Here is a 115,343-nt window from a genome sequence, read left to right as displayed (position 1 = left end):
TCGCAGATGTCACCGTAAGCTGGTCCTACGCTCCTGATATCGAAGACGTTTTGGCGGTATCGGATGTCGTTATCTATGCCACAGGCGCCGATCACATTGCCCGAATGGTGCCCGCTGGCGTCACTTGTTTTGAGTATCGTCACTGCCCCGATCCCGCAGTTCTGGAGAATGATCTGGTGCCCCGGCTATCGGCGCTGCGCAACGCGCAGTCAGCAGACACAGAGACTAAAGACCACCCAAATCAAAAAATGCACGAACAGGAGATGGAACGATGAGACATACCCTAATGACGAGCGTTGCAGCGATCGCCCTTGCGGCAGTATCGGTGCAGGCAGCTTCGGCACAAGAAAGCCTGACGATCGGCGCAGATGTGGATGCAGGCACGCTTGACCCGCGCCTTGCACGGGACACAACGGCTTACCGAGTGGCGAACCTGATTTCTGCGGGCTTGGTGCATTTGACGCCGAACCTCGAAGCGGTGCCTGATCTGGCCGAAAGCTGGGAAAATCCTGACGACACCACTGTAGTATTCACCCTTCGTGAAGGGCTGACCTTCTCGGATGGCTCGGCACTGACCGCTGAAGATGTAGTCTACACGTTCGAGACCATCCTTGATGCAGATTTCAACGCGCCACAGCGTGGCCTGTTCACACCGATTGAAAGCATAGTGGCGGTGGACGACCGGACCGTTCAGTTCAACCTGACAACGCCCTACGCGCCGTTGATGAGCTATCTGGATATCGGCATCGTGCCATCGGACTACGAAGGCGACATGGCGGTCGAGCCAATTGGCGCGGGTCCAATGGTGCTTGATAGCTGGACCCGCGGCAGCGAATTGGTGCTGACGGCATCTGAAAGCTACTGGGCTGGTGCCCCCTCGGTCAGCAACCTGGTCGTGACTGTGGTTGGCGACAACTCTGCCCGTGCGCAGGCGTTCGAGGCCGGGGATCTAGACGTAATCCAATCGCCCCTGTCGCCCAACGATATTCAGCGTTTTGCGGATGATGACTCTGTCGGGTCGGAAATCCTGGCCGGTCTTGGGGTCACATACCTGAACTTCAACACGTCCGACCCGCTGTTGTCTGATCCGGCCATGCGCCAAGCGCTGGCGATGTTGGTGGACCAAGACACCATCGTGAACCAGATCTACGAAGGCGTGGATCAGGTGGCGAGCTCGGTCATTCTGCCGTCTTCCTGGGCCTACGACGAAGCGATCCAGCAGCCCGGTTTCGACATTGCCGCCGCCATGGCCATGCTCGATGACATGGGCTGGAGCGATAGTGACGGTGACGGCTTCCGCGATCGTGACGGCGAAACGCTTTCGATTGAAATTGCGACCCACAGTGAAGACCCCAACCGGGTGCAATCGGTCGAGTATCTGCAAGCGATCTTCGAGTCCGCCGGCATTGATGCGACTGTTCGGATCACCGATTGGCCTTCTTTCTCTTCTGGTTATGTCCAGCAGGGCGAACATCAGATTGCCCTTCTTGGTTGGCTGCGGATCACCGATCCTGACCGTCTGCTATACGGTCAGCTGACCACCGGTTCCGGGCTCAACTGGGGCGGTTACTCCAACCCTGAGGTCGATGCCTTGCTAGAGGCAGGCCGGACCGAGTTGGATCAAGACGCACGGGCCGAGGCCTACCAAGCGGCGGCCACGATCATCGCCGAGGAACTGCCGTATTACATCATCTCCTACCAAGGGTATCAGATGTTCTACGATCCAGAGGTGGTGAGCGATGTTGTAGCCACGCCACGTGGCGGGTTCCGGGGTCTGATCGGCATGGCTGATTGATCACGACTAGACCGGGCGCAGCTCTCTCCCCGCGTCCGGTCTAACTTCCAACACCTTTGTGTTGGGGGCGCCACTGCATCTGTATTTGGCGCCCCGACTTATTACCTTCTGACACCCCGGCAATTTGCCAAACGTCCGCGAGCGTCCTGATGACAGACTACATCATCCGCAGGCTATTGTTGTTCATTCCGATGGCCATTGGCATCGTTGTGGTCACGTTCTGCTTGCTTCTTCTGATCCCCGGTGATCCGGCCTCAGTCCTGTTGGGGCAGGAGGCTACGCCAGAAGGCGTCGCCTCACTTCGGCGCGCGTTGGGCCTTGATGATCCGTGGTTCATTCGCCTCGGCTCCTATTTCTGGAACTTGCTGCACGGCGACATGGGCATGTCGATCTTTCAGAACGCCCCAGTGTCGGAAATCATCTTGGGCCGTCTTGGTGCCACCATTGAACTTGCGGTTGTGGCGCTTCTGCTTGCGATCATCATAGGGGTGACACTGGGCGTTCTGGCCGCCAATCGGCAAGGCGGGATTATCGATGCCATCGCCATGCTGGTGGCGCAGTTTGGTATCTCGATCCCCGTCTATTGGCTGGCGCTTCTATTGATGCTTGGCTTCGCCGTGCATCTGGGGTGGTTGCCTGCGATCGGTCGGGAAGAGCCGTTGATCTCCGCCTTCGGCATGGCTTTGACAGGCAACCCTGCGCCGCTTCTGGACAGTCTGTCCCATATTATACTGCCGGCGTTGTCGCTGGCCCTGAACTCTGCCGCGATCATCTCGCGCCTTGTGCGCACCTCGATGCTGGAAGTGCTGCGTGAAGACTTTGTGCGCACCGCCAAGGCCAAGGGGATGCGGCGTTCCAAGGTGATCTGGAAACATGCGTTGCGCAATGCCTTGTTGCCCGTGGTTTCGGTGATCGGCCTACGTTTTGGCGCGCTTTTGGGCGGGGCTATTCTGACCGAGACGATCTTTGCTTGGCCGGGTCTTGGTCAGCTTACAATTTCGGCCATTTCGCAGCGGGATTTGCCCCTGATCCAGGGCATCGTCCTGACCTTCGCCCTGATCTACGCCACCGTGACGCTGCTGGTGGATCTTCTATACGCCGCGGTTGATCCGCGCATTCGGTTGAGGTGATCTGATGTCCGACGTTCCCGCACCTCTTGCCGCTCGCGCGAAACGCAAGCGTCGCTTGCCCAAAGCGCTGCGCAATGCCTCGCTGCTCATCGGGGCGGCCATCACGGTGACGATTGCGCTTCTGGCGATCTTCGCGCCGTTCGTTGCCACCCATGATCTGACCCAGATGGACATGCCCAATCGTTTTTCGGGCCCGTCGATGGAGCATATTCTGGGGACCGATAACTTTGGTCGTGACCTATGGAGCCGACTTGTGTTCGGCGCTCGGATCTCTTTGTCCATTGCGGTCATCGCGGTTCTGGCCTCGGCCATCATTGGCACGATCGTGGGGTTGGTGGCTGGCTATTTCGGAGGCTGGATCGACCAAATCCTGATGCGCATTACCGATGTGTTTTTAGGCTTCCCTCCGTTGGTGCTTGTGCTGGCTGTAGTTGCCGTCATGGGGCCGGGGCTGGTGAATGTGGCGCTATCGCTGATCGTGGTGTCATGGACGGAATATGCCCGCGTTGTCCGTTCCACGACGCTTTCGCTACGCGAGCAGAACTATGTGCAAGCCGCCCGCGCCCTTGGCGCATCCTGGCCACGCATTTTGTTCCGCGAGATCCTGCCCAACTCCATGGGGCCGATCATCGTTCTGGCCTCTCTTGGGCTTGGGACGGCGGTGATTTGGGAAAGTGCGCTTAGCTTCCTTGGGTTTGGCCTACCACCCCCGGCGCCTACTTGGGGCTGGTCGCTCAGCTACGGCACCCGATTCATCCGCGACGATCCTTGGATGTCCATCATCTCTGGGGCGGCGATCATGATCACCGTTCTTGGTTTCAACCTTCTTGGGGACGGATTGCGCGATGTGCTCGACCCCCGCCAACAAACACGGGGCAAGGGCTGATCCCGCCCCCCCGCGATATCTGAATAGGAGACCCAAATGGTCAAAGAAATTATCCGGCACACGCCGAAAATCACGACCCTCGCTGACGGGACCGATGCCGTCTTGCACATGACTGATCTGGTGGGCGAAGAGGCGGGGCCACTGGTTGGCATCTCGGCGTCGGTGCACGGGAACGAGAACTGTGGCAGCCAATCTATCGCCGACTTGTTCCACCTTTTGAAGGATATGCGCATCAAAGGCACCATCCGTTTGGTTCCAGTGGTGAATGCGCGGGCAACTGTCGCCAACGCGCGGTTCAACCCGATTGATAATCTTGATCTGAACCGCCAGTTCCCCGGCGACCCGAATGGCACCTTCTCGCAGCAGTTGGCACATACCTTTGCGACCGAGTTTCTCGGCCAAATTGATATGCACATTGATCTACACTCGGGCACCGATCGCCCGACGGTGGATTACATCTACCTGCTCAACGATGAAGGCTTCAGCCGCGCGTTTGGGTCCAAGGTCTTGTACCGCCCCGACGATGGCAAGCAGGGGACGAAGTTTGGCGGCACCACTAAAGACGTGACCATGCCGCGCGGGATTCCTGCGGTGGTGGTCGAACTTGGCGGCGGGATCGTCGATCAGGGCCCTTACATTGAGCGTATCCTGAAGGGCGTGCTGAACATGCTGCGCCACAAGGGCGTAATCGAAGGCGACGAAGTAGCCCCCGGCGAACAAATCGTCGTCAATGAAATCGCAGGCATCCGGCCCACCAAAGGTGGTTGGATTGAACCCTATTCCCCACCGTTGGGCGCGGCTGTGTCCGGCGGTTCTACCCTGTTCAAAGTAACCAGCCCCTACACTTTTGAGGTGTTGGAAGAGGTTAAATCGCCGTTTGAAAACGGGATTATGATTATGGGCCACCTGACGCGTAACCTCGTGGAAGCGGGCGACTACGGCTGGATGGTTGGCAACCTGGAGGGGGCCACTGCGTGAGCATTCAGCCGCAACCCTCACCGACGGATCAGGCGCGTGACATTGCCTTGGATGTCCGCGATCTGACGATCGAGATCGCCTCGGAAACGGGCGGGTTCGTTGTAGTGGACGATATGAACCTGCGCGTTGGCGCGGGCGAAACCCTGTGCATTGTAGGCGAAAGCGGGTGCGGGAAGTCCATGACAGCGCTGTCGTTGTTGCGCCTGTTGCCAGACGCGGCCCGTGTGACGGATGGAGAAATCCAGGTCGGTCAAACTGACCTACTGGCATTGTCCGAGCGGGCCGCCGAGGATCTTCGCGGCAATGAAATCTCGATGATTTTTCAAGAACCTTTAACGGCATTAAACCCGGTGATGACGATTGGCGCGCAAATCGCTGAAACTATCCGCCGTCATCGTAACGTATCCAAGGCAGAAGGGTGGGGCGCGGCAGTCTCGGCCCTTAAACATGTGCAAATGCCAGATGCCGAACAGCGTGCACGCCAATATCCCCATGAGTTGTCGGGCGGTATGCGCCAACGGGCGATGATTGCTTTGGCGCTGTGCTGTGACCCGGCGGTCGTGGTGGCTGATGAGCCGACAACCGCATTGGACGTGACGGTGCAGGCGCAGGTCTTGGGCTTGCTTGCCAAACTGCAACGCGACCACGGAACGGCAGTTGTCTTGATCACCCATGACCTTGGGGTTGTTGCAGAAATTGCTGACCAAGTGATTGTTATGTATGCCGGAAAGTGCGTGGAAGAGGCCAGCATCACCGATCTGTTTGACGCGCCCCTTCATCCCTACACGCGTGGTCTGATGGGGGCGATCCCGCACTCGGGCGGCGATACGCGCCTGACGGATATCCCCGGCACGGTGCCCGCCCTTTGGGATTTGCCGCAAGGCTGCGCTTTCGCGCCCCGGTGCCCTTTGGCGACGGAGAAATGCCGTCGCGAACGCCCGATGATCCATGAACACCGCCCCAATCACGCCGTTGCATGCTGGAATGTCGATCATGACGCCTGACCAAACGCCCGCCTTGTTGTCTGTCCGTGACCTGAAGGTCCACTTCCCGATCCGCCAAGGCGTTTTTCAGACCCAAGTGGGATCTGTTCGTGCCGTGGATGGGGTAAGTTTCGATGTTGCGCGGTCAGAGACTGTCGGTCTCGTGGGCGAAAGCGGCTGTGGAAAGTCTACCACGGGCCTTGCACTCGCAGGGCTGATCGACGCCACGGCGGGCGAGGTGATGTTCGATGGTGACCGCGTCGGCTCTGCCACTGGGCAGGAATTGCAGACCTACCGCCAGCGCATGCAGATCGTGTTTCAAGATCCGTATTCCTCGCTGAACCCGCGCCAAAAGGTGGCGGACATCCTACGCGCGCCGCTGGATATTCACGGCATCGGAAAACGGTCGGAGCGGCCCCAGATGGTACTGGATATGATGCAACGCGTGGGTCTGCGACCCGATCAGGCGCGCAATTATCCGCATCAGTTTTCGGGCGGGCAGCGCCAACGGATCGGCATCGCACGGGCCTTGATGTTGAAGCCAGACGTGATCGTTTGCGATGAACCCGTGTCGGCGCTTGATGTGTCGGTGCAGGCGCAGATCTTAAACCTTTTGAATGACTTGCAGGAGGAACTTGGCGTCGCTTTCCTGTTCATCAGTCACGATCTTGGGGTGGTTGAGCACATCTCGGACAAGGTCGCGGTGATGTATCTGGGCAAGATCGTTGAGATGGCTGATCGCGCCAGCTTGTTTTCCAATCCGACCCATCCCTACACGCAGCTTTTGTTAAGCTCGACGCCATCTCTGGACCCGCGCAAGCGCCACAACTTCGCGGTGGAAAGCGATGACGTGCCCTCCGCCACGTCCGTCCCCTCGGGCTGCGCTTTCCGCACACGCTGCCCTCTCGCGTCCGAGATATGCGCCCGCGAAGTGCCTTCCCAAAAGCAACACGCCCCCGGTCACCTAATAGCCTGCCACAACAAATGAGCGTCCAAATGCCCCCTAAGCCCCTCGTCCTGACCAATGCCCGTATTCTTGACGCAGAAGCGGGCAAGCGAACGGCCCCTATGTCGATCCTGATTGAAGGGGAAAAGATCACTGATCTGGCGAGTAGCGTTGTGGCGCCAGAGGGGGCGGAGGTGATCGACCTTCAGGGAAAAACCGTGATGCCCGGCATGATCGATTGCCACATGCACGTCGTGGCTTGGTCCTTGGATCTTTGGGGAAACATGGTCGCGCCATCCTCGCTTTCCGCGCTGCGGTCGGCCCAGGTCATGGAGGAAACGCTTGCGCGTGGTTTCACGACGATACGCGACTTGGGCGGCGCGGATCATGGGCTTGTGCGCGGTGTGGAGGAGGGGTTGATTGCTGGCCCCCGTCTGGTGATCTGCGGTAAGGGCCTGTCCACCACCGGCGGGCATTGTGACCTGCGCAACCGCACCGATGACCGCCCCGGCATCATGTCCGATCGCTTGGGTTCTATGGGGATCATCGTCGATGGGGTCGATGCGGTGCGTGAGGTTTGCCGGACCTATATCAAGGAAGGCGCGAGCTTCATCAAAATCATGGCCAATGGCGGCGTAAGTTCCCCCAATGATCCGATCCATTCCATCCAGTTTTCGAGGGCAGAGATTGAGGCAGCGGTGGAAGAGGCCGAAAATGCAGGCCTTTACGTATCGGCTCACGTCTACACCGACCGGGCCATCGCCCGCTGTGTTGAGATGGGTGTCCGCTCACTAGAGCATTGCAACCTGATCGAGCCGGAAACGGCTGCGCGGGCGGCCGAGCGCGGCTGCATCGCCGTGCCAACTCTGGTGGCGTACGAGGCTCTGGCCCGCGAAGGCGAAGCTTTGGGCCTTGGCGCCGACAGTATCGCGAAGATCGACACGGTGCGCACCGCCGGGCGTCGGTCCCTTTCCGTGATGAAAGAGGCGGGCCTGCCGATGGCCTTTGGTTCGGACCTTTTGGGCGAGCTGCGCAAGTACCATTGCTTGGAAATCGACCTGCTGGAAGAAGTGCTCTCCCCGGTGGAGATCATCAAATCGCTCACCATTGTCGGGGCAGAGCTATGCGGGCTGAAAGGGCAGGCGGGTGTGATCGCGCCGGGCGCTTTCGCCGATTTGCTTGTCGTGGATGGAGATCCCTTCGCAGACCTGAGCCTTTTGAAAGGGGACGGCGAAAACCTTCAAGCCATCATGGCGCGCGGCACCTTTACAAAGCGTAACTTGGAAGCGGCAGCATGATCCTGGGACAAGAGCTTGCCGAATTAACCGCGGGCGTTGATCAGCTTTACCGTTCCGGCTTGAAACAAGATGAGGTGCTGGACCGCGAAGGGTTGATCCCCGTCGCTGTAGCACCCGTCGCGCCCCGCCCCTTGCGTAGCTGGTCCGAGGCATTGGACGCGCTTCAAGGACTCCTTGCGCGTATCCCGGCGGACGCGGACTCGCCTCAACGAGAGGGGTGGTTAACCGAAATGACCCTGTCACTCGTGTCGCTGACACGGATGTTCAGTGGAGAGAAAATACAGTTCCGCGATCGGTTGCGGGACCAGCTGCGCGTCGAGCCAGCCCCGATATCGGAGGCCATTCTTGAGGGCTACCGGGCAGAGCTGCGCGGTGCTTTGGACGAAATGGGCTATCGGAGCGGAGATCTGGCCGCAGATGTAGCGGCTTGGGAAAACGCCACTGCCGTCGATCCAAAGGATGTCATCGCGCGTTTGGATGCCATCCAGAGGCAAGCCCAAATCCGGTCTTGGAAGATGGTCTTTGATATCGGTGATGATTGGATCGAACCAAAAGCTGTCTACGATCGCCCTTATTCCGCGTATTGCGATTATCCGGGGCGGAGCCTTTGGCTAAATCTGGAGTTTTCCTACACGGAAGCCGACCTAAAGCACCTTGCCACCCACGAAGCTTTCCCCGGCCACCTCGTTCATCTTGCGCGGCGCGAGCATCTTGTTGCGCAGGGCGAAATGCCGTTGGAAGGCGCGCAAGTCGTCACGAATTCCGCATCCAGCGCACTTTTTGAAGGCATCGCGGAAAATGGGATTGAGCTTCTGGATTGGATCGAAGGCCCGCAGGATGTCGCGGGCATCGCGATCCAGCGCATCCGAAGCGCCCTGCGGTGCAACGCCGCCTGGATGGTGTTCGAGGACGGTTTGACCATCGAAGCAGCCGCACAAGCGACAGCATCAGGCGCGTTCCAAACCCTGGAGACAACACAACGACGCTTGGCGTTCCTGTCCCACGAACTTCGCGCCCCGTTCCTGTTCGCCTATTGGTGCGGCGATGATGCTGTGCAGAAGTTCATCCGCAAGAACGTCGACCGGGGCCAAGGTTTCATCGTGCAAGAGCTGTTCGACAAGATGCATACCCCCGCGACGCTGGCTGCTGCCTGAAAGCCGTTCCCATTGTGTAGTCAGAGTGACCTTCTTGCCGTTGCTTGGGGATGCCGAAGCGGTTCTTCGAGGAACCAGAAGTCGGCCTGCTTTTGAACAGACAGTATGTATCGGGGCCCGTATTCGATACGACGCTCCGCCACTGCGAAGTCGCATTTGACGCCGAATACGACGACGCTGCTTTATTGAAGTCGGCCTACTTGAACCTACTGCTTCAGCAGGAGAGGTCGCTTGAGACAATCATGATGAGGTATCTTCGGCAGCAAGCAGGAGCTTTCTCAGGATATCGTCAAGCAGCCTGATGTCTTCCTCGCTCAACCCAGCCAAAAGGCCATTTTGGGTTTCAACGTGATCCGCAATTGCAGCGTCGATCACGTCGAAGCCTTTGGTCGTTAGTTTCACGACCGCGCGCCGAGCGTCATTTTTATCAGACGTTCGAGTGACAAGGCCTGCTTTTGCCAGTTGCTCGATGCGGTTTGTCATCGTGCCGGATGTAATCATCATGGCTTCCATGAGATCACCGGGCGAGAGCGCGTGGGGTGAGGGCGAACGGCGCAGCGTTGCCAGAACATCGAACCCGGCGGGGTTAAGTCCATGTTTTGCAAAGGTCTCGCCCATCCGGCGGGCGTTGCCATGTGAAACTCGGGACATGCGCCCAATCGGACCCATTGAGCGAACGTTCAGGTCGGGCCGTGCCTGTCGCCACTGTTCCAGAATTTTATCTACAGCATCCATAGTCCCATCTTATAGGTCTTTATCTTGACATCAAGAGATATCCAATTATCTTGACGTCAAGATTTAAAGGAGGATGCATTATGCCCCGCACATTTGACTTGTTGCTGACAGCCCTCGCACCCACCGTCTGGGGGAGCACTTACATTATCGCGACAGAGTTGTTGCCGGACGGGTATCCAATGACAGCTGCTATGCTGCGGGCGCTCCCTGCTGGTCTCCTGCTGATGTTGTTCACCCGCGTCATGCCGAAGGGTGTTTGGGTCCTGCGCTCCATCGTGCTTGGGGCACTCAACTTCTCGATCTTCTGGTGGTTGCTTTTTGTAGCAGCCTACGAATTGCCGGGCGGTGTTGCCGCTACGGTGGGCGCAGTTCAGCCCTTGATCGTTCTCTACCTGTCAAAGCTCATGCTCAACCAAGGCATCCGGCCTGTTGCCGTCCTTGCCGGTCTGGGTGGTGTCTTTGGGGTAGGGCTTTTGGTTCTGACCCCAAACGCGGCGTTGGACGGGATCGGCCTTCTGGCGGCCTTTGGTGGCGCGATATCCATGGCGTTTGGCATTGTACTGACCCGGAAATGGCAACCGGCTGTGCCAGCACTTACCTTCACGTCTTGGCAGTTGACTGCCGGTGGCTTGCTCTTGGTTCCGGCTGCGCTCTGGGGCGAGCCCGCTTTGCCACCTCTTGATGCCGGCGCTGTTCTTGGTTTTGTCTATCTGGGTTTGATCGGTGGCGCGGTGACATATTTCCTATGGTTTCGCGGCATTGCGCGCCTTGGCCCATCGACCGTGGCTCCGCTCGGCCTGATGAGCCCCGTTGCAGCAACCCTGTTGGGTTGGGCAATCCTTGGCGAAGCACTCAATCACTGGCAGGCTATCGGTATGGTCATGGTGTTGGCCAGCGTATGGATCGGCCAACATGCACAACGCCTCGTTCCCGGTTCCTCCAAGCGGGCAGGGCCGTCCATACCAGCGCGGACCTGATGACCAGATTGCTTGAAAGAATAGCGTTTAACCGCGCCGACATAACCGGAGGACGACTTGCCCTATTTGCGTGGCCAAAAGCTTCTGATCCCGAACCTGCCGTCGTTGACGGCACTCGAATCTTGCCGTCTTCTTAAGGGATCAAGACATGGAAAGAGCGCGTGATGTCGGCCGCAAGGGCCGCTTGCGCCTTGTCTTTGTCACCGGTCCGCAGGGCCGACAGGATTTCTTCATGGTGCATATGTTCCGAAATCATGCTTGCCGTGGGGCGGTTGATAATCAGGTTCAAATAGGCGCCATATTGGAGCCACAGCGCCTCGATCATCGGTAATAGAACTTCAGATTTGCTACAGCGATAGAGCGTCTGGTGGAAGTCGTGGTTGGTCACAAGGTCCGGCAAAGTTTCAGGGCCCGTCTTTGGGCGCTTTAAGATCGCCTCCAGCGCATCAATGTCAGCGGGTGTGATACGGTCCATTGCCTGTTCAAGAACCAGGCTTTCCAACGCGAGACGTGCCGATTTTAGATCGGCGGCACGGCGGGCATCGAAGGGCGGCACCATTAACGTGCGTGAGGGCGTATCGACCAAAGCGCCCTCTGCCACGAGGCGGCGGACAGCCTCTCGAACCGGTGTCATCGAGACACCCAATTGATCGGCCAGATTGCGCAAACTGAGCACGTCGCCCGGTGCAAAGTCGCCTCTTGTGAAGGCATCTCGCAGTGAGAAGTACACATTTTCGCGCAGTTTTAGCGGATCGAGGCGGGCAATTGTTGGTGTGCTCATGACATTCTTGACAGGTCCAGACTGTATCGTTGATAAAATATCACACATCACAGTGGAATCGGTCAAGCGCGAAAGGCTAATCAATGGAAGAAGGCGGAGAACGTGGTTTTTGGCTCTACGATCTAAGGGTTGAGACCGTTTTGGAGGGCCGCGCACCGGTTTGCCGACATGTCGAGGGAGAGTCCTTCCGCGTTGTTGGGGAGAACCTAGTTTTCGATGGTCCGTCCAAGATCTCCATGTTCGCGCTTGCGTCAGTTCTTCCGCTTCTGCCCGCCAAGCAGCGGGAGACAGACGCAGATGACTGGATGACCACTGACGCTGAAGTTGCGTGCCCTGACCCCCATTGCGGCGGGCGGTTGCGCATCGTGCGTGAAGAACGCCGCTGGTATTCCCACGCAGCTACGACCGGGCTGCCAGATCAGCGCGGGACACCCTATTGGAAGGACGAAGCATGACCGTTGAAACCGCTGATCTGCGACCGGGCCACCGCATCTCGCGCGTCATAAAAGGGGGCTGGCAGTTGGCGGGCGACCATGGCGAGGTGCGCCGTGAGGATGCCATTGCCGATATGGAGGCGTTTCTGGACGCCGGTATCACCACCTTCGATTGCGCAGACATTTATAAGGGCGTCGAAGAGATGATCGGTCATTTCATTGCCGACGTCCGCCGTCGTCGCGGGGCAGAGGTGGCGGACCGCGTCATGGTTCACACGAAGCTGGTTCCTGATCTTGGCCGCTTATCTGACATCCGCCCCGACGAAGTTGAGGCGATTGTTGATCGGTCACTTCAGCGCTTACAAATTGAGCAAATCCCGCTGGTGCAATTCTTCTGGTGGGACATGAGCGTCGGCAATGCGGTTGAAGCGCTCGATGTTCTGAAAGAGTGTCAGCGCAAGGGCAAGATTGCCAATCTCGGCACGACGAACTGGGATTGGCCGGTGATGGACCGCTTCATTGATGCCGATTTCGATGTGGTCTCGGCGCAGGTGCAATATTCTATTCTCGACCGACGCCCTGCGGGAGCCTTCTCGGAATGGGGTGCGCAGCGCGATGTGCAGATCTTGTGCTATGGCACCTTGGCGGGCGGGTTTCTGACCGATGCCTGGCTCGGCAAGCCTGATCCCGGTTTCGAGTTCGAAAACCGAAGCCTCATCAAGTACCGACTGATTATCGACGAATTTGGCCCTTGGGAGCTGTTCCAAACTTTGATGGCAACGTTGAAGGCCGTCGGGGACAAACATGGGGTGTCGCTTGCCGCCGTGTCTTCGCGCTGGGTGTTGGACCAACCACAAGTTGCCGCCGCCATCGTCGGTGCGCGCTACGCGCGGCATCTGCCCAAAACGCTAGAGATCTTCAACTTCGCCCTCGACGACGCGGATCGCGCGGCCATCGATGCGGTTTTGGATCAGGCCGCCGGGCCCAGTGGTCCCGTCTATGGACTGGAAGGGGATCGGGGCGGGCGCCACGGCAAGATCATGAAGTACAACCTGAACACCAACCCTGCTGACAAGGTGTTTGCTGAATGACTATTGGACTTGGCGCTACCGAAGGGGGGGCGTGATGCTCTACGCGATCGCGCATAAACTGCTGTTCCCGCTTATGCTGCTCACCTCCGCGTGCATCATCATTTTGATGGGTGTGTCGTTCTCGGATGTGATCCTTCGCAGTCTGAACAGCCCTATTCCGGGGGCTTACGAGATCACAGAGATCGCCGTTGGCGCGATGGTGTTTGCGGCCCTTCCCTTGGTGACTTTGCGGCAAGAACATGTGCGCGTGACATTGTTCGGGAAACTGGCGGATCAACACCGCTGGCTTCGGCTCATTTTCACGATTGTCAGCCGGGGTGTCGGCGTCCTCGTCTTCGCTTTCTTCGCTTGGCATTTGTTCCGCTTGGGCAACCAGATGAATGCCAATGGGGCGCGGGCTATATTTGCGGGGTTCCCCTTGGCACCCTTTGCCTGGTTCGCATCGGCCATGTGCGCCGTGTCGGCGGTGGCCACGTTGTTCAGTCGCCAAGACGCGGCACCTGATGGGATTGGGGAACTCTGATGACCATCATGCTTTGCGCGCTGGCGCTGCTTTTCCTGCTGCTGTTTCTTGAGGTGCCGATTGCGCTGGCGATGCTGGCCATTGGCGTCGGAGGCTTCGCCTGGATCGTTGACTGGGGCCCGGCCGGGTATATGGCGGCCGACACCGCTTACCGGACCGTTCACAACTTCAACATGTCCGTGATCCCGCTGTTCATGTTGATGGGCAACCTGATTAGCAGAGCCGAGATTTCAAAGGAGCTCTTCGATCTCGCTTATAAATTCGTAGGCCACCGGCGCGGCGGGTTGGCAATTTCCACGGTGCTTGCGGGGGGTATGTTTGCGGCGGTTTGTGGATCAAGCCTAGCCTCCTCTGCCACGATGGGGCGCGTCGCTTACCCGTCGATGAAACGCTACAACTACGATGACTCTCTGGCCGCCGGATCTATCGCGGCTGCCGGAACATTGGGGATCATGATCCCGCCCAGTGTCGTGCTGATCGTATACGGCATCTTGACCCAAACCGATATTGCCCTGCTGTTCATTGCAGGTATCATCCCGGGTCTTCTTGGCGCGGTGCTTTATGTCGGCGCTGTGGTTTTTGCCACCACGCTCAACCCCGATGCCGGACCAGCGGGTGAGCGCAGCAGCTGGACTGAGCGGCTGCTGGCGTTGCGCTCGGTTGGCTCTGTGGTCTTGCTGTTTGGTTTGGTGATCGGCGGCATTTACGGCAATCTGTTCACTCCGACCGAAGCCGCCGGGGTAGGGGCCGTGGGTGCCCTTGCGATTGCAACGCTCCGGCGCAAGCTCACATTCCGCACATTTCTGGCCACCCTCGGCCAGACGGCCATCATGAGCGCATCAATCTTCTTCGTTCTCGTGGGGGCTCAGGTCTTCGGCAACTTCATCAATGTCGCGGGCTTCACCGCAGAGCTGAACGCCTTCGTCACCGGACTAGAGCTTCCTGCATGGGCGATGATGTTGGTCATTGTCGCGATGTACCTGATCCTTGGATGCGTGTTGGAGAGCATGTCGATGCTTCTGCTGACAATTCCGATCACGTTCCCGCTGATCCTGCACCTCGGCTACGATCCGGTCTGGTTCGGCATCGTTGTCGTCACCCTTGTCGAGGTGGCCCTGATTACGCCGCCTGTGGGGATGAACATCTACGTTCTGCAAGGGGTTCTGCCCAAGGTGCCGCTGCGCAAGATGTTTGCCGGGGTCACCTACTTCGTCATCGCCGATGCAATCCGCATCCTGTTGCTTATCCTCATTCCTGCGCTGGCCTTATGGTTTCCCGGACTGATGTGACGTTTCACCCATAAAAAACCAACTCAACAAGGAGAAAATACAATGAAAAGAAGAACTTTCACCGCCGCCCTGTCGGGCCTTGCGTTGCTGGCCAGCGGCACCGCCGCCTTTGCCGAGGACGTGGTCTTGCGGTTCTCGAACTGGCTGCCGCCCACGCACCCGATCGTCACGGACATGATCGAACCTTGGGCCGCAGATGTGGCGGAGGCGACCGACGGACGGGTGACGCTTCAGATTTTGCCCGCACTCGGCGCGCCGGGTGCGCATTTCGATTTGGTTCGCAACGGCGTCGCCGACATTGCCTTTGCCGTCCATGGCTATACGCCCGAGCGATTCAAGCTGACGGAGATGGTCGAATTGCCCTTCACCGCCGAGAACGCGCAGGTGAACTCGATCGCCAACTGGCGCACCTATCAAGAGTACTTCATGGGCGCGGATGAGCATGAAGGGACGCATCTTCTGGGCCTTTGGGTGCCGGGGTCTTACCAGCTGTTCACCCGCACAGGCGTGGAAGAGATCGGCGACCTCGACGGTCTGCGTATTCGGGTCCCCGGCGCCATCGTGGAGCAAATCGCGACGGAGCTTGGACTTGTGTCGATCTCGTCGCCGTTGACGGAAGCCTACGACCAGATCTCTCGTGGGATTATTGATGGCATGTTCCAGACCTACGGCACGGTCATGGACTTCAACATGACCGAGCATATGCCTGTTGTGTTCACGGTCCCCGGCGGTTTCGCGGCCTCCAGCCAGTTCATGGTGGTGGATGAGGACGCTTGGAACCGCATCAGCGCAGAGGATCAAGCCGCAATTGATGCCTTGTCTGGCGAGGCCATGGTCAGCCGTTTTGCCGCGGTTTGGCAGGAGCACAATGCGACGTCTTCCGAAGCCCTGATTGAAGGCGGTCTGACCCGTCACGAACTGGAGGGAGAAGACTTGGCTCGCATGGAGGAACTTCTGGCACCGATCCAGAGCCAATGGGTTGAAGCCGCAAGTGAGCGTGGTGTGGACGCCGAGGCCGCTTGGGGTTTCTACCAGGAACAGTTGGACGCCGTAGCAGAAGAGCTTGGTGTGTCGCGCAACTAAACAACTCAAGGTAGGGCCACCGCGGCCCTGCCACTTTCCTCCCTAAAACTTAAGTAGCGGAGCCGTGACCGTGTTTCATAAGATCGACGATTGGGATCGCGCTTATTCCAATTCAACCCACATCCATGGCAGTGACAGGTGGCCGGACGCTTGGGTTGGACCTGCCGCTGACTTTCGCGGTGCCATGAATACGCAGGGCCGTGCCGCACTTGATCAGCCTTACGGGGACGGTGCCCGTCAACGGTATGATTTGTTCATGCCTGAAGGGACGCCGCGGGGGCTGTTTGTCTTCGTTCACGGTGGATATTGGCATTCGCTCGACCGCAGCTATTGGTCCCATCTTGCCGCTGGTGCGGTGGCCAATGGATATGCTGTCGCGGTCCCCGGCTATACGCTTTGCCCCGAGGCGAGCATCACCCAAATCGGGCAGGAGATAGCCCAAGCGATTGATACTGCGGCCGAGCGCATTTCCGGGCCTATCGTGCTTGCGGGACATTCCGCTGGTGGCCATCTGGTTGCGCGCGTTGCGGCGAAGGGGTCTTCCCTATCCGAGCCGACGCGTGCGCGGTTGTCGATGGTTATTCCAATCTCTGGCCTCAGTGATCTGCGTCCCTTCCTGCGCCTTAAAATGAATGAAAGTCTGCGCCTGGATCTGGAGGAGGCGATGCGTGAAAGCCCTGCGCTGTTAACGCCGCCCGAGGGCCTGCGTGTACTTTGTTGGGTTGGGGGAAGTGAGCGGAGCGAATTTCTGCGCCAGAACCAACTTCTCGCCAACGTTTGGACGGGTCTCGGCGCAGAGGTGGCTATTTGGGAAGAACCCGACAAACACCACTTCGACATTTGTGATGGCTTGGCTGACCCCAGTCACCAGATCCACCGACTCTATCTTTAAGCTTGCCCCCTCGCGGCCTCGGCCGTGTCGGAACGGTTCATTCCGTTGTGCCAATTGGTCAACAGAGCCATAGCCATGGGGCCTCTACTGCGCCTGACGCGTCGAGCGGTCCATGACGCCAGCCGCCCATCGATGGGTTGAAGCGCCGAAACAATCGTGCAGGGAGTCCGTGGCAATGACACTGCCCAAAGACAGGCGGCCAAGCAGAGACAGGCCCGTTTGCGCGGCCCCATCGCGTCCCACAAGTGACCCGTCGGGCCGCGTCTGCGCCCCAAAGCCTTCGGCCACAGCTGTAATCAACCCCTCTTCCCGTGCGCCCTCTATCAAAGGGGCCACGATGGTCTCTAAACTCGGGTTGGGCAGTACCGCATCAATCATAACAGGGGCGAGTAGGGCAGCATCTCCTTCGATCAGTCGCCAGCCCTTCGGCTCCATCAGAATATCGGGATCGTCCACGGCCTGTAGGCTCACCAACCCATCATCGATCAGCATCAAAAGTTGTTCGGACGCCGCGACGGGCGGGCCGTAGCTGTAACGTTTTAAGGCTTCATCAAAGCCGACGATTGCGGTGGCGGTGTCGGACGCAAGAACGGCGCTGTTGACGCCACTGCGAAGTTCATTCTGCATTTTGCGCCAGATTTGCCCAATCACATAGCCGACGGATGGGGGGATACGCTGATGCGCCATTTCAATCGAGATGCGCAGGGCAGCGATGGTGTCTTGAATGTCCTGGGCACCTGGCGTCTTACGTTCGGTGAAAAGCCATTGCGCCACCGCCTGCCTGGACTGCGCACCGTTGCATGCGTCAAGTATGCGCAAGGTTGGGGGGATTAAAGCCGCGCATATAGTTTCCAATGCACCGTCGGGACCTTGGCCCACGGCCTGCGTCAACGCGGCTTTGAAGGCTTCCACCTCACCTTGTGTCGGGTCAAACCGCCTGTCGATTGCAGCCGTCGCGGGCTTCGGCGCAGGGGGGAGGCCGTCGCGCGAATAGGGCAGTATCCTGCGCGGCTCGCGACCCGATCTAATGTAGCAGCCGCCGTCAAATTTCCCGCCCAACCCAATAGTCAAGATCCGCAGCACATCATGGGTCGATAGCCCCAATCCACGGATCGCTACGGTCTTATCGTGCCAGCCGCTTGCAGCCTCCAACAGGTCTGTGCCCGGATAGGACGGGAGAAGATCAAGACCGTGATCCTCGGCATGATCTGTCCATTTTTTCATCTGAGGGTCCAGCTTCGTCGCTGGCTGACCGGGGGACAAGAGAACCTCGTCGTAGGGGCCATATTGATCGCTCTGCGTCTTGATGTGCCAACCATCATCCTGCTTCAGATCGTGCGCTTTGGACCTGATGTGGGTGACGTCAAACACATCCTTCGTGGCTTCACACAGCGCTGCAAACCGGGCTTCAAGATAAGCGCCCAAATCAGAACGGGGCGGGAAATCGTCGCCATCGTAGTCATTGGCGGACCAGTCGGCAAAAGGCGCGATATGATCGGACATACAATCAGGCGGGTCGATATCGAGGATACGAACGGGGATATTAAGAATGCACAAATGGTCTTCATCGGGATGAAAGTTTGGCCCTGCGCCCAAAGCATCGAGGGTGTCGAAAATGTCGATCTTGAAGCGGATTTTGCGCTTCATGGCATCAATCGCCAAAGCCTCTAGCGCGCCAAGGCCGCGCGGACCGAATCCTATAACGGCGAGTGTTCGGGTTGGTGTTTTCACGGGGGCGCCCTTTCTGAGGTTCCACTCGGTAACGCGCGAAGGCTGGAAATGATCCTTGGGAGCGAAAGTTTATTCCAAGCCCGGCCATGTCACCGCGTTCCGGCCCGGCACGCCGTATCTGCTTTCCAATGATCACCGGACAGGGTAGGCCATGCGATCTTTGTATAAGCGGGACAGATCATGGCGCAGAATGCCACCATTCATAAAATTGAGCTTACGGTCTCTGACATGGATCGCCACTATTATGAGACCCATAAGCTCACTGTGGCAAAGCACCCCTCTGAGACAGATGAACGGCTGATGGTGCGCCTTCTCGCCTTCGCGCTAAATGCCCATGAACACTTGGAGATGACCAAGGGACTATCGACGGACGATGAACCGGACGTCTGGCAAAAGAGCCTAAGCGGAGAGATCGACGTCTGGGTCGCGCTTGGGTTGCCGAGCGAGAAGGTCATGCGCCAGTCCTGCGGCAAAGCTGGGAAAGTCATCGTCTATCCCTATGGGGGCAGGGTTGCCGAAATGTGGTGGGACAAGGTCCGCAACACCACCACCCGTTTCGACAATCTGCACGTCGTCAGTTTTTCGGAAGCCGACACTGGCGCATTGGCAAAACTGGCCAGCCGCGCGATGAAGCTTCAGGTGAATGTTCAAGACGGCGACGTCATGGTCAGTGTCGATGAAAGCGTCGTCTACGTGACGCCCAAAACATTGAAGGGCGCGGCATAGCGTTCATCGCTCCGTCGCCTCACTCCGTGGCCATCACGTTTTGCCACGGAAGGTGCGCCACTGTTAACATCGCCCCAATAGCTGCGGTCACCCACTTCGACGCCTGAGGCGCTCAACCGACCATAAACACGTCATAGCGCGTTGTTTTGCCAATGATTTGGTGGCTGCATTTCGGCACGCCTGCAATCGGATCAGCTTTGGCTGGCCACTTTAGCACCACGCGTTTACTCGCATGTTTGATCGCCAAGCGCACAAGATCACCCGCGTCTTCATCGGCTCCTACAATCTCACGGACTTGGCGGAGTTCTTGTTTCACCAGGGCAGAATTTTTCCGTTCGGGATGCATTGGGTCGATCAAAATTGCTTCGCCGGACAGATCAGGGATCAGATCCAAAGCATCACCCTTCAGAAGGGTCATGCGGTCAATAATTTCCCGCATCTGCCCCCCGGCGCTTATTGCTCTTTCCATGCCCTGAGCAAGCAAGGAGTGCATCTTTTCTGACCGTTCGATCAGAGTGACCTGCGCTCCCAAAGACGCCAACAGGAATGCGTCGCGCCCCATACCGGCCGTCGCATCAATGATCGTGGGCGTCTTGCCACCGCGCAGCCCCATCGCTTTGGGTAAATCTTGCCCACGCCCACCACCGAACCGAAGGCGATGGGCGACCGGACCTTCGACGAAGTCAATGCGGAGCTCTTTCGCTGGCTGCTTCAAATTTTGCTCGTTCTTTGTTCCTGCACGGCGCCGTTGTTAAATGGCTTCGGTCTTTAGTGCACTAGTTGCGTCTGCTACATTCCATAGAGCGATAATCAGACGTTGACCAAGGCGGAATTTCACCGGTTGTCGCACCAGTCCCAAGGGCGGCAGAGAGCCCAAACCTACCGACCTGAACTTCTTCAAATGTGCGCGAGCCGGTCGGCAAAAGCGGAAGTTTCCTTCATGTTCGTTAAACGGTACTTGGAGCCTTTGAAACCTTTATAAATCGCAAGATGGGCACCGTAGGATGAAGCAGATTTCCTGTTCCAGTAGTCTCCTGACCAAGCCTCTAAGTCTTCAAAGTTGCCAGTTGATCCACGATCTGTCTCTCTCAAAAGCAGATTCTTGCGGCTTTCGGACCACGGAATATCGGTCCAGATTAGGCACGTAGCACGAAGAATGATTGGACTGACCAACCACCCATAGACGCCTTCGATAATCCAACGATCTTCTTGGGCTCTTTGAGATATCTTCGTGATAGCGACTGGCGCGGATTCTTTGCGGTTATAGTTCCCATCAACCCAATGTATTTGATCAAGATCGACAATATTTAAAGCCAGCATTTTGCCCATACGTTTTGCAAGCCAGCTTTTTCCTGATGCAGTGTTCCCGATGATAACTGTTCTATTAAATTCGTCTAATTGGAAGTTAAGCATCAGAAATTACTCAGATATTACAAACGCCACAAGCGAGCCGATGTTAAGTATGCTCGAATAGCTGTAACAACGTTTCCGTGCAACGGCCGCTCCGTCTCGCTTAGCTAGCCGTAGGTGGCCAGCATCTCTTTCAGATCGTCCAGCGTGTTCGCCTCTGACGCGGGTTTGTCGTGCCGCCAGCGCAGCATCCGCGGGAACCGCAATGCGACGCCCGATTTATGACGCGGAGAGGCTTGGATGCCTTCGAACGCGATCTCGAACACATGGTGCGGGGTGACTTGGCGCACGGGGCCAAACTTGTTGAGGGTGTTCTTGCGCACCCAAGCAGTGATCTGTCGGAACTCCGCATCGGTCAGGCCGGAGTAGGCCTTGGTGAAGGGGGTCAGCTCGTTCCCGTTCCAGACGGCGAAGGTGTAATCGGTGAACAGATTGGCGCGCCGTCCGCTGCCCGATTGCGCATAGATCATCACCGCGTCGATGGTCAGCGGGTCGATCTTCCATTTCCACCAATCGCCGCGTTTGCGCCCCGCAAGGTAAGGGCTGGCGCGGCGTTTGATCATCAGGCCTTCTGCGTTGTGCGCGCGCGATGCTTTCCGTTCGGCGGCGAGGGTATCCCATGTGTCAAAGGGAACCTCTTGGCTCAGGCGGATGGGGGCCTCGGGCGGGACGTCGGCAAGCAAGGTCTTGAGCGCGGTGCGGCGGTCGCCAAAGGGGGTGTCGCGGATGTCGGTGCCGTCTTGTTCCAGCAGATCATAGGCCATCAGGATTACCGGCGATTCCGCCAGCAGTTTCTTCGGCACTGTTTTTCGCCCGATGCGTTTTTGCAGGGCGTTGAAGCTGAGCGGCATATCGTCCGCAAAGGCGAGGATTTCGCCGTCAATCACCGTGCCCTCGGGTAGGTAATCGGTCAGCTGCGCCAGTTCGGGAAATCGATCTGTCATAAGGTCTTCGCCGCGCGACCAGATGTGGTGTTCGCCGCAACGGGTGATGAATTGCCCGCGAATGCCGTCCCATTTGCGTTCGGCGTGCCAGTCGGGCGGATCGCCAAGCTCCGCCGGGTCATCGACGGAATGGGCAAGGTAGAACGGGTAGGGGCGCGACAGGTCGGCCATGGGGTCATCCGCCTCGATCAGCGCAGCCCACGTCGTCGTTTGCGGCGTCCACTTGCCCATGAGCTTATGGGTCAGCGCGGCGACGTCCTGCCCCGTGACCTGCGCCAGCGCCCGCGTCATCAACTTGGCGCTGACGCCGACGCGAAAACCGCCCGTCAGCAGTTTGGTGAACAAGAACCGTTGATCGGGGGCGAGGGTATCCCACGCCGCCAAAATCCCCGCCTTGCGCGCATCATCGTCGAGGGTGGACAGGTGGGCGAGTGTTTTGATCCAGTGGGTGAGGCTGTGATCTTGCGGGTCGGAGGGTTCGGGCAGCACGAGGCTGATGGTTTCGGCCAGATCGCCGACGATGTGATAGCTTTCGTCAAACAGCCAATCGGGCAGGCCCGCGACCTCGGCCGCCCAAAGGCGCAGTTTGGTGGTCGAGATTACGCGCTTGGGGCGGCGGCCTGTGAACAGGGCGATGGTCCACAAACGGTCGGTGTCTGATGCCTCACAGAGGTAGTCTGCCAGCGCCGCGACTTTTACGGTGGTTTTGGTGCTTTCATCGACGCGGGCGTAAAGGGCGGCAAACTGCTTCATGTCGCCTCCTCGGTGTCGTCGCCGGTGTACTCAGTCGACACCACAAGGGCGTCGTAGCCCTGTTCGGACAGGTAGCGTTGGAACTGGCCAGTGTAGCCGTGGGTGACAAAGATTTTCTCGGCCCCCGTCGCCTTGATCGCCGCATTCAAACCGCCCCAATCCGCGTGATCAGAGACGATAAACCCGCGATCCGTGCCGCGCCGGCGGCGCACGCCGCGCAGGGCCATCCAACCCGAAGCAAAGGCCGTCGCCGCCTGCGGGAACCGCCGCGCCCAGTGTTGCGTGGTGCTGCCGGGGGTGGCGATGATAAGCGCGCCGGGGTGGGTTTTGGCACTGACATCTTCGGTGATCTGTGTGGTGTCGGGCAGGGCGATCCCCTGTGCGCGCAGAACTGCGTTGGTGTTTTCCACCGCCGTGACCGTCAACATTGGCCCGATTGAAGCATCGACGCAGCGCATCAGGCGTTGCGCCTTGCCAAGGGCGTAGGCGGTCAGGATCGAGGCACGGCCCGCCGCAGCATTCGCCGCCCACCAGTCGTTCAATTGCTGCGTCAGGATATTCTGCGGGGTCCACTTGAACACAGGCAGGCCAAAGGTGCTTTCGGTGATGAAAGCGTGGCATTTCACGGGCTCGAATGCCTCCGATAACCCGTCGTCCACAGTCTTGTAGTCCCCCGAGGCGACCCAGACCTGCCCCGCAACTTCGACCCTGATCTGAGCCGATCCGGGCACATGGCCTGCGGGGTGGAAAGACACTGTCGCCCCGCCGATCTGGCGGGTTTCGCCGTATGAAACGGTCTCGATCCGGGCGCCTTCCCCCAACCTGTGCTGCATCACAGGGGCCGCAGCTTCGGTGGCCAGATAGCGGCCCATTTCTGGGCGGGCGTGATCGGCGTGCCCATGGGTGATCAAAGCCCGAGGCACCGGGCGCCAGGGATCAATGTAAAAATCGCCAGCAGGACAATAAATGCCCCGTTCGGTGAAGGTCAAAACCTCGTTCATACACTGCGAAATAACGCGGGGGCGTCTATTTTCAAGCGTCCCCATGTCGGATCAATTCATTGGACGGCTGCGTCGGAGGAAGACACGCGGTCCAATTCCCGCTCCAATATCGTGAGGAATGCCTGCGCGGGCCGGATCAGTGGGGCCCGAACAGAGCGGACGACGGCAAACTGCACCTTCCCGAGCGACAGCTGCAAACGCTCACACGGTGCCGTGTTGCCATCATCGCAAAGCGCGATTTCGGGAACGATGCAAACCGACGCAGCGCCCGCCTTGTGTTTCAACATCTGAGCTGCGGAAAGTGTTGTTGTGACGCCCTCTTTCAACCGATGTCGTCGCAAGGCGTGGCCCATGGCCGTCCGTGTGCCTGTGCCATGGGGCGGCAGCATCAGCCTGTCGTCGATTATGTCCCATAGGCCGGAAACAGGTGGCCTATCGCCCGGACCAGCACGCCGCGCGGCGAGAGGCACGGATTGAGACAGCACAACCTCCACGGCATCGTCGACATTGGGGTTGGTCAAAATCGCCAGATCAACGCCGCGCTGTAGCAAGCTTTGGGTGGTGTCGTCGGTCAGCACCTCAAGCGAGACACCGGGGAAGGCGGCCTCGAAGGCTTCCATCACGTCGGGCACCAGGCCCGCGTCCAAATCCGCCCCAAGGCTAAGCCGCAATGTCCCACTCAGCCCGTTGCGCAACTCTGTCAGTTGATTTTGCAGATTGTCGAATTCGGTCAGATGCCGCTCGATCATATCCAGAAGCAACTCTCCGGCCGATGACAGGCTTACGCCGCCGGGAATCCGTTCGAAGATCGCGACTTCCATCTCTTCCTCGAAGGCCTGAACGGCGCGATTGAGCGCTGAGGGGGAAATCGCCAGCGCCTCGGCACCGCCCCGAATAGAGCCCGCACGCGCGATTAATCGGATCGCACGGTAGATTTTTAGGTGTCGCATCAACGGGTCCGCCAAGGTGGTGCAAATATTGCAACACGGTAGCGCAATTTTAATGGCAGACAACACCACCCTTTTCTCGTCTCTTCATGCTGCACCTGCAGAAACTACTTTCCAACCTTGGGGACACTTATGAAAAAGCTGCTTCTAGCCAGCGCCTTGTCGCTTGTTACTGCTCATGCTGCATCCGCAGAAATTCGCGTCGGCATCCTCCACTCTCTTACTGGCACCATGGCCATTTCCGAAACGACGCTTCGCGATGTCATGTTGATGTTGATCGAAGAACAAAACGCCGCCGGTGGTCTGTTGGGCGAAGAAATCGTCCCCGTTGTCGTTGACCCGGCATCCGATTGGCCCCTGTTTGCGGAACGCACCCGCGAATTGCTGACGGTTCACGAAGTGGATGTGATCTTCGGTGCTTGGACATCCGTATCACGCAAATCGGCGCTGCCGGTTCTGGAAGAATTGAACGGCCTCATGTTCTACCCGGTCCAGTACGAGGGCGAAGAATCCTCGCGCAATGTGTTCTACACAGGTGCGGCACCGAACCAGCAGGCGATCCCTGCGGTGGACTACTTCCTTGAAGAACTGGGCGTCGAATCTTTCGCGCTGCTGGGGACAGATTACGTCTACCCCCGCACGACGAACCGCATTCTCGAGCAATACCTGCTGGATGCCGGCGTTCCGCAGGAAAACATCTTCGTCAACTACACGCCCTTCGGCCATTCCGATTGGTCTTCCATCGTGTCTGACGTGGTGGCCCTTGGCGACTCGGGCCAACAGGTCGGCGTGATCTCCACGATCAACGGCGACGCCAACATCGGCTTCTATAATGAGCTGGCCGCCCAAGGCGTCAGCGCCGACGACATCCCCGTTGTCGCCTTTTCGGTGGGCGAGGAAGAACTGGCCGGTCTGGATACCGAGCCTTTGGTGGGGCATCTGGCCGCTTGGAACTACTTCCAGTCCGCAGACACCCCCGCGAATGAGGAATTCATCTCCGCTTGGCATGAGTTCATCGGCGATGACACACGTCCGACCAATGACCCGATGGAGGCCCATTACATCGGCTTCAACATGTGGGTTCAGGCGGTAGAGGCCGCTGGCACCACCGACGTCGATGCAGTGCGCGAGGCGATGTACGGCATTCAGGTGCCTAACCTGACCGGCGGTATCGCCGAGATGTTGCCAAACCATCACCTGACCAAACCCGTGCTGATCGGTGAGATCGAGGCCGACGGTCAGTTCACCATCATCTCGCAAACCGATCCGGTTGCAGGCGATGCTTGGACAGACTTCCTGCCCGAAAGCGCCGTGTTGGTATCCGATTGGCCGGGCCTGGAGTGTGGCATGTACAACACCGAAACCGAGACCTGCGTTCAGATCCAGTCCAACTACTAAGCCCCTATGGGGAAGACATGCGGGCCGCGTTCGTCGCGGCCCGCATAGACCTTCAAGAAAAGAAGATAGACCGTGATCCGACTTACCATTGCTGTCGTTCTCGCCCTTTGCCTGGCCCAAGCCATGCCGCAGCGAGTTCATGCGCAGGATGATCTGCAAGCGCTTCTCCAAGACAATGCCGAAATGGTCGCTGACCCCTCGCGACGTACCGTGCAGGAGGTTCTGGATATCCTCTCGGAAAGTGGCTTGGCGATGGTGCCGCAGTTCCTTTCCCGATGGGAAGCCCGCGAGGTCTATCAACGCGATAGCGACGGGGTATTTGTCTATGTCGAAGACGCTGACGCGGACCCGCTGACCCTAATCGACATCTCAACGGGCGCAGCCCTTGGCACCGCCACATCACGAGAGGTGACGCAACTGCGCCCCAATGGCGGCGTGCGCCGGGTGATTTCTGGCGCATTGGTGCAGTTCCAAGTGGCCGCCGAGGACCCGTTGCAACGGGCCACCGCGCTCGACGCCATCGAGAACCGGCCCGATGCCAGCCATCTGCCGCTTCTGCGTGCCAGGCTAGAGGCCGAAACCGATCCCCAGTTGCAAGACCGTTTGGCGATCATTCTGCCCCGTCTAGTCATTACCTTTGCGCAGGATGAGGCCGAGCGTATCGCCGCCATCCAAAGCCTTGCGGGCAACGTCAGCCTCGGGGCACGGGCCACGCTGAACCCACTTCTAGCGACCGAGTTAGAGGTCCACGCCGAGACACCCGAAGGGGCCAACATCGCGGAAATTCTTACGCCGGGTTCTGGCGAATTGTCTGTTGATGCGGCCTATCAGATGTTGGTGGACGAAGGTCTCGCCCCCGCGCTCATCCCCGGCTCGGACCGCTTGGCGGTTTTGTCGGCCAATGTCGTGGACGGACGGGTAGGGGGGCTGCCTACGGCCACTTTGGATACCGAGGCCAACCGCGACCAAGCCTATGCCGCGCTGGTGGCCGAGGGCCTTGCCGAGCCTGCCCCGACCGCCGCAGACATCGCGGCATCACTGGCGGCCTACCAGTTCATCGAAATCTATCGCGAACCGGACCAAAACATCACCGATGCCGCGAATGAGGCATTGGGCGAGACCGAATTCAACGTCGGCGTGTTCCGGTTTTTCGACCTGTCGCTCGATGGGATTTCGCTGGCGTCGATCTACTTTCTGGCGGCTATCGGGCTGGCGATTACCTTTGGCGTCATGGGCGTGATCAACATGGCCCATGGGGAATTCATCATGATGGGCGCCTATACCGGCTACGTCGTGCAAACCGCTGTTTCCAATTACACTTTGTCGATTGCCATTGCGATCCCGCTGGCCTTCGCAGTGACCTTTGCAGCGGGCGTGTTGATGGAGCGTAGCGTGATCCGGTGGCTGTATCATCGCCCGTTGGAAACTCTGCTCGCCACCTTCGGCATCTCTATCGCGTTGCAGCAGATCGTGCGTCAGATCTTCGGCACGCAGGCCCGCCCCCTGACGCCGCCGGATTGGCTGGCCGGGTCGGTGGTGGTGAACGATGTGCTCGCCATCAGTTCCATCCGTATCGGGATTTTCTTGTTGGGCGTCGTCTTCTTCTTGCTCTTGTGGGGCATCTTGAACCGCACCCGCTTGGGGCTGGAGGTGCGCGCGGTCACGCAAAACCCGCGTATGGCGGCATCCATGGGGATCAACCCTGACCGCATCAACATGCTGACCTTCGGTCTGGGGTCGGGCATTGCGGGTATCGCCGGGGTGGCCATTGGCCTGTTCTCACAAGTCGTGCCCGATATGGGCTCGGGCTATATCGTGCAAAGTTTCATGACCGTTGTTGTCGGCGGCGTGGGCAATGTGTTTGGCACCCTGGTCGGCGCGACCATGATCGGCAGCCTGCAAAAGGCGATTGAATGGCTGAACCCGTCCAACACCCTTGCCGCCCAAACCTACATGATCCTTTTCGTGATCTTGTTCATCCAGTTCCGGCCCAGGGGGATCATCGCCCTCAAAGGCCGCGCGGCGGGGGACTGAGGCATGCAAGTTTTCACGCGCAACCGCTCTGTCCCGATTTTCATCGGCCTTCTGACCCTCTTCACGATCGGCGTCACCGTAATGTCCGAGGCTTACGGCGCGGGCTTGATTTCGGTCAGCTTTACCAAGGTGTTGGGCATGACCCTGTGCCTTTGTCTCGCGGCTTTGGCGATGGACCTTGTATGGGGGTACTGCGGTATTCTCAGCCTCGGCCACTTCGCCTTTTTCGGGGTGGGGGGCTATGTGATCGGCATGTGGCTGATGACAGCCCGGACCGAGGCCGTGGTGCGCGCCAACCTTGAGGCCGCCGTCATTCCACCGACGCAAGCAGAGGTCAGCGACGCCACCGCGTTGCAGATTTTCAGCGTCGTGGGCGCGGAAGGGTGGCCGTGGATGTGGGCGGCCTCGGGCAGCTTGTTCCTGACGCTCTTGTTGATCGTACTGGTGCCGGGCGCCTTGGCGCTGGTCTTTGGCTGGCTTGCCTTTCGCAGCCGTGTCACGGGCGTTTACCTGTCGATCCTGACCCAAGCCTTTACCCTCGCGCTGTCGCTGTACCTGTTCCAGAACGACACCGGGTTACGGGGCAACAACGGGTTGTCGGGCCTGCAAAATATCCCCGGTGCGGACCGCTTTGGGCAAGATCAGATATCGGTCTGGTTTTTCTGGGCCTCCGCCTTGGCGCTTGGCCTTAGCTACGTCGCGGCGGCCTGGGTGGTTTCCGGTAAATTCGGCAGCATTGTGCGCGGCATCCGTGATGATGAGCAGCGGGTCCGCTTCCTTGGCTACCGGGTCGAGGTGTTCAAACTGTTCGTCTTCACACTGACGGGCATTTTGTGCGGCATCGCCGGAGCGCTCTACTACCCGCAAGCGGGCATCATTAACCCCGATGAGATCGCGCCAATCGCCTCGATCTACCTTGCCGTTTGGGTCGCCATCGGCGGGCGCGGCAGGTTGTACGGCGCGGTCATTGGCGCGGCGCTTGTCTCACTGTTATCCACCTATTTCACTGGCGGGCGGGCGCCTGATGTGAACCTTGGCCTCTTTACCATCGAATGGGTCGACTGGTGGCCGGTTCTGCTTGGCCTGGGCTTCGTATTGGTCACGCTTTTCGCCCCGAAAGGGCTTGGCGGCTTGGTCGATCTTCTCGACAGAAAGAAGCAATCATGAGCGCGATTTTAGAAGTCAGCGGCGTTTCTGTTTCCTTCGATGGGTTCAAGGCGATCAATAACCTTAGCTTCGCCATTGCGCAGTCGGAAATGCGCGCGGTGATCGGCCCGAATGGTGCGGGCAAGACCACCTTCATGGATATCGTCACCGGCAAAACACGCCCCGATGAGGGCACAGTTCGGTGGGGTGATCTGGGCCATTCCCTGCTGTCGATGTCCGAGGCGCAGATCGCGCAGGCCGGGATCGGGCGGAAATTCCAACGCCCCACGGTGTTCGAGCAGCAATCGGTTTGGGACAACCTGCGGGTCTCCCTCAAGAAACCCCGCGGGCCGGTTGCCGCGCTTCTGGATCGGGTGACCGAGGCGGACCGAACCCGGATTGCTGAACTGGCAGAAGAGATCAGCCTGACCGATGTGCTGGACCAGCAGGCCGGATCGCTGAGCCACGGCCAGAAACAATGGCTGGAGATCGGTATGTTGCTCGCTCAAGATCCCAAGCTGTTGCTGGTGGATGAACCTGCCGCCGGGATGACCACGGAAGAACGAAATCATACGACATCGCTGCTGAAGCGTTTGGCGAAAAACCACGCGGTGGTTGTGGTGGAACACGACATGGATTTCGTGCGTCGCCTTGATTGCAAGGTAACGGTTCTGCACGAAGGCTCTGTTCTGGCGGAAGGGTCACTGGATCACGTCATGGCCAACCAGCGTGTCATCGAAGTTTATTTGGGGCGCTGACATGTTGGAAACCCGCGACCTGACCCTTCATTACGGCGGCAGCCAGATTTTGAATGGCATTTCTATCGAAGCCCTACAGGGCGAAGTCACCTGCATCATGGGCACCAATGGGGTTGGCAAGACCTCTTTGATGAACGCCATCGCGGGCACCCATGCGCGATCAGGCGGCGATGTCGTGCTGGACGGGCAAACGCTGCCGGTTCAATCGGCCCATCGCCTCGCGCAGATGGGCGTCGCTTATGTGCCGCAGGGCCGGATGATCTTTCCCTTGCTGACGGTTCGCGAAAACCTCGAAACCGGGCTGGCTTGTTTACCCAAGGATGAGCGTTTCGTGCCGGACCGGATATTCGATCTGTTTCCCGTGCTCAAAGACATGGAGCACCGAAGGGGTGGTGACCTGTCGGGGGGGCAGCAGCAACAACTGGCGTTCGGGCGTGCGCTGGTGACCAAGCCGAAGTTGCTTTTGATGGACGAGCCGACAGAAGGCATTCAGCCCAATATCATCCAATTGATCGGCGACGTGATCCGGCAACTTCGTGAAGAAGGGCAGATGGCCCTGATCTTGGTCGAACAGTATTTCGATTTCGCCTACGACCTTGCCGATCAATTCTATGTCCTGAACCGCGGTGCCACATCCTTCGCGGCCCGAAAGGATCAGACGACACGCGCCGCCGTGCAAGACGCCTTTAGCCTGAACGCCTAACGGCGCCAGTGCTGGAATGGTCGAGGCGGCTGCCCCTCGCTGCGGTGTGGGCCTCTCTTGGGCGTTCGGCACCTCTTCAGAACGTGGAGGCAGATCCGGGCCATCTCGGGTTCAGGACCACCCGCGCCTTACGGCCATGCCGCAAACGACGCTTCTTCGGCTGGCAATGCGGAGGCTTGGTCGCGCCTGTAGCGGGCCGGAGGGCTGCCCATTTGTTGGCTGAACACCCGAGAGAAATACGCCGCATCGGTAAACCCCAGATGAAACGCGATTTGACCCGTTGTCATGCCCGTGTTGGTAAGAAGATCGCAGGCCTCGCGCAGGAGCTCGCGTTGCAGATAGGCTTTGGGCGACAGATTTGTGCTGCGCCGGATTTCGGCGCGCAGGCGGTCGGTGTCTACGTTCAACTCTTTTGCGTAGTCAGCCACGCGCCATTGGTCGCGTGCGTGGCGGCTTGCCAAAAGCATAAAGCGTTCCGCCAGCCGTTGCGGCGCACTGCCCGAGGCCACAAGGTAGCTGCGCGCATGGCGCCAAAGCCGCAGGAGCAGCAGTGACAGCAGGTGATCCACCGCCAAATCCACGCCCGGCGCACCGCTTGCCAATTCCTCACGGATGTCCCCGATCAATCCCGATAGCTTGCTTGTGTCTTCAATGCCGAGGGAAAGGGGCTGAGCTAGGGTGTCGCGCATATGCTCTCCCAATGGGGTGGCGGGAAAGGCCCGCATGACCGCGTCGTGGGGGATAAAGGCGAGAAGTCCCCGCGTGCCGCCCTCTACGACCAGTTCACGGTCTGCTCCGTCATTCAACCAGATGACACGGGCACCAGAGGCCCCGGAAGCCGCCGTGTCCCCTTGGCTTCCCGTCGGGCGCAAATGCGCCTCGCCGGCATACATCAGCAAGAGTTGCGCGCGACCAGCCGACAGGAAATAGGCCGAGCGGGTGAGGGGGCTTCGGATTTCCTGCACCGATAGGCGTCGATCCTGTGGGGAAGAAGGGGACGTGGTTCGCATGGGGCTAGGGTGGACCCTGCGCATCGGAACGTCAAGAAAAGTACAATTATTAGACTGAAAAATACATTTTTTGTGCCGAACCTTGGGGCTACGGTGGTGAAGAACGCGCAGGGAATGGATCGCGTGTTCTGTTCGGCCCGCTGACATCAGGTGTGCCGGAGTTAGGGAGGATACCATGAATACGATGACCAAACGCGCCACTTGGCGCGCGATTTCGATCGGCCTGACCTCGGCGCTTGCCATGCAGGCTACACTCGCCCATGCCCAAGACGACGCGATTACCATCGGCTACGCCGTGGCGCGTACCGGCGCAAATGCCACCGGGGCCGGGATCACCACGATCCCTAATTATGAGCTGTGGGTGAATAATGTGAATGCCGCCGGGGGGCTGACTATGCCCGATGGCAGCCAACGCATGATTGAGGTCGTGGAATACGACAGCCGCTCTTTGAACGAAGACCTTGTGCGGGCGTTTGAGCGGCTCGCGACCCATGACGAGGTAGACCTTATTCTGCCGCCTTGGGGCACCGGGGCGAACCTTGCCGTGGCCCCGTTGTTTGACCGCTTTGGCTACCCGCAGTTGGCGGTAACAGCCGTAACGGACCGCGCGCCGGAATTTGCCGCCCGGTGGGAGCGGAGCTATTGGATGCTTGGCGGTGGCAGCGACTATGCAGAAGGTCTGGTAGAAGTCCTGTCGGCAGCCCAAGAGGCGGGTTCGATCAATAACCAAGTGGCGGTTGTTTCCGTGGCCGATGGTTTTGGGATCGACCTGATTAACGGCGCTCGTCCCGCATTTGAAGAGGCAGGTTTTGAGCTGGTCTATGACGAAACCTACCCGCTGGGGACCTCTGACTTCGCCGCGATCCTGAGCGAGGCGCAAAATTCGGGCGCTGACAGCTTCATCGCCTTTTCCTACCCGCCCGGCAGCTTCGGGATCACCGGCACGGCCCGGTCAATGGGGTATAACCCGCCGGTGTTCTACATCGGGGTCGGCGGCGCGTTCCCGATCTATCCCGGCATCGCAGAGGGTCAGGAAGAAGGGGTTATGTCGATTGGCGGCGTGAACCCGGATTCCCCTGAAATCGCTGCATATTTTGAAGATCACACGGCGTTCGTCGGCAGCCCCCCCGATAGTTGGGCTTCGGCAGTGACCTATGCCTCGCTGGAAATGCTGGCGCAATCGATCGAGCGTGTTGGACTGGATCACGGGGCACTGGCGAACGAGCTTTCGACTGGCTCCTTTGAGACGATCATCGGAGAGGTCACGCTGGAAGATAACCAACTGCGGGATCTGTGGTGGGTTGGTCAATGGCAGGAAGGATCGTTCCGGGCGGTCAACCCCAGCGACGCAGAGGGCGCCTCAGACGCGGTGATCCCTCGGTCTGGCTGGGAATAGGCCCGCCACGGCCACGCTTTTCCGCCGGGCCCTGTCATGGGGCCCGGCACCACCTTCTCCCGGACACATGAAATGTTTCTCACTGTATTGATCCTTGGGACCGTGCTTGGCGGAACCTATGCGCTGTTGGCCCTTGGTCTGACGCTGCAATACGGCATCGCCCGTATTATGAACCTTGCCTACGGAGAAGTGACGCTGGTTGCCGCGTTCTTTCTGGTCTGGGCGTTCCAAGGGCTGAACCTGTCGCCGGTTTTGTCGATCCTCTTGCTGACACCGGCAGGCTATGGCGCGGGTTGGCTGCTTTATGCGGTGATGATGCGGCCTTTGGTCAAACGCTCAGGTGCCAGTGGACGGCTAGAGGTCGATTCAATCCTTGCCACATTCGGACTGCTCTTTTTGCTGCAAGGGCTGTTGCTGATCACCTTCGGACCCAACTTCACCTCGATCTCTTATCTCGATCAGGGGGTGGACATCTTGGGGGTGTCGGTCTCGGCTAACCGTTTGATTGCATTTGTTATCTGCGTCGTTGCAGGGGCAGGGCTGTTGTTGGTGCTGACAAGAACCCGTTGGGGCCTGTCGCTGCGTGCGGTTGCCCTGAGCCCGGGGTCCGCGCCGCTTGTGGGGATCGACGTGAACCGGGTGGCGCGGCAGGGCTTTGCCCTTGGCACCGCGCTGGCGGCCACGGCAGGGGGGGCGCTGGCGATGTATCAGACGTTCTCGGCCACTGAAGGGGTCATCATTACGATGAAAGCCCTTGTGATTGTGATCATGGGTGGCAAAGGCAATGTCGGCGGAGCGCTGGTAGCCGGGCTTGCCCTTGGCCTGATCGAGACATTCGTGGCCACAGCGATTGATCCGGGCCTGACCCTTGCGGCCACATTCGCCATCTTCTTGCTTGTACTACTCTGGCGCCCTCAGGGCCTGTTCGGAAGGAACTGAGTCATGCGCGTGATTGCTATCTCTCTTGTGGCGCTGATTGCGTTGGCGTTGGTGCCGCTAGTGGCAAGTGACTATCAGATTGGTCTGCTAATCGGGCTGGCCACCTATGTCACCTTGGCCACGGCCTGGTCCCTGTTTTCTGGCCATACGCGCTATATTTCGCTGGCGACCGTAGCGTTCTATGGCATTGGAGCCTACACCGTTGCGGTCCTGAATGAGACCTTGCCATACCCCATCGTGTTGCTGGTCGCGGGATTGGTGGGCGCGGTTGTAGCGCTGTTGGTTGGGCTTTCGACCCTGCGGCTGTCAGGGGTCTACTTCGTGATCTTTACCTTCGGCTTGGCCGAGCTCGTGCGCCAGTTAATCACTTGGTACGAGGTCAATGTGACCGGCACCTTGGGCCGCTATATCTTCCTCGATATCACGGCGCGCGAAATCTACTGGCAGATGCTGGCATTGGGGGCTGTAACCATCGCGTTGGCCGCCTACATCCAGCGGCGCCGGTTGGGCCTTGCCCTTCGAGTGATCGGCGATGATGAAACGGTTGCCTCCCACGCAGGGATCAATCTGGCGCAGACCAAGCTTTTGGCCTTTGTGCTATCGGCCATATTGCTGACCCTTGCCGGCGCCATTGTATCGCCGCGATGGGTCTATGTGGAGCCGTCGATCGTCTTCAACCCCACTGTCAGTTTCCTGACCGTCATCATGGCGCTCTTGGGCGGAGCCAACCGCCTTTGGGGGCCGGCACTAGGGGCTGTGCCTCTGTTTCTTGTGTTCGAATGGCTATCGGCCGACTTCCCGGACACCTATCCGATCATCATGGGGCTGTTGTTCATCGGTGTGGTGTTTCTTCTGCCCAATGGGGTGATCGCCGGTCTGGAAAGCCTGCGCAATAAGTGGACACGTCAGACATGAGTATCCTTGCGATTGACAATGTTACCAAGACCTTTGGCGGGCTGAAGGCCGTGAACGCGGTCTCGTTTGAACTGGCAGAGGGCGAGATTGCGGGCCTTTTGGGGCCCAATGGCTCTGGCAAGACAACGCTGATCAACCTGATTTCGGGGGCTTTGCCACCGACCAGCGGGCGCATTGCCTTCGGCGCTGTCGTCTTGTCGGGCCGTCGCCCTGATGTGATTGCCCGCGCAGGTGTGGCCCGAACTTTCCAGCTAGTGCGCATTCTGCCCTCTTTGACCTTGCAGGAGAACGTCATGATCCCTGCGGTGTTTGGCGGGCCAAGCCTTTGGGGCCGCGAGGCGCAGGCCAAGGCAGAGCGCACCCTTGAAAAAGTGGGGCTGGCGGACCGCGCCCATCTGCCTGCCGGGGATCTAACCTATATTGACCAGAAGCGCTTGGAACTTGCCCGCGCATTGGCCTCCGAGCCGCAGTTGTTACTTTTGGACGAATGGCTGGCCGGTCTGAACCCGACCGAGCTTTTGGAGGGGATCGAACTGATCCGTAGCCTGACGGCTTCGGGGCTGACAATCTTGATGGTGGAACACATCATGCCCGCCGTCCGCGCCCTGTGTCCGCGCTCTATTGTGATGAACTCTGGCAGTCTGATCGCCGATGGACCCACCGATGCAGTGCTTTCCGATCCCGAGGTCATTGCCGCCTATTTAGGAAGGGTCGAGGAACATGCTTGAGGTCCGTGATCTGAGCATCCGCTATGGGATGCACACCGCGCTTGAAGGGGCTTCGCTTGACGTGGCGCAGGGTGAAATGGTGGCCATCCTCGGCGCCAATGGGGCAGGGAAATCCTCGTTGCTCAGTGCCTTGGGGGGGCGCGTCAGGCCCCATAGCGGCCATATCCGATATGAGGGCGCTGACCTTCTGTTGCCGCCCCAACACGCGTTCGTTGAAATGGGCATCGCCATGGTCCCAGAAGGGCGGGGCGTCTTTCCGGCCATGAGCGTTGCGGACAATCTGGCCCTTGGCGCCCATCCTGCCCGCGCCCGTGCCAACGCCCGAGTGCAGAAGGAATTGGCGTTTGAGTTGTTTCCGAAACTGGCAGAACGCCAGCAGCAGGCCGTCGGCACCATGTCCGGGGGCGAGCAACAGATGGTGGCCATTGCCCGTGCGCTGATGTCCGCGCCCGATCTGCTATTGCTGGACGAGCCGTCTTTGGGGCTCGCCCCGATTGTGTCGCAAGAGGTTTTTGCGGCTCTGGGGCGCATTCGGGAAAACGGCCTGACGATCGTGATTGTCGAACAGAACGCCGCTGCCACTTTGGCACTGGCAGACCGGGCCTACCTGCTTGAAGCGGGGCGGGTCACCGGGTCGGGCCGGGCGGCTGAGCTGCGCAATGATCCCGCCGTCATCAGCACATTTCTTGGCGGCAGCGCCGCAAGCTAAATCAAAGGAAGACAAAAATGCAAACCTTGGACCTCTTCATTAATGGTGCCTATGTCTCCGCCGAAGATGACCGCAGTTTCACCCGAGAAAATCCGATCACGGGGGAAGATGTAACGCGGGCTGGGGCTGCTTCGCTTGAGGATGGCCGTCGGGCGGTCGATGCGGCGGCCCGTGCCTTTCCCGCTTGGTCCGCCACCGGACCGGGAGAGCGGCGCGCCAAGCTATTGAGTGCGGCCGAAAACCTGAAGGCGCGTGGCGATGACATCGTGCAAGCGATGAAAGAGGAAATTGGCGCAACCGAAGCCTGGGCGCGTTTTAATGTGATGCTCGCCGCCGATATGCTGGTGGAGGCGGCGGCCCTGACCACCCAAATCCACGGAGAGATTATCCCCTCCAACCGCCCCGGCTCTACCGCTATGGCGATGCGTCAGGCGGCGGGCGTGGTGCTGGCCATTGCCCCTTGGAATGCGCCGGTGATCTTGGGCGTCCGCTCCATCGCCACGCCTCTGGCCTGTGGCAATACGATTGTCATGAAAACCTCTGAACTCTGTCCCCGGACCCATGCGCTGATTATCGAGGCGGTGGCCGAGGCAGGTTTCCCGCCCGGTGTGCTGAACGCGATCTCCAACGATCCAAAGGACGCGCCGCAATTGGTGGAGTCCCTTATCGCCAACCCTGCGGTCCGGCGCGTGAATTTCACCGGCTCCACCCGGGTCGGGCGCGCCATTGGCGAGTTGGCAGGGCGATACCTAAAACCGGCGCTCCTGGAGTTGGGTGGAAAGGCCCCGATGCTGATTCTGGAAGATGCCGACATTGACGCCGCCGTATCCGCCGCGGCTTTCGGTGCCTATATGAACCAAGGTCAAATTTGTATGTCCACCGAACGGATCATCACCGTCGGTGACATCGGTGACGCCTTTGTCGAGGCCTTCGCAAAGAAGGTTGCGACGCTTACGGCGGGTGACCCGCAACAGGGGAATACGCCTTTGGGCGCGCTGATCTCTCAGGCAGCCGCCGACCGGGTCAACAGCCTTGTGGCCGATGCCGTGGACAAGGGCGCAAAGCTGATCGCCGGAGGTGGCGGCGTGGGGCCGATGCTCGATGCCGCGGCACTCGATGAAGTCACCCCGGATATGCGCATCTATACCGAGGAAAGCTTCGGCCCGGTTGCTGCCATCATCCGAGCTGCCTCGATTGACGAGGCGGTGCGGATCGCGAACGAAAGCGACTTTGGCCTCGCCTCCGCCGTGTTCAGTCGCGACACGGCCAAGGCGTTGAACGTGGCTCGGCGGATTGAGGCAGGGATCTGCCATGTCAACGGCCCCACCGTCCACGATGAGGCGCAGATGCCCTTCGGTGGCGTGAAGGCCTCCGGCTTTGGCAGGTTTGGTGGTACTTGGGGAATTGCAGAGTTTACGGACCTACGGTGGGTCACGATCCAAGATGGCCCGCTGCACTTCCCGATCTGAGACCGGCTGCGGCGAGAGATCTCCGCCAGGGCAGGGCCCGTCGTGTTAACCAATTCGGCGGGCTGACCGGCGCGGCGACGGAAGGGGGCAGGGCGCCTCTTTGTCGGGCAATCGGTAGGGGCCATCCCGGCAATCACTCCCTAAGCCAGATCGCTACTGGTCATTCCCGTGGCTTTTGCGCAATCTGCCCCATATGCATGACCAGCTGGAGACGACCATGGGCCACCCCCTTTCCCTTTGCCGCACCTTGCAACAGGCGATCTTATGACGCGCGTTGTGTCCATTGGCGAATGTATGGTGGAGATGGCCCCGGGCGAGGTGGACGCGACCTTTGAGCGTTCCTTTGCGGGCGACACCTTCAATACTGCTTGGTATCTGGCGCAGCTTGCGCCGGGGTGGCAGGTGGATTTCCTGACGTCCGTGGGCAGTGATAGCATCTCCGATGAATTCGTGGATTTCGCGGCGAAAGCGGGGGTGGGCACGCAACATATCGCGCGACATCCCAAGCTTGGCATGGGGCTTTACCAGATCGAGCTGACCGACGGCGAACGCGCGTTCCACTATTGGCGCGATACCTCTGCGGCGCGGACCTTGGCCAAGGACGAGGCCGTTTTGACCAAGGCGCTTCAAGGGGCCGATATCGTGTTTTTCAGCGGCATCACCTTGGCCATTTTGACGGAAGAGGAACGCGAAGTGCTGTTTGACGCGATCTCGGAAGCGCAGGCAGACGGGGCGTTGGTGGCCTTTGATCCCAACATCCGCCCCCACCTTTGGGACGCCCCCGAAGACATGCGGGCCGCGATCATGGAGGCGGCGCTCAGCTCGGAAATCATCCTGCCGTCCTTCGATGAAGAGGCCGCGCAATTCGGTGACGCGGACCCCAAAGCCACCGTGGCCCGCTACCTGTCGGCAGGCGCGACCAGCGTTGTAGTCAAGAATGGCAGCGGAGAGGTCCAGTATTCCTGTGGCGGAGAGGTCGGCACCCACAACCCCGACCCGGTGGCGCAATTGGTGGATACCACGGCAGCAGGAGACGGCTTCAACGCGGGCTTTCTGGCCAGCTTGATTGCGGGCAACACGCCAGCGGATGCAGTGGCGGCGGCATGCAAGGTCTCGGCCAAGATCATCCAATCGCGCGGCGCGTTGGTGGACGGGGTGAGCTAAGGCAGCTTGATGTTTCGGTTCATCCACTCCTCTGACCTGCACCTCGATAAGTCCTTCGGCACCTTCCCCGAAGACGTGCGCGTGCGCCTGCGCCAGGCGCGGCTAGAGGCGCTGACGACCTTGGCCGAACGCGCCCGTGCGTCCGGTGCGCAACACGTGCTTCTGGCCGGTGACACCTTCGACAAGATGACCCCGACGCCCAAAGCCATCCGCGATGCGTTGAACGCCATGGGGGCGGCCCGCGATATCTCGTGGTTGTTTTTGCCCGGCAACCACGACCACGCCAACGCGACCGAGCTTTGGCGCACCTTCACCGCTGATGCGCCGCCCAATGTCACGGCGTTGCTGCGCCCCGAGCCTGTCGCCCTGTCGGAAACCGTCACCCTGCTTCCGGCCCCCCCGACGGAACGGCACCCGGGCCGCGATCTGACCGAATGGTTCGACAGTGCCGAAACCGGTGACGCCCTGCGCATCGGGCTGGCCCATGGCTCCATCCGGGGTTTTTCGTCCGAGGACGGCGGCGCCTCTGTCTTGTCGGCGGATCGGGCGCGGGATGCGGGGCTGGCCTATCTGGGGCTTGGGGATTGGCATGGGCAACTGCAAGTGTCTGAGAGAACATGGTATTCCGGTGCGCCCGAGGCCGATAGCTTCAAGCATGAAACGACGCCTTCCGCGCTATTGGTGGAGGTGGAAGGGCAAAATACGCGGGTCACACCACAACCAACAGCACGGCTGATTTGGCAAAAGGCCGAGGTTGAGCTGACCGGAGAAGAAACGTCCCTAACCCTGCCGGAAGAGGGACGCGCCCATACGTTAATGTCGTTAACCCTTACCGGGCGCGCCCGTCCGGCCCTGCGCCAGCGGATGGAAGCGGACATCGCCCATGCCACACCGGATTTCCTGTGGATGGAGGCGCACCTTGATGCGTTGGGAATGATCCACGACACCTCGGATTTGGATCAAATCGACCGTCACGGTGCGTTGCGGGCCGCCGCCGATACTTTGGTGGCAGAGGCGGAAGACGACGCGCTGTCCCCGGAGGACCGCGCCACCGCGCGTGCCGCCTTGTCGTATCTGTTTTCCTACGCGCTGGAGGCCTGACATGCGTCTGCGCTCTCTCACCCTCAGCAATGTGCGAAAGTTCGCCGGTAAACGCGCCGAGATCACCGGGATCGGCGACGGGATCACCGTGGTTTCCGAGGCCAATGAATTCGGCAAATCGACCTTTTTCGACGCCCTTCACGCCCTGTTTTTCGAAAAATACAGCTCTGCCGCGAAGCCGGTCAAAAGCTTGCAACCCTACGCTAAAGGGGCGGTAGAAATCGCCGCTGAGATCGAAACAGACGCGGGCCTTTTCCGGGTTGAGAAGTCGTTCCTGCAACGCAAATCCGCCCGCATTCTGCGCCAACCAAGCGGCGCCCTGATCGCTCAGGATGATGAGGCCGAACGCTGGATCGCGACAGCATTGGGATCAGACAAGAACGGCCCGGCAGGGTTGCTGTGGGTGCGCCAAGGGGCGATAGGGTTGGACGCGGACACCAAGGACGAAACAGCTAAGCAGTTGGAAACGCGACGCGATTTGCTTTCCTCCGTGAGCGGAGAGATTGACGCGATGACCGGCGGTCGCCGCATGGACCGGGTGATGAAGCGCGTGGCGGAGGAGTTGAAACCTCTGGTCACGGCGACGGGCAAGCCTACGGGGCAATGGCGGGCGCTGAACTCGGAAATCACCGAGATGGAAGGCGAGTTAAGTACGCTCGACGCGCAGATCGCCAAGCTGTCTCAGGCGCTGACAGACCGCAGACAGGCAGAAGTGACGTTGGCGCAATTGGATCAACCCGAGGCGCGCGCAAACAGAGCCGCAAGTTTGACCAAGGCGGAAGCGGCGCTGGCCGAGGCGCGTGCCCACGCCGGGCAAGTGGAACGCGCCGCGCAAGATCACCGTTTGGCCCAGATCGAGGCGGACGCCGCCCGCAAGGGTCTGGATGATTTCCTTGCCGCGATTGACCGCGTGGCCCGGGCAGAAACGACGGCAGCGGAAGCGGCCGAAGCCCGCGCCACCGCACAAGAACACGCGCAACGACAAGAGACCGCGGTTCGGGCGGCGCAAGAGGCCAAGAAGACGACCGCCACCGCCGTCTCCAATGCTCGTATCATGCAGGAAGCCGCCCGCAATCAGGCCGACGCACGCGCTGCAAAGGCCCGCGCCGAAGGCTTGTTGGCACAGTTGCAAAAGATTGAAACGGCACAAAAATCCCGAGATGAAGCGCGGGCCAAAGTGGCTGCCTCAAAGGCGACAGCAAAATGGTTAACGCAGGTGGAAGAGGCCCATTCCGCCGCCGCCACGCAAGCCGCCGCTGTGTCGGCGCAGGCCGTAACGATGCGTCTTGACTACTCCACTGACACGTGGGCGATCCGCGACGGGGCCCCCTTGCCGGGCGACGAGGTGATTGCGCTGACGGGTTCCACGAAGATCGAATTCCCGGGGATTGGGGCGATGCATTTGCAGGTGCCTGACGGCGGGCAAGAGGCGGCGGTATCCCTAACGCGGTCGCAGGCGCGGCTCGATGACATGCTCTCGCACGCGGCGGTTTCATCCCTGCGGGAAGCGCGTGAACGGGCGGCGAAACATGCGAAATGGGTGCAGGAGGCAGAGACAGCGGACACGATTCTGCGCACCTTGGCTCCGAACGGTGCGGACCCGCTTCGGGCCGAGATTTCCGCCGCTGAACTTGCCGCAAAAGACGCCGATGACACGCCGTTAACCGACCAAGACACCTTGGATCAGGCCTTGGCGCAGACCCAGGTCGATGACGCCGCCGCGCAGGCTGCCTTGGCGCGGGCCGAGGCAAATTATGCCACCGCGAGAGAGGGCGCTATTCGCGCCCAAGCCGCCGATCAGAACGCTCAAGCCGCCCTGGAGGCGGCCCTTGTGACAGCTGGTGACGCGGGCGTGCGCGATGGCCAGCGCGCCGAGCTGATCCGGGTGGACGCGCAGTCGGCGCAAGCCCTTGAGGGTAAAGCGGAAGCCTTGGAGGCGCTGCGGACAGGAGCGCCGGATCTGGCCACTGCGAAGGCAGAATTCACCCGGGCGCAAAACGCGGTTCAAGCGGCCCGCGAGCAGGTGCAGAAATTGCAGGTGCGCGTGGCCTCACTTTCGGCGGAAATCCACGCTCTGTCGGAAGCCGGGATTGAGGAAACACGCGATACCCTTGCAGGGCAGCTAGAGGCCGCGCGGGACCAAGCGGCGCGTTTTGATGGAAAAGTGGCTGCATTGACCCGTCTGAAAGAGGCGCTGGAGGCGGAAAGAACGGCCGCGCGAGACACCTACTTTGGCCCGGTGCAGGCGGAGTTGGCGCCGCTTTTGTCGATCCTTTACGATGAGGCTGGCTTGCAGTTTGACACCGACAACTTGCTGCCGACCGGACTGACCCGCGCCGAAACCGAAGAGCGTCTGGACAACCTTTCCGGCGGCACGCAGGAGCAGATCGCAATCCTGACGCGGCTGGCCTTCGCGCGGCTGTTCCAAGGGCAGGGGCGGCACATGCCGATCGTTCTGGATGACGCGCTGGTCTACTCGGATGACGCTCGGATCGTGAAGATGTTTACCGCGTTAACCCGTGTGGCGCAGGATCAGCAAATCCTCGTTTTCACGTGCAGAACCATGGCCTTCATGGAATTGGGCGGCACCCGCCCCGAAGTGGCGATCAGCGCGATCTAAGGCTTGCGCGGCATGAAATTCTTTCGCGGTTTGCCAACCGCGCGGAGTTCATGAGAAGGTTTGAAAACGCAAGGAAGGGGCCCGTAATGTCCGCAATCGATCACAGCGACGCGACGCAAATCAGGACGGCGATCCGGAATGGATCGTTTGCCGGCCATACCGCGGGCATGGCGCCGGGGAAGTTGCAGTGCAATCTGGCGATTTTGCCGGCGGAGCACGCGCTCGACTTTTTGCGGTTTTGCCAGCGCAACCCGAAGCCTTGTCCCGTCGTCGGGGTAAGCGAGACAGGTGATCCGATGTTGCCAACCCTCGGCCGTGATATCGACATTCGCACCGACGTGCCCCGCTACCGGGTGTTCCGCGACGGGGCGCTGAGCGAGGAAGTTAACAACATTAAGAACCTTTGGCGTGATGACATGGTGACCGTCGCGCTCGGATGTTCGTTCACCTTCGAGAACGCGTTTTTGCGGGCCGGTATTCCTGTGCGCCATATCGAGGACGGGGTGAACGTGCCGATGTTTCGCACCAACATTCCGCTTGTTCCGGCGGGGCCCTTCACGGGAAATATGGTGGTAACGATGCGCCCAATCCCGGAAGAGTTGGTGGAAAAAGCCTTTGAAATCAGCGCGCGCTTTCCTCAGGCCCACGGGGCGCCGATTGCCAAGGGCGACCCCGCGGCACTCGGAATTGAAGATCTTTCGGCCCCTGACTACGGCGATGCAGTTCAGGTCAGGCCCGGTGAAGTGCCGGTCTATTGGGCCTGCGGGGTCACGCCGCAGAACGTGTTGCTAACGGCGAAATTGCCCCTGTGCATTACCCATGCACCCGGTCACATGCTGATCGCCGATGTGGCCGAAGATGCAGAAACGCCGATTTTCACAGCTTAGTTAAGCCACCTTCAATCCATGTCGCGGATCACACGCATGGTCCGAAACTCTTCTTGCTCGGGCTCAGCGGCCAAAAGCGCGGGCTGCATCCTGCTTTGCTGCGCGTAGGTATGCGCCTCCAGGCGGCCGAGTTCGCGCTTCACAAGTTCAACCTGAAACAGCAACCGGTCCTTGGATTCACGAAGGTGGGTCATTGCGTCTTCCAACTCGTGAACGTTATCCGCCGCAAATCCGCCCGCCTCATCGACGGACACGATGTTGAGGGCGGGCATCAAGACCCAATCCAGCGCGTCGCGGTAAACCTTGGAGGTCAGCGCATCCATCGGGTAGGCAAAGGTATCATCGTTCAACAAGGTGCGGTGGGGATTGCCGGCAAAGGCCGCGAAACGCACCAACGCCCGAGAGGGGTTATCTCCGTGGGTCGAGAAAATGACGCGCAGTTGTTGAACGGACAGACCGGGCAGGGTGAGGTCGAAGTCCGGGTTCGAATAAACGCCACTGGTGTCAGAGAAATTGTTTAGGATCGGGGTTAACGCCTCCACCAGTTCGCGGCAGAAAACGTCGGAAATTGGTTGATCTTGTACAAAGGAAATGCGGTGGCGCAGATCCTTTCGGGTGACGACCACAGCCACAGCAATCCACGGCTCGGAAGGAGCCGCGTGGGAAAGTGTTATGGATAGCCCTTCCGCAAATTGGGTTGCCGGAGCCATGGGAACCTCCGTTTTCCGCATTTGATGAAATATTTAGCGGTCATTCCTTAAAAAAACCTTAACGCCGTCCGGTTTTTGCGGAGGTTCCTAGGGATTCTCAGGGTGAATGTGGCCAAAAATATGGGTCACGTGACCTTGGGCGTCGGTAACTGTCGACCCCTGTGCGGTACAGGTCAGCAGCCGCCCGTCTTGGCACACAATCCGTGCCGTGCAGTTGAAATTCTCCCCCGTCACATGGGCCGTATCCCAAAGTGCTTGAACCTTTTCGCGGTCGCCATGGTGGAACAGATCCGAGAGGCTGTGAAACACCGGCGCGTCGGCGGGGTTGGTGTAGCCTAACAGGCCATAGATGTTAGGGCTCCAGTAAGGTTTTTCGTCAACAAGGTCAAAGGAGTAGAACGAAAGGTTCCGACTGTCCTGCACCCTTTCCATTTGCTGGATCAGAGCCGTTTTTCGGGTCTCCTCGGTGACGTCACTGAATATCCGATAAGGCGCGACGGGTTGCCTGCGGCATCATCTATCCGCTGGCCCGCGGCCTCGACAATGATGGTGTCACCCTGCACGTTTATCAGGCGATGGGTGAACTGAAAGGGGGCGCCAGTTTCGATACAATCGTTAACGGCTTTGGCCACTTCTTCCCGATCATCGGGGTGATAGAAGTCAATCCCATTCTCCAGCAGTGGCAGCGGGTCGTCAGCGCTCAGGCCGTGGATTCTGCGCACCTCCTCAGACCAGAACAAACGCTCAGTCTTCAGGTCCACCTGCCAATGCCCAATACTACCAAGGCGCTGGATCAAGTCCACGGCCGTCGCGGTCGAGATATCGTCCACCACAGTCGCAACCACCCCCGTCACATCGCCCGCTTGGTTGTGAAATGGGGTCACTTGAAGCTGCTTGGCGGTGCTACCATCGTAAAACACGACATGGCGTTCGTCGCGGAACTTGAAGACATCGTTGCAGATCGACGCCAGCGAGGTCATCTCGACAGGCAGGGAGCATTGGGACAGATGGACGCCCGTGGCGGGCAGTTCGCCGATGTTGAAATGCCCCAATGCAACATGGGACGCCCGGCGCACAATCAGGGCTTGGTCGATTACCAGAACGGGGAAGGGGACCACCTCTAGGGTGGCGGCCAGTTCGGTGGATACGCGCTGTAGCTCAGATGAGTTTACCTGAAGCTCTTCGTTGACTGTGATCAGTTCTTCATTGGTGGATTGCAGTTCCTCGTTCGAGGTTTCAAGTTCCTCATTGGTGGCTTGGAGTTCCTCATTCGTGGATTGCATTTCTTCGTTGATGGATTGCAGTTCCTCGTTGGTGGTTTGCAGCTCCTCCACGGTTTGCTGCAACGCTTCACGGGTTTGCGCGACCTCCACTTCCATCTGGCGGATATAGGCCTGCTGCTCGTTCTCGCCGAATGCCTCAAGAGGTTTTGGAATTTGATCTTCCATGCGGGTTTCCAAGGCCACCAGTAGGTGATCCTCGCCCGCCTCGCTGTCGGCGTTAGCAGGCAGCGGGTAGCAAACAGAGCGGGCCTGATTAAACCCGGGCCCTTCAATGTCGTGCCAACGCCCGTCACGCCTTTGCTTTGTTTTCATCGCCGTGGCGATCAGCCCCTGAATCTCATCGCCCAAGGGTTTGCGCAGATTACGAATGCCGATCCATAGGGGCGCGTTCTCGGACAGTTGCGTCAGATGTGAGATGTCACCAAAGACCCGAACCATCTCGCCGCTATTGGTAATGACGAACCCATTGGGGGCCACGGCGCGGGCCAGCGTGTTGAACATGCCGCTCTCTGGGGGTGTTCGCTGCTGGCTTCGGTCGGCACGATTGTTGATCTGGGTCGGTGCTTTACGGCCATAGGTGCTTGTGCCGGTCTCAAACCGCGGAGGGTTCGCCGCAGAGATCCGGCGTTTGGCGAATATCTTGTCGCTGCCGGCCTTGGTCTCGAACAGGCTTTCCATATTGCCCACGGTTTCCGAGGTCCCCAGAAACAACATCCCGGATGTGTTCAGCGCGTAGTGAATGCGGTGCAACACGCGGCTTTGAAGGGCGGCGTTGAAGTAGATCATCACGTTGCGGATCGAAACAAAATCCACGTTCAGGAACGGGGGATCGTGGAAAATGTTGTGCATGGAAAACAGGGTGATCGAGCGCAGTTCCGGCACCACCTCGATCCGCCCATCATAGACGGTGAAATACTTGTCCAACAGGTCACGGGGAATGTCGGCGGCGGCGGTAATTGGATAGCTGCCGCGCCGCGCCACTTCAATTGCGCGGTCATCGATATCGGTGGCAAATATCTGGACGCGGGACCGTTTGAGGTGCTCCACGCCGCCCATGGCCTCGGCCAATATAATGGCGATAGAGTAGGCTTCTTCACCCGTGGCACAGCCTGCCACCCAAAGTCTGATTTGGCCCAGATCCTTGTTCTTTACCAGTCGTTCAAATTGGGTACGCAATTGGTCGAATTGGCTGCTGTCACGAAAGAAGCGCGTCACGGAAATCAGAAGGTCGCGATAGAGCGCCTCCACTTCGTCGCCGGAGGTTCGGCAATAGGCGACGTAATTGTCGTAGTCGTCGATATCCAGCGCCGCCATGCGGCGGTTAATGCGGCGGGCGACGGTGTTTTCCTTGTAATCGCGGAAATCCACATTGGTGCGCGCCAGAAGAATGTGGAACAGGTCCGACATCTTGCTGGGACGCTCGTTCAGGCGACGCAGCTGGTCAAAGTCACGTGGGCTGGCGAGGATCTTAGATAAATGAACGCCAATCTGTTGCGGCGACAAAGTCAAGTCGATGCAGCCGGTCTCTGTCGCCGATTGGGGCATCCCGTCGTATTTGGCGGTGGTCAGGTCTTGGGCAATGGTGATGCCGCCGGCCTCGCGGATCGCCTGTACGCCGTAGCTGCCGTCGCTACCAGTGCCCGAAAGAACAACGCCAACGCAATGCTCGCCGGCTTCCTTGGCCAATGACTTGAACAACCGATCCGCCGACGGCTTCGGAGAGGCAGGATGCCCCGCAGGGTCCACAAGACGCAACTTACCGTTTTCAAGGATCACATCAGTGTTGGGCGGGGTGATAAAGATCGTGCGTGCCGTGGGCGTGGCACCGTCGGATAACTCAACCACGGGCAGGGGTGTTTCCCGAGAGATCAGCGACGTGAGCAAGCTTTTGTGGGTTGGCGACATATGCTGCGCCAGAATGTAGACGGCGTTCACGTCCGGCGACAGGTTCTGCGCAAGGGTCGAGACCGCTTCAAGCCCGCCAGCCGATGATCCAATCCCGACAAAAAACGGTGGCTCGTCCAGCGATGGTTCAGGCGCGCCATTCGGCCCGTTTTTGTCGGTCATACTCTGTCTCCCCAATCGTCGTGGGGAAGAACATTTCACAAAGCCCTCCGCAACGGCAACAGGTGCAAGCTGCCATGGGGATTAAGGCCTAGGTGTCAGGTGCTTTTACGACCGAGCGCCCAAAGAGTGTGGCGCAAATGCACTGCCCAAGTAGGGCAGTGCCATAAAGGTTAACGCGACTCAAAAGTTAACGTACCTGTCAGCCTTTGCGGGCCCATCGCAGTCATCTCTACGATCAAGGCGCCCTCGGCGCCGGGGGCGAAGGCGACCCCTTGGCCATCGGCCGAAGACAGGTCAACGCGCGTGTCGGTCAAAGAGCCCGTCACATCCATCTGCGCATCATCGGTGCCGGAAAAGACCACGTTGCCACTGGCGTCCGTGCCGCTGACCGCGACCTGCCATTGCCCCTGGAACCGACCTTGCACCGTGGCGCACCCAAGGGTGCCGCCCCAATTGCCATCGGTGGCCGAGGCCGCATCAAGGGTGCAGCGGATACGCAAACGCGCGCCGTCTGGCGCTGTCAGGCGGGCGTTTGTACGCCACTCGCCTGAAAGCCAAGCCGGAATGTCGGCAAGGGCCGGGACGGCGGGAAGGGCGGTAGCCATAGCTACCAGAAGGGCAAGAGTTGGACGCATTACGTCTCCTTTCGTCTGACCAAGCGGATCAGCGCCGGTAGGAACCATAGCGCTGCGACCAAGGCCATCCATAGCGCCGAGATGACGAAAACGCCAAACTGCGGCATCGAAGCGGTCGCACTCAGCAAAGTTGCGCCGAAACCCAGGGTCATAATCAGGGTCGAGGCCACCATTGGCGGGCCTGCGTGGCCCAATGCCTCGCCCAAACGGGTGCCGCGTGGCCCTTTGGAGCGTTTCCAGCGGTTGAGGTAATGAATGGTGTTATCCACGGCGATTCCGAAGGCCACGGTCAGGGCAATCGCCGCCGTCATCGTCATGCCGCGCCCAGAAAGGTACAACACACCCTCAATCGCCATCATCGGCAGGGCGCTGACGGCCGTGGCCAGCACGGCCAAAATTATCGTGCGCTGCGACAGGGCCACGACCAGCGTGATCGCCGCCAAGGCGATGTAGAACGAAGAGCGCATCGCATCGACGGTTTCCGGCACGACTTCATGGGCGAGAAGCGATTGCCCGGCCAGCCGCGCCGTATCGCCAAGTCCGGCGTCTTCGATCCCGGTACGCAACCGGTCCAGTTCAGCGCCGAACCGCTCGGGCCCATTGCCGAGGGGGACCAGAACCGGCAAGGCGACGGCCAGGTCATCGCTGGCACGGAAACGCTCCGGCACCAAGGGGGCCTCTTCCCCGACCGAGACATTGGGGCCGCTCAGCGCAAGGGCGGCGGCTTCTGCGATCCTTGGGCCATCGGCAGCCGACAGGCCCGGTTCGCCGTCGGTGTCCTCTACCACGACAAACAAGCTCGCTGAGCCAAGGCCCTCATCCTCCATGAAGATCAGGTCGTGGCCCAGGGGGCTGTCATCGCGAATGTGCTCGGACAAGGAGAAATCGGTATCGGTGCTGTTTACGCCGGGGATCAGGCCCGCCACCACGGCCAAGGCCAACACCGCCATCAGGCGCGGATGGCGCAATCCGCTTTGGGCCGGGGCCATGACCATCGAAAACCCGGCGGGGTGGTTGATTTCACCGCGAATGAACAGACGGCTGAGGAGGGGGAACAGAAGGTAGACCGAGGCAAAGCCGCTGAACACCGCCACAGGCCCCCACACGGCCAAGCCCCACAGGGCATCGCTTCCCGCGAACCCAAAGCTTGCCAATGCCAACGCCGAGGTGAGAGAGGTCATGAAGGCGGCGGGCATCACATTGTGCACGGCCTTTTCCAAACCGCCTTCCTCTCTCGACGCATAAAAGAGGTGCAAGGTATCCGCGAACGCAAGAACCATGACCAACATCGGCAACGTCGCAAGCCATGGGTCCAGCGCGTGGCCTGCCCACCCCAGAAACCCCATGAACCACAATACGCCGCAAATCGCCGGGGCGGCGCAGACCAGAACCGCCCGGACCGAGCGCAGGATAATCGCACCCACTAGAATGCAAATCAAAACCGCCACGGGCGTCACTAAGGTCTGGTCACGCAAGAGGTTGGCCGAGATCTGACGCTCCACCTCCGCTTGGCCCACGGCGGCGACATCCAAGGGGGCGGCGGCGGCAAGCAAGTCGGGCAGCATGGTGGCTATTTCGCCCGGTTGCGCGTCGGGCACTGCGATCACATGCAGCAACGCAGCGTCACGGGCGGAGCTGACAAGGGCGCTGGCGGCGGGACCAGAGCTGATGAAGCTGGCAAAGCGATCTTCTAACGGGGCGCTATCATCGGCCAAGATCAACGGCGTGCTCGTGCCTTCGGCGGGAAGGGAGAACAGGCTGACGACCTCAGCCACGCCATCGGTAAACTGAAGGTCAAGGATCAGGTTCTCTAACGCTTCAAACGCGGCGGGGTCGGCAAGGTCCGGGGCGCGCACCAGCAGTGCCTCATCCGCGGCGCCAAGCTGGAATCGGTCTTGGAACGCCTCATAGGCCAGATACCCATCGCTGTTGCCGGACAGGGCACTGATAACGTCGGACTCAACCTGCAAAGACCGAATGCCCCAAACAGACAGCAACGTAATTGCCACTGCCAACAGCCCCTTCAACCAACGCCCTGCGCTGATCCCTCGTGCAACTGTTATGTCCGTCATTGGCATCGCCTGTATTTATGTCGGCGCCATGGATGACGCTCGTTTATTCATGCCCGCGTTTGGCCGCTTAACCGTTGTCCAAGGTGCGTAGCCTGCGGGGTATATAAACCTTTGAACTATTATGACAGTTTTGACAAACCTCCTTGCGCAATGTCGCGGCGGTAAATGGCCAACGACCCCTGCGGTTTTTCGAGGCGCAGAACGGTCGGGCAGGGCCGACTGTGTTGCTTGATAGGATTTCTCGATTGAACATGGGGCGCTTGATTGCGAAACTGTGGGCATGATCCATAAACTCGAAATGTTCATCGCCGTCGCCCGTGAAGCCCACTTTGGCCGGGCGGCTGAAAGCCTTGGCCTGACCCAGCCGACCCTGTCCACAGGGATCAAACAGCTAGAGGAAATGCTGGGGGTGCAGCTGATCTTTCGCGGCTCTCGTTACGGGGGCTTAACACCCGAAGGGCAGCGCGCTTTGGTCTGGGCGCGGCAGTTGGTCAGCGATGCCCGCGCCTTCCGGCAAGAGATGCGCACCACCCGCCACGGGCTCAGTGGGATCGTTCGGTTGGCCGTGATCCCGACGGCGCTGACATGGGCCGCTCGGTTGAGCGCGCAGTTCACCGCCGCCCATCCCAATGTGCGCTTCACGATCCTTAGCCGCACCTCGGTGGAGATCTTGTCTATGCTCGAAAACCTCGAAGTCGATGCCGGCATTTCCTACCTCGATAATGAGCCGTTGGGCCGCGTCACGATGGAGACATTATACCAAGAAAAATATACGCTTGTGGCCCACCGCGATAGCGACATCGCCTTGCAGGATCGGGTGGAATGGGCTGACCTGGCGGGCGAGCGTCTGTGCCTTCTGACCTCCAACATGCAGAACCGCCGGATCATCAACGAAAACTTCATGGCCGCAGGTGTCGCCCCCGAGGCGCAGGTGGAAAGCAACTCGACCGTGGTGCTGGCAGCCCATGTGCAAGCGGGGGGCTGGATTACCGTGCTGCCGATCGACATGGCGCGGTTCCTTTGTGCCGGAAAGCCCGAGCTGGCTATCCGCGAGATTGAGGGGGGCGGAATGGATCACGCCGTGGGGCTTGTGGCGCCGTTTCGGGAGCCGCACACCCCTGTGCTGGATGCCCTGATTGCCGAAACGCGGGTGCTGGCGAAGGCGGGTTTGGGAACCTGACGAAAACCTACAGGTATTGGGTCGGGCGGGCAGGTGCGTTTGATTGATATTCTCAATCGACCGACGGGATAACGATATTGAATGCTGAATGAACTGGGGCCATACATCGGGCAACATTTTCGGAGCACGCCATGTCAGCTACGCCAGCCCCGCTCGATCCGGCCGAGATCAGCGCGATTATCCAACAAAATATGCACCTTGAGGGGCCGCTGCTGCCGATCTTGCATGATATCCAAGACGCCTTCGGTTGCGTGCCCAATGACGCACGTGCGCCAATTGCCGATGCACTCAACATCACCGAGGCGGAGTTGCATGGGGTGATTTCGTTCTATCACGACTTCCGAAGCAAACCTGCGGGCACCCGTGTGCTCAAGATTTGTCGGGCCGAGGCCTGTCAGGCCATGGGCGCCAATGATCTGTCTGCGAAGGTGCTAGAAATGCTTGGTCTTGGCTGGGGTGAGACCAGCAAAGACGGGGCGCTGACGGTCGAGCCGATTTACTGCCTTGGCCTGTGCGCCTGCGCTCCGGCGGCGATGATCGACGGCAAGGTGAAGGGCCGCGTGACGGCCGAGGCGCTGGTGGCGGAGGTTGCGCAATGAAGGTTTGGGTTCCTCGCGATGCAGCAGCCAAGGCCCTTGGCGCGGATGATGTGGCGGCGGCATTTGTTGCGGCAGGCGCAGAGGTTGTGCGCAACGGCTCCCGCGGGATGATCTGGCTGGAACCTTTGGTAGAGGTGGAACGTGACGGCGTCCGAGTGGGCTATGGCGCGGCAGGCGTGGCCGACGTGGCGGCGATCATGGACGGCAGCGCAAAGGGGCTCGGCCCCGTGGAAGAGATCCCGTTCTATGCCAAGCAAAACCGGTTAACGTTTCAGCGCTGCGGCGTGATTGATCCGTTGTCCTTGGCCGAGTACGAGGCCCACGGCGGGCTGACAGGCTTGCGAAAAGCGCTGGAGATGAGCGCCGAAGAGATCACCACCCATGTCACGGACTCGGGCCTGCGCGGCCGGGGCGGCGCGGGCTTCCCGACAGGGATCAAGTGGAACACCGTGCGCCAAGCAGCGGGGCCGCAGAAATACATCGTGTGCAATGCCGACGAGGGCGACAGCGGTACATTTGCGGATCGGATGATTATGGAGGGCGATCCCTTCTGTCTGATCGAAGGCATGGTGATTGCGGGCCTCGGCGTGGGGGCCACGAAGGGCTACATCTACCTACGGTCTGAATACCCTGACGCCATTGAGGTGATGCGGGCGGCGATTGAAATTGCACGTCAGAACAATGTGTTGGGTCGCGTTCTTCATTCGTCACATGAATTCGATATCGAAGTGCGCGTGGGTGCGGGCGCTTATGTTTGTGGCGAAGAAACCTCGCTTCTGAATTCGCTGGAGGGCAAGCGCGGCGTGGTGCGCGCCAAGCCACCACTGCCCGCGTTGGAAGGGTTTCTGGGGCGGCCTACGGTGGTTAACAACGTGATCTCTTTGGCCACCGTTCCGGTGATCTTCGAGAAGGGCGCCGAGCATTACGCCAGCTTCGGGTTGGGGCGGTCCAAGGGCACGATGCCGATCCAGATCGCGGGCAACGTAAAGCACGGCGGTCTGTTTGAGACGGCCTTCGGGATGCCTCTGGGCGAATTGGTTAACGACATTGGCGGCGGCAGTGCCTCCGGGCGGCCTGTGAAGGCGGTGCAGGTCGGTGGGCCCTTGGGGGCGTATTTCGCGCCTGAGAAGTTTGACACACCTTTTGCCTACGAGCCCTTTGACGGGGCAGGCGGGCTGATTGGCCATGCGGGCGTCGTGGTGTTTGACGACAGCGCCGACATGTTGGGCATGGCGCGGTTCGCGATGGAATTCTGCGCGATTGAGAGCTGCGGCAAGTGTACGCCCTGCCGCATCGGCTCGGTCCGGGGGGTGGAAACGCTCGACCGGATCGCAGAGGGCGACGCCACGGCGGTGCCGTTGTTGGTGGACCTGTGTGAGACCATGAAAGACGGCTCGCTCTGCGCCTTGGGCGGCTTCACGCCCTATCCGGTGATGAGCGCGTTGGAACAGTTCCCGGAAGAGTTTGCGGGCGTAAGGGAGGCGGCGGAATGAGTGTGGTTCGTGTGGCTGACCGAGGCGCAACGGGGGGCCAGCCCCCCGCACCCCCCGCGGATATTTATGAAAAGATGAAGAGCGGAGCGCGTGTCCTATGAAAGATTTCATCATTCCAGATGCCGATTATCTTGGGCGCGATATGGGCACGCCTTCGAGGGTTGGCGCGCCGGTGACGCTGACGGTCGATGGTTTTGAGGTGACGGTGCCTGAAGGCACGTCTGTTATGCGGGCGGCGGCCGAGATTGGGCTAACCATTCCCAAGTTGTGCGCCACGGACAGTGTGGAGGCGTTTGGCTCTTGTCGGCTGTGTGTGGTGGAGATCGAGGGGCGGCGTGGCACGCCCGCGTCATGTACGACACCGGTGGCCGAGGGCATGGCGGTGCGTACGCAATCGTCCAAGGTAAAGAAGATCCGTAAAGGGGTGATGGAGCTTTATATCAGCGACCATCCGCTGGATTGTCTGACATGTGCGGCTAATGGCGATTGCGAATTACAAGATATGGCAGGCGCCGTGGGGCTGCGCGATGTGCGCTATGAGGCGCCTGAGAGTGGAAGCTTGGCGAACCATTTTGAGCAGCGCCAGAAAGATGGGCGGGGCGGTGATCAGCCGAACCCGGAGTGGATACCGAAAGACGACAGCAATCCGTATTTCACCTATGATCCGGCCAAATGCATTGCCTGTTCGCGCTGTGTCCGGGCCTGCGAGGAAGTGCAGGGCACGTTTGCGTTAACCATGGAAGGGCGCGGCTTTGAGAGCCGCATTTCAGCGGGCGGGCCGGATACCGATTTTCTGGCCTCTGATTGCGTCTCCTGCGGGGCCTGTGTGCAGGCCTGCCCGACGGCCACGTTGCAGGAAAAATCCGTGATTGAGTTGGGCACGCCGGAGCGCTCGGTCATCACCACTTGCGCGTATTGTGGGGTTGGATGCTCGTTCAAGGCGGAGTTGAATGGCGATGAGTTGGTGCGCATGACGCCTTACAAACATGGGGAAGCGAACCGGGGCCATTCCTGTGTGAAAGGCCGGTTTGCTTATGGCTACGCCAACCACTCGGACCGGGTGTTGAACCCGATGATCCGCGACAGCATCGAAGACCCGTGGAAAGAGGTGTCCTGGGAAGAGGCGATTGGCTTTGCCGCCGACCGGATGCGCGTTTTGCAAGAGAAGTACGGGCGCAAGTCCATTGGGGTTATCACCTCCTCGCGGTGCACCAACGAGGAGACATATCTGGTTCAGAAGCTGGCGCGCGGCGTGTTCATGAACAACAACACCGATACCTGCGCGCGGGTCTGCCATTCGCCCACCGGTTACGGTTTGGGGCAGACGTTTGGCACCAGCGCGGGCACGCAGAACTTCGACTCGGTCGAGCATGTGGATGTGGCCGTGATTATCGGGGCGAACCCGACGGATGCGCATCCGGTTTTTGGCTCGCGCCTTAAAAAACGTGTGCGGGCGGGGGCGAAGCTGATCGTGATTGATCCGCGCAAGACGGACGTTGTGCGCTCGGCCCATATTGAGGCGGCGCATCACTTGCCCCTGCGTCCCGGCACCAACGTGGCCGTGGTGACGGCCATGGCCCATGTGATCGTGGATGAGAAGTTGTACGACGAGACCTTCATTCGCGAGCGCTGCGACTGGAATGAGTTTGAGGAATACGCCGAGTTCGTAAAAGACGTGCGCCATTCCCCCGAGATGACCGAGATGTTGACGGGCGTGCCGGCGGAAGAGCTCCGTGCGGCGGCAAGGCTATACGCCACGGGCGGCAACGGCGCGATTTATTACGGTCTGGGGGTGACCGAACATTCCCAAGGCTCCACCACCGTCATGGGCATCGCCAATCTTGCGATGCTGACGGGCAATCTGGGGCGCGAGGGTGTCGGTGTGAACCCGTTGCGGGGCCAGAACAACGTGCAAGGGGCCTGCGACATGGGCTCTTTCCCGCACGAGTTGCCGGGCTATCGCCATGTGAAAGGCGATGAAGTCCGGGCGCTGTTCGAGAGCAAGTGGGGCGTGGAGATTGATCCAGAACCCGGCCTGCGCATTCCCAATATGTTGGATGCAGCGGTGGGGGGCAGCTTCAAGGGGCTTTATTGTCAGGGCGAGGATATTTTGCAGTCCGATCCCGACACGCACCACGTGGCCGCGGGGCTGGCGGCGATGGAATGCGTCATCGTCCATGACCTGTTCCTGAACGAGACCGCGAACTACGCCCATGTGTTCCTGCCCGGCTCCACTTTCCTGGAGAAGGACGGCACCTTCACCAATGCCGAGCGCCGGATTAACCGGGTGCGAGAGGTGATGAAGCCGAAGAATGGCTATGCCGATTGGGAGGTAACGCAGCTTCTGGCGAAAGCGATGGGGGCCGATTGGCACTATACCCATCCGAGCCAGATCATGGACGAGATCTCGGACACGACGCCGGGTTTTGCCAACGTCAATTATGCGATGTTGGAAGAACGCGGCTCGGTCCAATGGCCGTGTAATGACGACGCGCCCGATGGCTCTCCGATCATGCATGTCGATGGGTTTGTGCGCGGCAAAGGGCGGTTCATCGTGACGGAATATATCGCCACCGAAGAACGCTCGGGCCCAAGGTTCCCGCTGTTGCTGACCACGGGGCGTATTCTGTCGCAGTATAACGTCGGCGCGCAGACGCGGCGCACCGATAACGTGGTGTGGCACGATCAAGATGTGTTGGAAATCCACCCCCACGACGCCGAAGTGCGCGGCGTGAAAGAGGGGGATTGGGTCAAGCTGGCAAGCCGCGCGGGGGAAACCTCGCTACGGGCGACACTGACGGAGAAGGTGGTGCCGGGGGTTGTGTATACCACCTTCCACCATCCCGATACGCAGGCCAATGTCATCACCACGGACCATTCCGATTGGGCGACGAACTGCCCGGAATACAAGGTGACGGCGGTGCAGGTGGGCTTGTCGAACGGTCCAACGGAATGGCAGCGTGAGTATAACGCGCAGGCCGAGAAGTCGCGTCGCATCGCGACCGCGGCAGAGTGAAGTCCAGCCGCTCCATATCTGCGGTGGCCTTTGGGCCAGATGGATCGCGCGACGTGGCGCGGTCCTTGCCAGAGGAGGTGCCCGTAGCCGTGACGGTGAACGGGACGACGCAGGCGGTAATGATGTGTTCGCCTGCTGACTTGGAGGATTTCGCGGTGGGCTTTGCCCTGACCGAGGGGTTCGCCCGAGGAGAGCAGATCGAGAAGGTGGACATCGTCGAGATGGACGCCGGGATCGAAGCGCGTTTGTGGGTGGATGAAGCCGTGGCAGAGGCCCTTGGCGCACGGCGACGCGCGATGATGGGGCCGGTAGGGTGCGGGCTGTGCGGGATCGACTCACTGGAAGAGGCGTTACGAGATTTGCCGGTGCTGCCTAATGGAGGCGCCATCGAGGCAGGAGTGGCGGCGAGAGGCCCGGATTTGTTGAGGGACTGCCAGCCGTTGCACGATCTGACGCAAGCGGTGCACGCGGCGGGCTTTTTGGTGCCGGGGCAGGGGATTGTTCTGGCGCGCGAAGATGTGGGGCGTCACAACGCCTTGGATAAACTGGTGGGCGCGATGCAAAGCTCGGGGGTGGACCCGCGCGGAGGGGCGATCGTGCTGACCAGCCGCGTTTCGGTCGAGATGGTGCAGAAGTGTGTGCTGTTGGGTTGCCCGATATTGATCGCGGTCTCGGCCCCCACGGCCCATGCCGTGCGCATGGGGGAGGCCGCGAACCTGACGATTGCCGCTTTTGCCCGTGAGGGGCGGTTAGAGACCTTTACCCATCCACAACGGATCGACTGGAGCCAGACTGATGCCGCATGACAAACTGACCCGCATGGCCAACCAGATCGCCAGCTTCTTTGCCACGCAACCCGGAGCCGATCAGGCAGAACGGGTGGCGGCGCATTTGAAGGATTTCTGGGGCCCCGAGATGCGAGAGGCATTGAAGGCTCAGGCGGCGGAAGATGACGCGGAACTGGCGCCGTTGGTCAGGGACGCCATTGCGTTGATTTGAGCGGTGTTGCGGTGAACGCGGGCGGGCGCGCATCGGGCATCTGCGGGATTGAGTTGTATTTGCCAAGATGAAGGGGAGGCGTTGCCGTGCTTCATAGTGCAATTGCCTTGAGGCGAGGGGGGCAGGCGCGGTAGAGTGGTTTCAACATCTGGTTTTAAGTTTCACATAATGGAACCCACTTATGTCTGATACCCGCGCTCGCCGCCGCTACCGCTCTCAGGAATGGTTCGACAATCCTAACAATCCGGGTATGACGGCGCTGTACCTGGAGAGGTATCAGAACCAAGCCTTCACGCGTGGGGAGTTGCAGGCCGATAAGCCGATTGTGGGTGTAGCGCAGACGGGCAGCGACTTGGTGCCCTGCAACAAGATCCACGTGTTTTTGATGGATCGCATCAAGGCAGGCATTCGTGACGCGGGGGGCATTCCGTTAGAGTTCCCAGTGCATCCGATTCAGGAAACCGGGAAGCGGCCGACGGCGGCGCTGGATCGAAACTTGCAATATTTGTCGTTGGTTGAGGTGTTGCACGGTTATCCGCTGGATGGGGTCGTGTTGACGACCGGTTGCGACAAGACCACGCCCGCAATGCTGATGGGGGCCGCGACGGTAGACATCCCGGCGATCGCGCTTAATGGCGGGCCGATGTTGGACGGGTGGTTCCGGGGCAAGCGGGCGGGTTCGGGGACCGCGATCTGGGAAGGGCGCCGTTTGCTGGCGACCGGAGAGATCGACTATGAGGAGTTCATGCAGATGGCGTGCGCGTCCTCGCCGTCGCTGGGGCATTGCAACACGATGGGCACGGCCTCGACCATGAACGCGTTGGCAGAAGCCTTGGGCATGACATTGCCCGGCGCCGCCGCGATCCCGGCGCCGTTCCGGGAGCGGATGGAGATGGCCTATCTGACAGGCCGGCGCGCCGTTGAGATGGTAGAGGAGGACCTAAAGCCCTCCGACATTCTGACGCGCGCGGCGTTTGAGAACGCCATCAAGGTGAACACGGCGATCGGAGGGTCCACCAACGCGCCGCCGCATTTGCAGGCATTGGCGCGCCACGCGGGCGTGGAATTGCACGTCACGGATTGGGAAAAGATCGGCCATGCGCTTCCACTGTTAGTGAACATGCAGCCCGCAGGCGAATATCTGGGAGAGAGCTTCTTTCGCGCAGGCGGAGTGCCGGCCGTGATGGGGGAACTCCACGCAGCGGGCCTTTTGGATGCCACGGTGATAACCGCCAGCGGCAAACCATTGGCAGAGGCCTTGGGCGGTGCAAAAAGCCTCGACCAGGAGGTGATCCGACCCGTCGATAATCCGATGCGCGAACAGGCGGGCTTTGCTGTCCTCTCGGGCAACCTCTTTGACAGCGCTCTGATGAAGACCAGCGTGATCTCCGAGGACTTCCGCAGGCGCTTCCTTAAGGATAACCAATACGAGGGCCGTGCCATCGTTTTTGAAGGCCCCGAGGATTACCACGACCGGGTGAATGACCCGGATCTGGCGGTCGATGACAACTGCATCCTGTTTATCCGAGGCGTGGGCTGCGTCGGTTATCCCGGCTCTGCCGAAGTGGTGAACATGCAGCCACCCGATGCGCTGATTAAGGACGGTATCAAGCACCTGCCAACGGTGGGCGATGGCCGCCAATCGGGCACTTCGGAAAGCCCGTCGATCCTGAACGCCTCACCCGAGGCGGTGGTCGGCGGTGGCTTGGCCTACCTCCAAACAGGCGACCGGGTGCGTTTGGACCTGAACGAGGGCACACTCAACGCGCTGGTGCCCGAAGCCGAATGGAACGCCCGCAAAGCCGCCTGGACGCCGCCAGAGTTGCACCACCAGACCCCTTGGCAGGAACTCTACCGCAAACACGTGGGCCAATTGGCCGATGGTGGCTGTCTTGAACTGGCAACAGCCTACCAACGGATCGCCAAGGACTTACCTCGCGACAACCACTGAGCCCCTAATTCCTCGTTCTACAAATATCCCGGGGGAGTCTCCGGCCTTCAGGCCGGAGGCGGGGGCAGAGCCCCCAAACCGCTCCAGTGACCCGGCGAGGACGGGTTTGGCCCGGAGGAGCCGTTGCGCCTAGATCCGCGCCAGCGCCGTCTCTAGATCCCCGTAGCCGGTGAAACGTCTCTCAAACGCCAAACCTAACCGCTCTGCATACCCTCGGGCCAATTCCGTCAGCGCCGGATCATCGACCTGGGCCTGGTAGACCAACGTCGTGTAATTCCCGAAGTACATATCCCTCAACTCCGGGAACCGATCCAGCCCTAGCGGCTTCGTCACAAAGGCATCAAACTGCTTCACCAGAAAATCGGTGAGGTAGAAACAGGTTACTTCCCCGCGCGTCTCAAACGCCTGATTCCCCTCAAAAAACGAATAGCAGTGCGGCCCTTCCAACATTTGGACCCCCAAAGCGGCGCAGCGGGCTTGTAACAATCCGCCCGTGCCGCAGTCCGCATAAAGCACGAATACGTCGTCATAATCTCCGCGTCTTGCTGTGACAGCCGCCTCCACCGCGTCGGGGATCGCAGCGGGGGTGTTGTGTAATTTGGCGGGAAGGCAATGAAGGTCCAAGTGATCCCAGTGGTTTAGGCGCTTCAGGGCCAGCACTTCATGGGCCAACGCCCCGCAGGCCAACAGCAAAATGCGCCCGGAATTGCGTGCATCCATGCCAAGGTTAACCAGATCGTCATCATCCATGTGCATTGAAACACCTTTCACAGCCCCGTGCGCTCACGGAGCCGTCACTTGAGCGGAGCCGCAACCAAAGCGAGGTTCGTCCCAGACAAGAACGAAACACTACCTCACGACCGACACCATATATTAGGGACACGACCTCATGACTGCTACCTCCACAAACCCAACCGCCGCATCTTTTCCTGCGATTAATCTTCAAACTGTGGCCTTGATCGTGCTGTCGGGCGCCGTCGGCACCCTTGCTTTCGACCTCTGGGGCAAGGCCATCGCGCCGCTTCTGGGGTTTGGCGGGCTTGCGCCTGTGGGGCTTGCGCGGGGCTTTTTGGGGGCGCTCGGCCTGCCAAACTCTGCGGCCTGGGGCAACTTCATGCACCTCTTATTGGTGGGCGTGATCGCTTATCCCGTGGGCTGGCTGTTCATCGCGCGGCCGATCATGGCCCGCGCTGTGCCGGGGATGCACTGGACAATCGCCTCTGCGCTTTATGGGGTTGGGCTGTGGGTCTTTGCCATCGGCTTCATCGCTTGGTTTGCGGGCAATCCGCTTTTCCTTGGTTTCACCCGGATCACTTGGGTCGCTTTGGCAGGCCATGTGTTCTACGCCATCGCCGCTGCCGCGACCGTGCAATATCTGGAGCGCCAGCGCACAGCCTAAGTTACACGCCTTGGACGGTAAGGCGGGCCCGCGATATCGCGTGGCCCGTCTTGTATTTGGTACACAGACTAGGTCTGGCGGCGTTGCACGAGCTTTGGGCCCAGAACCGCCAGTGCGATGCCCGCTAGGATTACAACGCCTGAAACCGCCTCTAGGGTGCCAAGGGTTTCGCCCAGAACCAGCCATGCCGTCAGGATGCCAATCACCGGGATGCCAAGGGCGAAGGGCGTCACCATCGCCGCCGGGTGCCGCGACAGCAGCCCGCCCCAGATGGAATAGCCGATGATTGTAGAGATGACCGCCACGTAGACAACGCCCGCCCATCCCGTCAGGCCCATGGCAGCGATGGTGGCAAAGGGGGCAGGGCCCTCGAACATCCACGACAACCCTAACATCGGCAGGGGCGGCACAAGGCTCGACCAAATGAAAAGCGCCGCCATGTTCACACCGGGCAAGCGGCGGAAGACGAGGTTGCCAAAGGCCCAGGACAGCGCCCCGCATAACACCAATGCCAAGCCGATCAGGGTGACGTTGCCGCCTCCGGCAATGCCAAAACCCGCCAGACCCACACAGGCCAGTGCAATGCCTGCCACTTGGGGCCAGCTGACGCGCTCTCCGTAGACTAAGGCCGCAAGGATGATGGTCAGAGGCGCTTGGCTTTGCAAGATGAGCGAGGCCAACCCCGCCGTCACATCGGCGCGCATGGCCATGAACAGGAATCCGAATTGGCACATGTTTACCAAAACCCCAATCGCAATGATCGCCCGCCAACTGGCCGGGCGTGGGAACAGCGCGATCAGGGGGATGAGAATGGCAAAGCGCAGGCCCACGAACAGCAGGGGTGGCAATTCTTCCAGCACCATTTTCATGGCCGTGAAGTTGGAGCCCCACGCCAGAATTACGCAAAAGACCAGGGCGAGGTCGCGCGGCGGCATGATGGTGCGAGTCTCTGACATTGGCGCACTAGGCCTGTCACGGGTTGGGGGTGCAACCGTTAATGTGCGGTTGCGCGTGCCGCAATGATCCCACCCCACGAAAAAGCCTGCGAAGCGCAGCACCCCCCGCAGGCCGGTTTCAAGCTGGAAGCTCGGTTCAGGCCGAGGCGCTCATCTGGTTGTGCTTGCGGGCAACCCATTCCTTCGCTGTCTCCACCGCGACGGCAGCATCGCGACAATAGGCGTCGGCGCCGATGGCTTTGCCGAATTCGTCATTCAAAGGCGCACCGCCGACCAGAACGATGTAATCATCGCGGATGCCCTTTTCATTCAGCGTATCAATCACAACCTTCATGTAAGGCATGGTCGTGGTCAGCAATGCGGACATGCCCAGGATGTCGGGCTTTTCGGCCTCAAGCGCCTCTAGGTAGTTTTCCACGGCATTGTTGATGCCTAAATCCACCACCTCGAAGCCTGCGCCTTCCATCATCATCGACACGAGGTTCTTGCCGATATCGTGGATATCGCCCTTCACCGTGCCGATCACCATCTTGCCCACACGCGGCGCGCCGGTTTCGATCAACAAGGGCTTCAGGATCGCCATGCCGCCCTTCATGGCGTTGGCAGCCATCAGAACTTCCGGGACGAACAAGATGCCATCGCGGAAGTCGTTGCCGACGATGGTCATGCCGCCCACAAGTGCCTCGGTAAGAATCCGGTAGGGCTCCCACTTACGTTCCAGAAGGATGTTCACACCCTCCTCGATTTCTTCTTTCAGGCCATCGTAAAGGTCGTCGAACATCTGCGCGACGAGGTCTTCGTCGTTCAGCTCAGACAGGATGATGTCGTCTTCTTGGTCGGACATGGGAAAGCGCTCCTGCTAACCGGCGCGGATGCCGGGGTTTTTTTCACTATCTAGATATTTCGCATCGCCAAGGGCGGCTGTTTGCGACATGGGGCGTCGGCTGTGCGACGTCGCTTGCCAATGTTCCGCATATGTTCCACATTCGCAGCCATGGAACTTACGGGAAAACGCAGCATTGGGCGCGGGGCTCAGACTAACGCCACCGGGCGGTTTGAACGCCACGCGCGCGAGGCCGTGGACGACGGATGGGACCGTGTGGAAGATTTGCCGCCCCTCAGGACCGAGGTGACGGAGGAATCCGCGCGGCGGGTGATAACGCGAAACACGTCGCCCGATATTTCGTTTGACCGCTCGATTAATCCCTACCGAGGGTGCGAGCACGGCTGTGTCTATTGTTTCGCCCGCCCGTCCCACGCCTATCTTGGCCTGTCGCCGGGGCTGGATTTTGAAACAAAGCTGATTGCCCGCCCCAATGCCGCCGCTGTGCTGGAGGCTGAACTGCGCCGGGCCAGCTACGCCTGCGACGTGATTGCCATCGGCACCAACACCGACGCCTACCAACCGATCGAGCGCGATCGCCGGGTGATGCGCGGCGTGCTGGAGGTGTTGCAGCGGTTTCACCATCCGGTGACCATCGCGACCAAAGGCACGCTGATTGAACGGGACGTGGATATTCTGGCGGACATGGCCGAGCAAGGATTGGCCCGTGTGGGCATCTCGGTGACCACGTTGCAAGCAGACCTGTCGCGCCGGATGGAGCCGCGCGTGCCGTCGCCTGCGCGCCGCCTGCGGACGATTGAGGCGCTGGCCAAGGCGGGGGTGCCGGTGCGGGTGATGATCTCTCCCATCGTGCCGGGGCTGACGGATCATGAGTTGGAGGGGATCGTCGACGCGGCCCGCGATGCAGGCGCTGTGGCGGCGAGCATGATCCCGATCCGCTTGCCTAGGGAAGTGGCCGCGCTGTGGAAAGACTGGCTGGCGGAGCATTACCCCGAGCGTGTCGGCCGCGTCATGTCCAAGCTGCGCGACATGCATGGGGGCAACCCCTACGAGGCTGAATTCGGTAAACGAATGCGGGGTGAGGGGATCTGGGCGGACCTGTTGCACCAGCGCTTCACCCGCGCCGTGCGGGCAGCGGGATTGTCGGAGCGCTTGCCGCCTTTGCGTACGGACCTGTTCGAGGCGCCTTTGGCCAAAGGTGACCAACTTGCCTTGTTCTGAGCGGGTGGGGAGAGTTTTGCAAAACTCTCCCCACGCCCTTGCAAGGGCGTGAGGCAAAGCCTTGCAAGGCTTTGTGCAGGCTTTTGCAAAAGCCTGCGCTACGCTCTCAAATCGGGTGGATTGGTTGGGCATTGCAAAAAATGACGACTTGGGTGCCGTTGCGGACCGCTGAATAACCGCGACGGCGCAGTTCGGCGCGGAACCTGGGCCAACCGACGATGCGTTCCACGTCGCGGGCCTTGCGGCGTACGACCTGGCCGTTAATTGCCGCACGGGCCGAGAACAGGTGTTCGATCCAGCGATCGGTTGCGATCGACGGGGCGACAGGCGGGGCGCATGTGAAGAGGTCATCCATGCCATGGAGATCACCAGAACAAGGTTAAATGATCGTAAATGCCAACGTGATCGTGAATGCCAGCGTTACGCTTGGGTCCGTCGCCGCCCGCGTCGCTCGCGTTTTGGGCCGTCGTTGTTTTCTTCCGTGCCATCCACGCCCGAGGAAAACCCGCCCATCTCGGCCGCGATCTGCTCCAGGTCGGGGGCGGCCCCGCGCGGGGTGTTTTCCAGAGCCGCGCGCATGGCGCTCAGGTGCTCGGGCGTCGTGCCACAGCAGCCGCCGATAATTGTTGCACCGGCGTCGCGGGCCAGAACGGCGTAACGAGCCATCAACTCGGGCGTGCCATCGTAGTGGATGTGGCCATCATGGTATTTCGGAATGCCCGCGTTGCCTTTGGCAATAATCGGGCGCGTGTTGCCCGATGACCGGAACCCAAGCACTGTGCGTAAAAGGTCCGACGCGCCCACACCGCAATTCGCGCCATAAGCCAAGGGCGCGTGGTCCAGTTTTTCGACCATGCCCGCCATCGCGCTCGACGTCAGGCCCATCATTGTGCGGCCTGCGGTGTCAAAGCTCATCGTGCCGCACCACGGCATGCCTGCAAGTCGCGCGGCCTCTGACGCGGCTTTGTATTCTTCGGGGGCCGAGATCGTTTCGACCCACAGCACATCGGCGCCGCCTGCTTTCAGGCCCTCGGCCTGTTCGTGAAACATCTCGACCGCGATTTCGTGGGTGAGGGGGCCCATGGGGGCCATGATCTCTCCGGTCGGCCCGACCGAGCCTGCAACGATAATGTCGCGACCTTCCTTGTCGGCTACTTCACGACCAATCTCTGCCGCGGCCTTGTTCAGCTCATGCACCCGGTTCTGGGCATCATGCAGCTTCAGCCGCGCCGCGGTGCCGCCGAAGGAATTCGTCAAGAAGATATCAGAGCCCGCATCTACCGCGCCCTTGTAAAGCTTCGTGATCCGCTCTGGATGATCGACGTTCCACAGTTCAGGCGCATCGCCCGATTGCAGGCCCATGTTGAACAAAACAGTGCCCGTTGCCCCATCGGCCATAAGCCAGTCCCGAGAAGCGAGAAGACGAGAGAGGGGATCGGACATGGGATTTCCTTACTATCAATGAGCGCGCGCCCGCGACCCATGGCGTGGGTACGAGATATGAGCAAGGCGCAAAATGTGCATGTTTTTCATGAGCTGCGCTCATGTGGAGGGGCGGGGCGGGACCGATACCCGAAAAAAGCCCACTTTGGCGGCCAATAGGCCGACAGATGGGGAGCGCCGGAACGCTCCCCAAAGACCTGCTTACAGTTCTTGCATCAACTGTTCTTTTGCGACGGCCAGAAGCGCTTCGTACTTGGTGCGTACTTCAGCCTCGGGCAGTTTGCCGCCCAAATCAGCCATGACCTTGCGCATGACGTCTTCGTGGCCTGCTTCCTCGAAATCAGCTTTCACGACTTCAGCGGCATAGGCATTGGCGTCATCGCCGGTTTTGCCAAGCGCTTCGGCCACCCAAAGGCCCATCAGCTTGTTCCGCCGGGCTTCAGCCTTGAACTGCATTTCGGCATCATGGGCGAATTTGTTTTCGAAGGCGTTTTCGCGATCGTCGAAAGTGGACATGGAGGTCTCCGTCACGTGGGGAAGTTAGTGTCAGGCAGACATTAGCGCCCTGTGCGTTCCCGCCGCAAGGCGAAGCCTGCCGCCACGCTTGCGACACAACGCGCGATGACCTATAGCCCATGCCAATTGGCGGCCGCTGCCCTTGAGCCGCCCAAAAATTCGGGATGACGCGCATGGCACGCCGCAAGCTGGTCTATGAAGGCAAAGCAAAAACCCTTTACGAGGGGCCTGAGCCCGGCACGTTGGTGCAATATTTCAAGGATGACGCCACCGCCGGCAACGGCGAGAAGCGTGATATCATTGACGGCAAGGGCGTGTTGAACAACCGCTTGTCGGAATTCTTCATGACCGGCCTTGGCAATATTGGCGTGCCGACACATTTCATCAAACGTCTCAACATGCGCGAGCAATTGATCCGCGCGGTTGAAATCGTGCCGCTGGAAGTCGTTGTGCGTAACGTCGCGGCGGGCTCGATCTGCCCGCGCCTCGGGATCGAGGAAGGCACGCAGATGCCCCGCCCGATCGTTGAGTTTTATTACAAAAACGATGATCTGAACGACCCGATTGTCAGCGAAGAGCATATCATCGCTTTCGGATGGGCCGCACAGCAGGATCTCGACGATATGGTGTCGCTCGCACTGCGGGTGAATGATTTCCTGAGCGGTCTGATGTTGGGTGTCGGCATCAAGCTGGTGGATTTCAAGATCGAGATAGGTCGCATTTATGATGGTGATTTCATGCGCCTGATCGTGGCCGACGAGATCAGCCCCGACAGCTGCCGCCTGTGGGACATCGAGACAGGCCGGAAGCTGGACAAAGACGTCTTCCGGCGCGATCTGGGCGATCTGGCCGATGCCTATACAGAAGTGGCGCGGCGCCTTGGAATCATGCCACAGGGCTCGTCAGGAACGACAAAGCCTACGTTAATCAACTGACCGTTGCCCTTGGGGCGGAGGTCGGATTCGATATTTATGAAAAGATGAAGGAGCGGGTGCCATGAAAGCCGTTGTGACTGTGATGTTGAAGCAGGGCGTGTTGGACCCACAGGGGGCAGCGGTGCAGTCGGCGCTTGGCTCGATGGGGTTTGAGGGCGTGAGCGGCGTGCGTCAGGGCAAGGTGATTGAGCTGGAACTGGCCGAGGGCACGACGGAAGCACAGGTTGGAGAGATGTGCGAAAAGCTGCTCGCCAACACGGTGATCGAAAGCTACCGGGTGGAGATGGGCCAGTGAAGGCGGCGGTTCTCGTCTTTCCGGGCTCTAACTGCGACCGAGATCTGGCCGTGGGGTTCCGCCAAGCGGGCTTCGACGTGGAAATGGTCTGGCACAAAGAGACGGCGCTGCCTGCAGGCATTGATGTCGTCGGTATTCCGGGCGGTTTTTCCTATGGCGATTACCTGCGCTGCGGGGCCATTGCGGCGCAATCGCCGATCATGGCGGCGGTCTCGGCCTTCGCGAGCAAGGGCGGCCACGTTTTGGGTGTGTGCAACGGGTTCCAGGTTCTGTGCGAAACGCAGCTTTTGCCGGGCGTTTTAATGCGCAACAGCGGTATTAAGTTTGTCTGCCGCTCCGAGCCGTTGACCGTTGCCAGCACTGCGTCGCCCTTTACCGATGGCTATGGCCTTGGCGATCAGATCCGCATTCCGGTGGCCCATCACGACGGCAACTACCAGATCGACGACGCGGGCCTTGCGGCGTTGCAGGCGGAAGACCGCGTGGCCTTCACCTATGGCGACAATCCCAACGGGTCGCGGGCCGATATCGCTGGCGTTCTCAGCGCCAACCGTCGGATTTTGGGGATGATGCCCCACCCCGAGCGGGCGGTAGACGAGGCCCATGGCGGTACCGACGGCGCGGCGCTTTTCGCCTCTTTGGCGGCGTCTTTGGTTGCGGCCTAGACCGCGGCTCTTGAGGCAACTCGTGGCGCGGCATAGGCTAGCGCCATGAGCCTTGCTGATCGACCCATCAAGCCGCCACGGCCGAGCATCCGGCGCCCTTGGGTGTTGCGGGCGCTGATCCTGCTGTTTCTGGGCGGTGCGATTGCGGTCATCTGGATCTCGAACATCTGGCTGACAGAGCGGTTTACCGAAACCACGCGCAACCGGGCTGAGGTGCGCTTGGCGATCTATTCGGGCTCGGTCCTGTCGGAAATTCGCCGCCACCAAGTCGTCCCGCTGCTGCTGAGCCGTGACCCTTCGCTGATCCGGTCGTTGGAGGCGAATGACTACACGCAGACCTCGCAATATCTGATCTCCTACGTGGAGGATATCGGCGCGGCCTCGATCCTGCTTCTGGACCGGGAGGGGCGGGTTGTGGCGGCTACGGACAGGGCAAGGATTGCCGAGCGGCGCAACGAAGACCCTTTCTTTGTGGAGGCCACGCGCTCTCCCAACTCTGTGTTTACGTCGAATGAACCCGAAACCGGGCGCTTTGATTTCACCTTCTCGCGCCGGATCGAAAACGGCGATGGCCTGCTTGGGGTGATCTTGGTTGAGATCGACCTGGCCCGCTTGGTGGACCGCTGGCGGGGCGCGTCCGAGGCGGTGTTTCTGGCCAATTCTCAGGGCGAGATTATCCTCTCGACAGAATCGCGCTGGCGCGGCCGGACCGAGGCCGAGGCGATGGCTCTGCGCACGCCGCCCTCTGCTATCCAGCGCGCCTTGGAGGGGGCAGGGGATTGGGCCTTTGGCGATCCGAGCCCCAACTTCTTCGGCTCTGCCACGATCCGGTTGGAATCTCGCATCCCGTTCCGGGGTTGGCGGATCGTCAGCTACACCGCCTACACCTCGGTGAGAGAGCGGGTGAACGGCGTGCTGGCGCTTGAGATCATGGGATTCGCGCTGCTTTTGGCGGGCGCGTTCTATGTGTTGAGCCGCCGGGCACGGTTGCAGACGGCGGTTTTGGCCCGAGAGTCGGCGGAGTTGCGCCGCCTTAACGTGCGCCTACAGCGAGAAATCGCCGAACGTCAAAGGGTTGAACGAACGTTGGAAGAGGCGGAGTTAAGTCTTCAGCAATCCCAAAAACTGGCCGCCTTGGGCGAGATGTCTGCCGCCGTATCGCACGAGTTGAACCAGCCGCTGGCGGCGATGAAAACTTATCTCGCGGGTGCACGGCTGTTGTTGCAGCGCAAGCGCACGGAAGAAGCGGCGTCGAGTTTCCAGCGTATTGACGACCTGATCGAGCGCATGGGCGCGATCACCCGGCAGCTAAAATCCTATGCCCGCAAGGGCGGCGACGCGTTGGAGCCTGTCGATATGCGCGACGCACTGAAAGGCGCAATCACGATGATGGAGCCGCAATTGCGCAGCGACACGGTGCACATCACCCAAAGCCTGCCACGCAAACCGGCGATGGTTATGGCCGATCGCTTGCGGTTGGAGCAGGTCTTTATCAACCTCTTGCGCAATGCGTTGGACGCCATGGGCGGGGCGGAAGAGAAAGAGATCGACCTAATCATTGCGCAGGGTGATGAGGTCGTTTTGACGGTCCGCGATAGTGGTCCGGGCATTGATGATCTGGATGCTTTGTTCGAGCCGTTCTACACCACCAAGAAACCCGGTGAGGGGGTGGGCCTTGGGCTGGCGATTTCATCTGGTATTGTGAAAGACCTCGGCGGGCGCTTGTCGGCACGCAACGGGGAAAGATCCGGCGCGGTGTTCGAGGTGCGTTTGCCAGCGTTGGCGGTGGCAGAGGAACAGGGCACGGCGGCGGAATAGCGGAGCTGGTACGTGGAAGCGTTGGGCATGCCCGGCCTTATGCGGCGCGAAGCGCGGTAGGCTAAAGAAATACCGGCCTCAAGCAGCGCGAAGCGCGGCAGGCCAAAGAAGATACCGGCCTCAAGTAGCGCGAAGCGCGGTAGGCCAATAGAAATACCGGCCACAAGTAGCGCGAAGCGCGGTAGGCCAATAGAAATACCGGCCTCAAGTAGCGCGAAGCGCGGTAGGCCAATAGAAATACCGGCCACAAGTAGCGCGAAGCGCGGTAGGCCAATAGAAAAGGATCCTTCGCTATGAAGATCGCGATTGTAGATGATGAGCAGGACATGCGGCAGTCGATCAGCCAATGGCTGGCCCTGTCGGGGTTCGACACCGAAACCTATGCCAGCGCGGAAGAGGCGCTGAAGGCCATCGGCTCGGATTTTCCGGGCGTAGTCGTCACGGACGTGAAGATGCCCGGCATGGACGGTATGGCGTTCCTGAAGCGGCTCATGGGCGTGGACAGTGGCATTCCGGTGATCCTCATCACGGGTCACGGTGACGTGCCCATGGCGGTGGAGGCGATGCGCATCGGCGCCTATGATTTCCTTGAAAAGCCGTTCAACCCCGATCGCATGACTGACCTTGCTAAGCGGGCAGGGCAGCAACGTCGCCTGACGTTGGATAACCGTGCGTTGCGGCGGGAGCTGTCCGACGGCACCGTATTGATGCGCAAGCTGATCGGCTCTAGCCCCGTGATGGAGCGGTTGCGCGAAGATATCCTCGATCTTGGTCAAGCCGATGGTCATGTGCTGATTACGGGCGAGACAGGAACCGGCAAAACCCTCGTCGCCCATGCGTTGCATGCGGTGGGCCCCCGGGCGGGCAAGCAGTTTGTCGTTCTGTCCTGCGCGGCCCAAGAGGAAGAAGACCTGTCCGCGATGCTCTTTGGTCCGGTGGGGGAGGATCAGGACAAGCCACTGGTTGAACAAGCCCGTGGCGGTACGCTGGTACTGGAAGACGTAGAGGCGCTGTCTCAAGCCCTGCAAGCGCGGCTTCTGACCTTCATCAACGACCAAGGCACGCCCGCGGAAACCCGTATCGTGGCCATCTGCAATGCGCCTGAGCCGGACCAATGCGAAGGCGCTTTGCGGCCCGATCTGTTCTACCGCCTTGCCGCCATGCGCATCGACCTGCCGCCTTTGCGCCAGCGCGGTGAAGATATCCTGACGCTGTTTACCCGCTTCGGAGAGCAGTTCTCGGAAGAATACGGCACCGACGCGCCGCAGGTCACGGCCCAAGAGGCGGCGCAATTGTTGCAAGCCCCGTGGCCCGGCAACGTGCGCCAGCTGATTAACATCGCTGAACGGGCGATTTTGCAGCAACGTCGCGGGTCGGGCTCGATCGCGTCGCTTCTGATGTCCGACAATACCCAAATCGCGCCGCAAGCGATGGGGGAGGGCAAACCCCTGAAGGAATATGTGGAAGCGTTCGAGAGGATGTTGATCGACAACACCATGCGTCGACATCGGGGCTCTATCGCTAGTGTGATGGAGGAACTTTGCCTGCCGCGCCGGACGTTGAACGAGAAGATGGCGAAGTACGGACTCAGCCGGTCGGACTATCTTTAAGAAAGCGTCACGGTGACCTCTCAGCAAAAGATCATGGCCGCCTGGCTTGGCGGCTCCTTAGCTTTGGCGCTGTTGGGGGGATTGGTCTTCGGACTGGTCTTCTTCCTGCAATTCGGCGCGTGGCTGATCGCGAAATGGAACCCTTGGGCGGGCCTTGGGGCCGCCGCTTTGGTTTTGGCGGCGTTCTTCGGTCCGGCGCTCTTCGATGACCGCGTGTTTGAGGCGCAGTTGGCCGAGATCCGGGCGCAAGAGGTCACCGACGCGCCGTTGGATTTGCGCGGGACGAACGTGTTGTTCATGGGCATGTCGGGGCGGTATCACCCCGTCGATTGCTCGGACCTGTGCCGGAATGTGGCCGCCTTTGCCGGGGCCGAGGGCGTTTATTTCGGCTTTGACCGCAGCCTAGATCTGAGCCTGCCTGCGGGCCACGCGGTTGACCTTCTGGACCGTGATATCCGCGCCTTTGCAGGCCCATTGCAGAGCTGGCCGGGGGAGGGGACGCCGCTGACCTCTGCCACGCCGAACCGGATCGACTATGTGGTGTTTGAGGGCAGTTACCTGTCGGCAGCCCTGCGTGACGCGGCTTTGCCCGCGGTCTCGGATATCTTCGGCCTTTACCCGTTCGACACGATTTTCACGGAATATGCGATCTATGCTGTCGATGATCCCACCGCTTTTGACGTGACCACCGCTGCTCCCCTGTTCACCCGTTTTGAGGTCGCCCGCCACCGTGCGACGGCGCCGGGCTTGCCCTTTGCGCTGCTGGGGGACCGGACATTCGACCATCGCTATGGGCCGGGACAAAGCCAGTGGAACAGCCTGAACACCCGCGCCGCCGCCGCGTTCCTTTGCGGTGGGGCCGCGCCGGAGCTTTCGGCCCAGTGCATTGATATCCCCTGAGGATTTCCCTAGCGTTCCCTTACTAACCAAATGGATCGGAGGCGCTGATGGAAGGCGGAAATGCAATGGGCGTGGCCTTTGCCGTGATCTACGGCGGCTACACACTGATCCTGCTTTTCGTGGCGTTCTTGGGCGTTTGGTTGCTTCGGTACCCCGCTCAAAAGCGGGCAGGGGTGATTATCCTCTGTCTGCTCGTCGCGTGGTGTATCGGGCCGCCCTTGTATGATCGTGCAATAGCCTGGTCCGAGCGCCGCGCTATTGATGCGGCAACCATCCTACCCGATGATCTCTCGTTCGAGGGGCAGCGCGTTCTGGTGATCGAGTCCAGTTCGACAATGTGCGACGAATTTTGCGGCGATTTATTAAGGTTGGGCGTCCCGGGAGAGATCTATTGGCTTGGCATAGGCAATTTCTCCGGAGGGGAGCCGCCAAACCCCGAATTCGCTGCGATTGATGCAAACAGTGAAATTTGGCGTGTAAGGTTGGGCGAGCGTAATGAGGAAGCAGGAGGTATGCGTTTTGCCGAGCCGGTGGAAAACGCCGCGATCCCGCCTTTTGATGTCATTGTTATCGACGACAATGGATATCTGCGCAGCTATGCGCCGCAGATTCTTGGGCTTCCCGACAGGCTTGTGCGGCGGACGCAGGTCGCTCGGGTCCTCATTGAAGGATGGCCTAATCCCTATGTCGGCGCGCCGCCCGAACCGACGTATCGCAGTGTGGCCCCCTGGATGGATATGAGAGCACTCGTCTATTGGCCGTTGCAGACGAATGATCATCCCTATCCCTCGTTCTCATCTGTCATGGAGGCATGGATGGCGCCGGTTTGCGCCAACGCAGCCCCACCCGAGGGACGCGATGAATTTACCTATTATTACAGGTGCGCTCCGGACCAAATGCACAGGCTATACCAATAGGGTAATTCTGGCTTCATTTGCACAACGGGTCGGTTTCCCCATTGTCTTTTCACTCTCCGCCCCCTTAATGTGACAGGACTGACTTATTCGTCAGCAACAGGTTCTCTGTCCCTTTGCAGCTTGTGCCGCGCGATGACGCCGCACCAGCAAGGGGCGCAGGTCACTTGGCCCAGATGCGCGGCGACGCGCTTTGGGCCGTATTTAACCGCCGGTCCCATGACAAAAGGGCAGGCTTGATTGGATGGCAGACCACATCGCGGTTTGACCACCCGGAGACAGCAGCGATGTATGGCCTCGGCACAGATCTGGAACACTTGAAGCGGCTACTGGCCGCTTGTGGTCGTTTCTCTCGTGCCGCCAGATCCATCGTTCTAACAGCACAACGTGATACCTCATTTGCGACCTGCCAGGGCTATGCCCCGTGCAGACGCGCGGGGCTGTCACGAGCAAGGATATCATGGCAAAAACAATGCTCATCGATGCCACCCACGCGGAAGAAACCCGCGTTGTGGTGGCAGATGGAACCAAGGTCGATGAATTTGACTTTGAATCACTAAACAAGCGGCAGCTCGCAGGTAACATTTATTTGGCAAAGGTAACGCGGGTCGAACCCTCGTTGCAGGCAGCCTTTATCGACTACGGCGGGAACCGGCACGGCTTCCTCGCGTTCTCGGAAATTCACCCTGACTACTACCAGATTCCGGTCGCGGACCGTGAAGCTTTGCTGGCCGAAGAACGCGCCTACGCCGAACAGCAAGCGAAGGAGGAGGAAGAGGAATCCTCTAAGCCCAAGCGCCGCCGTCGTCGTCGCCGTTCGGACACCAAAGCAGAAGAGACTGGCTCCGATGCGGTGACCACCGGAACGCCCTCTGGCATGGATGTGGTTGATCTGGATGCCGCCGATAACCCCGATGCGGACGCTTCGGTTGAGGGTCTGTCGCCAATGGAGTTGGTGAAAGAAACCCCGGTAGAAGAACCAGCCGACGAGGACGCTACCGATGCGGCCCCGGCGGAAGAGGCGGCACAAGAAGCAGCCGCAGAAGACACCGCCGATGCGGCGGCCTCCGCGGATGCTGACAGCGACGACGACGATGCCGACACGGAAACCGTGGCCGACGATGACGCGGAAGAAGACATTCGCCCCGTCCGCAAGCCACGCCCGAAGAAGTACAAGATTCAAGAGGTCATCAAAGTCCGCCAGATCATGCTGGTGCAGGTGGTCAAGGAAGAGCGTGGCAACAAAGGTGCCGCCCTTACGACGTACCTTAGCCTTGCAGGCCGTTACTGCGTTCTGATGCCCAATACCGCACGCGGTGGCGGCATTTCCCGCAAGATCACCAACGCTGCGGACCGTAAGAAGCTGAAGGATATCGCAACCGCTTTGGACGTGCCCCAAGGCGCGGGCCTGATCGTGCGCACGGCAGGCAGCCAGCGCACAAAGGTCGAGATCAAGCGCGACTACGAATACCTGCAACGCCAGTGGGAACAGATCCGTGAGCTGACGCTAAAATCCATCGCGCCCGCGCCGATCTATCAAGAAGGCGATTTGATCCACCGCACGATCCGCGACCTCTATAACCGCGACATCGACGAGGTGATCGTTGAAGGGGAGGCAGGCTACCGCCACGCCAAAGACTTCATGCGCATGATCATGCCCTCCCACGCCAAGAAGGTGAAACGCCACTCCGGCGGCGTGCCGCTTTTCGCCAAGTACAAGGTGGAAGGCTACCTGTCGGACATGTTCAACCCGACGGTTCAGCTGAAATCCGGCGGCTATATCGTGATTAACATCACCGAGGCGCTGGTCGCTATCGACGTGAACTCGGGCCGTTCCACCAAGGAAGGCAGCATCGAGGATACGGCGACAAAAACCAATTTGGAGGCGGCTGAAGAAGTCGCGCGCCAAGTGCGCCTGCGTGACCTTGCCGGTCTGATTGTCATCGACTTCATCGACATGGACGAGCGCCGCAACAACAACGCGGTTGAAAAGCGCATCAAAGACAAGCTGAAGACAGACCGCGCACGCATTCAGGTCGGCCGTATTTCGACCTTTGGCCTGATGGAAATGTCGCGCCAACGTCTGCGCCCAGGCATGTTGGAGGCCACAACTCAGGCCTGCCATCACTGCCACGGCACCGGTCTAGTGCGTTCGGACGATAGCCTTGCGCTGTCGATCCTGCGTCAGTTGGAAGAAGAAAGCACCCGTGGCCGCTCGAAAGAGGTCTTGCTTACCGCGCCCGTAGGCATCGTGAACTACTTGATTAACTTCAAGCGCGACTACCTTGATAGCATCGAAGCGCGCACCGGCATGGCGATCCGTATCGAGGCCGACGCCAGCTTGGTCGTGCCTGATTTCAAGATCGAAAAGTTCAAGACGGCAACCCGCAAGATCACTGCCGTGGCACCTGTCGTCTCGATGGATGCCGCGTTGATGGATGACATCGACGAAGATGTCGCCGACGAGTCCGATGACGCCGTGGAGGCGCCCGAGGAAGTCCGTGCCGACGACGAGCAGCCGAAGAAAAAGCGCCGTCGGCGTCGCGGTGGCCGGGGCCGTCGTCGCAACAGCGACGAGTCGTCTGAAAACGCCGAGGACGGCCCGCAGGGCACGGAGGAGGGCGCCGCGGAGGCGTCAGCCGACGCACCCGCCGAGGCGCAGCCTGAAGGGGATGGCGAAGCCAAACCCGAAGGCGAAGAGCAGCCCAAAAAGCGTCGCCGTTCGCGACGCGGGGGCCGTGGCCGCAAATCTGCCGACACGACAGCAGAAAACGCGGATGCGGAGAACGCCGAAGGCAACAACGCTGATGCGCCCGCAGAAGCGGTACCCGCTACGGAAACGAGCCCGGAGCCAGCCGCAGAACCGGTAGCCGAAGCCGCCCCCGAGGCGCAGCCGGAAGCTGAAGCTGCACCCGAGGCGCAGCCGGAAGCCGAGGTCGCACCAGAGCCGCAGCCGGAAGCAACCCCGGTTGCAGAGGTTGAACCGGCACCTGAGCCGGAAGCGGCACCGGAACCCGTCGCTGAAGAAACGCCCGAGCCTGCGATGGCCGAGGCCGCTCCTGCGCCGGAACCCGTTGCGGAAGCTCCCGCCAAGCCCAAACGGCGCGGTTGGTGGTCGCGCGGGTAACGCGCAGCCTTATCCAGATAGCAAAAAGGGCGCCTCACCGGGCGCCCTTTTCATTTCTGACGCTCTTGAACCCGTCAGCCCGCCGTGTCGCGAATGATCGCCACGATGTCTTCCATATTGGCCAGCGGCACGTAGCCCTGCACCAACTGATCGCCAAACACGAACGACGGCGTACCGGTAATGCCCATCCGCTGCCCCAAGGCATAGTTTGCATCAATGGTGGACTGCACGACCGGATCATCTATCGCCGCGAAAATCGCCTCGCTATCAAGGCCCAAATCGCCCGCCAAACGCGCCAGTGCCAGCTCTGTCACGTCCGAGCGCATGGCCATCAAACCGTCGCTAATCTGCTCATAAGCCTCTCCGCCCAAGGCGATGCGGGTGGCGATGGCGAACCGCGACGCCAGTACCGATTGCTCGCCCAGAATGGGGAATTCCTTGGTGATGATGCGAATGTTTCCGTCGGATTCGACCAATTCATTCACCTCCGGATGGGCGCGGCGGCAGTACCCGCAACGGTAATCGATGAACTCTACGATCACGACATCGCCTTCAAGGTTGCCGCCCACATGGTCAAACGCTGATCCAAAGATCGCCGGCGCGTTGTCGGCCACGGCGACCTCTTGCGCGGCGGCTTCATCGGCGGCTTGGCGTTCTTCCAGCACCGCGATGGCTTCCATCAAGACCTCGGGATTGGTCAGCAAGTACTGGCGCACTTCTTCGCGGAAGGTCTGGCGCTCGGCCTCGGTCATGTCGGCGATATCGGTGGCGGCGGCGGGGCCTGCCAGAAGGGCCACAGCGGCCACGCTCATCATCAATCGTTTCATAAAGCTCTCCGCTCGATAAATCCTTTCGCGTGGTCTAGCACATCACAGCCGCGCCGCCATTGACGAAAGTACCTTTGGGTGGTCTCACACCTTCGTGAGCAAAAAGGAGCCGCCCATGCGCCAATCGACCCGATCCCACGTGGACCCGTTCATCGTAATGGACGTGATGGAGCAAGCCCGCGCGGCGGAAGAGGCCGGGCGTCACATCATCCACATGGAGGTCGGCCAACCCGGCACCGGCGCACCGAAAGCGGCGCGGGACAGGTTGGCGTCGGAAATGGCAGCGGGGCCGTTGGGCTATACGGTGGCCTTGGGGCGGCCCGATCTGCGTGCAGGCATCGCGGCGCTTTATAATGAATGGTACGGCATTGATCTGGACCCGGCCCGTGTCGTGCTGACGGCGGGCGCGTCGGGGGCCTTCATCCTTGCGTTCACTGCGCTGTTTGATGCCGGGGCGCGGGTCGCCTTGGGGGAGCCTTGCTATCCTAGCTACCGCCAAATCCTCACCGCGCTGTCGCTGAACCCAGTGGGGCTGCAAACCCACGCCGACACGCGCTACCAACCGACGCCAGACCACCTGGACCCCAGCCTTGATGGATTGATCGTGGCCAGCCCCGCCAACCCGACAGGCACAATGCTGTTCAAGCCCGAGTTAACGGCGTTAACCAATGCCTGCGCGGAACAGGATATCTCCTTGATTTCAGACGAGATTTATCACGGTCTGCAATATGACTCCCGCGCCGTTAGCGCGCTGGAAGTCACCGACGATGTCTATGTGATCAACTCTTTCTCCAAGTATTTCTCGATGACCGGTTGGCGGCTTGGCTGGATGGTCGTGCCCCCTGATCATATCCGCACGATCGAGCGGCTGGCCCAGAACATGTTCATCTGCCCCTCCCACGCCGCTCAGGTCGCCGCACTGGGTGCGCTCTCGCCCGAAGGGCGGGCCGAGTTGGACCAGCACCGCGATATCTACACGCGCAACCGCACGATCCTGCAAGACGGGCTGAAAGCGGCGGGTCTGTCCAACACCGCGCCTGCCGATGGGGCGTTCTACGTCTATGCCGATGTCAGCCATCTGACCGATGACGCCCGCGCCTTTGCTGCGCAAATTCTGGAGCGGGCGGGCGTTGCCGTGACCCCGGGGCTCGACTTCGACAAGCAGCGCGGCGCAGGGACTTTGCGCTTCAGCTACGCCCGCGCGACCGAGGATATTGAGGAAGGCGTCGCCCGCCTGACGGCCTTCTTCAACAGCCTCTAGGACCGCCGCATTTGATCCGCTAATGTGGCCCAAACATACAAAGGGAAAACCCCGTGGTCCGAGCATTCTTGATTGCCTTACTTCTGTGTCTTGCGGGCCCCGTTTCGGCCCAAACCTTCAGCGCTTCGGCACGGGCTTTGCCTGAAGGCTCGTCGCTAGAGGGCAACCGTCGCGGGACCGAGTTGCGGTTGGCGCTGAGCCAAGCGGTGCCGTTCCGGGTCTTCACGCTGGATGATCCGATGCGGGTGGTGATGGATTTCCGCACCGTCGATTTCAGCGCCTTGCCCGAGGATTTCAACGACGCACGTCTGGTGGATAGCGTGGCCATGGGCGGCGCCTCCAGCCCCGGTTGGTCGCGCATTGTATTGACGTTGAACGCCCCGCAATCACTGGATGTCGCTGCGATGGAGACCGATGAACTTACCGGCGAAGCGATTGTTTCCCTTACGCTATCCCCTTCTGATGCAGATAGTTTCGAGGCCAGCGCCGGGGCCCCTCCGGGCCTTGATGCGGTGTTGTTGCCCGTTGTGACCCAAGCGGTGCCGCAGGATGATGATACGCTTGTGGTGATGCTTGATCCCGGCCACGGCGGTGTTGATCCCGGTGCGCTTCGGGAAGGACATTCCGAGGCAGAGTTGATCCTTTCCTTCGCCCGCGAACTCCGTGAAGTGATGCGCCGGACGGGCCGGATTGAGGTCGCCATGACGCGCGACGCCGATGTCTTCGTGCCGTTGCCCACCCGCGTCACCCTTGCCCGCGCGGCGGGGGCAGATTTGTTCATCTCGATCCATGCCGACGCCATCGCCGAGGGCCGCGCCCAAGGGGCCACCGTCTACACCCTGTCGGACGAGGCCACGGACGCCGCGACCGCTGCACTGGCCGAGCAACACGACCGCGCCGACCTGTTGCAAGGGGTCGACCTGAGCGGGGCCGACGATGAAGTCGTGGGCCTATTGCTGGACCTTGCCCGTATTGAAACCGCCCCGCGCAGCCGGGCTTTCGCGGATATCCTTGTGCAAGCCATCGAAGCCACAGGGTTAGACCTGCACGCACAACCCCGTAGTGAGGGTGCTTTTTCGGTACTGAAAGCGGCGGACTTTCCGGCGGTTCTTCTGGAAATCGGGTTCCTGAGCGAAGGCGGCGACTTGGAAAATATCCTCGATCCGCAATGGCGCGCGCGGATGCAGGCAGCCGTCACCGGCGCTGTGATCGCGTGGAGCCAGGCAGACGCCGCGGCAGAGGCCCTTAGACGCCAGTAAAACGGGCCAGCCACACGGAATGGCCGCGCAACTCCGCATCTTCCGGGCGGAACCAGATAACCTCGAACCCATTCTCCGCCAGCAGCGCCCGGTATTCGTCGGGCGCAAGGCTGGCGTGATAGACTGGGCTGGTGCCAACGGTGCCCATTGCCTCTCCCTCACCGGGGCCCGATGTAAATAGCAACCGCGCGTCGGCGGCGGCATGGGCGGCGAAAGTGGGAAACATCGCCCGCTGATCCGCCATCGACAGGTGGAAAAAACTGTTGAACGCCAAAATGATATCGAAGCGCTCTGCCAAATCCAGGCCGCGCATGTCGGCCAGCACGCGTCGCACCTCTGGCACCCGCGCAGCGCATTCCGCCAGCATCTCGGCCACGCCATCGACGCCCGTGACCCTATGGCCCTGCGCCACAAACCACTGCGCAATCGGCTGGCCCGCACCGCAGCCAAGGTCCAGCACGCGCAAGGGGGCAGGGCGCTCTGCCACGCAGGCCTCTAGCGCGGGGCGTTCCCATAGGTCTTGGCTACGTTGCCGCGCCCATTGGGCCGCTTCGACGCCATAGGTTGTCAATATATCCTCCGGCCCCATGTTATCCCCCAATTGTGACTTGTTTTCACGGCGAAAACTCGCGCACATGCTTTTGACCGCCGCGCCTGCGCGCTGTATACCATAGCCACTCTTGGGGAAGCAGGCTCATCATGCGATTCATTATCGGATTTTTCGGCGCAATCTTTAGTGCCGTCACCCTTGGGCTTGTCTTTGCCGCGCTTGGCTTGGGCGGCCTGATCTTCATGTATTCGCGCGGCCTGCCGGATCATGAGACTCTGGCCCAATACACCCCCCCCACCATCAGCCGGATCTATTCGCGCCAAGGCATGATCGTGGATGAATTTGCCACCGAACGTCGCCTGTTCACCCCGGCCGAGGAAATCCCCGACCTGGTGTCTTTCGCCTTTGTCTCGGCCGAAGATCGCAATTTCTACAACCACTCGGGCTATGATCCCCGCGCCATTGTGGCGGCTTTTGTAGATGCCGTGCGCTCTCGCGGGCAGGACGTGCGCGGTGCCTCCACGATCACGCAACAGGTGATGAAGAACTTCCTTCTCGACGGCTCTCGTACCGTGGAACGGAAAGTGCGAGAGATCATTTTGGCCGCCCGGATTGAGCGCACCCTGTCCAAGGACCGCATTCTGGAGCTGTACCTGAACGAGATTTTCCTCGGCCAGAATTCCTATGGCGTGGCGGCTGCGGCGCAGACCTATTTCAACGCGACGCTGGAAGATCTGACGCTGGAACAGGTGGCTTATCTGGCCGCGCTGCCCCAAGCGCCATCGCGGTTCCACCCGGTCGATGACTATGAACGTGCGATTAACCGCCGCGATTACGTTCTGCGCGAGATGTATGAAAACGGCTACATCACCCGTGATGAGATGGAGACCGCGCAGGCCACCGCACTGGAAACCGTCCAAGGTGGCCATATCGAGGCGTACCGCCTGACCCGGCCGCCACGGAACTACTTCACCGATGAAATCCGCCGCCAGCTCAGCGCGGAATTCGGCGCAGATGAGTTCTTTTCCGGCGGCTACGCTGTGCGGTCCACCATGGATGAGGGGCTGCAAGAGGTCGCCGAAGCCTCTCTGCGTCGCGCGTTGGAACGCTACGACCGCAACCTGGGCACATGGCGCGGGGCGACAGACACGATTGATCCGTCGCTTCTGGGGGATGAGGCGACGTGGCGCGAAGCTCTGTCCGATGCCCAGATCGCCCGTGACGTGGACGGCTGGTTTGCCGCCGTGGTGCTGGAGGTCGGCGATACCTCGGCCCGGATCGGCATTGAAGGGGTGGAAGACGACGAAGACGGCCACTTCATCCCGGCCAACGATGTGACATGGGCACGGCCCCTGCGCGAGGACGGATCGCGGGGCAACACGGCGCGGGTCGCGGGCGATTTGCTATCCGTGGGTGACGTGGTGCACGTGCGCCGCATGACCAGCGACAGCGACGGCAGTTTCATCCGCTGGACCCTGCGCCAGATCCCCGAAGTGCAAGGCGGCTTCATGGCGATGGACGTGCATACGGGCCGGGTTTTGGCCATGCAGGGCGGGTTCTCGTACCAATATTCCTCGTTCAACCGGGCCACGCAGGCGACGCGCCAGCCGGGCTCCAGCTTCAAGCCTTTCGTTTATGCGGCGGCGCTCGATTCCGGCTATAGCCCCAACACGATCGTGATCGACGCCCCGATTGAGGTGGCTACCGGCGAAGGTATCTGGCGGCCTCAGAATGCCTCGCGGCAGTTCTATGGCCCGTCGCCCCTGCGGACCGGGATCGAACGGTCACGAAACCTGATGACGGTGCGTTTGGCCCAAGACGTGGGCATGGAAACCGTGGCCCGCTATGCGGAACGGTTTGGCGTTTACGATGAAATGCAGCCGTTCCTTGCCAACTCCCTCGGGGCGCAGGAAACCACGTTGTTCCGCATGGTTGCGGCTTACGCGATGTTCGCCAATGGCGGCGAGCGGGTGGAGCCGACGTTGGTGGACCGTATTCAGAACCGCTATGGTGAAACGGTCTATCGCCACGACCAGCGGCTGTGCCCGGATTGCGAAGTGGCCTCTCTCGATCCCGGCGTTGCGCCGCGGATCGTCTCCACCCGGGAGCGGGTGATTGACCCAATCACCGCCTATCAGCTGACCTCAATGATGCGCGGCGTTGTCCAGCGCGGCACGGCCTCGTCCACAGTGAACCTTCCGGTTCCCACAGCGGGCAAGACGGGCACCACCAACGACGCGCGTGACGTGTGGTTTGTGGGCTTCACCTCCAACATCGTGGCGGGCTGCTACATTGGCTATGACCAACCTGAAAGCCTGGGGCGCGGCGCGTCGGGCGGCGGCATGTGTGGCCCCGTATTCCAACGCTTCATGCTGGAAGCGATCGAGGAATATGGCTCGGGCGATTTCCCGGTGCCGGAAGGGGGGCAGTTCTTCCCCATCGATCGTTTCTCGGGCGCACGCCTGCCGGACGGGGCGCAAGGCGACAACGTGGTGTATGAGCTGTTCCGTGCCGGTGAAGAGCCGTTCCAGGGGCTGCTGTCAGTGATCGACGGCGGGTGGGCGATGTCGTCTGACATCCCGATGTTCACCCAAGAAGGCGGTGATGGCGGCGGCGGCGGTGGTCAAGGCACGCTTGTGGAAACCTCGGACGGTGATACGGCCCGGGTGCCGACCAACACCGGCTTCGGCACGCTCAGCTCTGGCGGTCTGTACTGACCTTTCCCGCTGCGCAGGCAGACTTTTGCAAAAGTCTGCCCAAAGCCTTGCAAGGCTTTGGGCGCGCGGGGGCGGCGGGGGATTTCCGTTTCGGCGTGATGTGCGCCTTGAGGGTTTCGCGGCGCTGGTCTATCCCTGCATGAGCATTTCTGAGAGGCACTCCCATGCGCGCCGAGACGACCGCAAACATTGAAAAGATCCACAACTCGTTGACCCTCTTGGGCCAGCGTATGGACATCGAGACGGCGCCCTTTCGTCTGGAGGAATTCAACGCCCGCGTTGAGGATCCGGATCTTTGGAACGATCCCGAAAAAGCGCAGAAGTTGATGCGCGATCGGCAAATCCTGGTCGACAAGATCAAGCAATACGAGACGATCAAGCAGGGCGTGGAGGACAACGCCGAACTGATCGAATTGGGCGAGATGGAAGGCGACGCGGAAGTCGTGGCCGAGGCCGAGGCGGCTTTGGCTGCTTTGGTGGAAGACGCCGCAGCGAAGGAGTTGGAAGCCTTGCTGGATGGCGAGGCCGATAGCAATGATACCTTCCTCGAGATCAACTCTGGCGCGGGCGGCACCGAGAGCTGCGACTGGGCCTCGATGCTGGCGCGGATGTACACGCGATGGGCCGAGAAGCAGGGATATGACGTCGATCTGCAAAGTTTCAGTGCCGGGGAAGAGGCGGGGATTAAGTCTGCCGTCTACAAGATCTCGGGCCATAACGCTTATGGTTGGTTGAAGTCTGAGAGTGGCGTGCATCGTCTTGTGCGGATTTCGCCTTTCGATAGCGCGGCCAAGCGCCATACGTCCTTCACATCGGTGAAGGTTTATCCCGTGGTGGATGACAACATCGAGATTGAGGTAAATCCGTCAGATATTCGGATCGATACCTATCGGTCCTCGGGGGCGGGCGGTCAGCACGTGAACACGACGGATTCGGCGGTCCGGATTACGCACCATCCGACAGGGATTGTGGTGACCTCGTCCGAGAAGTCGCAGCACCAAAACCGCGATATTGCGATGAAGGCGTTGAAGTCGCGGCTTTATCAGATCGAGTTGGATAAACGCTCGGCCAAGGTCAATGAGGTCCATGAGAATGCAGGCGACGCGGGGTGGGGTAACCAAATCCGGTCCTATGTGTTGCAGCCTTACCAGATGGTGAAAGACCTGCGGACGTCTTTTGAGACATCGGACACCCAGGGCGTCTTGGACGGCAATATCGACGGGTTGATGGCGAGCGTTCTGGCGATGGATGTGTCGGGCAAGAGCCGGGCTGAGGCCAACGCCGAGGATTGAGCTCGGGCGGCGGCGCGCGGGGCGGGCCGTTGGTTTCGATATTTATGAAAAGGTGAAGCGGGGGGAGCGCCCATGTCTGAGCTGTGGCGTCTTGGGGCGAGGGCTTTGTCGCGGAAGATTGCGGCGGGCGAGGTATCTTGTGCCGATGTGATGAGGGCGACATTGGCGCGGATTGATGCGGTCAATGGCGAGGTCAATGCGATTGTGTCGTTGCGTGACCGGGAAGCCTTGATGGGAGAGGCAAGGCTGGCGGACGCTGTGGGGGGCGGCGGATGGCTGCGGGGCATACCTGTGGCCGTGAAGGATTTGGTTGCCGTGAAGGGGGTGCGGTCCACATGGGGATCGCGGATCTTCGCGGATTTCGTGCCCGAGGCAGATGATGGTCTGGCGCGCGCTTTGCGCGGTGCGGGCGCGATTGTCATCGGCAAGACCAATGTGCCGGAATATGGGTTGGGCTCGCATTCTAACAACGCGGTGTTTGGGGTCACGCGCAATCCTTTTGATCTGACGCGCACGGCCGGAGGCTCTTCCGGCGGGGCGGGGGCGGCGTTGGCCACGGGGATGGTAAGCATCGCCGATGGCTCGGACATGATGGGCAGTTTGCGCAATCCGGCGGCGTGGAATGATGTTTACGGATTTCGCCCCACGGTAGGCGTGGTGCCGGGAGAGCCGAGGGACAATGTATTGTTGCACCGGTTGGCGACCTTGGGGCCGATGGGGCGGTCCATTGAAGATGTGAGCGCGCTGTTGGACACGATCGCGGGCCAGCCTGTGGCTATGCCGCCCGCGCCCAAGGCGCCGCGCGTGGCATGGCTCGGGGATTGGGGCGGCGCTTATGGGATGGACGCGGGCCTGTTGGAAGCCGGGGAAGCGGCTGTGGTACAGGCGAAAGATTTGGGCTGGCAGGTGGACGCTATCACCCCGCCCATGGCCGCGGGAGCTGTATGGGACAGTTGGACGACGTTGCGGTCCTTTGTTGTGGCGCAGGACCTCGCCCGCCATTGGCGCGACCCGGCGCGGCGCGGGTTGCTGAATGCGCAGGCCCTGTGGGAGGTGGAGCGTGGACTGGCCTTGACCGGAGACCAGGTGGAGCGTGCCAGTGCCCTGCGCCGCGACTGGTTGGCTGTGTTGGACACTCTGTTCGCACGCTACGACGCCATCATGTTGCCCGCCACTCAGCTCTGGCCGTTTCCGGCAGATTGGGATTGGCCGCGCGATTTGGCCGGGCAAGAAACCGACAGCTATCATCGTTGGATGGAGTGCGTCGTGCCCGCCAGCCTTGCCGGGGTGCCTGCGCTTTCTTTGCCAGCGGGCTATGGCGACAGCGGCTTGCCCCACGGGGTGCAGTTGATCGGGCCGTCGGGGGCGGACGGTAAGATTTTGGCCATGGGCGCGGCGTGGGAGGAAATGATCGGCCCGCGCCTCGTCCGAGATCCCGCCTGACCCCGCCCCTTTGCGCCAAGCGCCCAAGCCCTTACACTTGCCGAGGGAGGGACATGGACATGACCGACAGCACTGTGCATCCGGTGGGAGAGGGCGCTCCGGCGATCCGAGACCTGCGGCCTGGCGATCTTGCGAAGGCCCTGCGCCTTGGGCTGAGGGATTTTCTGCGCAAACCGGCGATGGGGCTGGGGTTTGCCGCGGCCTATGTGGTGGGGGGATGGTTGCTTTACCTATTTCTGTTCGTCACGGATCAGGTCTGGCTGGCGATCCCGATTACGGTGGGTTTCCCACTGCTGGGGCCATTTCTGGCCGTCGGGCTTTACGAGGTTTCCCGCCGTCTGGAGACTGGGCAATCCGAGTGGGCGCGGCGCGATATTCTTGGGGTGATCTGGCGACAACGCCTGCGGCAACTGCCGTCGATGGCGTGGGTCATTATCGTCTACTTCCTGTTTTGGTCGTTCTTCGCCCACATGCTGTTCGCCCTGTTTCTGGGGCCATCGGCCCTGACCAACGTGACATCATCCTACGGCTATTTGGTGCAGCGAGAGGGCATCTTGATGCTGGTGGTAGGCACGGGCTTTGGGGCGGTCTTTGCCTTCGTGCTGTTCGCTTTGACGGTGGTCTCATTGCCGCTTCTGCTGGATCGAGAGGTGGATTTCGTGACCGCCATGATCACCTCTGTCTCGGTGGTGAAGCAGAACTTTGCTGTCATGTTGCTTTGGGGCGTCATCATCGCCGGGCTGACCTTTTTGGCGCTGCTGCCGGGGCTATTGGGCCTGTTCGTGGTACTGCCGATCCTTGGACACGGATCTTGGCACCTCTATCGCTTGGCGACCGTCACGGGGTAGGCAGGCAAGCCGTAGCCTTGAAACGAAAAAAGCCGGGCAGGGCGCCCGGCTTCTTCCAATCAATATCGCATGAGGCGCCCAGTCTTTGGGGGCGCTTAGTCCTTGGAGGACGGCACCGGGCCAGCGGCAGCCGGGCGCGGGATCGACGAGGCCGGTGCCTCGGCCGCGGGGGGCGTGCCAGTGGAAACGGGCGTACGCGCCGTTGGAACCGGGTTTGAAGAGCCCGTGGACAGCGGATCTTCTGCGCGCTGAACGGAACCTTCGAAATGGGCACCGCTTTCGATTGCGATGGTCTTGTGGATGATGTCGCCTTCGACGCGGGCAGTGGACGTCAGGCGGACTTTCAAACCACGCACACGGCCGACAACGCGTCCGGTGACGACGATATCGTCTGCCACAATCTCACCCTCGATGTTGGCGCTTTCGCCGACAGTCAGAAGATGGGCGCGAATGTCGCCTTGGACAGTGCCTTCGACCTGAATGTCGCCGGTTGTGCGCAGGTTGCCCACAATCGTCAGGTCCGTGGACAGCATGGAAGGCTGTGGCTTGGTCTTGCTGCCGGTCGCGGCGGCGGTATTCGTTTTATTCATGGTATCTCCAGAAGAGTTGCCGGTTGCCCCGGTCGAACCAGTGCTGGCGGACCCGGACGACGCATCGCCAGTCTTAGGTCCGGGTTCGTTGATCTTGGATTTAGAAAACATTGCGTCCTGCCCTTATGAACGTCATCGGATTAACAGGCGTGCCATTGCGATGCACCTCATAGTGCAAATGCGTGCCCGTGCACCGACCCGTGCAGCCCATATCACCTAACAAGTCCCCGCGCGAGACCCTTTGGCCTTCATTCACGCGAATACGCGATAGATGCGCGTAGCGAGTCATAAACCCGTTAGCATGGGTCACTTCTACTGTATTGCCATAGCCGCTCATCCGTCCAGCGTGGGTCACAGTTCCCTCACCACCGGCAACAATCTGCGTGCCGCGGGCCCCGGCGAAGTCAACGCCGTTGTGCATCCGGCGCGATCCGTTGAATGGGTCGCCGCGCGGGCCGAAGCCCGAGGTGTTGCGGTAAGAGCCGTTGACCGGATTGGCGAGGGGAAGACGCTCGGCCGCGATACGGTACATGTTGATCCGGTCGAGGCTTTCTAGAACCTCATTGGCACGCATCGATAGGCCGTCGACGGGTTCACCAGAGGTGGACAGGATCGGCGTCAACGGGCCGCCTTGGCCGGAATAGCCCCGGCGCACGGCGTCGATCAGATCGTCGGTGTTCATACCCGCGGCGCGGAACATCTCGTCCAGCGGCTCCATGGAAACGGCGACAGCCTCTTCCAGCTGGCGGAACACGCGGCTGGAGCGTTCGTCTGTCAGGGCCGCCTCAAAGTTCAGGCGGTTAATCTCTTCTTCAGCGGCAGCGACCATCGTGTAGCCCGTGTCGCGTTCTTCAGCCGTCCATTCGAGCGCTTGGTTGAGGAAGGCGAGGGTTTGCTCAAGCTCTTCTTCACGCTCGGCGGCGGTCAGTACGGTGCCGGTGTCGGCTTGTAGTTCTGATTGCAACGCGGCTTGGGCAATTCTGGCGTCGTCGCGTTCGCCAATGGTACGGCGCAGGGTGGCTTGGATCACGTCAACGGCGATTTCCAATTCACGGGCGCGTTCTTCACTGTCGAGAAGCTGCGTCTGCATCGCCGAGACCTGATCCATCGCCAAGGCGAAGCGGTCTTGGGCGGCGCTGGCCTCTGCGGCGCGGGCGTCGCGCTCATGGGCCAGAAGGTTCAAACGGACCTGATAAGTTTCCTGTTCCCGCTCTGCGAGATCGCGGGCATTGCCCGAGGAAATGGAGTCGATCAAGAAGAACGACGTGACGATGACCGTCCAGCCTACCGCAACGGCAGAGCCCAAAATCATACTCGCCTGCGTGATGGGGCGAAGGCGGATAAACCGCGTTCCCTCTTCCGATTTCAGGAAGAGACGTTGTTCAGGCAGATGCCGTTCAAGCGCCGCATTCACGCGGCCATAAAGCCGAGAGTTCACTGTCCTTAAGCCTCGCTTCCCCTTGTGTATGTCTGCATCGCCAACTTGTCCCTAGCGGCAGCCGCAGCAGGCTTGGGGATAAGCCACACCGCGCTTTGTGCCAACACCCTAATGGAGAACTGCTTAAAAGGCACCGAAAAATCGCGCAATTGCGGCGGAAAATCGCCGACTTCTGGCGAAATCTTGTATACAGGCGCGTAACTTAGCGCCGGATATCCTCGGCCAGTGGCCAGTAGAAGTCTGGCGGAATGCCCGCCTCGGCCCGTTTTTCTTCGTTGAACGGCGGCTTCAGGGGGCCGTGGAAATAGCGCTGAACCAGATCGTGAAACGCCTCTTTTGGATCAAGGTCATGGCGGCCACACAGGAAGTGGAACCACTTGGAGCCATAGGCGACGTGGTGGACCTCTTCGGCGTAAATGACCTGCATGGCGTCCACCGCCTGCTGTGCGGCGGGGTCGTTCTTGGCATTCTGGAAGATCTTGATCATCCCGGGCGTCACGTCGAGGCCGCGGGCCTCGAGCACCATGGGCACCACGGCAAGGCGGCCCAAAAGATCGCCTGCCGTGTCTTCCGCCGCGCGCCACATGCCCGCGTGGGCGGGCAGGGCCCCGTAGTGGGAACCCATGGCCTCCAGACAATCGGCGATCAGGTTGAAATGTTTGGATTCCTCATCGGCGGCACGGACCCAATCGTCGAAGAAACCGATCGGAAAGGGGGTGTCCGAGAACCGGGCGATCAGATCCCAGTGCAGATCGACGGCGTTCAACTCGATATGAGCGACGGCGTGCAGGATCGCGATGCGCCCCTGCGGCGAGCCGGGTTTGCGGCGTGGCACGTCGCGCGGATCAAGCAGCGCAGGCGCGTCGGGCCGGGCCGGGGCATCGGGCGGAGTAGCGGTGCCAATCTCCGGGCGCTCGCCGGCGTCACGGGCGGCTTGCCACTGGGCCGCGAAGCGCCGCGAGAGGGCGGTTTTGGCGCGGGCATCAGCGGTGCGCAGGACCTGGTCGGCCATTTCGGCAAGGGGGATCATCGGGCGGACCTTTGCGAATTAGTCAAAATGCGCGGCTAAAGCCGCATTGTCTTTTCTTAAGGGGAAGGGGGGCGCGGCCCCCCTGGCAGTCTTTTGCGAGCAAAAGTCTGCCACCCCCCGGGATATTTTCAGAACAAGGAAGCAGGGCGTGGGTTAGAGGGCGCGCGCGGCTTCGAGCACGGCCTCGGCGTGGCCGGGGACTTTTACCTTGCGCCAGATTTGGGCGATGTTGCCGTCGCTGTCGATCAGGTAGGTGGCGCGTTCAATGCCCATGTATTTCTTGCCGTACATGTTTTTCTCGACCCAGGTGCCGTATTGCTCGCAAGTGTCGTGTTCGGCGTCAGAGACCAGGGCGATGGAGAGGTCGTGCTTGGCGATAAACTTGTCATGTTTCGTCGCGGTATCTTTGGAAATGCCGATGAGGGTGGTGTTGGCCTCGGCGAAGGCGGCTTCGAGGCCGGTGAAGGCGATGGCCTCTTTGGTGCAGCCTGGCGTGTCGTCTTTGGGGTAGAAGAAGAGGACCACGGCTTTGGGGCGTTGGTCGGACAGGGTCAGGGTAGTGCCGCCGTCACGGGGCAGGGTGAAATCGGGGGCGGGGTGGCCTGTCTCTAACATGGGCGGTCCTTTCGGGGCATCAGCGTATTCACGTTGCAAGCTAGGGGATTTGCGCGAAGAATAAAGAGAAGACAACCGGCAAGGTGTTTTTGGGGCTTAGGACGGGTTTTGGGGTTTGACGGGTAGCGGCGCGGACGAAGCAGAGCAACACAGCAGAGGGCGCAGGCGCTGGCGCGTTGCGCTCATCGTGCTGGCGTTGGTTGTTGTGCTGCCGTTGAGCGCGGCGTGGGTGCGGTTATCAATTGCGCCGATGAGTTTGCCAGCCGCGATGCAGGAACAGATTGAGGCGCGGATCAACGCGGCGATGGCCTTGGGCAATGTCTCGGTCGGGGATATGGTTTTGGGCTTGCCGCAAGGGGGGCGCGCGCCCGCGTTGGAATTCCGCGATGTCGTAATGACCACGGTGGAAGGGGACGTGAGGGCGGCGTTTCCGGTGTTACGCCTGCGCATGGCACCGGGGCCGCTGGTGTTGGGGCATGCGCGGATCAAGCGGATCGTGGTGGTGGGCGCGGGGCTGAACATGACCCGAGACGCCGACGGGCGCATTGATTTGGCCTTTGCCGGGAATTTCGCCGGTGGCGATGACGCGGATGGCACCGGGGAGCGGGACGAGCGCACCTTGGTGGAAACGCTGGCGCTGTTAGATCAGATGTTCGCGAGAGAGGTTTTTTCCCGCCTCGACGAGGTGCGCGGAGAGGCAATGCAGGTGAGCTTGTCGGACGCAGAGACAGGGCGCGACATGCGTTTGCACGGGGCCGAGGTGCGCCTGACGCGGGGCGAGGGCATCATGACCTTGCAGATTGACGGAGATCTGGAGGGCAGCCGCGATGCGGCGTTGAGCGTGACCATTGGCCGGGACACGATCCGGGGCGTCACCGACATGGCGATGGTATTTGACACCTTGGCGGCACAGGATTTGGCCTCCATGTCGCCGGCCTTGGGGTGGCTGGACCTGATGCGCGCGCCCATTGACGGCGAATTGTCGGCAGAGCTTGGGGATGACGGGGTTCTGGGGGCCTTGGATGGCGCGTTGCAGATCGGCCCGGGGCAGGTGACCTTGCCGGGGCAGGACGCGCCGCTGCCGTTCAACGCGATGGAGGCGCGGCTCAGCTACGCGCCCGGCACCCGGCGCGCCCGGTTTGAACAACTGGTTGTTTCGGCGGATCAGCTTTCGTTCGAGGCGGTGGGCCATGCGGATATTGACGCGGCGGGCCGGGTCTTTACCGGGCAATTTGCCGTGCGCGACGTGATTGCTGATCCCGAAGGGATGTTCGATGCGCCTTTGCAGATTGACGGAATGGTGCTCGATCTGCGCCTGAGCCTGGGCGAGGTCGTGCGCCTTGATGTGGGGCAGGCGACGGTCTTTGATGGCGCCTTTCGCGCCACGGCAAGGGGCCGTGCTATGGCTGCGCCAGAGGGGCTGACGCTGGCCCTTGATCTGTCGCTAGCCGAGGCGGATGTGGCCTCGGTCCTGTCGTATTGGCCCGCTACGGCGATCCCCAACACCCGCTGGTGGGTGGCCGAGCGGATGTTGGCAGGCACGGCGCGGGGGGCAGATTTGTCGCTGCGGATGCAGCCCGACCACGACCCGATTTATGAGCTGTCCTTTGACTTCACCGACGCCGATCTGATCGCCTTGCCTGCGGGGCCGCCGATCCGCGGCGCTTCGGGGTTCTTGCGGTTGGAAAACGACACGCTGTCTGTCGGGCTCGACGGTGGTGGCGTCGCGGCCGAGGGGCAGGGCGCGGTGTCGCTTGCGGGCTCTCGGATGCGGATCGGCGATGTCTCGGTGCCAGGGCCGTTGGCGACGTTCGACCTCGAAATCAACGGGGCTGTCCCGGACCTGATGCATATCCTCGCAGGCCCACCCTTTGCCGTGTTGGAGGCCAGCGGCTACGCCCCGGCTGAGATCGGAACAGGCCAGATCGTGGCGCAGGCGGCCCTTGCGACCCATCTGATTGCCCGCACCGAAGCGACGGGATTTGACGGTGTTGATATCGACGCCTCTGCCATCGTGACAGGCTACCGTGGCACAGAACTGGTGCCCGATCGCACGTTAACCTCGAACCGGCTCACCGTGGCGATGACGTCCGAGCGCCTGTCTGTGGGCGGGCGCGGCGCGCTTGATGGTGTGCCTGTCACCGGAAACTGGAGCGTTCTGCTGGACCCAAGCGCGCCGCCCGGCAGTTTGATCGAGGCGCGCGCGCAGGTGGACCGCGCAAGCCTTGCGACCTTTGGGGTGGACCTGCCCGATTGGCTGATCTCGGGGCAGGGAGAGGCCGACTTGACCGTCGCCCTCCACCCCACGCGCCCGGCGCAACTTCAGGTCCGTTCCGACCTTGATGGCATCGCCTTGGCGATCCCGCCACTGGCATGGCGCATGGCGGCGGGGCGCACCGGGGACTTCACCGCTGAACTCACCCTTGGCCCGCAACCCGAGGTGCGGTCCTTGACGCTGGAAGGCGCGGGTCTGTCGTTGGATGGAGCCGTGACCTTCACCGAAGACGGATATCTGAACCGTTTCTCCGCCGGGCGGTTCCGCCTTGGGCAATGGCTGGACGTTCAGGGCGGCCTTGTGGGTCGGGGCAATGCCGCCCCCGCGATCGAGGTATCAGGCGGCGTGCTTGATTTCCGCACCATGCCCTCGCTTCTGGGGGCCAGTGGCAGCGGTGGCGGCGGAGATGTGGGGCCATTGGACGTGCGCCTTGACCGGATGCAGATCACCGAAGGCATCGCGCTGACGGGCCTTCGTGCCAGCCTCGATGGGGCCACGGGCAGCGGCCAGTTTCGGGGCCAGGTCAACAACGGCGCGCCCATCAGCGGCCAGTTGGTGCCAAGCGCCAACGGGCCTTCCGTGCGCCTGCAATCGCCGGACGGGGGCGCGGTTCTGCGCTCGGCGGATATCTTCGAGAACATGCACGGCGGCGCGTTTGACCTGATCCTCGCGGCCCGTGCGCAATCGGGCGAATACGATGGCCGCCTGACCATCGACAGCCCGCGCCTGCGCGATGCCTCGGTGATGGCAGAATTGTTGAACCTGATTTCCGTGGTGGGCCTTCTGGAACAGCTTTCCGGCGATGGCATCAACCTTGGGCAGGTGGACGGCGCATTCCGCATCACCCCCACCGCGATCACGGTGCAGGAAGGCACCGCCGTGGGCCCCTCCATGGGATTCTCCATGGACGGTGTTTATGACGTGGCTTCGGGGCGCTACGAGATGCAGGGCGTGGTATCTCCGTTCTATCTGGTGAACGGGTTGTTCGGCGCGATTTTCGCGACGCGGCGTGAGGGACTTTTCGGCTTCAACTATCGGCTGATCGGCGATAGCGACGACACGCGGGTGACGGTGAACCCCTTGTCGATTCTCACCCCCGGCATCTTCCGTGAAATCTTCCGTGCGCCGCCGCCGGACTTCTCCCAGTAGGGTTCTTGATGAAACTTGACGACTTCGATTTTGACCTGCCTGAAACCCTGATCGCCACGCGGCCGGCGCGGCCTCGGTCCTCGGCGAAATTGTTGGTGGCAGACGGGGCGGCGACCCGTGATCTGACTGTGGCGGACCTGCCTGCGCAACTGCGGGCGGGGGATCGTTTGGTGCTGAACGATACCCGTGTGATCCCCGCACGGCTGTCGGGGACGCGCACAAGGATGAGCGCCCAGGGCGAGGTGACTGCCAAGATCGAAGTCACCTTGATGGAGCCGCAACCCGATGGCACCTGGTCCGCCCTTGGTAAACCAATGCGCAAACTGAAGGTGGGGGAGATTGTTATTTTTTCCAGCGACCTACAGGCAGAAGTTAAAGCGATGGATGAAGGTTTGCGACTGGCCTTCAACCTCAGCGGCGATGACTTTGACGCCGCCCTGAATGCCGCCGGAGCCATGCCTTTGCCGCCCTATATTGCGGGCAAGCGCGCCCCCGATGCGCGCGACCATGACGACTACCAGACCATCTGGGCCAAACACGCGGGGGCAGTCGCTGCGCCGACGGCCAGCTTGCACTTCGACGCAGAGCTTATGGCCGCGCTCTCGGCCAAGGGGGTGGAGGTCTCTTACGTCACTCTCCATGTGGGCGCGGGCACGTTTTTGCCTGTCACCGTCGAAGACGTCACCACCCACAAGATGCACGCCGAATGGGGCGAGGTCAGCGCCGAAGCCGCCGCCCAGATCAACGCCACCAAGGCCGCTGGCGGGCGGGTCATACCCGTGGGCACCACCGCCCTGCGCCTGATTGAAAGCGCGGCGAAAGAAGGCCAGTTGCACCCGTTCGAGGGCACCACCGAAATCTTCATCTACCCCGGATACAAGTGGCAGATCACCGACGCGCTGATGACCAACTTTCACCTGCCCAAATCGACTCTTCTGATGCTGGTCAGCGCGTTGATGGGCAAAGAGCGGATGGACGCCGTCTATGCCCATGCCATTGCGCATCAGTATCGCTTCTTCTCCTATGGCGACGCCTCATTGTTAATTCCGTCGCAAACCCGCCAGACCTAGCCCGACGCCGCACGTTAGCCGTCACAAAATTTCTTTTTTGGAAAGGCACATTTCCATGATCACCGTTATCCGCAGCGCATGGGCGCTACTATTTGGCATGTTCCTTTTGCAGATCGGCAACGGCCTGCAAGGGTCTCTTATGGGCGTTCGGGGCGCGATCGAGAACTTCTCGACGTTCCAATTGTCATTGATCGGCTCGGCTTATTTCATTGGTTTTCTGGGCGGCTCCAGCATGGCGCCGAAGTTCATCGCCCGGGTTGGCCATGTGCGGGTCTTTGCGGCGCTGGCCTCTTTCATCTCGGCGATTGTGATCTCTTACCCCATCGTGGCTGACCCCTACGTCTGGATGGTGCTGCGGGTTGGCATCGGCTTTTGCCTGTCGGGCGTCTATGTGACGGCTGAGTCGTGGCTCAACAATTCGTCCACCAATGAGACCCGCGGCCAGTCGCTTTCGGCCTATATGCTGATGCAGATGTTCGGCCTTGTGGCGGCGCAGGGCTTTTTGGCGGCAGGTGATCCTTCGGGGTGGCTATTGTTCGTGATCCCTTCGATCCTTGTGTCGCTGTCCTTCGCGCCGATCCTTCTGTCTGCCACGCCGACGCCCGCGATCGAGGAAACCCGCTCCATGTCGCTGCGCCAGCTTTATGACGCGTCGCCGTTTGCCTCGGTTGCCATGCTGCTGATGGGCGGCGTGTTTGCGGGCCAATTTGTCATGGCCCCGGTCTATGCGACGGAACTGGGCCTGAACCTGCAACAATTGTCTGGCTTCGTGTCGGCGATCTTTATTGGTGCGATCATTTTTCAATATCCCATTGGCTGGATGTCGGACCGTATGGACCGCCGGCTCTTGATTGTGGCGGCGGCGTTCTTAGGCTCCTGCGTTGCCATCGCTGGCATGTTTTTCAGCCATAGCTACTGGGTGCTTTTGGTCATCGCCGCGCTGTCGGGCGGTCTGGCTCAGCCGCTCTACGCGCTTATCATCGCCTATATTAACGACTACCTCGAACCCGAGGACATGCCCGCCGCCTCGGGCGGGATGATCTTTGTAAACGGCATTGGCGCGATCTCCGGCCCGCCTCTCATGGGTCTGATGATGGGCTATATCGGGGCCGCCGGGTTCTGGCTGTTTCTGGCCTTAGTGCTTGTTTCCATGGGTGTTTACGGTGTCTTCCGGATGACGCAACGGGTCTCGGCCTACACCGAGGAAGACGATTACGACGCGGTGCCTTACGCCTCGATCATGCCCGGTACTGCATCGCCTGTAGCCGTTGAGGCCGCGCAGGAGTACTATGTGGAGGCCGCCGAAGAAATGGCGAGCGATGCTGAAGAGGACCAAGACCCATGATCCACGCGGCCGACGTTCTAACCTTCTGGCTCTCTGCCGGTCCGTCCAAATGGTACATCCAAGACGACGCCTTTGATCAAGCGATCCGGGATCAATTCGGTCAGGTGTGGCAGGCGGCCCATGACGGGAACATGCCCAAGTGGGCAGGGGATGCGTCGGGTGCCTTGGCTTTGCTGATCTTGTTGGACCAGTTCCCCCGCAATATGTTCCGCGATGATCCGCGGGCGTTTGCCACCGATAGCAAAGCGCTGGAGGTCGCGGGCCAGGCGATGGCCCACGGGTGGGACCGTGAGACGCCCGAGCCGGAGCGTCAATTCTTCTACATGCCCTTCATGCATTCGGAGACCATGGATCACCAAGACGCGGGCGTAGAGCTGATGGACACAAGGATGGAGACTGGCGACAACGCCCTTCACGCCCGCGTTCACCGTGAAATTATCAAGCGTTTTGGCCGCTTTCCCTACCGCAACGGCCCTTTGGGCCGCACCACAACCGATGCAGAGCAAGCCTTCCTTGATGACGGCGGCTACGTGACGCTTCGCAAGAAGTTCCAAGCGGATCATGGCCTTTAGGGGCTATGCACTGGCTGCAACGCGGCATGCGACGTAGCGGCAATTGTCTGGCTTGAGGAAATGGTTTAACGTTGAACAAATCTCAAAGACGTTGATGTCCTAGATCCGGAGAAGACCCCAATGGCCGCACAGAACTTTGACCTTATTGTTATTGGGGCCGGGCCGGGCGGCTACGTCGCCGCCATCCGCGCCAGCCAGCTTGGCTTGAAGACCGCAATTGTGGAACGCGAACATATGGGCGGCATCTGTCTGAACTGGGGCTGTATCCCCACCAAGGCGCTGTTGCGCTCGTCCGAGGTGTTTCACCTGATGCATCGGGCCAAGGAATTTGGCCTGACCGCCGATGGCATCGGCTATGACCTGAACAAGGTCGTGGACCGCTCTCGTAAGGTGGCCAAACAGCTTTCGGGCGGTGTGGCGCATCTGATGAAGAAGAACAAAGTGACCACTGTGATGGGCGAGGCGACGATCCCCGCCAAGGGTAAGGTCGTGGTTAAGACCGAGAAGGGCAGCGAAGAGCTGACGGCGAAAAACATCATCGTCGCCACCGGCGCGCGGGCCCGTGAATTGCCGGGCCTGGAAGCCGACGGCAAGCGCGTCTGGACCTACAAAGCCGCGCTGAACCCGCCCCATATGCCGAAAAAGTTGCTGGTCATCGGTTCCGGCGCGATTGGCATCGAATTTGCCAGCTTCTACAACACCTTGGGCGCTGACACGACCGTGGTTGAAGTGATGGACCGGGTCCTGCCCGTAGAAGACGCCGAGATTTCGGCCTTCGCCAAGAAGTCCTTTGAGAAGCAAGGCATGAAGATAATGCAAAAGGCGATGGTCAAGCAATTGGACCGGGCCGCCGATAAAGTGACGGCGCATATCGAGGTTAACGGCAAGGTCGAGAAACAAGAGTTCGACACCGTGATTTCCGCTGTCGGCATCGTCGGCAACGTCGAGAATCTGGGCCTCGAAGGGCTCGGCGTGAAGATCGACCGTACCCATGTCGTGACCGATGAATACTGCCGCACCGGCGTTGATGGCGTCTATGCGATCGGCGACATCGCAGGCGCGCCGTGGTTGGCGCATAAGGCGTCCCACGAAGGGGTTATGGTTGCGGAATTGATCGCCGGCCAGAAGGCCCATCCGATCAAACCCGAAAGCATCGCGGGCTGCACCTATTGCCACCCGCAGGTGGCCAGCGTGGGCCTGACCGAGGCGAAAGCGAAAGAGCAGGGCTATAAGGTGAAGGTCGGACGCTTCCCCTTCATCGGCAACGGCAAGGCGATTGCCTTGGGTGAGCCTGAGGGGATGATCAAAACCGTCTTCGACGAGAAGACCGGAGAGCTTTTGGGCGCCCATATGATCGGCGCGGAAGTGACCGAGCTGATCCAGGGCTACGTCGTCGGTCAGAAGCTGGAGACCACGGAACAGGATCTGATGGAAACCGTCTTCCCGCACCCAACTCTGTCGGAGATGATGCACGAAAGCGTGCTCGACGCCTACGACCGGGTGATCCACATCTAAGAGGGCGCTTTGGTAGATTGATCTACCATTGATATACCTCAAACGTTAACGGGCGGCCCGATCAGGCCGCCCGTTTTGCGTTCTCTGGTGAGGCGTCTACTGCACCCTGACCGGCACCTCGACCAGTGACCGGCGGTTCTGGTCGATGAAGTAGCGCAGCAGATAATCACCGGGCGCGTCTGGCACGTTCAAGGTGACAGGGCTCCCGTCTTGGGTCCGTGCGTAGCTTTCCCACCGGGCGGAACCATCGGCGCCGACGCGACCTATCCCAATGAAATCACGGGGATAATTGGGTCCGGTCCATTGAACCTGCAAAGTGCCGCCTGCCGTTGCCGTCGTCGGCGCAGTCAGGGTCGCGGTCACATCGGTCAAGGAGATCGGCACCTCCGCAATGCTGATGCGGTCCTGGTCAATGAAGTAACGGATCACGTATTCACCGGGTTCTGTGGGCATCAGCAAGCGGGTTGGTGATCCCTCGGACGTACGTACATAGTTCTCCCACCGGGCAGATCCATCGGCACCGACACGGCCTATCCCTATGAAATCACGGTGATAATCCGGACCTGTCCAAGCCAGCTCGATGTTGGAACCTACTGCCGCGGTGGTCGGCGCGGTTAGGCTTGCAGCGGGCGCGGTCAGCGTGATCGGAGTCTCGGCCTGTACCACACGATCCTGATCCACGAAGTAGCGGATCACATATTCACCGGCCTCCGGCGGCGTCACCAATGACAAAGGAGAGCCCTCAGCCGTGCGCGTATAGTTATGCCAGCGGGCAGAACCCTCCGCACCGACACGGCCTATCGCTATGTAATCACGGTCATAATTCGGCCCAGTCCAGGCAACTTCGATGGTCGATCCCGCCACAGCGCTGGCTGGCGCGGTGACAGAGGCGGCTGCCTCGGTCAGTTCGATCGGAACCTCCGTCAAAATGGCGCGGTCTTGATCGACGAAGTAGCGGATCACGTAAGCGCCGGCCTCGGGCGGGGTTTGTAGCTGTAGGACAGCCCCCTCACTGGTGCGCGTGTAGTTGTGCCAACGAGCAGCACCTTCAGCACCGACACGGCCTATCGCAATGTAATCACGGTTATAATTCGGCCCGGTCCAGGCGACTTCGATGGTCGATCCCGCCACAGCGCTGGCTGGCGCTGTGATGGTGGCTGACACATCGTTGATCGTGATTGGCACCGATGTCAGCGACAGGCGGTCTTGGTAAACGACGTATTCCAAGATGTATTCACCAGCTTCCGTTGGCATGAGCAGCTCAAGCGGAGAGCCCTCATTCGTGCGGGTATAGTTGATGTGGCGGTAGTTTCCTTCCGCGCCCACGGGGGTTACTGCGATGTAATCACGGGGATAATCCGGCCCGGTCCAAGCCAACTCAATCGTCGATCCCGCTGCCGCGCTTGTGGGCGCAGTGATGGTGGCGCTGGCTTCTGTTACGGTAATCGGCACCGATGTCAGCGACAGGCGGTCTTGGTGTACAACGTACTCCAGAATGTACGCGCCGGGATCAACAGGCATGAGCAGCTCAAGCGGAGAACCCTCAGACGTGCGGGTGTAGTTGATGTGGCGGTAGTTTCCTTCCGCTCCCACGGGGGTTACTGCGATGTAATCACGGGGATAATCCGGCCCGGTCCAAGCGAGCTCTATGGTTGATCCAGCAACCGCGGTGGTCGGAGCGGTCAGTGTTGCCGCGGCGGGCGTAACGGTGATTGGCACAGCCACAACGCGGGTTCTGCCTTCGTGAAGGACATATTCCAACAGGTATTCGCCGGGTGTTGTGGGCATCAAAACGCCCAAGACATTCCCTTCGCTTGTGCGAGTGTAATTGGCGAAACGGTAGTTGCCTTCTGCCCCCACGGGGGTCACGCCGATGAAGTCACGGTCGTTGTCGGGGCCGGTCCAAGCGACCTCTACGGTAGAGCCCGCAATGGCTGTTGCTGGTGCGGTTATCGTGGCGCTTTCCTCGACCACGTTAACCAAGGCACGGGCGAGGATGACGCCGTCCTGGTTCATCCGGTAGCGGACCTCAAAGGTGCCGGGCTCAGTTGGTGCTGTCATTGTGGCGATGGGGCCATCGGACGTGCGCACACGGCTGGCCGAATAGGCATTGGTGCTATCGTCGGGCGCGTTAACCACGATCATGTCGTTGGCATAGTTGGGGCCGGTCCAGGCGACCTCAAATTCGCTGCCGATGGTGACCTCAGCCGGGACCGTAAGGGTGGCAGTCACGGGCGTGGACAAGATCGGCGCCCGTGCGATCACTTGCCGGGTCGAGGCGTCGGAATAGCGGATCTCGAACGGGCCAGCCTCGGAGGGCATCAGAAGGGTGGCGGGGTTGGTGCCTGCCTCCACAGTGACGGGGTTCACATATTCTGTGTAGGGCGCGCCGAGCGGGCCGATCGACAAGGTGTCACCGGCGTTAGCGGGACCGTCCCAACCCACTTGGATGGTAGAGCCCATGGGCGCCGAAGCAGGCGCCGTCAGGGTCGCGGTGGCAACGGGTTCCGGGAACACGACGATGATTTCCCGTGGCTGATCTACCACAACGAAATCAACGCTTTGCTCGATTTCCTGTGCCGTCCAATACGCGGTCACACGGTAGGCGCCACGGGTCATCAAGAAGCTGGCCGGGTTGCTGGTGACAGGGTTTGTTTGCAGCGGCTCCACATCCCAAATGACCGGGTCGGTGATGGTCACGCCACCCACGTCACCGATGCGGGCGACAAAGTCGATCTCCACGGTCAGCGCGGGCAGGGGGATGATGACCTCCTGCGCGGTGTTGGGCTCGACGGTAAAGCGGGCCTCGTGGCGGGTGCCGGCGTTGGCGCGCTCCACCTCCAGGCGGTAGTCACCGGGCAGCAGGGCAACATTGCCGCCCGGTGCCACGACGGGGCCAAGAAGCGCCGTATCTGCGCTGTCAAACAGCGTCCACGCCAGTTGCGAAGCAGGCACGGCCATGTCGGGCAGGACGCGAGCGGTGAAGGTCACTTGGCTGGTTTCGATGATCGGAGGCATGGCGACGATCACCAGATCGGTCTGGCCTTCGATCACCGTGAACGAGGTCTGATAAGTCTGCGGTCCGTTCGGTTCCGTCCGGGTCGCTTGGGCGATGTAGGTGCCGGGGAACAGGCTTACATCGATAGCCGGGCCTTGGGTGCCGGTGCTGAGGGTATCGCCATCAGTGCCCAGAAGCGTCCAGCTCACGGGGCGGGTAGGCAAGGAGCCTTCGGGCAGAACCTGCGCCTCGATCCGCATGGGTGTGGGGGTAATTGCGACAATCGTTTCAAGGGCTTCGCTAAGTTCTGTCGCGTTGTCGGCGGTTAGAAACTGCCCGCCGGTATTGTCGGCGATGCACTGCATTTGCGCGCGTGCCTCGGGCTCGGAGGCGACATCGAAGCCGATCACATGGGCGGTGAAATCCACGCCCGTAGCCTCCAGTTCGGCGGCGATGGCGCAGGGATCGGGGTTACAGTTTTCGATCCCGTCAGACACTAGGATCACGGTCGCGGCCTCTTCGGTGGAGCGCAGCGATTGCGCGGCGGCGATGACGGCGTCGGTCATTGGCGTGCGCCCGCGCGGGTTGATCGCGTTCACCGCAGCAAGGATCTCATCCTGAGTGCCGGGCGCGGGGGAAACGAGGGTCTCAATATCCGTGCAGCTGCCCCTTTGGCGATGGCCATAGACCGTCAGACCAAGAGAAACATCATCGGCCATGTCGGCAAGCATTTCAGCGATAACTTCGCGTGCGATTACGATTTTATTGACCCCATCAATCTGCCCCCACATGGAGCCAGAGCCGTCCAAGACCAAAATTGTGTTGGGCCGGTCCGCGGATTGAGCCAAGGCTGCAAGCGGAAGCATGAGGAGTGTAAAAAGGGCGAGGAAAAACGCGCGCATAAATGTCATCCGTTCTGAACAAATGGGGCAGCAGCCGGGCAAACTCCGGCCGTTCCCTCTCACGGTAACGTGTTCAGGGCGAGCCGCATAGGGCGGGTTTTCCTGCCTTGAGCATGGGTCGCCGCGTTTGCTTGACGGCGGCGCGAAATCGGAAGATGCAAGGCCCATGAACCTTTCCGAGACCCGCACCCCCTGGCCGCTGATCGCAGCATTATATCTGACCGGGTTGATCGCGGGGATGCAGTTTTCCAAAATCTCCCTGACATTGACGGCCTTGGCCGAGGCCTATCCCGGCTGGCCCGTCGCCTTTGCGGTGTCCGGCGTGGCGGTCATCGGCATCCTTTTTGGGGTCATGGCGGGGGGGATCACCGCCAGCATCGGCCCACGCCGCGCCATCCTGATGGCTTTGGCGGGTTCGGCAGTTGTCGGCGCGGCCGAGGCCTTTTTGCCGCCATTCCAAGCCTTTATGGCGCTGCGTGTCATCGAGGGCGCAGGGCATCTGGTGCTGGTCGTGGCCGTGCCCACATTGATGGCGCGTCTTGCCGCCCCTAAGGACCGAGGGTTGGTGATGGGCCTTTGGGCCACGTTCTTTGGCGTCGGTTTCTCAGTCGCGGCCCTGCTGATGGGCGATAATCTGGTGCTGGCCTACGGCGGCCACGCGGCATTTGCGGGCCTGATGTTTTGCATTCTAGCCCTCATGTTGCCACGCGGTGTGGTGGTCGTGCGCCGCCCATTGCCCCGCTTGTCCGATCACCTGACGATTTACACTACCCCCCGCCTTTTCGCGCCCGCATTGGGCCACGGCATTTACGCGATGCTGTTTCTGGCGCTCGTGACCTTCCTTCCGTTGGCCCTTGGTGCGCTCTGGCTTGCCCCGATCCTTCCGCTTGCGGGCATTCTCGGGTCTTTGCTCGCTGGCGTGTTAATCCGCTGGTTCACGCCCGGAACCCTTGTGCCCGCGACCTTCGCGGCGATGGCGCTGCTATTCTCGCTCACGCTACTGGGGGGCGCTGCGGCGCCCTATATCTTGACCCTCGCCATGTTGTGCAGCGGCGTCACCGCAGGCGCGGGGTTTGCGGCTGTCCCTTGGCTGAACGAGGCCGACGACGACCGCGCCCTGTCTAACGGTGCCCTTGCGCAACTGGGCAACATCGGGACGTTCACCGGCACGCCGGTTCTGGCAGCCCTTGGGTCTGCGGCCTACCTTCCCGTGGCCATTGGCGTCTGTATCGTGGCGGCAGCTGTCACCTTCCTTGCGTATCGAGCTGCCCGTTCCTAATTTGTTCCTCTTTTTCTGTTGGAGACTCAGAAGCTAACGCCTATGTGTTACCGGACAGTTAACCGGGGGCGGACATGGCCGAATTGAAGAACATCGAGGTGCGCGGGGCACGCGAACATAACCTCAAGAACATCGACCTAGATATTCCCCGCGACAAGCTGGTGGTGATTACGGGTCTTTCCGGCTCGGGCAAATCCTCCATCGCATTCGATACGATCTACGCCGAGGGACAGCGTCGATACGTCGAAAGCCTCTCCGCCTACGCGCGTCAATTCCTTGATATGATGGAGAAACCTGACGTCGATCACATCAGCGGCCTTAGCCCCGCGATCTCGATCGAGCAGAAGACAACCTCCAAGAATCCCCGTTCGACCGTGGGCACAGTTACTGAGATCTACGACTATCTGCGCTTGCTTTTCGCCCGTGCGGGCACGCCCTTCAGCCCCGCCACCGGCCTGCCGATTGAGGCCCAACAGGTGCAAGACATGGTCGACCGCGTCATGGCGATGGAAGAAGGCACACGCGCCTATCTGCTCGCCCCCATCGTGCGCGACCGCAAAGGCGAATACCGCAAGGAATTCCTAGAACTACGCAAGCAAGGTTTTCAAAGGGTTAAAGTCGACGGTGCCTTTTACGAATTGGACGAGCCGCCCACCCTCGACAAGAAATTCCGCCACGACATTGATGTTGTCGTGGACCGGATCGTGGTGCGCGAAGGCACGGAAACACGGTTGGCCGACAGCTTCCGCACGGCGCTGGATCTGGCCGACGGGATCGCGGTGCTGGAACTGGCACAGCGAAGCGGCGAGGACCAGTCGCCCCAAGAGGGCGACAGGGAGGAGCCGCAACGTTTCACCTTCAGCGAGAAATTCGCCTGTCCTGTCAGCGGATTCACCATCCCCGAAATCGAGCCGCGCCTTTTTTCCTTCAACGCGCCCTTCGGCGCTTGCCCGTCGTGCGACGGCTTGGGGATGGAGTTGTTCTTCGACGAAGGTCTGATGGTTCCCGACAAGGCACTGTCCCTTGAAGATGGCGCTATCGCTCCGTGGCGTAAGGGAAAATCCCCCTATTTCGTGCAAACGATCGAGGCCATCGCCAAACATTACGGATTTGACGCCAAGACAAAATGGAAAGACCTCGTCCCGGAAATTCAGCAGGTTTTTCTGCGCGGATCGGGCGAGGAAGAAATCCAGTTCCGCTACGACGAAGGCGGTCGCGTTTACCAAGTCGAGCGCACGTTTGAAGGGGTCATCCCCAATATGGAACGCCGCTACCGCGAGACCGATAGCGCGTGGATCAGGGAAGAATTCGAGCGGTTCCAGAACAACCGCCCCTGCGGCGACTGCGGCGGCTACCGTCTGCGCCCCGAGGCGCTTGCGGTGAAAATCGCGGGCCTTCACGTGGGCCAAGTGGTGCAAATGTCGATTTCCGAGGCCTTCGCATGGTGCGAAACCGTGCCCGAAAGCCTGACGAAGCAGAAAAACGAGGTCGCCCGCGCGATCTTGAAGGAAATCCGTGAGCGTTTGGGCTTTCTTAACAATGTCGGTCTCCAATACCTGACCCTGTCGCGCAATGCGGGCACCCTTTCGGGCGGGGAAGCGCAGCGTATCCGCCTTGCCAGCCAGATCGGCAGCGGCCTGACGGGCGTGCTTTACGTGCTTGATGAACCCTCCATCGGGTTGCATCAGCGCGACAATGACCGGCTGCTGACGACGCTGAAGAACCTGCGCGATCAGGGCAATACCGTGATCGTTGTGGAACATGATGAAGAGGCGATCCGCGAGGCGGACTACGTCTTCGACATTGGCCCCGGCGCGGGGGTGCACGGTGGGCAGGTGGTGGGCGAGGGCTCTCCGGCGGATCTTATCGCCAACCCCAAGTCGATTACCGGGGATTATCTGGCGGGGCGTCGTGAAATCGCCGTGCCCGCCAAGCGGCGCAAGGGTAACAAGAAGAAGCTTCAGGTGGTGAAGGCCACCGGGAACAACCTGCAAAACGTCACTGCTGATTTCCCTCTGGGGCAGTTTGTCTGTGTCACAGGCGTGTCAGGGGGCGGCAAATCCACGTTAACGATCGAGACGCTGTTCAAGACCGCCTCGATGAAGCTGAACGGCGCGCGGCAGACGCCGGCGCCATGCGAAACGATCAAAGGGCTGGAACACCTTGATAAGGTGATCGACATCGACCAGCGCGCCATCGGGCGCACGCCTCGGTCCAACCCCGCCACATATACAGGCGCCTTCACGCCGATCCGCGATTGGTTCGCGGGACTGCCGGAATCCAAGGCGCGCGGCTACAAGCCGGGTCGGTTCAGTTTCAACGTCAAAGGCGGCCGGTGTGAGGCTTGTCAGGGCGACGGCCTTATCAAGATCGAGATGCACTTCCTGCCAGATGTCTACGTGGAATGCGAAACCTGCCGGGGGCAGCGTTACAACCGCGAAACGCTGGAAATCCGGTTCAAGGGGCAAAGCATCGCCGATGTGCTGAACATGACGGTGGAAGACGCGCAGGAGTTCTTCAAGGCGGTCCCCTCCATTCGCACCAAAATGGACGCGCTCATGCGGGTGGGCCTTGGCTACATCAAGGTGGGTCAGCAGGCCACGACGTTGTCGGGCGGCGAGGCGCAGCGGGTGAAGCTTTCCAAGGAGTTGGCAAAACAATCGACAGGGCGGACGCTGTATATTCTGGATGAGCCGACCACGGGCTTGCACTTTGAAGACGTTCGTAAGCTGTTGGAAGTGTTACATGAATTGGTGGATCAGGGGAACTCGGTCGTGGTGATTGAGCATAACCTTGATGTCATCAAGACCGCCGACCACATCATCGACATCGGCCCCGAGGGCGGCGATGGCGGTGGTCAGATCGTGGCTAAAGGTACGCCCGAACAGGTAGCCAAAGTGGCCGAGAGCCATACGGGCCGGTATTTGGGGCCGATGCTGACCGCGCGGAGCCAAGCGGCGGAATAGATGATCGGCGCGATCTGCAAGGCGGCCCTTGCGGCATGGGTGATCCGCTGGCAGGCGGCCCTAGTCGTCGGGGGGCTTGTTGCACTTCCCTTGGCGCTGCCTTTCGTCGTGATCCAGATGGTTACCGCCTTTGCATTGACCGGTGGTGGCGATCCTGTTGTGCTCCAGCACGCCCTTTGGCTGTTGGGAAGTCCAGAGTTTGCCGCCGTGTTTTTCGGGGGCTGGCTGATCCTTGCGGGCCCATGGGCTGTGGGTATCTGGGGGGCTAGCGACGGCACCCAAACGCGGATTTGGATCGGGTGGCAGGCCTATGGGCGCTTTCTGATCTTATTGGGCGTTTGCGTTGTCATCTCGGGCCTTGATGCTTTGTTGTTGGGGGGGCTCGACCTTAGCGGGGAAGGGGGCTTCGTCCTTGAGCTGGCGTTAGAGGTGTTGAGCAACTGCGCGGCGCTCTACGTCCTGTTCCGGCTGGCCGCCGCCGCGGTGGAGGTCCGGGCAGGTCGAAACCTGGCCCTGCGCACCGCGTGGCGCCAAAGCGCCGAGATCGGCGGGCGGCTTTTGGGCCTGAGCGCCCTTTGGATTGCTGTGGCCTTGGTTTTTTCGGTTGTGGCGGAGGCTTTGGGCCTTGTTGCACATCTCACCCTGTCAAATCGGGGAGGAGGCACGTCCGGCCCTCAATTCCTGATCCCTCTTGTGGGGGCGGGCGTGGTGAAAGGGTTAATGGCCGTCTTGGTTGCGGTGATGACGCTCGCCCTGTTTTGGGCAGTGGCGGAACGGGCGGCGGCGGACGGGGATCAGTAAAACTCTTGCCCACTGCGCATCATCCGCCAGCTTTGCATCAGGCTGGGGAAGAACAGCAGGATGAAACCAAAGGTGAAGTAGGCGGCGAACATCAGCGGTATCCACAGGATCGAGAAGACAACGCCCACGGCCCCGGTGATCTTGTTGGCGGTGACCGCGCGGACGTAGCGATGCAGCCAGGAATGCAGCAGCCGCCCGCCGTCTAACGGCAGGATCGGGAGCAGGTTGAACAGGGCGAGGAACAGGTTGAGTTGCGCGAAAAAGCCGAGGTTGCGGGTCAGCTCGGATGTGGCCTGTGGTGGGGTAATGAAGGTGCCATTGATGTTGACCGGTGTGGGCTCTGTAATCGTGAGGGGGACGATCAGGGTGATGATGGCCCACAGCGCGAGGTTCACAAGGGGTCCCGCGACGGCGATGAACTCGGTCTGGCGGGGGCTGACACGGGCGTGGTATTCACAGAACCCCCCGCCGCCAAAAAGGACGATGCGGGTGACGGGGATGCCTTGGGCCACACAGGCGGCGGCATGACCCAGTTCATGGAGCAAGATCGCCACCACGATCATCGAAAAGCCGATGGCGGCGGCGGTGATGCCGCGATCCATGAAGAGCATCCCGAACAGGACAGCAAGCAACAGAAGGCTGATGTCGAACTGGATCGGGATGCGCCAAGGGCCGCGCAGGGTGAAGACGATGGAATTGCCCATTATGTGCGCACCATCAGCGCATCGAGGCCATGGAAGTGATAGATATCCGCGTATCGTGGCGCGCCGGTCAGGGCCAGGTTGGGGCAACGTTGGAATAGAAGCGGCAAGGCGATTTGCAGCTCGAGCCGGGCCAGAGGTGCGCCGACGCAGAAATGCAGACCCGCGCCGAAGGCCAGTTGCGCGGGGCCAGAGCGGTCCGGCAGGAAGGTATCGGGATCGGGGTAGAGCTCTGGGTCACGGTTGGCCGCCCCGAGCAGAAGCGCCACTTGATCGCCGCGTTGGAAGGTGTGGCCGTGAACCTCGACGTCCTCATAGGCGGTGCGGGTAAACATATGCAGCGGCGGATCAATGCGCAGCAGTTCCTCGGTGAATTTCGCGGGATCGGCGGGGGGGCGGTGGCCATCTTCGAGGCAGAGCTTCATGCCATTGCCGATGGAATGGACCGTCGCCTCATGGCCCGCGTTCAGCAGCAGGATACAGGTGGTGATCAGCTCGTCAGTCGAGAGTTTCTCGCCGTCTTCTTCGGCAGCGATCAGCGCGGTGATCAGATCATCCTGGGGGTCCTGGCGCTTACGCTCAACGTAGTCTCGCATGAAGGCGACAAACTCCTCCGTCGCCGTAACGGCGACGTCCTCGTCGGCGCGAGTGCGGCCCGCCTGATACATCATCACCATGGCGTTGGACCAGCGCAGCAGGTCTGGGGCCATATCCTCCGGCACGCCAAGGAGGCGGGCGATGATGGTGACGGGAAGTGGCCGGGCGAAAGTTTCGAGCAGGTCGTGGTCGCCGGTGGGAAAGGCGTCGATCAGGTCGTGGGTGAGCTGAGTGATCTCGGGCGCCAGTTCCTTGATCCGGCGGTTGGTGAAGGCACGCAGCACGAGGCCGCGCAGGCGGGTGTGGCGGGGCGGCTCCAGCTCCAGCATGGAGTGGGCTTCGACATCGTAGAAGGGCTGAAGATGCTCGGGGATGGGCAGGGCTTCCACAGGCTCACGGCCAAAGCGACGATCGCGCAGGATGGCGTTGGTGGCCGCGTGCGTGGTGGTGCAGGGCATGGCGTAGTCATGCCAATGGAACAGGGGGCCATGGGCGCGGGCGCGGGCGTAGAACGGGTAGGGGTTCTGCACGAAAGCGGGATCGGTCGGGGATTGGTGAAGTGTGATCATGGGACTGTTTACATAGATCGACGCCCCGCTTGGTAGGGGGCGTCGTGCAGTTTTTCGATATTTAAGAAAAGGTGAAGGGGCTTAGTCGGCACCGCGGACCGGGATGGCAGCGTTTGCGGTGGGGTTGAAGAGGCGTTGGATCAGGAAGATTGCCACCGCGGTTGCGATGCCAGCGATGTCGGTGGTCCAGCCGCCTGCGATCAGCAGGAGGGCGGCGAGGATCAGGCCCACACGCAGGAACCACACGGGGCGGTTGCCCAAGAACCAGCCTTGGATGCCCGAGGTGAGCAGGAAGATGCCCAGGATCGCCGTGATCCCCGCGCGCAGAATGTTATACCAAGCGGGGGCCTGGTGCATCATTTCGCCGGCGACTTCCACGGCAGGGCCCTGCATCAGCAGGTTGCCGTTGTAGAAGAACATGAACGGCACGATGAAGGCGGCGATGCCGATCTTGAAGCTGGCGACGCTTGTTTCCATAGGGTTGGCGCCGGAAATGCCAGCGGCAGCATAGGAGGCCAGCGCGACAGGCGGCGTGATGGCAGAGACGACGGCGAAGTAGAAGACGAAGAAATGCGCCGTCAGTTGCGGGATGCCAAGGGACACGAGGCCCGGCGCCACAACACTTGCGGCCACCGCGTAGGCCGCCGTGGTTGGCATGCCCATGCCCAGAAGGATGGCGATGCACATGGCGAAGAACAGGGCCAGAAGTTGGCTGACGCCGGCAAGGTCAAGCAGGACCGAAGAGAAGCGCGCGCCCACACCGGTGAGGGAGATCACGCCAACGATGATGCCCGCACAGGCGCAAACGGCGATGATCTGGATCGACATGACGCCTGCGATCTCGAGCCCGCGCAACATGCCTTTCAGGCCGAGGCCCAGTGTACTGTCGGGGTTCGCCATCTCCTGCACCGAGATGTAGATGAAGCTGGCCACAATGATCAGGCCGGTAATCAGCGCGAGGTTCGTCATCAGTGCGCTTTGATCGGCCCCCGGCGCCGGGGCGGGCGTGACGATCCAGACGACGGTAAGGATGATCGTCATCGCCGCAATCGCGAGCACGAAGAGCCGTTGTAAGGACCAGCCGCCGCGCGGCAAGAAGTGCTCGGGCGCGGCCCAGGACACGACGACGGCGGCAACCGTGGCCAAAGTGCCTGCTCGGATCACCGAATAGCCCATGAACAGCGCGGCAATCAGGATCACGATTGGCAGGAACAGGAAGACCTTTTTGGCCATCTCGCGGAACTTTGGCAGCTCGTCCTCGCGCATCCCACGCATACCCAGTTTGGCGGCCTCAAAATCCACCATGAAGTAGATCGACGCGAAGTAGAGCACGGCGGGGATCAGCGCCGCGATGGCGATGTCTTGGTAGGGGATGCCGGTGATCTCGGCCATGATGAAGGCGCCCGCGCCCATGATCGGGGGCATGATCTGCCCACCGGTGGAGGCGGCTGCTTCCACGGCGCCGGCGGTTTTCTTGTGGTAGCCCACTTTCTTCATCAGCGGGATGGTGAGGGATCCGGTGGCCACCACGTTGCCCGCCGATGTGCCGTTGATCATACCCATCAGGCCCGAAGCGAAGATTGCCACTTTCGCAGGCCCCCCACGGGCACGGCCCGCCGCGGCAAAAGCGAAGTTTACGAAGTAATCGCCCACCTTGGAGGCCTGAAGGAAGGCGGCAAAGATGATAAACAGAATGATGTAGGTGGAGGACACCGCCGTCGTGGGCCCAAGGATGCCTGCGTCCGTATAGACGAAGCCGAAGAAGCGTTGCCAGTCGTAGGGGTTTTGCACCGCCAAGATGCCCGGCAATAGATGCGCCGTGAAGGTGTAGGCAAGAAAGACCCCGGTGATGATGACAAGGGCCAAACCGGCGACGCGGCGAGTCAGTTCCAGGATCATTGCAGCCCCTGCGGTGGCGGCGAAGGCCACACCGATGGGCACGAAGGAGGTGCCGACAGCGTTACGCGCGGCGGTGGAATAGATCGGGATCAGGTAGAGCGCGACAATCAGCGCGCAGAGCGCCAGCACGATGTCCGAGGCGGCGAAGGAGCCACGGCCCTGACGCTCAACCCAGCCAAGGGCGATGCCCCCCCCTGTGGCGATGAGAAGGGGCAGGCCGAAGTGGTAGACCTCGGCGTTGTAGATATCGGTGCCGGGGAAGGCGGCCCAAGTGGTCAGGCCACCCATCTGTGGCAGCTCTCCGCCGTTGATTTGGCCGATGAACCCGAGGACCGTATAGGCGGCATAGAGCGCCGGAAGCGCGAAGAGAGCGGCAACCAGTGAGATGCCTCTTGTCGAGCGGTCTGTCGCGGAATCCGGGCCGAAGGTATGGGCGGAGAACAGCAGGAACCCCAAGGTCAGGGCGCCTGCGATATGGGCGATGCGAAAGTTCCAGGTCTCCATCGGGAATTGTGGCAGAAACGCCAGATCGACCCCGGTCATCGCGGAAATCGACAGGCCGTTCAGGGCCGCCATGTGGAAGCCCGCATAGAGCACAGACAAGATCCCTACAAACAGGAACGCGCGGCCCTCGAACAAGCGGCGATTGCTTTCTACCGGTTCCTCGTCCACGCCGTCGGCGATGATCGGGCCATCTACTTGGTCTGTCGCTGCTTGGTCGGTCATGGGCTGTCCCTTGAGGCTGTGGGATTGGGGGCTGTGGGATTGGCGGGCTGCGCTGCGGATGATCGCGCGCGGAGAAAAATTGCGGAAAGAGAGCGGGCGCAAAGGCAATGCCCGCGCAGTGGTGCGCCGATCAGATGTGCTGCAAACCGGTTCGGATACGGCCGAGGTGGCCAGAGATTTTTCAAAAATTGTCCGGGGGAGAGGGGCAGGCCCAGAAAAGGCCCGCCCCAAGCCGATTAGCCGCCGTGGATCATGTCCGCAGGGATATCAGCGCCCGCGTTTTCCATGAACCAACGGGCCGCGCCGGGGTGCCAGTTCAGGACGTTGTTCTTGTCCCAGTTCTCGGGCAGCGTGGAGCGGGCTGCTCCGTGGATCGCCTGCATCCGCTCGTTGTCGGACATGACGATGTCTACGACGGCGTATACGAAGCTTTCGGGCAGTTCGCAGTTGGCGATGGCAAAGTTCCACATCGAAACCGACTGCGCATCTTCGGTCAGAGTCTCATAGGTGCCCGCGGGGATCGTGAAAGGCGATACGGGGAACGCTTCCATGATCGTGGCTTGCTCTTCTTCAGTGAAGGCAATGAAGTTGATCTCTGTTTGCACTTCAAGCTGGCTCACGGCGGGAGTTGGAACGCCGGCCGCGAAGGCAATCACATCCAGCAGGCCGTCTTGTACCTGACCGCCCAAGTCGGTCCAGTTGCCGTTGCGGCGGTCAAACTCGACGCCCAGTGTTTCCATCATACGAGGGAAATAGGTGTCCGATGTGGAACCGGCAGGGCCGAAGCCGATGCGTGCACCCGCAGGGATGTCAGAGATTGCTTCGATCCCGGAAGAGGCCAGAACAGTTACCGCGAAAGGCGTCTGGTACATGGGGAACATCGCGCAGGCGCCGGTCATTTGTAGGCCGGGGGCGATGGGGTTGGTGCCTTGCAGCGATTCAGCCGCCGGACCCATGGTGGTCATGCCGAACTGTGCCTCGCCAGTGTGAACCAGTGCCATGTTCTGCATCGGGCCGCCGGTGATCTCGCTGCCGCCAGAAATGCCAAGCTCGTCCGCCACAAGGTTAGCCCAACCGGAGCCATAGGCGAAGTAGGTTCCGCCCTGACCGGCGGTGCCAAGGGTGAAGTTCTCGGGCCAACCGGTACGGTCAACGTGGCCGTCCGCAAAGGCGGAGGTCGCTACGATAGCGGTGGAAAGCGTCAAAGCGCCGAGTTTCGAAAATGTCATGGTAGTCTCCCTAAGATACCTGCGACCGAGCTCCCGCCCCGATCGCTTGCATGTTTGGTGTGGCCAAACCCCCAAGGCAACAACCGTGCATCTACCCAGTTTGCGCAAAAACCGCCAGATTTCTTGCTGCTTTGGGTGGATTTCTACCCATTGCCGCCTTTCGCTTGGGTGGAAATCCACCCATCGAGGCGTAAGAAAATTCCTTGCAAGGAATTTACCAGAGCCTTGCAAGGCTCTGAGCAAAACCCTTTCAAGGGTTTTGGGCGTCTGGGGCAGGGCGGAAGTCAGACCGATCCAGCCCGTGCTTTTGCATCTTCTCGTAGAGCGCTTTGCGGCTGATCCCCAGCGCCTCATACGTCGCCTTGATGGAGCCGTTTTGCGCGCTGAGCGTAGCCGCGATCAGGCTGCGTTCGTGGGCGGCCATTTGGTCGGCCAGCCGACCGGTGTTGTTGGGATCGCCTTGCAGGCCAAAACCAAGCACCGCCCGTTCGGCCTCGTTGCGCAGTTCTCTGATATTGCCGGGCCAGGCCTTGGTGGCCAGTTCTGCCAAGGCCTCGGGCGAGATCGGCGGGACCGGTCTGCTATGGCGGGTAGAGGCTTCGGCCATCAGGATCTGGAACAGGGGCGGGATGTCCTCGCGCCGTTCAGCCAGCGGCGGCATGCGTAGGGTCACCACGTTCAGCCGGTACAACAGGTCGTCGCGAAACGTACCCTCACTGGCGGCCTTTGCTAGGTTTCGGCGTGACGCGGCCACGACCCTCAGGTCAAGCGCCACAGGTTCGTTCGAGCCAAGCGGCGTAATCGCCCGGTCTTGCAGCGCCGTCAGCAGTTTGCCTTGCAGAGCGAGCGGAATGCTGTCGATCTGGTCAAGGAATAGCGTACCCCCACGGGCATGTTCAAACTTTCCGTACCGCTCCCGCGTGGCCCCGGCAAAGGCCCCGGGGGTATGACCGAAAAGCTCGCTTTCAATCATTGTATCGGGCAGGGCGGCGCAGTTCACTGCTACAAAGGGCCGGGCTGCCCGCTTGGACGCCGCGTGCAAAGCCCTTGCGGCCACTTCTTTTCCGGTGCCCGTCGCCCCCTCGATCAACGCATCGGCGTCGGTCTCGGCCACGGCCCTAAGTTGCGCGCGCAGCTGCGCCATGGCTGTGGAGCGGCCGTTTAACATGGCCGCGATGGGATCTGTACCTGCCGCGCCCGAGGATTGCGCCTTCAAGGCCCGCACTTCCATCGTCAAGCGCCGCTTATCCAGCGCCCTTTGGATCGTCTCCACCAAGCGTGCGGGATCATAGGGTTTTTCCAGGAAATCATAGGCGCCCTGGCGCATACTTTGAACCGCCAGTCCCACGTCGCCGTGACCCGTGACCAAAATCACCGGAAGGTCCGGGTCTCGGACCAGCGCCTCGGCCATCAGGGCCGTGCCGTCCATCCCGGGCATCCGAATGTCCGTTACCAAAATTCCCGGAAAGTCTTCCGAGATATGTGCCAGTGCCTCTGCCGCCGTCGGGCAGGGGATCACCGGTATATCGGCCAGCGACAGGGTCTGCTCTCCGGCGATGCGCAGATCGGGTTCGTCATCGACAAAAAGGACCGGGGCGTCGATCATTGCGCGGCAATCTCCTTGGTTGCAGGTGGCACAGCTTCTAGGGTCATCCGAAACACCGCGCCACCCTCTGGGTGGTTCTGTGCCGAGAGCCTTCCGCCAAAATCACCAATAATATTGAACGAGATCGACAGCCCAAGCCCAAGGCCCTGACCCGGTTCCTTGGTGGTGAAGAAGGGGTCAAACGCCTGCTCTAACGCTTCTGGGGATAGACCGGGCCCGAAATCGCGCACGGAAATCTCGGGCCGCTCTCCCCCGGTCAGTGTGATTTCGATCTTTGGCGTATCAAGGCGCGCCATCGCATCCATCGCGTTGCCCAGAAGGTTCACAACCACTTGTTGCAAACGCACGCGCCCGCCGCGTACCCAGATATCATCCTCGGGCGGATCATAGATCACCTGCGCCCCCCGCAGGCGCGCGGCCATCAACTCTAACGCGTCGTGTATCACTGGCTTCAACGGTACGGGGCCGGTCTTCTCTCCGGGGCGGCGGGCGAAATTACGCAGGTGTTTGGAGATCGCAGCCATACGGTCCGTGAGGCCGCTGATCCGCTCAATATTGCCACGGGCGTCCTCCGGGCGCTCTCGGTCCAGAAAGGCGCGGGCGTTTTCTGCGTAAGACTTTATCGCCGACAAAGGCTGGTTGAACTCATGGCTGAGCGCGGCCGACATCTGCCCCAAGGCCGCCAGTTTTCCTGCCTGCACCAACTCGGCTTGTGTCTTTCGTAGCCGAGCCTCCGTGGCGCGGCGCTCCTCAATCTCGGCCTTCAATTCGGTGGTGCGCTCGGCCACCCGTGCCTCTAGCAAAGTCGCGAGCGATCGTTCGGCTGCTAAGCGCTCGATCAACCGGGCGCGGCGGGCAAATATCGCCGCCGACACGAGGCCGACAATCACCGCCACCAGCACCAGCAACAAAACCGCCGTCCACGCCCTTTGCGTTGCCGGACCCGTGGGCGTCAGGATCGACACACGCCAGCTTGCCGCTGCCACCAATGCCGTCTGGCTGACGTAGCTTTCGCCTCCCACAGTGGCCAATTCCAGACCAAACCCAAGGTCGGGATCAAGGGGGGAAACCACCATCTCCAGAGGTGTCAGCAGCGCAATTGGATACTGCCTGGTGCGCGCGATTTCATCCAAGACCCAATGGGCAATCAACCCCGTCCGTC

96 protein-coding genes (2 of these 96 running past the window's edge) are annotated in these 115,343 nt (G+C 60.7%); 63 read left to right on the top strand and 33 right to left on the bottom strand.

Annotated features, from left to right (window positions below; translation table 11 throughout):
• The 9 genes from K3728_11065 to K3728_11025 form a co-directional block, all read left to right on the top strand.
• Positions 1–275: the 3' end of a GntR family transcriptional regulator gene (locus K3728_11065; protein UWQ94268.1), read on the top strand. 760 nt of this gene lie to the left of the window's left edge; the window shows 275 of its 1,035 coding nt (coding positions 761–1,035); its start codon lies off the left edge, out of view; it ends in the stop codon at positions 273–275.
• Positions 272–1,795, top strand: coding sequence for an ABC transporter substrate-binding protein (locus K3728_11060; GenBank protein UWQ94267.1), 1,524 nt, complete (start codon positions 272–274; stop codon positions 1,793–1,795). The genes K3728_11065 and K3728_11060 overlap by 4 nt, the downstream gene beginning before the upstream one ends.
• Positions 1,796–1,944: 149 nt before the next feature.
• The gene (locus K3728_11055) at positions 1,945–2,925 is read left to right on the top strand and encodes an ABC transporter permease (GenBank protein UWQ94266.1); all 981 of its coding nucleotides are present in this window, start codon (positions 1,945–1,947) and stop codon (positions 2,923–2,925) included.
• A gap of 4 nt (positions 2,926–2,929) precedes the next feature.
• Entirely contained in the window at positions 2,930–3,811 is an 882-nt protein-coding gene (locus K3728_11050) for an ABC transporter permease (GenBank protein ID UWQ94265.1), read from the top strand.
• Between the two features lie 36 nt (positions 3,812–3,847).
• Positions 3,848–4,789: a succinylglutamate desuccinylase/aspartoacylase family protein gene (locus K3728_11045; protein ID UWQ94264.1), complete on the top strand. Its 942-nt coding sequence runs from the start codon at positions 3,848–3,850 to the stop codon at positions 4,787–4,789.
• 113 nt (positions 4,790–4,902) lie between these two features.
• Positions 4,903–5,793, top strand: coding sequence for an ABC transporter ATP-binding protein (locus tag K3728_11040; GenBank protein UWQ97525.1), 891 nt, complete (start codon positions 4,903–4,905; stop codon positions 5,791–5,793).
• Positions 5,783–6,760, top strand: a complete 978-nt coding sequence (locus K3728_11035) for a dipeptide ABC transporter ATP-binding protein (protein UWQ97524.1) — start codon at positions 5,783–5,785, stop codon at positions 6,758–6,760. Before K3728_11040 ends, K3728_11035 begins: the two co-directional genes overlap by 11 nt.
• Before the next feature lie 8 nt (positions 6,761–6,768).
• Complete coding sequence (locus tag K3728_11030) at positions 6,769–8,016, top strand: amidohydrolase family protein (GenBank protein ID UWQ94263.1); 1,248 nt, start codon at positions 6,769–6,771, stop codon at positions 8,014–8,016.
• Positions 8,013–9,170 carry a hypothetical protein gene (locus K3728_11025; GenBank protein UWQ94262.1) on the top strand — a complete coding sequence of 386 codons (1,158 nt, stop codon included), beginning with the start codon at positions 8,013–8,015 and terminating at the stop codon, positions 9,168–9,170. Before K3728_11030 ends, K3728_11025 begins: the two co-directional genes overlap by 4 nt.
• 240 nt (positions 9,171–9,410) lie before the next feature.
• Here the strand turns inward: K3728_11025 and K3728_11020 are convergent, their stop codons facing one another.
• A complete protein-coding gene (locus K3728_11020) occupies positions 9,411–9,905 on the bottom strand; it encodes a MarR family transcriptional regulator (GenBank protein ID UWQ94261.1) in 495 nt (164 codons plus the stop codon).
• A gap of 77 nt (positions 9,906–9,982) precedes the next feature.
• Between K3728_11020 and K3728_11015 the strand changes: the two genes are divergently transcribed.
• On the top strand, positions 9,983–10,882 hold the full coding sequence (locus tag K3728_11015) for an EamA family transporter (GenBank protein ID UWQ97523.1): 900 nt from the start codon (positions 9,983–9,985) through the stop codon (positions 10,880–10,882).
• Positions 10,883–11,015: 133 nt separating this feature from the next.
• On the opposite strand, the gene K3728_11010 is transcribed toward K3728_11015, so the two are convergent.
• Positions 11,016–11,663: a GntR family transcriptional regulator gene (locus K3728_11010; GenBank protein ID UWQ94260.1), complete on the bottom strand. Its 648-nt coding sequence runs from the start codon at positions 11,661–11,663 to the stop codon at positions 11,016–11,018.
• 83 nt (positions 11,664–11,746) lie between these two features.
• Between K3728_11010 and K3728_11005 the strand changes: the two genes are divergently transcribed.
• From K3728_11005 to K3728_10980, 6 genes are all read left to right on the top strand, one after another.
• Positions 11,747–12,118, top strand: coding sequence for a TIGR04076 family protein (locus K3728_11005; protein ID UWQ94259.1), 372 nt, complete (start codon positions 11,747–11,749; stop codon positions 12,116–12,118).
• Positions 12,115–13,188 (top strand): aldo/keto reductase, encoded by a 1,074-nt coding sequence (locus K3728_11000; GenBank protein ID UWQ94258.1) that lies wholly within the window; start codon positions 12,115–12,117, stop codon positions 13,186–13,188. The genes K3728_11005 and K3728_11000 overlap by 4 nt, the downstream gene beginning before the upstream one ends.
• 34 nt (positions 13,189–13,222) lie before the next feature.
• Positions 13,223–13,711 carry a TRAP transporter small permease gene (locus K3728_10995; protein UWQ94257.1) on the top strand — a complete coding sequence of 163 codons (489 nt, stop codon included), beginning with the start codon at positions 13,223–13,225 and terminating at the stop codon, positions 13,709–13,711.
• A complete protein-coding gene (locus K3728_10990; protein ID UWQ94256.1) occupies positions 13,711–15,000 on the top strand; it encodes a TRAP transporter large permease in 1,290 nt (429 codons plus the stop codon). Before K3728_10995 ends, K3728_10990 begins: the two co-directional genes overlap by 1 nt.
• A gap of 42 nt (positions 15,001–15,042) precedes the next feature.
• A complete protein-coding gene (locus K3728_10985) occupies positions 15,043–16,083 on the top strand; it encodes a TRAP transporter substrate-binding protein (protein UWQ94255.1) in 1,041 nt (346 codons plus the stop codon).
• A gap of 70 nt (positions 16,084–16,153) precedes the next feature.
• Complete coding sequence (locus K3728_10980) at positions 16,154–16,975, top strand: alpha/beta hydrolase (GenBank protein UWQ97522.1); 822 nt, start codon at positions 16,154–16,156, stop codon at positions 16,973–16,975.
• 84 nt (positions 16,976–17,059) lie between these two features.
• On the opposite strand, the gene K3728_10975 is transcribed toward K3728_10980, so the two are convergent.
• A complete protein-coding gene (locus tag K3728_10975) occupies positions 17,060–18,706 on the bottom strand; it encodes an FAD/NAD(P)-binding protein (GenBank protein ID UWQ94254.1) in 1,647 nt (548 codons plus the stop codon).
• Between the two features lie 180 nt (positions 18,707–18,886).
• On the opposite strand from K3728_10975, the gene K3728_10970 reads away from it, so the two are divergent.
• Complete coding sequence (locus K3728_10970) at positions 18,887–19,432, top strand: YaeQ family protein (GenBank protein ID UWQ94253.1); 546 nt, start codon at positions 18,887–18,889, stop codon at positions 19,430–19,432.
• A 112-nt stretch (positions 19,433–19,544) separates the two neighbouring features.
• On the opposite strand, the gene K3728_10965 is transcribed toward K3728_10970, so the two are convergent.
• The 5 genes from K3728_10965 to K3728_10945 form a co-directional block, all read right to left on the bottom strand.
• A complete protein-coding gene (locus K3728_10965; GenBank protein UWQ94252.1) occupies positions 19,545–20,147 on the bottom strand; it encodes a class I SAM-dependent methyltransferase in 603 nt (200 codons plus the stop codon).
• A 182-nt stretch (positions 20,148–20,329) separates the two neighbouring features.
• Positions 20,330–20,845 (bottom strand): hypothetical protein, encoded by a 516-nt coding sequence (locus tag K3728_10960; protein UWQ94251.1) that lies wholly within the window; start codon positions 20,843–20,845, stop codon positions 20,330–20,332.
• Positions 20,846–20,949: 104 nt separating this feature from the next.
• Complete coding sequence (locus K3728_10955; GenBank protein UWQ94250.1) at positions 20,950–22,539, bottom strand: ATP-dependent DNA ligase; 1,590 nt, start codon at positions 22,537–22,539, stop codon at positions 20,950–20,952.
• Positions 22,536–23,540, bottom strand: a complete 1,005-nt coding sequence (locus tag K3728_10950; protein ID UWQ94249.1) for a ligase-associated DNA damage response exonuclease — start codon at positions 23,538–23,540, stop codon at positions 22,536–22,538. Before K3728_10950 ends, K3728_10955 begins: the two co-directional genes overlap by 4 nt.
• Positions 23,541–23,596: 56 nt before the next feature.
• Positions 23,597–24,490, bottom strand: coding sequence for a LysR family transcriptional regulator (locus K3728_10945; GenBank protein UWQ94248.1), 894 nt, complete (start codon positions 24,488–24,490; stop codon positions 23,597–23,599).
• Positions 24,491–24,619: 129 nt separating this feature from the next.
• Here K3728_10945 and urtA point away from each other — a divergent pair, with 129 nt between their 5' ends.
• From urtA to urtE, 5 genes are all read left to right on the top strand, one after another.
• Positions 24,620–25,885, top strand: a complete 1,266-nt coding sequence (urtA, locus tag K3728_10940; GenBank protein ID UWQ94247.1) for an urea ABC transporter substrate-binding protein — start codon at positions 24,620–24,622, stop codon at positions 25,883–25,885.
• A 123-nt stretch (positions 25,886–26,008) separates the two neighbouring features.
• Positions 26,009–27,919, top strand: coding sequence for an urea ABC transporter permease subunit UrtB (gene urtB, locus K3728_10935; GenBank protein UWQ97521.1), 1,911 nt, complete (start codon positions 26,009–26,011; stop codon positions 27,917–27,919).
• Positions 27,920–27,922: 3 nt separating this feature from the next.
• On the top strand, positions 27,923–29,086 hold the full coding sequence (gene urtC / locus K3728_10930) for an urea ABC transporter permease subunit UrtC (GenBank protein ID UWQ94246.1): 1,164 nt from the start codon (positions 27,923–27,925) through the stop codon (positions 29,084–29,086).
• Positions 29,083–29,823 (top strand): urea ABC transporter ATP-binding protein UrtD, encoded by a 741-nt coding sequence (gene urtD, locus K3728_10925; GenBank protein ID UWQ94245.1) that lies wholly within the window; start codon positions 29,083–29,085, stop codon positions 29,821–29,823. The genes urtC and urtD overlap by 4 nt, the downstream gene beginning before the upstream one ends.
• A gap of 1 nt (position 29,824) precedes the next feature.
• Complete coding sequence (urtE, locus tag K3728_10920; GenBank protein ID UWQ94244.1) at positions 29,825–30,526, top strand: urea ABC transporter ATP-binding subunit UrtE; 702 nt, start codon at positions 29,825–29,827, stop codon at positions 30,524–30,526.
• Positions 30,527–30,654: 128 nt separating this feature from the next.
• On the opposite strand, the gene K3728_10915 is transcribed toward urtE, so the two are convergent.
• Positions 30,655–31,536 (bottom strand): helix-turn-helix transcriptional regulator, encoded by an 882-nt coding sequence (locus K3728_10915; GenBank protein ID UWQ94243.1) that lies wholly within the window; start codon positions 31,534–31,536, stop codon positions 30,655–30,657.
• A gap of 175 nt (positions 31,537–31,711) precedes the next feature.
• Here K3728_10915 and K3728_10910 point away from each other — a divergent pair, with 175 nt between their 5' ends.
• From K3728_10910 to K3728_10865, 10 genes are all read left to right on the top strand, one after another.
• Positions 31,712–32,932 carry an amino acid ABC transporter substrate-binding protein gene (locus K3728_10910; protein UWQ94242.1) on the top strand — a complete coding sequence of 407 codons (1,221 nt, stop codon included), beginning with the start codon at positions 31,712–31,714 and terminating at the stop codon, positions 32,930–32,932.
• Positions 32,933–33,004: 72 nt separating this feature from the next.
• Positions 33,005–33,871: a branched-chain amino acid ABC transporter permease gene (locus K3728_10905; protein ID UWQ94241.1), complete on the top strand. Its 867-nt coding sequence runs from the start codon at positions 33,005–33,007 to the stop codon at positions 33,869–33,871.
• 3 nt (positions 33,872–33,874) lie between these two features.
• Positions 33,875–34,786, top strand: a complete 912-nt coding sequence (locus tag K3728_10900; GenBank protein UWQ94240.1) for a branched-chain amino acid ABC transporter permease — start codon at positions 33,875–33,877, stop codon at positions 34,784–34,786.
• Positions 34,783–35,514 (top strand): ABC transporter ATP-binding protein, encoded by a 732-nt coding sequence (locus tag K3728_10895; GenBank protein UWQ94239.1) that lies wholly within the window; start codon positions 34,783–34,785, stop codon positions 35,512–35,514. Before K3728_10900 ends, K3728_10895 begins: the two co-directional genes overlap by 4 nt.
• Positions 35,507–36,223, top strand: a complete 717-nt coding sequence (locus tag K3728_10890) for an ABC transporter ATP-binding protein (GenBank protein UWQ94238.1) — start codon at positions 35,507–35,509, stop codon at positions 36,221–36,223. Before K3728_10895 ends, K3728_10890 begins: the two co-directional genes overlap by 8 nt.
• Before the next feature lie 17 nt (positions 36,224–36,240).
• Positions 36,241–37,692, top strand: coding sequence for an aldehyde dehydrogenase (locus tag K3728_10885; GenBank protein UWQ94237.1), 1,452 nt, complete (start codon positions 36,241–36,243; stop codon positions 37,690–37,692).
• 264 nt (positions 37,693–37,956) lie between these two features.
• Positions 37,957–38,856 carry a sugar kinase gene (locus K3728_10880; protein UWQ94236.1) on the top strand — a complete coding sequence of 300 codons (900 nt, stop codon included), beginning with the start codon at positions 37,957–37,959 and terminating at the stop codon, positions 38,854–38,856.
• A gap of 9 nt (positions 38,857–38,865) precedes the next feature.
• Entirely contained in the window at positions 38,866–39,957 is a 1,092-nt protein-coding gene (locus K3728_10875) for a metallophosphoesterase (protein UWQ94235.1), read from the top strand.
• A gap of 1 nt (position 39,958) precedes the next feature.
• Positions 39,959–42,577 (top strand): AAA family ATPase, encoded by a 2,619-nt coding sequence (locus K3728_10870; GenBank protein UWQ94234.1) that lies wholly within the window; start codon positions 39,959–39,961, stop codon positions 42,575–42,577.
• Between the two features lie 86 nt (positions 42,578–42,663).
• The gene (locus K3728_10865) at positions 42,664–43,464 is read left to right on the top strand and encodes a putative hydro-lyase (GenBank protein ID UWQ94233.1); all 801 of its coding nucleotides are present in this window, start codon (positions 42,664–42,666) and stop codon (positions 43,462–43,464) included.
• Between the two features lie 11 nt (positions 43,465–43,475).
• Here K3728_10865 and K3728_10860 read toward each other — a convergent pair whose 3' ends face one another.
• The 5 genes from K3728_10860 to K3728_10840 all read right to left on the bottom strand — a co-directional run bounded on the left by K3728_10860 (position 43,476) and on the right by K3728_10840 (position 50,231).
• Entirely contained in the window at positions 43,476–44,174 is a 699-nt protein-coding gene (locus tag K3728_10860) for a hypothetical protein (protein ID UWQ94232.1), read from the bottom strand.
• Between the two features lie 87 nt (positions 44,175–44,261).
• The gene (locus K3728_10855) at positions 44,262–44,606 is read right to left on the bottom strand and encodes a PAS domain-containing protein (protein ID UWQ94231.1); all 345 of its coding nucleotides are present in this window, start codon (positions 44,604–44,606) and stop codon (positions 44,262–44,264) included.
• Between the two features lie 8 nt (positions 44,607–44,614).
• Positions 44,615–47,524: a PAS domain-containing protein gene (locus K3728_10850; protein UWQ94230.1), complete on the bottom strand. Its 2,910-nt coding sequence runs from the start codon at positions 47,522–47,524 to the stop codon at positions 44,615–44,617.
• Between the two features lie 170 nt (positions 47,525–47,694).
• On the bottom strand, positions 47,695–48,159 hold the full coding sequence (locus K3728_10845; GenBank protein ID UWQ94229.1) for a hypothetical protein: 465 nt from the start codon (positions 48,157–48,159) through the stop codon (positions 47,695–47,697).
• Positions 48,159–50,231, bottom strand: a complete 2,073-nt coding sequence (locus K3728_10840) for an MMPL family transporter (protein ID UWQ94228.1) — start codon at positions 50,229–50,231, stop codon at positions 48,159–48,161. The genes K3728_10845 and K3728_10840 overlap by 1 nt, the downstream gene beginning before the upstream one ends.
• A gap of 280 nt (positions 50,232–50,511) precedes the next feature.
• Here K3728_10840 and K3728_10835 point away from each other — a divergent pair, with 280 nt between their 5' ends.
• From K3728_10835 to K3728_10805, 7 genes are all read left to right on the top strand, one after another.
• Complete coding sequence (locus K3728_10835; protein ID UWQ94227.1) at positions 50,512–51,411, top strand: LysR family transcriptional regulator; 900 nt, start codon at positions 50,512–50,514, stop codon at positions 51,409–51,411.
• A gap of 131 nt (positions 51,412–51,542) precedes the next feature.
• Entirely contained in the window at positions 51,543–52,010 is a 468-nt protein-coding gene (locus K3728_10830; GenBank protein UWQ94226.1) for a formate dehydrogenase subunit gamma, read from the top strand.
• Complete coding sequence (locus K3728_10825; GenBank protein UWQ94225.1) at positions 52,007–53,503, top strand: formate dehydrogenase; 1,497 nt, start codon at positions 52,007–52,009, stop codon at positions 53,501–53,503. Before K3728_10830 ends, K3728_10825 begins: the two co-directional genes overlap by 4 nt.
• 97 nt (positions 53,504–53,600) lie before the next feature.
• Positions 53,601–56,519, top strand: a complete 2,919-nt coding sequence (gene fdhF, locus K3728_10820) for a formate dehydrogenase subunit alpha (protein ID UWQ94224.1) — start codon at positions 53,601–53,603, stop codon at positions 56,517–56,519.
• Positions 56,516–57,325, top strand: a complete 810-nt coding sequence (fdhD, locus tag K3728_10815; protein ID UWQ94223.1) for a formate dehydrogenase accessory sulfurtransferase FdhD — start codon at positions 56,516–56,518, stop codon at positions 57,323–57,325. Before fdhF ends, fdhD begins: the two co-directional genes overlap by 4 nt.
• The gene (locus tag K3728_10810) at positions 57,315–57,518 is read left to right on the top strand and encodes a formate dehydrogenase subunit delta (protein UWQ94222.1); all 204 of its coding nucleotides are present in this window, start codon (positions 57,315–57,317) and stop codon (positions 57,516–57,518) included. Before fdhD ends, K3728_10810 begins: the two co-directional genes overlap by 11 nt.
• Positions 57,519–57,699: 181 nt before the next feature.
• A complete protein-coding gene (locus K3728_10805) occupies positions 57,700–59,469 on the top strand; it encodes a dihydroxy-acid dehydratase family protein (protein UWQ94221.1) in 1,770 nt (589 codons plus the stop codon).
• A gap of 129 nt (positions 59,470–59,598) precedes the next feature.
• Here the strand turns inward: K3728_10805 and K3728_10800 are convergent, their stop codons facing one another.
• On the bottom strand, positions 59,599–60,225 hold the full coding sequence (locus tag K3728_10800) for a DUF1638 domain-containing protein (GenBank protein ID UWQ94220.1): 627 nt from the start codon (positions 60,223–60,225) through the stop codon (positions 59,599–59,601).
• A gap of 133 nt (positions 60,226–60,358) precedes the next feature.
• Here K3728_10800 and K3728_10795 point away from each other — a divergent pair, with 133 nt between their 5' ends.
• Positions 60,359–60,868, top strand: a complete 510-nt coding sequence (locus K3728_10795; protein UWQ94219.1) for a hypothetical protein — start codon at positions 60,359–60,361, stop codon at positions 60,866–60,868.
• A gap of 68 nt (positions 60,869–60,936) precedes the next feature.
• Here K3728_10795 and K3728_10790 read toward each other — a convergent pair whose 3' ends face one another.
• Both K3728_10790 and K3728_10785 read right to left on the bottom strand, forming a co-directional pair.
• Positions 60,937–61,824 (bottom strand): EamA family transporter, encoded by an 888-nt coding sequence (locus tag K3728_10790; GenBank protein ID UWQ94218.1) that lies wholly within the window; start codon positions 61,822–61,824, stop codon positions 60,937–60,939.
• Between the two features lie 136 nt (positions 61,825–61,960).
• On the bottom strand, positions 61,961–62,668 hold the full coding sequence (locus tag K3728_10785; GenBank protein UWQ94217.1) for a B12-binding domain-containing protein: 708 nt from the start codon (positions 62,666–62,668) through the stop codon (positions 61,961–61,963).
• A 150-nt stretch (positions 62,669–62,818) separates the two neighbouring features.
• On the opposite strand from K3728_10785, the gene K3728_10780 reads away from it, so the two are divergent.
• Positions 62,819–63,889, top strand: a complete 1,071-nt coding sequence (locus K3728_10780; protein ID UWQ94216.1) for a PA0069 family radical SAM protein — start codon at positions 62,819–62,821, stop codon at positions 63,887–63,889.
• Positions 63,890–63,995: 106 nt separating this feature from the next.
• On the opposite strand, the gene K3728_10775 is transcribed toward K3728_10780, so the two are convergent.
• The 3 genes from K3728_10775 to K3728_10765 all read right to left on the bottom strand — a co-directional run bounded on the left by K3728_10775 (position 63,996) and on the right by K3728_10765 (position 65,848).
• A complete protein-coding gene (locus K3728_10775) occupies positions 63,996–64,244 on the bottom strand; it encodes an N-(5'-phosphoribosyl)anthranilate isomerase (GenBank protein ID UWQ94215.1) in 249 nt (82 codons plus the stop codon).
• A 65-nt stretch (positions 64,245–64,309) separates the two neighbouring features.
• Positions 64,310–65,332, bottom strand: a complete 1,023-nt coding sequence (gene bmt / locus K3728_10770) for a betaine--homocysteine S-methyltransferase (protein ID UWQ94214.1) — start codon at positions 65,330–65,332, stop codon at positions 64,310–64,312.
• 201 nt (positions 65,333–65,533) lie between these two features.
• Complete coding sequence (locus K3728_10765) at positions 65,534–65,848, bottom strand: DUF1476 domain-containing protein (protein ID UWQ94213.1); 315 nt, start codon at positions 65,846–65,848, stop codon at positions 65,534–65,536.
• Between the two features lie 173 nt (positions 65,849–66,021).
• Here K3728_10765 and K3728_10760 point away from each other — a divergent pair, with 173 nt between their 5' ends.
• The 8 genes from K3728_10760 to K3728_10725 all read left to right on the top strand — a co-directional run bounded on the left by K3728_10760 (position 66,022) and on the right by K3728_10725 (position 76,112).
• Entirely contained in the window at positions 66,022–66,783 is a 762-nt protein-coding gene (locus K3728_10760; GenBank protein ID UWQ94212.1) for a phosphoribosylaminoimidazolesuccinocarboxamide synthase, read from the top strand.
• A 61-nt stretch (positions 66,784–66,844) separates the two neighbouring features.
• On the top strand, positions 66,845–67,078 hold the full coding sequence (gene purS, locus K3728_10755) for a phosphoribosylformylglycinamidine synthase subunit PurS (protein UWQ94211.1): 234 nt from the start codon (positions 66,845–66,847) through the stop codon (positions 67,076–67,078).
• Entirely contained in the window at positions 67,075–67,743 is a 669-nt protein-coding gene (gene purQ, locus K3728_10750; protein ID UWQ94210.1) for a phosphoribosylformylglycinamidine synthase subunit PurQ, read from the top strand. Before purS ends, purQ begins: the two co-directional genes overlap by 4 nt.
• A gap of 45 nt (positions 67,744–67,788) precedes the next feature.
• A complete protein-coding gene (locus K3728_10745) occupies positions 67,789–69,561 on the top strand; it encodes a sensor histidine kinase (GenBank protein UWQ94209.1) in 1,773 nt (590 codons plus the stop codon).
• A gap of 293 nt (positions 69,562–69,854) precedes the next feature.
• Positions 69,855–71,171: a sigma-54 dependent transcriptional regulator gene (locus tag K3728_10740; GenBank protein UWQ94208.1), complete on the top strand. Its 1,317-nt coding sequence runs from the start codon at positions 69,855–69,857 to the stop codon at positions 71,169–71,171.
• Between the two features lie 12 nt (positions 71,172–71,183).
• A complete protein-coding gene (locus K3728_10735; protein ID UWQ94207.1) occupies positions 71,184–72,071 on the top strand; it encodes a hypothetical protein in 888 nt (295 codons plus the stop codon).
• A 47-nt stretch (positions 72,072–72,118) separates the two neighbouring features.
• Positions 72,119–72,988 (top strand): hypothetical protein, encoded by an 870-nt coding sequence (locus K3728_10730; protein UWQ94206.1) that lies wholly within the window; start codon positions 72,119–72,121, stop codon positions 72,986–72,988.
• A 457-nt stretch (positions 72,989–73,445) separates the two neighbouring features.
• Positions 73,446–76,112, top strand: a complete 2,667-nt coding sequence (locus K3728_10725) for a ribonuclease E/G (GenBank protein UWQ94205.1) — start codon at positions 73,446–73,448, stop codon at positions 76,110–76,112.
• A gap of 74 nt (positions 76,113–76,186) precedes the next feature.
• On the opposite strand, the gene K3728_10720 is transcribed toward K3728_10725, so the two are convergent.
• Complete coding sequence (locus K3728_10720) at positions 76,187–76,939, bottom strand: DsbA family protein (GenBank protein UWQ94204.1); 753 nt, start codon at positions 76,937–76,939, stop codon at positions 76,187–76,189.
• Positions 76,940–77,054: 115 nt separating this feature from the next.
• Between K3728_10720 and K3728_10715 the strand changes: the two genes are divergently transcribed.
• A complete protein-coding gene (locus K3728_10715; GenBank protein ID UWQ94203.1) occupies positions 77,055–78,200 on the top strand; it encodes an aminotransferase class I/II-fold pyridoxal phosphate-dependent enzyme in 1,146 nt (381 codons plus the stop codon).
• A gap of 35 nt (positions 78,201–78,235) precedes the next feature.
• The gene (locus K3728_10710; protein ID UWQ97520.1) at positions 78,236–79,459 is read left to right on the top strand and encodes an N-acetylmuramoyl-L-alanine amidase; all 1,224 of its coding nucleotides are present in this window, start codon (positions 78,236–78,238) and stop codon (positions 79,457–79,459) included.
• Here K3728_10710 and K3728_10705 read toward each other — a convergent pair.
• Entirely contained in the window at positions 79,446–80,048 is a 603-nt protein-coding gene (locus K3728_10705) for a class I SAM-dependent methyltransferase (GenBank protein UWQ94202.1), read from the bottom strand. The two genes, K3728_10710 and K3728_10705, sit on opposite strands and share 14 nt — an antisense overlap.
• 107 nt (positions 80,049–80,155) lie before the next feature.
• Here K3728_10705 and K3728_10700 point away from each other — a divergent pair, with 107 nt between their 5' ends.
• The 4 genes from K3728_10700 (at position 80,156) to K3728_10685 (ending at position 86,309) form a co-directional block, all read left to right on the top strand.
• Positions 80,156–82,726 carry a PBP1A family penicillin-binding protein gene (locus K3728_10700; GenBank protein ID UWQ97519.1) on the top strand — a complete coding sequence of 857 codons (2,571 nt, stop codon included), beginning with the start codon at positions 80,156–80,158 and terminating at the stop codon, positions 82,724–82,726.
• Between the two features lie 164 nt (positions 82,727–82,890).
• Positions 82,891–84,018, top strand: coding sequence for a peptide chain release factor 2 (prfB, locus tag K3728_10695; protein UWQ94201.1), 1,128 nt, complete (start codon positions 82,891–82,893; stop codon positions 84,016–84,018).
• A gap of 72 nt (positions 84,019–84,090) precedes the next feature.
• Entirely contained in the window at positions 84,091–85,461 is a 1,371-nt protein-coding gene (locus tag K3728_10690; protein UWQ94200.1) for an amidase, read from the top strand.
• A gap of 59 nt (positions 85,462–85,520) precedes the next feature.
• Entirely contained in the window at positions 85,521–86,309 is a 789-nt protein-coding gene (locus tag K3728_10685; GenBank protein UWQ94199.1) for a DUF2189 domain-containing protein, read from the top strand.
• 95 nt (positions 86,310–86,404) lie between these two features.
• On the opposite strand, the gene K3728_10680 is transcribed toward K3728_10685, so the two are convergent.
• The 4 genes from K3728_10680 to K3728_10665 form a co-directional block, all read right to left on the bottom strand.
• The gene (locus K3728_10680; protein UWQ94198.1) at positions 86,405–87,010 is read right to left on the bottom strand and encodes a polymer-forming cytoskeletal protein; all 606 of its coding nucleotides are present in this window, start codon (positions 87,008–87,010) and stop codon (positions 86,405–86,407) included.
• Positions 87,000–88,337: a peptidoglycan DD-metalloendopeptidase family protein gene (locus K3728_10675; protein ID UWQ94197.1), complete on the bottom strand. Its 1,338-nt coding sequence runs from the start codon at positions 88,335–88,337 to the stop codon at positions 87,000–87,002. Before K3728_10675 ends, K3728_10680 begins: the two co-directional genes overlap by 11 nt.
• A 202-nt stretch (positions 88,338–88,539) precedes the next feature.
• Positions 88,540–89,367 (bottom strand): ferritin-like domain-containing protein, encoded by an 828-nt coding sequence (locus K3728_10670; protein ID UWQ94196.1) that lies wholly within the window; start codon positions 89,365–89,367, stop codon positions 88,540–88,542.
• Between the two features lie 153 nt (positions 89,368–89,520).
• Positions 89,521–89,982, bottom strand: coding sequence for a peroxiredoxin (locus K3728_10665; protein ID UWQ94195.1), 462 nt, complete (start codon positions 89,980–89,982; stop codon positions 89,521–89,523).
• A 250-nt stretch (positions 89,983–90,232) separates the two neighbouring features.
• Here K3728_10665 and K3728_10660 point away from each other — a divergent pair, with 250 nt between their 5' ends.
• From K3728_10660 to lpdA, 5 genes are all read left to right on the top strand, one after another.
• On the top strand, positions 90,233–93,406 hold the full coding sequence (locus tag K3728_10660; GenBank protein UWQ94194.1) for a DUF3971 domain-containing protein: 3,174 nt from the start codon (positions 90,233–90,235) through the stop codon (positions 93,404–93,406).
• Positions 93,407–93,414: 8 nt separating this feature from the next.
• Positions 93,415–94,476, top strand: a complete 1,062-nt coding sequence (gene queA / locus K3728_10655) for a tRNA preQ1(34) S-adenosylmethionine ribosyltransferase-isomerase QueA (GenBank protein UWQ94193.1) — start codon at positions 93,415–93,417, stop codon at positions 94,474–94,476.
• A gap of 55 nt (positions 94,477–94,531) precedes the next feature.
• Entirely contained in the window at positions 94,532–95,821 is a 1,290-nt protein-coding gene (locus K3728_10650) for an MFS transporter (protein ID UWQ94192.1), read from the top strand.
• On the top strand, positions 95,818–96,393 hold the full coding sequence (locus K3728_10645) for a DUF924 domain-containing protein (GenBank protein UWQ94191.1): 576 nt from the start codon (positions 95,818–95,820) through the stop codon (positions 96,391–96,393). Before K3728_10650 ends, K3728_10645 begins: the two co-directional genes overlap by 4 nt.
• A 120-nt stretch (positions 96,394–96,513) precedes the next feature.
• The gene (gene lpdA / locus K3728_10640) at positions 96,514–97,908 is read left to right on the top strand and encodes a dihydrolipoyl dehydrogenase (protein ID UWQ94190.1); all 1,395 of its coding nucleotides are present in this window, start codon (positions 96,514–96,516) and stop codon (positions 97,906–97,908) included.
• Between the two features lie 96 nt (positions 97,909–98,004).
• On the opposite strand, the gene K3728_10635 is transcribed toward lpdA, so the two are convergent.
• Complete coding sequence (locus tag K3728_10635; protein ID UWQ94189.1) at positions 98,005–101,772, bottom strand: VWA domain-containing protein; 3,768 nt, start codon at positions 101,770–101,772, stop codon at positions 98,005–98,007.
• Between the two features lie 202 nt (positions 101,773–101,974).
• On the opposite strand from K3728_10635, the gene K3728_10630 reads away from it, so the two are divergent.
• The 3 genes from K3728_10630 to K3728_10620 all read left to right on the top strand — a co-directional run bounded on the left by K3728_10630 (position 101,975) and on the right by K3728_10620 (position 106,854).
• Positions 101,975–103,087 (top strand): MFS transporter, encoded by a 1,113-nt coding sequence (locus K3728_10630; protein UWQ94188.1) that lies wholly within the window; start codon positions 101,975–101,977, stop codon positions 103,085–103,087.
• A gap of 74 nt (positions 103,088–103,161) precedes the next feature.
• Entirely contained in the window at positions 103,162–106,053 is a 2,892-nt protein-coding gene (gene uvrA, locus K3728_10625) for an excinuclease ABC subunit UvrA (GenBank protein UWQ94187.1), read from the top strand.
• A complete protein-coding gene (locus K3728_10620; GenBank protein ID UWQ94186.1) occupies positions 106,054–106,854 on the top strand; it encodes a hypothetical protein in 801 nt (266 codons plus the stop codon).
• Here K3728_10620 and K3728_10615 read toward each other — a convergent pair.
• The 6 genes from K3728_10615 to K3728_10590 all read right to left on the bottom strand — a co-directional run.
• Entirely contained in the window at positions 106,848–107,558 is a 711-nt protein-coding gene (locus K3728_10615; GenBank protein UWQ94185.1) for a site-2 protease family protein, read from the bottom strand. The two genes, K3728_10620 and K3728_10615, sit on opposite strands and share 7 nt — an antisense overlap.
• Complete coding sequence (locus tag K3728_10610; GenBank protein ID UWQ94184.1) at positions 107,558–108,721, bottom strand: cytochrome P450; 1,164 nt, start codon at positions 108,719–108,721, stop codon at positions 107,558–107,560. Before K3728_10610 ends, K3728_10615 begins: the two co-directional genes overlap by 1 nt.
• 81 nt (positions 108,722–108,802) lie before the next feature.
• A complete protein-coding gene (locus K3728_10605; protein UWQ94183.1) occupies positions 108,803–111,346 on the bottom strand; it encodes a TRAP transporter fused permease subunit in 2,544 nt (847 codons plus the stop codon).
• A gap of 236 nt (positions 111,347–111,582) precedes the next feature.
• On the bottom strand, positions 111,583–112,575 hold the full coding sequence (locus tag K3728_10600) for a TAXI family TRAP transporter solute-binding subunit (protein ID UWQ94182.1): 993 nt from the start codon (positions 112,573–112,575) through the stop codon (positions 111,583–111,585).
• 250 nt (positions 112,576–112,825) lie between these two features.
• Positions 112,826–114,181 (bottom strand): sigma-54 dependent transcriptional regulator, encoded by a 1,356-nt coding sequence (locus tag K3728_10595; GenBank protein ID UWQ94181.1) that lies wholly within the window; start codon positions 114,179–114,181, stop codon positions 112,826–112,828.
• Positions 114,178–115,343: the 3' portion of a sensor histidine kinase gene (locus K3728_10590; GenBank protein ID UWQ97518.1), read on the bottom strand. The gene runs 664 nt beyond the window's last position; 1,166 of the gene's 1,830 nt are visible here — the last part of the coding sequence; its start codon lies off the right edge, out of view; it ends in the stop codon at positions 114,178–114,180. The genes K3728_10595 and K3728_10590 overlap by 4 nt, the downstream gene beginning before the upstream one ends.

Source organism: Rhodobacteraceae bacterium M385 (assembly GCA_025141835.1).
Classification (GTDB): Bacteria; Pseudomonadota; Alphaproteobacteria; order Rhodobacterales; family Rhodobacteraceae; genus Gymnodinialimonas.
The sequence above is the reverse complement of the archived record's forward strand: the minus strand, read 5'-3'. Positions and strand labels throughout refer to the sequence as shown.

Excerpts from the sequence above, each read along its gene's own strand:
- K3728_11060 (UWQ94267.1), top strand. The coding sequence starts at position 272 with ATGAGACATACCCTAATGACGAGCGTTGCAGCGATCGCCCTTGCGGCA.
- K3728_11055 (UWQ94266.1), top strand. The coding sequence starts at position 1,945 with ATGACAGACTACATCATCCGCAGGCTATTGTTGTTCATTCCGATGGCC.
- K3728_11050 (UWQ94265.1), top strand. The coding sequence starts at position 2,930 with ATGTCCGACGTTCCCGCACCTCTTGCCGCTCGCGCGAAACGCAAGCGT.
- K3728_11045 (UWQ94264.1), top strand. The coding sequence starts at position 3,848 with ATGGTCAAAGAAATTATCCGGCACACGCCGAAAATCACGACCCTCGCT.
- K3728_11040 (UWQ97525.1), top strand. The coding sequence starts at position 4,903 with ATGAACCTGCGCGTTGGCGCGGGCGAAACCCTGTGCATTGTAGGCGAA.
- K3728_11035 (UWQ97524.1), top strand. The coding sequence starts at position 5,783 with ATGACGCCTGACCAAACGCCCGCCTTGTTGTCTGTCCGTGACCTGAAG.
- K3728_11030 (UWQ94263.1), top strand. The coding sequence starts at position 6,769 with ATGCCCCCTAAGCCCCTCGTCCTGACCAATGCCCGTATTCTTGACGCA.
- K3728_11025 (UWQ94262.1), top strand. The coding sequence starts at position 8,013 with ATGATCCTGGGACAAGAGCTTGCCGAATTAACCGCGGGCGTTGATCAG.
- K3728_11020 (UWQ94261.1), bottom strand. The coding sequence starts at position 9,905 with ATGGATGCTGTAGATAAAATTCTGGAACAGTGGCGACAGGCACGGCCC.
- K3728_11010 (UWQ94260.1), bottom strand. The coding sequence starts at position 11,663 with ATGAGCACACCAACAATTGCCCGCCTCGATCCGCTAAAACTGCGCGAA.
- K3728_11005 (UWQ94259.1), top strand. The coding sequence starts at position 11,747 with ATGGAAGAAGGCGGAGAACGTGGTTTTTGGCTCTACGATCTAAGGGTT.
- K3728_11000 (UWQ94258.1), top strand. The coding sequence starts at position 12,115 with ATGACCGTTGAAACCGCTGATCTGCGACCGGGCCACCGCATCTCGCGC.
- K3728_10995 (UWQ94257.1), top strand. The coding sequence starts at position 13,223 with ATGCTCTACGCGATCGCGCATAAACTGCTGTTCCCGCTTATGCTGCTC.
- K3728_10990 (UWQ94256.1), top strand. The coding sequence starts at position 13,711 with ATGACCATCATGCTTTGCGCGCTGGCGCTGCTTTTCCTGCTGCTGTTT.
- K3728_10985 (UWQ94255.1), top strand. The coding sequence starts at position 15,043 with ATGAAAAGAAGAACTTTCACCGCCGCCCTGTCGGGCCTTGCGTTGCTG.
- K3728_10970 (UWQ94253.1), top strand. The coding sequence starts at position 18,887 with ATGGCGCAGAATGCCACCATTCATAAAATTGAGCTTACGGTCTCTGAC.
- K3728_10960 (UWQ94251.1), bottom strand. The coding sequence starts at position 20,845 with ATGCTTAACTTCCAATTAGACGAATTTAATAGAACAGTTATCATCGGG.
- K3728_10955 (UWQ94250.1), bottom strand. The coding sequence starts at position 22,539 with ATGAAGCAGTTTGCCGCCCTTTACGCCCGCGTCGATGAAAGCACCAAA.
- K3728_10950 (UWQ94249.1), bottom strand. The coding sequence starts at position 23,540 with ATGAACGAGGTTTTGACCTTCACCGAACGGGGCATTTATTGTCCTGCT.
- K3728_10945 (UWQ94248.1), bottom strand. The coding sequence starts at position 24,490 with ATGCGACACCTAAAAATCTACCGTGCGATCCGATTAATCGCGCGTGCG.
- urtA (UWQ94247.1), top strand. The coding sequence starts at position 24,620 with ATGAAAAAGCTGCTTCTAGCCAGCGCCTTGTCGCTTGTTACTGCTCAT.
- urtB (UWQ97521.1), top strand. The coding sequence starts at position 26,009 with ATGCCGCAGCGAGTTCATGCGCAGGATGATCTGCAAGCGCTTCTCCAA.
- urtC (UWQ94246.1), top strand. The coding sequence starts at position 27,923 with ATGCAAGTTTTCACGCGCAACCGCTCTGTCCCGATTTTCATCGGCCTT.
- urtD (UWQ94245.1), top strand. The coding sequence starts at position 29,083 with ATGAGCGCGATTTTAGAAGTCAGCGGCGTTTCTGTTTCCTTCGATGGG.
- urtE (UWQ94244.1), top strand. The coding sequence starts at position 29,825 with ATGTTGGAAACCCGCGACCTGACCCTTCATTACGGCGGCAGCCAGATT.
- K3728_10915 (UWQ94243.1), bottom strand. The coding sequence starts at position 31,536 with ATGCGAACCACGTCCCCTTCTTCCCCACAGGATCGACGCCTATCGGTG.
- K3728_10910 (UWQ94242.1), top strand. The coding sequence starts at position 31,712 with ATGAATACGATGACCAAACGCGCCACTTGGCGCGCGATTTCGATCGGC.
- K3728_10905 (UWQ94241.1), top strand. The coding sequence starts at position 33,005 with ATGTTTCTCACTGTATTGATCCTTGGGACCGTGCTTGGCGGAACCTAT.
- K3728_10900 (UWQ94240.1), top strand. The coding sequence starts at position 33,875 with ATGCGCGTGATTGCTATCTCTCTTGTGGCGCTGATTGCGTTGGCGTTG.
- K3728_10895 (UWQ94239.1), top strand. The coding sequence starts at position 34,783 with ATGAGTATCCTTGCGATTGACAATGTTACCAAGACCTTTGGCGGGCTG.
- K3728_10890 (UWQ94238.1), top strand. The coding sequence starts at position 35,507 with ATGCTTGAGGTCCGTGATCTGAGCATCCGCTATGGGATGCACACCGCG.
- K3728_10885 (UWQ94237.1), top strand. The coding sequence starts at position 36,241 with ATGCAAACCTTGGACCTCTTCATTAATGGTGCCTATGTCTCCGCCGAA.
- K3728_10880 (UWQ94236.1), top strand. The coding sequence starts at position 37,957 with ATGACGCGCGTTGTGTCCATTGGCGAATGTATGGTGGAGATGGCCCCG.
- K3728_10875 (UWQ94235.1), top strand. The coding sequence starts at position 38,866 with ATGTTTCGGTTCATCCACTCCTCTGACCTGCACCTCGATAAGTCCTTC.
- K3728_10870 (UWQ94234.1), top strand. The coding sequence starts at position 39,959 with ATGCGTCTGCGCTCTCTCACCCTCAGCAATGTGCGAAAGTTCGCCGGT.
- K3728_10865 (UWQ94233.1), top strand. The coding sequence starts at position 42,664 with ATGTCCGCAATCGATCACAGCGACGCGACGCAAATCAGGACGGCGATC.
- K3728_10860 (UWQ94232.1), bottom strand. The coding sequence starts at position 44,174 with ATGGCTCCGGCAACCCAATTTGCGGAAGGGCTATCCATAACACTTTCC.
- K3728_10855 (UWQ94231.1), bottom strand. The coding sequence starts at position 44,606 with ATGGAAAGGGTGCAGGACAGTCGGAACCTTTCGTTCTACTCCTTTGAC.
- K3728_10850 (UWQ94230.1), bottom strand. The coding sequence starts at position 47,524 with ATGACCGACAAAAACGGGCCGAATGGCGCGCCTGAACCATCGCTGGAC.
- K3728_10845 (UWQ94229.1), bottom strand. The coding sequence starts at position 48,159 with ATGCGTCCAACTCTTGCCCTTCTGGTAGCTATGGCTACCGCCCTTCCC.
- K3728_10840 (UWQ94228.1), bottom strand. The coding sequence starts at position 50,231 with ATGACGGACATAACAGTTGCACGAGGGATCAGCGCAGGGCGTTGGTTG.
- K3728_10835 (UWQ94227.1), top strand. The coding sequence starts at position 50,512 with ATGATCCATAAACTCGAAATGTTCATCGCCGTCGCCCGTGAAGCCCAC.
- K3728_10830 (UWQ94226.1), top strand. The coding sequence starts at position 51,543 with ATGTCAGCTACGCCAGCCCCGCTCGATCCGGCCGAGATCAGCGCGATT.
- K3728_10825 (UWQ94225.1), top strand. The coding sequence starts at position 52,007 with ATGAAGGTTTGGGTTCCTCGCGATGCAGCAGCCAAGGCCCTTGGCGCG.
- fdhF (UWQ94224.1), top strand. The coding sequence starts at position 53,601 with ATGAAAGATTTCATCATTCCAGATGCCGATTATCTTGGGCGCGATATG.
- K3728_10810 (UWQ94222.1), top strand. The coding sequence starts at position 57,315 with ATGCCGCATGACAAACTGACCCGCATGGCCAACCAGATCGCCAGCTTC.
- K3728_10805 (UWQ94221.1), top strand. The coding sequence starts at position 57,700 with ATGTCTGATACCCGCGCTCGCCGCCGCTACCGCTCTCAGGAATGGTTC.
- K3728_10800 (UWQ94220.1), bottom strand. The coding sequence starts at position 60,225 with ATGCACATGGATGATGACGATCTGGTTAACCTTGGCATGGATGCACGC.
- K3728_10795 (UWQ94219.1), top strand. The coding sequence starts at position 60,359 with ATGACTGCTACCTCCACAAACCCAACCGCCGCATCTTTTCCTGCGATT.
- K3728_10790 (UWQ94218.1), bottom strand. The coding sequence starts at position 61,824 with ATGTCAGAGACTCGCACCATCATGCCGCCGCGCGACCTCGCCCTGGTC.
- K3728_10785 (UWQ94217.1), bottom strand. The coding sequence starts at position 62,668 with ATGTCCGACCAAGAAGACGACATCATCCTGTCTGAGCTGAACGACGAA.
- K3728_10780 (UWQ94216.1), top strand. The coding sequence starts at position 62,819 with ATGGAACTTACGGGAAAACGCAGCATTGGGCGCGGGGCTCAGACTAAC.
- K3728_10775 (UWQ94215.1), bottom strand. The coding sequence starts at position 64,244 with ATGGATGACCTCTTCACATGCGCCCCGCCTGTCGCCCCGTCGATCGCA.
- bmt (UWQ94214.1), bottom strand. The coding sequence starts at position 65,332 with ATGTCCGATCCCCTCTCTCGTCTTCTCGCTTCTCGGGACTGGCTTATG.
- K3728_10765 (UWQ94213.1), bottom strand. The coding sequence starts at position 65,848 with ATGTCCACTTTCGACGATCGCGAAAACGCCTTCGAAAACAAATTCGCC.
- K3728_10760 (UWQ94212.1), top strand. The coding sequence starts at position 66,022 with ATGGCACGCCGCAAGCTGGTCTATGAAGGCAAAGCAAAAACCCTTTAC.
- purS (UWQ94211.1), top strand. The coding sequence starts at position 66,845 with ATGAAAGCCGTTGTGACTGTGATGTTGAAGCAGGGCGTGTTGGACCCA.
- K3728_10745 (UWQ94209.1), top strand. The coding sequence starts at position 67,789 with ATGAGCCTTGCTGATCGACCCATCAAGCCGCCACGGCCGAGCATCCGG.
- K3728_10740 (UWQ94208.1), top strand. The coding sequence starts at position 69,855 with ATGAAGATCGCGATTGTAGATGATGAGCAGGACATGCGGCAGTCGATC.
- K3728_10730 (UWQ94206.1), top strand. The coding sequence starts at position 72,119 with ATGGAAGGCGGAAATGCAATGGGCGTGGCCTTTGCCGTGATCTACGGC.
- K3728_10725 (UWQ94205.1), top strand. The coding sequence starts at position 73,446 with ATGGCAAAAACAATGCTCATCGATGCCACCCACGCGGAAGAAACCCGC.
- K3728_10720 (UWQ94204.1), bottom strand. The coding sequence starts at position 76,939 with ATGAAACGATTGATGATGAGCGTGGCCGCTGTGGCCCTTCTGGCAGGC.
- K3728_10715 (UWQ94203.1), top strand. The coding sequence starts at position 77,055 with ATGCGCCAATCGACCCGATCCCACGTGGACCCGTTCATCGTAATGGAC.
- K3728_10705 (UWQ94202.1), bottom strand. The coding sequence starts at position 80,048 with ATGGGGCCGGAGGATATATTGACAACCTATGGCGTCGAAGCGGCCCAA.
- prfB (UWQ94201.1), top strand. The coding sequence starts at position 82,891 with ATGCGCGCCGAGACGACCGCAAACATTGAAAAGATCCACAACTCGTTG.
- K3728_10690 (UWQ94200.1), top strand. The coding sequence starts at position 84,091 with ATGTCTGAGCTGTGGCGTCTTGGGGCGAGGGCTTTGTCGCGGAAGATT.
- K3728_10685 (UWQ94199.1), top strand. The coding sequence starts at position 85,521 with ATGACCGACAGCACTGTGCATCCGGTGGGAGAGGGCGCTCCGGCGATC.
- K3728_10680 (UWQ94198.1), bottom strand. The coding sequence starts at position 87,010 with ATGTTTTCTAAATCCAAGATCAACGAACCCGGACCTAAGACTGGCGAT.
- K3728_10670 (UWQ94196.1), bottom strand. The coding sequence starts at position 89,367 with ATGATCCCCCTTGCCGAAATGGCCGACCAGGTCCTGCGCACCGCTGAT.
- K3728_10665 (UWQ94195.1), bottom strand. The coding sequence starts at position 89,982 with ATGTTAGAGACAGGCCACCCCGCCCCCGATTTCACCCTGCCCCGTGAC.
- K3728_10660 (UWQ94194.1), top strand. The coding sequence starts at position 90,233 with ATGAGTTTGCCAGCCGCGATGCAGGAACAGATTGAGGCGCGGATCAAC.
- queA (UWQ94193.1), top strand. The coding sequence starts at position 93,415 with ATGAAACTTGACGACTTCGATTTTGACCTGCCTGAAACCCTGATCGCC.
- K3728_10650 (UWQ94192.1), top strand. The coding sequence starts at position 94,532 with ATGATCACCGTTATCCGCAGCGCATGGGCGCTACTATTTGGCATGTTC.
- K3728_10645 (UWQ94191.1), top strand. The coding sequence starts at position 95,818 with ATGATCCACGCGGCCGACGTTCTAACCTTCTGGCTCTCTGCCGGTCCG.
- lpdA (UWQ94190.1), top strand. The coding sequence starts at position 96,514 with ATGGCCGCACAGAACTTTGACCTTATTGTTATTGGGGCCGGGCCGGGC.
- K3728_10635 (UWQ94189.1), bottom strand. The coding sequence starts at position 101,772 with ATGCTTCCGCTTGCAGCCTTGGCTCAATCCGCGGACCGGCCCAACACA.
- K3728_10630 (UWQ94188.1), top strand. The coding sequence starts at position 101,975 with ATGAACCTTTCCGAGACCCGCACCCCCTGGCCGCTGATCGCAGCATTA.
- uvrA (UWQ94187.1), top strand. The coding sequence starts at position 103,162 with ATGGCCGAATTGAAGAACATCGAGGTGCGCGGGGCACGCGAACATAAC.
- K3728_10620 (UWQ94186.1), top strand. The coding sequence starts at position 106,054 with ATGATCGGCGCGATCTGCAAGGCGGCCCTTGCGGCATGGGTGATCCGC.
- K3728_10615 (UWQ94185.1), bottom strand. The coding sequence starts at position 107,558 with ATGGGCAATTCCATCGTCTTCACCCTGCGCGGCCCTTGGCGCATCCCG.
- K3728_10610 (UWQ94184.1), bottom strand. The coding sequence starts at position 108,721 with ATGATCACACTTCACCAATCCCCGACCGATCCCGCTTTCGTGCAGAAC.
- K3728_10605 (UWQ94183.1), bottom strand. The coding sequence starts at position 111,346 with ATGACCGACCAAGCAGCGACAGACCAAGTAGATGGCCCGATCATCGCC.
- K3728_10600 (UWQ94182.1), bottom strand. The coding sequence starts at position 112,575 with ATGACATTTTCGAAACTCGGCGCTTTGACGCTTTCCACCGCTATCGTA.
- K3728_10595 (UWQ94181.1), bottom strand. The coding sequence starts at position 114,181 with ATGATCGACGCCCCGGTCCTTTTTGTCGATGACGAACCCGATCTGCGC.